This window comes from Mesorhizobium sp. P2_E10 (genome assembly GCF_056404235.1).
This window is the reverse complement of record NZ_JBFUEK010000002.1, coordinates 167,665-276,923: the sequence shown is the minus strand read 5'-3', so window position 1 is coordinate 276,923 and position 109,259 is coordinate 167,665. Positions and strand designations below refer to the sequence as shown.

Here is a 109,259-nt window from a genome sequence, read left to right as displayed (position 1 = left end):
TTGTCGACGAAGTCCCACAGCTGCGGGTCGCTCAGCGTCTGCGCCGACAGGTTGAAGCCGAGCGTCAACGCGCCCGCCTTCAGCGCCGGGCCATAGGTCGAGAGCGCCGTCCTGATGATCCAGCGGTCGAGCCTCGAGGCGATTCCAAAACGCTCGGCGACCGGGATGAACTCGACCGGCGGGATCAGCTTGCCGTTGCGCCCGACCAGCCGCGCCAGAACCTCGACATGACGGCTCTGTTCCCATGGCCGTCCGAGCAGATGGATTTCCTGGCCAAACAGTTTCAGCCTGCCGTCGTCCATGGCATCGACGGTATCGGCGGCAACACGCGCCGCGTTGAGGCCGCCGGAGCCCGATGCCGTCTCGACGGAAAACACCGCAAAGCGATTGCGCCCGGCAGCCTTGGCCGCGTAGCAGGCGTCGTCGGCGCAGGCCAGCGCATCGGCGACCGTGGTGTTGACGTCATCGACAAAGGCGATGCCGATGCTGGCCGCGAGCTTACGCGACGCGGCCGCCGGTCCGAGGTCGGCATCGCGAACCGCGGCGAGAACAGCAGCGGCCAGCGTCTCGGCCTGCGCGGTATCGCAGTTCGGGACGAGCAGCGCGAACTCATCGCCGCCCAGCCGTGCGGCATGTGCCGATGACGGCAGGCGGCGGACAATGCCGCCGGCCACGCTCTTCAGCGCCAGATCGCCGGCGGCGTGGCCGGCGAAGTCGTTCAAGGCCTTGAAGTAGTCGAGGTCGACATAGAACACTGCCAGCGGCAGCCGGCGCCTGGTGGCGATATGGTCGGCCAGCAGCCTGTCGAAGGCGGCGCGGTTCAGAAGACCGGTCAGCGGGTCATGGTCCGCCGCATAGGCAAGCTCCTGCTCGCGCAGCTTGGCCTCGGTGATGTCGCGCACGGTGCCCAGGATCTGTCCGGCCGTGCCGGCAGCGATGAAGCGCACCAGCGATTCCACATGCCGGATTTCGCCGTCGCGCTTGATAATGCGATATTGCGAGGCGATGACGGCATCCGAGCCGACAGGCACCTGGTGGGCCTGCTCGGTGACTTCCTTGTCCTCGGGATGCAGATAGGTGTGCCAGAGATCGGCCGACACCTCATCGGTGTCGGAGGCGAGCCCGTAGATCTCGCGGGTGCGCTCGTCCCAATAGCTTTTGCTGGCATCGATGTCGTGATGCCAGATGCCGGTGCCGCTGGCGGCAAGCGCCAGGCGAAAGCGGATATTGACCTGTTCGAGCTGGGCTTCCGCGGCCTTCTGCCTGGTGATGTCGGTCTGCACACCCATCAGCCTGACCGGCTTGCCGGCGGCATCATGCTCTACCACGCCACCGCGATCCAGCACCCAGACCCAATGACCGTCCTTGTGCCGCAGCCTGAGCTCGGTCTCGATCGAGGGCGTCAGGCCGGCAATGTGGCGGTCGCCGCTGGCCTGCGCCCGCTCGCGGTCGTCGGGATGGGTCAGTTTCAGCCAGAGATCGCTGCTGTTGGCCAGTTCGCCATCGTCATAGCCGAGCATGCGCGACCAGGTCGGCGAGTAGAAGCAGTCGCCGCTCGCGATATCCCAGTCCCAGACGCCAAGATGGGCGCGCTCGAGCGCCAGCGCCCAGAACTCCCCGTTGCGTGTTTTCTGTTTGGCCATGCCCTGGCTTTGCCCGCCCTTTTGCGGCCAATGTGCACAAAACCAGAGAAGAAACCGTTACCGGCGACTGACGCCTCAAACGCCAGGCAAGCGCTGGCGCGCAATCGCCGCATGGAAGCGGGCGCCGTGCAGCAGGCCGTCATCGTTGAAATCGTAGGACGGGTTGTGCAACGGCGCGGAGTTACCGTTGCCGAGGAAGACGAAGCATCCCGGCACATGGTCGAGGAAGCGGGCAAAATCTTCCGAGCCGGTCATCGGTTCCGCAGCGATGCCGACGGCGTCGGCGGCCAGCACACTCCTGGCAGCGGCGAACGCCTCGTCGACCATGGCCGCATCGTTGACCAGCGGCACGAATTCGCGCGTGTAAGTGACCTCGGCCGCGACGTTGTAGGCCTGCGCCGTTCCTTCAGCGATGCTGCGCATCTGCTTTTCGATCTCGGCGCTGACCTCGGGGCGAAAACTCCTGGCATCGCCCAGGATGCGCGCCAGGCCGGGCAGCGCGTTGCGGGTGCCGTCGGTGATCAGCTCGGTCACCGAGACGACGCCGATATCGGCCGGACTCAGCCGGCGCGAGACGATGGTCTGCAGCGCGGTGACCAGTGCGCAGGCGGCGACCAGCGTCTCGCTGCCGGAATGCGGCCGCGCCGCATGGCCGCCGACGCCTTTCAGCACGATCTCGAAATTGTCCTCGGCCGACATGAACGAGCCAACGCGGGTCTCGAAATGGCCGACCGCCAGACCCGGCATGTTGTGCAGGCCAAAAATCTCCTCGAAGGGAAAGCGCTGCAGAAGGCCGTCGTCCAGCATGGCGAGAGCACCCCTGCCCCATTCCTCGGCCGGCTGGAAGATGAAGCGCACCGTGCCGTCGAAGCCGCCTTCGGCGGCCAGCAGTTTTGCGGCGCCGAGCAGCATCGCCGTGTGGCCGTCATGGCCGCAGGCATGCATGGTGCCAGGCGTCTGCGAGCGATAGTCCTTCGTGCCCTGCTCAGTGATGCGCAAGGCATCCATGTCGGCGCGCAAGGCAATCGCCCGGTTGCCACTGCCGCGCGTCAGCGTGCCGACGACGCCGGTGCCGCCAATGCCCTCGGCGACGTCCAGCCCAAATTCGCGCAGTTTCTTGGCGACGAAAGCCGAGGTGCGCTTCTCCTCGAAGCCGAACTCGGGATGGGCATGCAGATCCTGCCGCCACGCCGTCATCTCCAGATGAAGTGCGTTGAGATCGGTCATCCCGAGCCCCCTTCGCTTTACGAAGCAAGCCTGGCGGCGACGCCAAGCAAGATATTTGCCCCGGCGATCAGTTCGCCGTCGGCGGTGAATTCCGCCGGGTTGTGGCTGATGCCGCCCCGGCTCGGCACGAAGATCATGGCAGACGGCGCGATCCGCGCAATCATCTGCGCATCATGCCCGGCGCCCGAGGTCATGCGCCGGCACGAGAGACCGTGAGCCTTCGCCGTTGCCTCGATGAGTTCGACAATATGGCTGTCGAAGGTCACAGGCTCGAAGCGCGCCAGCCGCTCGGCCGCGATTGTCACGCCCGCGCTTGTGGAAAGCTCGTCGAGATAGGCAGTAAGGGCGGCTTCCTCGACCCGCAGCCGATGCTCCTGGGGATCGCGCAGGTCGATGGTGAAGCTTGCCCGCGACGGGATGACGTTGATGGCGTTCGGTTCGAAGGCGATGGTGCCGACCGTGGCTACCGCCGATGGCGAAGCACTGACGCGGTCCTGCAGGAAGGTGACGACGCGGGCGGCAGCGGCGCCGGCATCGCGGCGCATTGACATCGGCGTGGTGCCGGCATGGTTGGCGACGCCGTCGATGGTGACGCGCTGCCAGGAAATGCCTTGCAGGTTCTCGACCGCGCCAATCGCCACCCCCTCGCGCTCCAGCACCGGCCCCTGCTCGATATGCAACTCGACATAGGCATACGGCTTGAGGAAACCGGGCTCGTGCACCCCGGCATAGCCGATGCGTTCGAGTTCCTGGCCGAGCACCGAGCCATCGGTGCCGATTGCTGCAAGTGCTTCCTCCACGTCGACGCCGCCAGCAAAGACCAGCGAGCCCATCATGTCAGGCGAATAGCGCACGCCCTCCTCATTGGTGAAGGCGGCGACGACGATCGGACGGGCCGGCGCAAAACCGGCCTCCTTCAGGCTTACGATCACTTCCAGGCCGGCCAGCACGCCATAGCAACCATCATAGATGCCGGCATCGATCACGGTGTCGATATGCGAGCCGAGGAGAATGGGAGCTTTGCCCTCGTTGTCACTGGTTCTCCAGATGCCGAAGATGTTGCCGATGCGGTCGACGGCGACCTCCAGTCCACTCTCCCTGAGCCAGCCGACGAAGCGGTCGCGGCCGATCCCGTCCATGTCGGAAGCCGCGAGGCGAACGAGCCGGCCTTGCGCATCGCGGCCAAGCGAGCCGAGCTCGCGAATGCGGGCGAGCAGGCGACCGGAATTGATGGCCGGGTTGCTCATGCCGTTTGTCCGACCCGCGTCTTGGCTACATCTTCCGGCCTGAGCCCGACCAGTTCGGCATAGCGGCCTGGGTCGGTGGCGCCCTCGGTGTTGATGACCAGCACACGGGAGTTGGCATCGAGGCCAAGGGCTGACCGCATCTCAGGAGCCGCCAGAGCGCGGATCAGTCCCGCCAACCCGGCCCCGCCGCTCTCGCCGGAGACGATGGCCGGATCGCTGCCTGACGGCCGCGCCAGGCGATTCATCACCGCAACCGCACCCTCTTCGTCAACGGTCATGAAGGCGTCGGCAACCCGCACCAGCACCCGCCAGGCGAGCGGCGAGGCCTCGTAGCATTCGAGCATCGCCATCACCGTCGGCGCATCATGGGCGATTTTTACGGGGTGCCCGGCCTCGGCCGTCGCGTAAATGCAGGCCGCGCGCGTGGGCTCGACCACAACGACTGTCGGTCTCTGCTCGCCAAACAGGATGCTGAAATGGCCGGCGACCGCTGCCGCGAAGCCGCCGACGCCGGCCTGCAGGAAGACATGCGTTGGCGGCTGGCTGAGACGGCGCAGCGCCTCGCGCACCATCACCGTATAGCCTTGCATGACCAGCCCCGGAATCAGCTCATAGCCCGGCCAGGAGGTGTCGGAGACGACCGTCCAGCCGCGTTCCGCAGCGACCCTTGCGGCTTCCACCACCGACTGGTCGTAGCTGCCATCGACCCTGACCATCTCGGCGCCGAAGCGGGCGATCGCCGCGACCCGCTCTTCGCTGACGCCGGCATGGACAAAGATGACCGACCGGGCGCCGACCAGTTGCGCGCCCTGCGCGACCGAGCGACCGTGATTGCCGTCGGTGGCGCAGGCGAAAGTCATGCCGGCGGCGACCGCAGCCACGTCGGGCGCATGCAATTCGCCGATGTCGACGCTACGGCCGAGCCGCTTTTGCGCCTCCTCCAGCACCAGACGGATGACCGCGTAGGACCCGCCCAGCGCCTTGAAGCTGCCGAGCCCTAGCCGAAAGCCTTCGTCCTTGACATGGATGGAGCCGACACCGAGTTCGGCGGCCATCGCCGGCAAGGCATGCAGCGGCGTTTCTGCGTGGTTGCGGCGCTCAGCCAGAAAATGTTCGGCTTCTTCGGCACCGGCCTCGCCCAGGGTGGTTGCGTCGGCCGATAGAAGCGGCGCACGATGTTCGGGCAGGCTGTTGAGCAAAAACATGAGTGTCGGATTCCTCGTTGCCTTATGTCTATTGCAACAAGGGTGAGAGTTGCGCTCTGTTTGGGCCACCCGAATGCAAGTTTGTTTCGTCTGGAGCGGAAAATGCCGCAAAGCCTCGACAGTTTCGACCGCGCCATCCTCGCCATCCTGCAAAAGGACAACACGACGCCGCAGCGGGTGATCGGCGAGGCCGTCAACCTCTCGGCGCCGGCCGTGCAAAGGCGGATCCGGCGCATGGAGGAGACGGGTGTCATCCGCGCCAATGTCGCCGTGGTCGACCCGGCCAAGGTCGGCCATCCGATCACGCTGTTCGTCGAGGTGGAGGTGGTCAGCGAACGCGCCGCGCTGATCGACGCTGCCAAGCGCGACTTCGCCTCGGTGCCCGAGGTGCAGCAATGCTACTATGTGACAGGCGAAGCCGACTTCATCCTCGTCGTCACCGTGGCGACGATGGCCGACTACGAGGCGCTGACGAGGCGGCTGTTCTTCGAAAACAACAACGTCAAGCGTTTTCGCACTTTTGTCGCCATGGACCGGGTCAAGGTCGGGTTGCAGGTGCCGGTGGGGTGAGCAGCCATTGAACCGATCGAGCCGGGCGTCATTTCTTGCCCTGCGGGTAGATCGTCTCGCCACGCTTCAACATCTCGACGAAGGTCTCGATCTTCTTCTTGCGGCCGGCCTCGGTCTTCATGTTGTGGGTGCGGAAGGCGAGCGCGAAACGGTTCTGGGCGCTGAGCTTTCCCAGCATCTCCTTTGCTCTCGGCTCGGCGTCGATGGCGGCCTGCAAATCGTCGGGGATTTTCATGTCTTTGCTGCGATAGGCGCGCGCCCAGCGGCCGTCGGCCTTGGCGGCGTCGACCTGTTTCAGCCCATGCCCGGTCATGCGGCCCTCCTCGATCAGGCGGGCGACATTGTCGACATTGATCTGGCTCCAGATGCCTTTCTTGCTGCGCGGCGTGTAGCGCTGCAAAAAACTCCTGTCGTCAAAACCCTTGCGCACCGCGTCGATCCAACCCCAGCACAGCACGACATCGATGGCCTCTTTCGGCGTGATCGACGGCAGGCCGGAACCCAGTTTGTGGACCTTGATCCAGACTTCTGTCTCCGTGTCGTGGTGCTTGGCGAGCCAGGCGTAGAAGCTGGCCGCATCCGGGAATTCGTGCACCTTGTCGGGATCGACCTTGACCGGCGCCATCAGAGGAGTGTCCACGTCTCGATTGTCGTCATCGTTCTGGTGCCTCCGGTGCCGCTGTGGTCCGAATGCAGGCTTAGCGAAACGAACCCTCCCCAACAAGCGGAGCCTGCAAGTCCAATCCGATGAGGCAGGCAGGATCAGGAACCACCGTCGCGTTCCTTCCCACCCCCTTCTGTCCTGCCAACGCCCATGGTGGTTTTTCCCGCCATGATGTAGCTTCCGCAAAGTCTTCTATCGTCCTGTTTTTGTTCCGGACATCTCACCTCACCTCGGGAAATGCCATGCGATCGATGCTCCTCGGCCTCGCCCTGCTGCCGGCAAGTTTTCTGTTCTCTGGCGCGGCACTCAGCGAGCCGATCGAAACCCAGAAAATCATCACCGCGGCCACCGGCGACTGGAACGGCGACGGCGCCATCGACCTGGCAATGATCGTCGAGACCGAACCCGGCAGTGCCATGGACATGCATTTTTTCCTCAGGGACAAGGAACACAATTTCCTCAAGCCTGCCGGCACCGTGCAGGAGCAGATCTATGGCGAATGGAACGGCTATGACCGGCCGGGCTACGAGGCGTCCTACATCGAGCCGGAGTTGACGGCACTGCCGAACGGCTCGATCAAGCTCTCCATACCGGGCATACCGATGAATGGCGCGCGGACCGACCAGACGCTGACCATCGCCTGGCGCAACGACGCCTTCATCGTCGCCGGCTTTGCCTATGACTATCACGACTACATGAAGGACAACGTCGCCAGCGACTGCGACTACAATCTGCTGACCGGCAAGGGCAAAAGCAGCAAGATGCAGCCGGACGGCACCAGGCTGCACAGAACGGTGGCCGTCGAAGGCAAGGTCGTCCCGTTTGCCACGTGGGACAGCGGGGCCAGCGTTACCGATTGCGGGGAGTGAGCAGCCGGTTCGCGAAGCGAATTCATCGTGCCAGTGGCACGATGAAAGGCCAGCGAACGCCGGGACGCCGCGCAGCAGCGGGGACCCGGCAGGCGGACACCGAGCCCTTAGCCGGCTCAGGGAAAATCAGGCTTTCGGTGCAGCCGGCGTCAGCCCGTGGCGGCGCATGATCTCCATCATCTTGGCCTTGTCCGGCGGGCCGCCGGCGGCGGCGTAGAACATGGCGAAGATCTCGCGGAAGTAGTCCGGGCCAATCGCCGCCGGTGTGACGACGCACAGCACCTTCGCTTCGAGGGTGCCATTGTTGTCGAACCGGTGCACGGCGCCGCGTGGAATACACAGCGCCTCACCCGGTCCGACCTCGATCGGCCTGCCGTCGACGGTCCAGGTCAGCACGCCTTCAATGCCGTAGATCGTCTCTTCATAGTGATCATGGCTGTGCGCCGGCGCCAGCAGACGCATCGCGCTGGCCACCTTCAACTCGAAGGCGGCGACGCTGCCGTTCGAACTGTCGCCCGTCACCAGGAAGCGGATCGATAGCCACTTGTCGCCGATGGTCTCGTCGGCTGGATTGATGTGAAGATCCATGACTGACATTGCGCAAACCCCTCCGGTAAATTACATTTACTAGCTATCAGTAAACTCAATTTACCGGATCGTCAATGGCCACCGCAACCGAAGTTCTCCAGACCAAGACCCAGGACCTGCTGATCGGCGCCCTGCTGCGTGTGCCGGCGCAGGCGATCCAGCGCCGGCTGATCAAGGAGCTCAACGCCGCCGGTTTCGACGAATTGCGCCTGCCGCATATGGCGGTGCTGCAGTTTCCCGGGCCGGACGGCGCGCGCCCCGGCGCCATCGCCGAGCGCGCCGGCATGAGCAAGCAGGCCATCAACCAGCTGCTCAGCAGCCTCGAAGGCTACGGCTATATCGTCCGCTCCGATATTTCCGGCGAAGGTGGCGCGCGCGTGGTGCGGTCCACCGAACGCGGCCACGCTGCCTTCTGGAAGATGGTCGACATCCTGCGCGACATCGAGGAGGAGTGGCGCGCCGAACTTGGTCCGGAGCGCTTCGCCCAACTCAAGGCATTGTTGTTCGTCGTCTGGGAAAGTCCACTGGTGAAGTGAGGCGCGGCCTTCCCTTCTCCCCTCGTGGAAGGGGAGCGACCTACTGCAAATGCGGCTTCTTGAGAAAGCTGTTGCGGTCGGCTGACTTGATGCGCAGCCAGGTGTCGCGGCCGTCGCGCACCACGCGCAGCGGGATTTCCGCTCCGGCCGGGTTCTGCCACAGCTTGCGATAGAAATCGGCGAGACCGTCGACCTCGCCGTCGCGCACGTCCGAGATGATATCGCCCTGGCGCAGACCGGCCTTGGCGGCGGGGCCGCCGGCGGCGACGCTCATCACCACCACCGCGCCATTGTTTTCGGCGGAGAAGGCGCCGAGCCAGGGCCGCGGCGGCTTGGCCACCTGGCCGCGGGTCAGGAGGTCGTCGAGGATGGGCGGCAAGAGATTGATCGGCACCACCATGTTGATGTCGGCGACCTCGCCGTTGCGGCTCATCTGCAGCATCAGCGAGCCAATGCCGAGCAACGAACCGTCCTCGCCGATGAGGGCGGCGCCGCCCCATGACGGGTGGGCGGGCGCGATGAAGATCGCCTCGTCGAGCAGATATTCCCAATAGCCGGCGAATTCCTGCTTGGTGACGATGTGTGCGTTGACCGAGCGACCGGTGCCGTCGGCCAACACCACGGGATCGCCGACCTTGGCTTTGCCGGCGTCGCCGAGCGCCAGCGCCGGCAGGCCGAGCGGAGCGAGTGCCTGAACCAGGCCAAACCCGGTCTCCTGGTCATAGGCCAGCGCATGCGCCGGCACGACACGACCGTCCTGGGCAGTCAGCCAGACCTCCTCCGCCTCGGTGATCAGATAGCCGATTGTCAGCACCAGCCCATCCGGGCGGATGACGACGCCGCTGCCCTCGCGGCGGGTGCCCAGCGCCGATGCCGTGAAGGCGTCTTCGGGGATCGAGGCGCGCACGGCCACGATGGAGCGCAGATTGGGATCGATGGTCATGCTTTTTGTCCTGGGTAGGCGATGCGGCCTGCAAGGGCCTGATCTTCTATAGGTATGACAGACGGCACGAGGCGCAAGGGCTTGGGACAGGGATACTCACTTCAGGGCTTGCGCCGACATTGGCCGGCATCGACAATAGTTCAACAAAAGTTGGACTTCCCCCTTTCCAGCCCGCGCACCGGTACCTAAATGTAACTCGGCCCCCGCCGATCAATCCCGCGCCCGCATCACGCAGGCTGCTGTTCCCAAGCCCCCGCCAAAACACGAGGCCTCCCGAATGACCGACTACACACCGCCGAAAGTATGGACCTGGAACAAGGCAAATGGCGGCGCTTTCGCCAGCATCAACCGGCCTATCGCCGGCCCGACGCATGACAAGGAACTGCCGGTCGGCAAGCATCCGCTGCAGCTCTACTCGCTGGCGACGCCGAACGGCGTCAAGGTGACGGTCATGCTGGAGGAGCTTCTGGCACTCGGCCACAGCGGCGCCGAATATGACGCCTGGCTGATCCGCATCAACGATGGCGACCAGTTCGGCTCAGGCTTCGTCGAGATCAATCCCAACTCGAAAATCCCGGCGCTGCTCGACCGCAGCGGCAAGGAACCGGTGCGGGTGTTCGAATCCGGTTCGATCCTTCTCTACCTCGCTGAAAAGTTCGGCGAGTTCCTGCCGACCGAGCAGCCGGCGCGCGCCGAGGCGCTGTCCTGGCTGTTCTGGCAGATGGGCTCGGCGCCGTATCTCGGCGGCGGTTTCGGCCATTTCTACGCCTATGCGCCGACCAAGATCGAATATGCCATCGACCGCTTCGCCATGGAGACCAAGCGGCAAATGGACGTGCTCGACCGCAGGCTGGCTGTGTCAGAATATCTCGGCGGTGCCGACTACACGATCGCCGACATGGCGGTGTGGCCCTGGTATGGCGGGCTGGCGCTGGGCCGCATGTACAATGATTCCGGCGCCTTCCTGTCGGTCGAGGAGTACAAACATGTGCAGCGCTGGGCCAAGGCCATCGACGCCAGGCCGGCGGTGAAGCGCGGCCGCATGGTCAACCGCGCTTTTGGCGAACCGGCGCTGCAATTGCACGAGCGCCACGATGCACGCGATTTCGACACGAACACGCAGGACAAACTCGCGGCGGAGTAGGCCGGGCCGGCGAGCTGCGTGGCGCCGGAGCATTCCGGCGCTTTGACCCTCGCTGGTTGATTCAGGATTTTTGTCTATCCACTTGATTGGGAACGATTTTTTCGAATCGAAAGTTCGCGATCAACGGCTCCAGGTATAGGTCACGCTTGCCTTGCCAAGGGACTCGCCCATCGCGTCGGCCACCAGCATGGTGGGCGATGCGTTGGCCTCGGTGTGGAGCTTTGCCTCCTTCATTGCATAGAGCGTGATGACATAGTGACGAAGACCGCTGCCGGGCGGGGGACAAGGCCCGAGATAGCCGGTGCGGCCAAGGTCGGCCTTGCCCTGAACAGCGCCCTTGGGCAGGCCCTTGCCGCTTTTCGACCCGGCGCCCTCGGGCAATCCGCTGGCGCCCGCCGGAATGTTCCACACCTGCCAGTGCCACCAGCCCACACCACCACCCATGGCGTCGGGATCGAACATGGTCAGCATGTAGCTTTTGGTGCCGGCCGGCGGATCCTTCCAGTTCAGGGCAATCGAGACGTTTTGTCCGTCGCAGCCGCCCGCTTTGTCGGCGACATATTTCAAGTCCCATTTTCCGTCAGCAACGGAAGGGCTCGATATCTCAAAGGCTGATGCTGAATTGGCAAAACCAAGAACAACAAGGGCGACCACTGCCACACGCGAAATCATATCATTCCTCCCAGGTTTTCGCGGATTTTAGCGAAAATCCCGCCCGGGCATGCGCAACTTTCCGTGACGCGCTAGGCCTTTTGAACCGCCGACATCCACAACCGGTCGATGTCGGCCAGGTAAGTCTCGTCGATCTCGTCGAGATGGTTCCAGTACATGCCGTCCTCGTAGAAATAGCCGAGGTCCTGCTCGATCCTTTCGGCCTTCTCGGCCCTGTCGTGCGCAATGCCGGCAAGGATCTCGGCTTTCATTTCAGCGACCCTTGCCCGCGACAGGTTTTTCAGCTCGTCGAAGGTCAGCCGCGGAAAGATCAGCCGGCTGCGCGGCAATTCGGACAGGTTGATGCACAGGCAGTCCCGCCGCAGCGCCTGGACAAGCAGGCGGGCGGACTTGGCCTCGAGGTTGCGCAGCGTCACGTCATCGCGCAGCGGATCGGCACGGCCGATACCGTAGAAATGCGTCTTGTCGGGCTGGTCGTAGATCATGTCGCAGCCGAGGAACGCCAGCACATCGGGCCGCTGGCTGTGGATGGTCCAGTAGGCCGAGGTCAGCGACATAGTGGCCCCGGCATAGACGAAGCCGCCAAAAGCGTTCTGCGCCGGCACATATTGCGATGCGCTGAAGATCTGCGCCTGCCGCAGCCTGGCGCCCGGGGGCAGCCGGTCCGACGGGAAATCGCCGGAATGGACGAGAAAATCCCAATCGGGGCGGACGCGCCAGGCATTGTTGATGGCGACGATCTTGCTGAAAGCGGCCTTCGGCCAGGTCTCGCAACGCACCACATCGGGCGCGCTGCCCATGAGCAGGATCACGCGTGGCGATGTCGAAGCGGCGCTGGCCATGGCATCTCTCATTCGGCCACGGGAGCCCTGCCCGGCCGGCGCGCCAACCTGCCACCTCCGGTGGAATGGCTCAAGTGCGAATGCGGGGATGGGGCGATCTCCCCCTCGTGCGGGAGATGTCCGGCAGGACAGAGGGGGGCGCGAAGGATCGCGAACTCTCGGTCCAACGCATGCGAACCGCAACCTGCATGAGCTATCGCTATGGTGGTTGAAAGGTTAGCGGGACAGCGCCCCCCTCTGCCCTGCCGGGCATCTCCCCCACATGGGGGGAGATCGGCGGTTTCAGCGCCGGCGCAACCCTACCCCTTCAACAGCGCCGCCAGCCTCGGTATCCCCTCGCTCACCGCGCGCTGGTCAGCCAGCGTAAAACTCAGCCGCAACGTGTTGCGGCCCGCCCCGTCGGCGTAAAAGGCGCTGCCGGGCACGAAGGCGACGCGCGCTTCCTTGACCGCCCGCGCCAGCAGCGCGGTGGCGTCGGCGCCTTCGGGCAGCGTCACCCAGACGAACATGCCGCCGTCGGGCCGCGTCCAGGTCACGCCTTGCGGCATGTTGGCTGCCAACGCCGCAAGCAAGCCATCGCGGCGCTCGCGGTAAGCGTCGATGAGCTTTTCGACCTGGGTATCGAACACGGACTCGGCGACGCGGTGCATCACCACCTGGTTGATCGACGGGCTGTGCAGGTCCGACGCCTGCTTCATCAGCACCAGCTTCTCGATGACGCGGCGCGGCGCGCAGACCCAGCCGACGCGCATGCCCGGCGACAGGATTTTTGAGAACGAGCCGCAATAAAGCGTACGGGCATTGTCGATGCCGCCGGAGCGGGCGCAGTCGAGCGCCAGGATCGGCGCCACGCCCTGCCCGTCATAGCGCAGCGCGCGATAGGCGGCGTCCTCGATGACGGCGATGTCGAGCTCACCGGCGAGATCGAGCACCGCTTCGCGCTGCTTGAGGCCCAATGTCTCGCCGGTGGGGTTGGCGAAATCCGGAACCAGATAGGCGAACTTGACTTTCCCGCCGTTGGCGGCCGCCGCGGCGCGGTAGGCGTCGGGCGTCATGTTGCCGCCATCGGGCGTCAGCCGGTCATAGCGCGGCTCATAGGCGTTGAAGGCCTGCAGCGCGCCGAGATAGGTCGGCCAGGTGACCAGCGCCGTATCGCCCGGCGACAGAAACAGCTTGCCGAGATAATCCAGCGCCTGCTGCGAGCCGGAGGTGATCAGAATGTTGTGCTCGTCGCATGCGACGCCGAGCTTGCCCATCTGCCCGGCCAGCCAGCGCCGCAGCGGCAGAAAACCTTCGCTGACCTGGTACTGCAGGGCTGCGCCCGCATCGGCGCTGCCCAGCACCGAAGCATAGGCATCGGCGATCGCCCGCGACGGGAACAGCGCCGGGTCGGGAATGCCGCCGGCGAACGAGATGATGTCGGGCTGGTCGAGCAGCTTCAGCAGCTCGCGGATTTCCGACGCCTTCATGCGCGAAGAGCGCGACGCCAACAGGTTCATCAATGTCAAAACGCACCTCCCACCCGGCTGCAGGTCGATTATAGGTCAATCTCGCTGACCTATATCAGAGCCGCTTGCCCGATTGAATAGCCAGAAGGCTGACATGCCTAGCCCAATCGGAACACCCTTCGCCATCAGCCAGTTTGGCATTCGAAAAAGAGAATGGGGCTCAACATGGCAAAAGGCTGACCGTCTGTTGGCGCGCCGCGTCGCAAAATTGCTTGATTTTGAAAGCTTCTTCCACCGCAGCTGGTGGGCTTCCAGCGAATGCGGTCGCCAGGCCGGCACACAGCGATCGGTGGACTGTCACTGCCGCGCTGTTACCATCGGGCGCGATCCGGGTTAGAAAAAGCGCTACTCACTCGGCGGGATGAGAATGCGGATCAAGATCATCGGAACCGGGCGGGCCGTGCCGGCTGCGTGCGTGACGTCGCGCAGCCTCGATGCGCGGCTGGGGCTTGGCGATGGCCAGCTCGAAGCCGCCACCGGTGTCATCGAACGCTATGTCTGCGAGGCTGAATCGCAGGTCGACCTGGCCTGCGCCGCGGCGCGACTCGCGCTGGCGGATGCCGGGCTGGTGGCCGGCGATATCGATCTGGTTGTTGGCGGTTGCGGCGTGCCCTACCAGCCGCTGCCGTCGACCGCGCCGCTGGTCATGCAGCGCCTTGGCATGGCCGACGGTTCGGCGGCCGCCTTCGACATCAACAGTACCTGTCTTGGCTTCCTGACTGCCTTCGAGACTGCCGCCCGGATGATCGAGGCCGGGCAATGCGAGCGGGCGCTGGTGTTTTCCTCCGAGATCGCCTCGCGCGCCCTGCCCTGGAACGACCAGCCGGAAATCGCCGCTCTGTTCGGCGACGGCGCGGCGGCGGCCGTGCTATGCCGGGCGGCGCCCGGCGAAGGCGCGGTGCGGGCCAATCTGATGCGCACCTACCCCTCGGCCTACGACGCCTGCAGCATCGGTTCCGGCGGCACCCGCTTCGATTTTCACCGCCAGCCGCAAGAATTCGCCAGCCATGCCCTGTTCCACATGGACGGCAAGGAGCTGTTTCGCGTCACGTCGCGCCATTTCAGCGGTTTTGTCGCCGAGCTTTTGCAGCGAGCCGGCTGGACGCATGACGATGTCGACATCGTCGTGCCGCACCAGGCCAGCCCGTTTGCGCTCGCCCACATGGCGCGCCAGACCGGCTTCGCCAGGGAAAAACTCGTCGATATCGCGGCGCGCTTCGGCAACCAGATCGCCGCATCGATTCCCTTCGCGCTCGACATTGCGCGCCGCGAGGGGCGGATTGCTGCGGGCGCCAAAGTGCTGTTCCTCGGAACTTCGGCCGGCGTGTCGTTCGGCGGCATGGCGCTGGAAGCGTGAGCATGGGGCGTGTGCTCGTCACCGGCGCCAGCGGTTTTCTCGGTTCGCAGCTCATGGCGCGGCTGGCGGCATCGGGCATGCCGGCGCTTGGTCTTGGCAGGGATGCGCGGCGCGGCGCAGCACTCGAAGCGGCCGGACATGTGGTCCTCCGCCACGACCTTTCCCTGCCATTCGATGCGGCCGCGATAGCGCGGCTCGGCGACGTCGAGGCAATCGTCCATTGCGCTGCACTTTCCGCGCCCTTCGGCAAGCTGGCGGATTTCGAAAAAGCCAATGTCACGGCAACCCGCAACCTCGTCGATTTCGCGCGGCGGCAAAATGTGCGCCGCTTCGTCCATATCTCCAGCCCCTCGGTCTGTTTCGCTTTTTGTGACCAACTCGATGTGCGCGAAGACAGCGCCCTGCCCGCTCCGGTCAACCATTATGCGCGCACCAAGCGGCAGGGTGAGGAGGTCGTGCTTTCAGCCCGCGAAATCAAGCCGGTAATCCTGCGGCCGCGCGGTATCTACGGCGCTGGCGACCGCGCACTGCTGCCGCGCCTGCTTGGCGCCGCGCGGCGGCGCCCGCTGCCGCTGTTTCGCGACGGCAGAGCGCGCATCGACCTGACCCATGTCGACGATGTCGTCGATGCGATCCTGGCCGCCCTTGCTGCCGACCAAGATGCCGAGGGCCAGATCTTCAATGTCTCCGGCGGCGAGGTGCTGCCGGTGCGCCGCATTGCCGACGAGGCCTGCGCGCGCGCCGGCCTTTCCGCACGATGGCGCAAAATGCCGCTGTGGCCGGCGATGCTGGCGGCCGGCGCAATTGAGGCGGTGGCGCTGCGCCTGCCCGGCCAGCCCGAACCGGCGGTGACGCGCTATGGTCTTGGCCTGTTTGCCTATGCCCAGAGCCTCGACATTTCAAAGGCAAGGCGCATGTTGGGCTGGGCGCCGAAAGTGTCCTTCGCGGACGGGCTCGACCGCACATTCGCAGCAGAAGCACCCTCTTGGGGAGCAGCACCTTGAAGATCGTCTTCGCCAACAGTGCCTGGGTCAATGCCGCCGAACGGCTGATCCTGCGCGGCGGCAGCTGGACGACAATCCGGCTGCGCGTCCGCTATGGGCTGATCCTGCATCCACAGGCTGGACCGGTGCTGATCGACACCGGCTACACGCCGCACGTGACCACAGGCCCCAACCGAAGCCTCGCGTTGCGTCTGTACAGTGCGGTGCTCAGGCCCGCGCTCAATGCAGCCGAACAGCCGCTGCCGCTGCTGGCACGCTTCGGCCTGACGCCGCACGATATCCGCGCGGTCATCGTCACGCATTTCCATGCCGATCATATGTCCGGGCTGTCGCTGTTCCCCAAGGCCCGCTTCATCGCCAGCGATGCGGCGTGGTTGCGGGCCAAGGCGAGAACGGGCTGGCAGAATCTGCGCCATGGCGTTTTTTCCGAGCTGTTTCCGGCTGATTTCGAGAGCCGCCTCGACGGGCTGTCGTCCAGGAAGCAGATCGCGCCGCATCATGGCGTGCCCGGCGGCGCCGACCTGTTCGGCGACGGCAGCGTGATCGCTGTCGACTTGCCCGGCCATGCCGATGGTCAGTTCGGCCTGCTGTTCCCAAATTTGGAACGCCCGCTGCTCTATGGCGTCGATGCGCAATGGCTGCTTGCCGCCCTTGTCGAAAATCGCACGCCGGGTTTGCCGGCGACGCTGCTGGCCGAGGATGCCGCAGCCCTTGAGCCAACCAGCGAAACGCTGCGGCGGTTTCTGGCAACCGGCGGCGAGGTCATGTTCTGCCACGATCCAGAGCCGACGTCCTACGATCTCGACAGCGAGGGCGGATGAGCGGGCTCGGCGAAGCGATCAAATCGTTTGCCGTCACCCGCTGGGTGTCGCGCAAGAGCCGCAGGGATTTCGAGCGCTGGCAGGCGCGCGCCTTGCGACGCTGGCTCGACCGCGACCTGCCGCTGGCGCCCTTCTACGACAAGGCGCCGCGCCATCTCGGCGACCTGCCGGTGACCGACAAGGCGCTGCTGATGGCGAATTTCGAGCGCTTCAACATCGGCGGCGTGTCGGCTCGCGATGGCTGGGCCGCCGCTTCCGCCGACGGCCGCCTCGGTGACCTGACGGTCGGCGCCAGCACCGGCACATCAGGCAATCGCGGCCTGTTCGTCATTTCCGAGGCCGAAAAATATCGCTGGCTGGGTGCGATCCTGGCCAAGGCCGTGCCCGATCTTCTCTGGCGCCGGCAGCGGGTCGCCGTCATCCTGCCGCAGAACACCGGGCTCTATGACAGCGCCCGCAAATCCCGGCGCATCGATCTGCGTTTTTTCGACCTGACGCTCGGTCCGGAAGACTGGCGCGCCGCACTCGAGGATTTCGCACCGACGGTGATCATCGCGCCGCCGAAGATGCTGCGGCATTTCGCGACCGCCGGCTTCAAGCTGGCGCCGCTGCGCGTCTTCTCAGCCGCCGAAACGCTGGACCCGATCGACCGGCCGGTGATCGAAACATTCTTCGGCCGGCCGCTCGACCAGATCTACATGGCGACGGAAGGGCTGTTCGCGGTCACGTGCCGCCAGGGCGGGCTGCATCTGGCGGAGGATTCAGTGTTCTTCGAATTCGAGCCGGTCGGCGACGGGCTGGTGACGCCGCTGGTCACCGCGTTTCGCCGCCAGACGCAGATCATGGCGCGCTACCGGATGAACGATCTGCTGCGCCTGTCCAAGGCGCCATGCCGCTGCGGTTCGCCGCTGCGCACGGTGGACGAGATCGTCGGCCGCATGGACGATGTCTTCCGGCTCGCCTCAGTAAACGGGCCGATCCTGGTCACCCCCGACATTCTGCGCAATGCGGTGCTGAAGGCGGATCGCCGCATCGACGATTTCCGGCTGATCCAGACCGCGCCCGACGCCATCGAATTGCGGCTTGTGCCCGGCCTCGCCGACGACGCAGCTTCTGCCGCGCTGGCGGCGGTGCGCGGGTTGCTCACCTTGCGTCAGGCGACGGTATCCGTCGACCTCGTGCGCGCGCCGCTGCCGCTGGAGACCGACCGCAAACTGCGCCGCGTCGAATGCCGGCTGGGGGCAGCATGAGCCCGATAGCTGTCGCGACCGGGCAGACCCAGGCAAATCGGGTTGAAAACAATCCCACCCAGGTCGAGGCCTTCGTGCGGCTCTTCAACGAGATTCCCGTCCGCGACCTCATCCGCAATCTGACGGTCGTCGTCGAGCCGTTCGAGGTCGCCGGGCGATCCTTCCCGCTGACGCTCAACGATGCCAGTGAGGCGCCGAATTGCTACATCTGCCGCCCGTCCAGCGCCTATATCGACTATGCCATCGACGAGACCCGCAATTTCGTCTCGGCGCCCTTTCTGCAGCGGGCGGTGCGAGCGCTGATCGGCCTGTGCGCGCCACTGGTCAAGGCGAGCGGCCTCGACCATCAGGTGCAGGTCAACAACTGGCTCTATTCGACCAATCCGGTGCCGCTGCTCGACCGCAAGTCGATCGCGGCCATGCGCTCATGCCTGACGGCGCGATTTCCGGATCGCGCCATTGTCATCCGCTCGCTGAACGAGATCGCCGACCCCGCCACCATCGCGGCGCTGAAGGCCGAGGGCTTCCGCCTGCTGGCGGCCCGGCAGGTCTACATCTTTGCCGACCGCAGTTCAGCACCCGCCATGACCAACGACATGAAGCGCGACCGCAAGCGGCTGCGCACCACGCCCTTCGAGAGGGTCGGCGATGCCGATTTCAGCGAGACCGACTATGCGCGCGCCGAAGCGCTTTACGGCATGCTCTATCTCGACAAATACACGCCGCTCAACCCGCATTTCACGGCGCGCTACATCGCCGAGATGCACCGCCGCGGTATAATTAGGCTTGCCGGCCTGCGCCGGCCCGGCGGCGAACTCGTTGCCGTTGCCGCCCTGTCGGAGAACGGCGCGACATTGACGCAGCCGATCGTCGGCTACGACACCGGCCTGCCGGTTGGCGACGGGCTCTACCGCATGATGATGGCCATGGCGCAGGACCATGCCACCGCGCACGGCCTGTTCTTCAACATGAGCGCCGGTGCCGCCGCCTTCAAGCGCTTGCGCGGCGCCGTGGCGACGGTGGAATACAACGCCGTCTATGCCGGCCATCTGCCACTTCGCCGCCGCGTGGCGGTGCGGATCATGGAAATTGTCCTGGCATGGGTCGGCATTCCCCTGCTCAGGAGATTTGAATTGTGAGCGAACCCCGGCATCCAAAGCGCAGGGATCATTGGCAAGCGGTGGCGCTGTCGGCCGATATCAGACGCAAGCCGAAGCGCATCCTGTTCGACGGTGCACCGCTGGTGCTATTTCGCTCGGCGCAAGGCATTGCCGCGCTGTTCGACCGCTGCGCGCACCGGCTGGTCGAATTGTCGACCGGCAAGGTCGTCGGCGGTGAGATCGAATGCCCCTATCACGGCTGGCGCTATGATGGCGAAGGGCGCTGCACCGCCATTCCCGGCCATGTCGGTGACGTCCCGCATTACCGGGTCCGGCGCTTCACTGCGATCGAGCGTGACGGCGTCGTCTTCGTCTCCTCAGGCACGCCCGAAGGCGAGCCCTATCTCCACTGCATGCAGGGCAAGGACGTCGTCGTGAAGCGTGTGCGCAGTTCGGCGCAATCGACGGTGCTCGACGCGGCCGAGAACATTTTGGATGCCACCCACACCCACTTCACCCACAAGGGCGTGCTGCGCGGCCTGACCGCCAAGCGCCATCTCGTGCACGTCGAGGTGACCGGCGGCGAGGGTTGGGTCGAGAGTTGCTACACCGGTGAGGACCGTCAGCAGGGACTGGTCAGCCGGCTCCTGGAAGGCGAGCGGGCCAAGACCATCGGCCGCTACCGCCATCCTGGGATCGTCGAGCTGGAATACTGGGGCAAGCGCGGTCTGGCGCTGGCAACGACTTTCCATTTGCGCCAGGCGGATGAGCGAACCGTCGAGGGCATCGGCTGGCTGATCGGCCCGCGCCAGGGTCTGCTCGGCGAACTCAAGGCGCTTGCCTTCAGGCCGCTCTTCGCCTTCGCCCTGCAGCAGGATCGCCGCGTGCTGAAATCGGCAAGCGACAATGCCCGCATCCCGCCGGCAGTGCTGCCGGCGATCGGACCGCTGGATTTCCTGCGCCGCGATATCGCCGCCATCATCGACGGCAAGATGCCACCGGCAGCCGCAGGGCCGCGGGTGCATCAGATCGAACTGTAATCTAAAGTTCACAGCACTTGATTCTGACCGTTTCGTGAATTATAGTTCACGGATGATGGAAGTCCGGCTGACCGATGATTTCCGGAAATGGCTCAGAGGCCTCGCTGACATTCGCGCCGCAAAGAAGATCGCTCAACGGATTGCCCGCGTTCAGGCGGGATTGCTGGGAGACGCCAAGTTCTTCGACGGCATAGGAGAGCTTCGCGTAGACTACGGGCCGGGATACCGCGTGTACTTCGTCCGGCGCGGCAAGACGGTCATCATCCTGCTCTGCGGAGGCGACAAAGGCTCGCAGGATAGGGACATCGGAAAAGCCAGGCAAATGGCAAAGGAAGTTTGATATGACCCTCAAAACCACACTGTTCGATGCCGCCGAATATCTTGATGACGCCGAGTCTCAAGCCGAACTGCTCGCTGACGCGTTCGAAACCGGAGATGCAACTTATATCGCGCACGCCCTTGGCATCGTCGCGCGCGCTCGCGGCATGACAAGCGTCGCAAAGGACGCCGGTGTGACCCGGGAGGCGCTTTACAAGGCACTGAGCGAAAAGGGCGATCCGCGACTCAGCACGCTGCTGGGAGTGACGAAGGCGCTGGGCCTGCAGCTTTACGCGAAGCCGGTTGATCCCGTCGCGGCACCTTGAATCAAGCTTGCTGGTGCTGAAGCGGCCCGTTCCACTCGATATCCCGCGTCGACGCGGCCTGCAGGCTTATATGCTCACGCCGCGCCGTGCCGGCGATCTCGGCCAGCGCACGCCACTGCGCCCGCTTCGGCGCGGGATCGCCGGGCCAGTCGAGCAGCTCGTCGGCAGCGCGCATCGCCTGACCGAACCGTGCGATCTGCCCGGATCGCAAGGCTGCCGGCAATCCAAACACCCACATGGCCAGCCGCACCGTCTGCGGTACGGTGACATCAGGCTTCACCTCGTCGCCGCCTTCGAACACGGCATCCGTGAAGCGCTGCGGATCGCGAAAGAAATGCAGGCCGCTGACGGCGCGCGGATTGCACTCCAGCGGCAACACCTGGCCGTCCTGTTCGCGCATCAGGTCGAAGGAGATCTGGCCGGTCCAGCCGGTACCGGCGACGAAGGTTTCGACGAAGCGCCGCGCGGCGGCATCCTCGACGCGCTCGAAGCAGATGCCGGCGCCCTTGCCGGCGCGATAGAGCGAACGATAGAGCGCCAGCGCCTTGAGCTCGCCGTTGCGGGCCACCGCATAGGCGCTGATCTCCTCGCCGGCGACGAAGCGCTGCGCCACCCACGGCATTTCAGGCGAAGGGCTGATCGTGTCGAGTTCTTCAGGTGACGGACGCAGTAGGACATGACTGGCAAAACGCGACCAGACCGGCTTGAACACCAGCTCGCGCGACCGGCCGCGCACGGCCTGCAGATCCGCGTCCGACTGCAGCAGCGTGGTTTCCGGCACGGCGATACCGAGGCTCTCAGCCAGCCGGATGAAAGCGTGCTTGTCGTGGACCCGGGCGAGCAGCTCCATGTCAGGTGCAAACAGCCGGGCCGGCATGGCGCGGTCGCGCCAGAGCTGGCCAAGATAAAAGACCTCTTCGCAAGTGGGGATGACGAGGTCCACGCCCTCGGTGCGGACAAGCGCTTCCACCGCTTCGGCATAAGCATCGGGAGCAAAACGCGGCGGCGGCAGGCGACGGTAGAGCGCGCATGCCGTGCTCGCCGCCGCGATCGGCCGAGCCGGGCTGTCGGCCAGGATCACCCGCCGCCCGGAACCGTGCAGCAGCCGCGCCAGATGCAACGCCACCGGGGCCCGGGCTCCGGTGATCAGCACGGTGTTATTTTGCATGAGGCACCGACATCACAGCGGGCACCCCAGAGCGAGGATCAAACGCCGGTCAAGGAATTTGTCGTCACCAGCGTCACGCCGGCGCTGGCGAATTCGGCATTGTGGCGGGCGATGATCTGCGCGGCCGATTCGCTGGGGCCGTCCAGCGTGCTGTGAGCGTCGGACACCACGGTGACGCCAAACCCGTGGGAAAAGGCACCCTTGACCGTGGCCGCGACGCAAAAGTCGCTCTGCGCGCCGACGAGAACGACCTCGTCGGTGCCCTGCCCCGCCACCCATTCGCCAAGTGCGGCATTGCTGAAGGCGTTGCCCACGCTCTTGGAAAAGGTCGGCTCGTCTTCGGCCTGGCCAAGTTCCGGCCAAACCGGCCAGCCCGGCGCACCGGGCGCCAGCGGGTCGCCCGCCGGCCCGTCATGCCTGATGAAAGCGATCCTGCGCCCGCCGCGCCGCGCCCATTCCATCACCGCCCGCACGCGACTGGCGATGCCCGCAGCATCATGGATCGGCGGCTCGGCGACGCCGTCGAACATGCCGGTCTGGAGGTCGATGACGATGAGCGGGGCGGTGGCGGCAGGCCTGGATTCTGACATGGGCGCGAACATAGCGTGAGTGGCAGGAGGGTCAAGCGGCGCCGAATCTCCCCCTCGAGGGGGGAGATCCCCTCACCCAATGCCGCCGGTCACCACATAGGCGCCGGCGGCGCAACCGTCCTCATGCCGCACGATGGCGGTGACGATCGAGCCGTAGGCGCCGCGCCAGACGCTGTGATCCTTGCATGCTCGACGGCCGGAACGAGGGCACGTCCGGTGAAGCAGGCGCCAGTCCGATGCATGGCGACGGGCTCGCCGTTGACATGGACTTTCACGCTGACAGCCGCCAAGCCGGTGGTCTCGGCGTCGCCATGCAGGTCGAGCGTGACAACGATCTCGTCAACTCCATCTGAATGGCGCGCCTCGGCGGCAAGCATGAGAGAGAGCGGTGGCACCTCTCCGGACAGCCTGGAGCGCGGTCGCCCGGCAAACACATCCTCCGGCAATTTCGGCGTGCGCGGTGGGCTGGTGCGGCGCCGGGTCGAGCGCTCGAAATCGCCGGCCAGCCGCAAGAGCCTGGTGTCTTCATAGGCTTTGCCGGCGAAGGTCAGGCCGACCGGCATGCCGATATCGGCCATCGTGCCCATCGGCACGGTGACCGTGGGAATGCCGAGATGACGCCAGACCAGATTGCCGTTGGCGACCCAGGTGCCGTTGCGCCAGGCAAGGGCAGCGGAGGCCTCGTCGACATCGGCATCGACCGGCCCGACATCAGCCACGGCGGGCAGCACCACCGCGTCCAGCCCTTGCGCATCCAGCCAATCCTCGAAATCAATCCGCCGCGTCGCCTCCAGCCCTTTCAGGCCGTCTTCCAGCGTTGGAATGTCGACGAAGGGCGTGACGCCAAGCTTCGCTCGTTCGACATACTCCGCCAGGTCGAAACCGTCGTCGCCATAGCGATCCGGCAGCGTTCCTGGCGGTTGCGGGAAATCTTTGGGCCATCGACCGATGCCAGATCGGGAATTTTCGGATCGGCATTGGCGCGCAGGAAATCGTCCCATCCCCAGACGCAAAGGTCCCAGATCTCGCGCTCGGCAAACTCCTGGGGAACAAGCCCGCGATCGACCATGGTTTTTGTGCCCGGCCGGTCGCGCTCATAGTTGGAGACGACGGGAAAATCGACTTCGACCACCGTTGCGCCAAGCCGCTTGAGATCCAGCGCCGCCTGTTGCCACAGGGCCAGCACCGAGGCGCGGGTCTCGATGGGTGCGGTCGCCTCCGCATCCCTGCCGATATACATGCGGGGCACGCCGAGCCGCACGCCTTTGAGCGCACCCTCCAGCTTCAGATCGATGTAATGTGGCGGCCGCACAGCCCAGCTTGGAGGCAGCGCCACCCATGGCTGCGCGCGCCAGAAATCGCCCCTCGTCTCGGCATCGTCGGCGACGATCACGTCGAGCAGTTCCAGCATATCCGCCACGCTGCGCGTATGCGGCACCACCACATCCATGGTCGGCACCAAGGGCCAGTTGCCCCTGACCGAAATGACGCCGCGCGACGGCGTGTAGGCGACCAGCGCGTTGTTCGAGGCCGGCGCCCGGCCGGACGACCATGTCTCCTCGCCCAAGCCGAAGGCGGCGAAGCTGGCCGCCGTCGCCGTGCCCGAACCGTTGGACGAACCTGAGGCGAAGGCGGCGGTCAAGAAGTCGGCATTGTAGGGGCTTTCGGCGCGACCGTAGACGCCGCGCTGCATGCCGCCATTGGCCATTGGCGGCATGTTGGTGAGCCCGATCAGCAACGCGCCGCCGGCGCGTAGTCGCCCGATGGTGAAGGCGTCCTCATTGGCGACGAGATGTTCGAAGGCAGGTGAGCCGGCCGCCACCGTCAGGCCCGCCACCTTGTAGCTGTCCTTGGCGGTGTAGGGGACGCCGTCGAGCGGGCCGAGCGTGACGCCCTTCCGGCGCCGCAAATCCGACGCAGCCGCCTCCTCAAACATTTTGGGGTTGAGCACGGGCACGGCATTCAGCGCGATGCCATGGCGGTCGTAATACGCGATGCGGCGGAGATAGGCAGCGACGAGTTCGACGCTGGTGACGGTACCCCCTTCCAGCGCACGGCGCAGGTCGGCGATCGAGGCTTCGACGACTGATAGCATTTGATCCTATCCGGCTACCTTGCGAACCCATTGCCAGAACCGGTCGTCCGAATGATCGTCGTCAGTACCTGCTGTCGGTCCGAGAATCTCTGAGGCGGTTTTCGGGATTTCAACCCCAAAGCTGGTTTCGACCCAATGTCGGAACTCGAGTGGCGGGCGGTATGGATCGTCAGGATCTCCTAGAGCAAAGGCGTCTTCAGGCGTAAGGTCGAAAAGGTCCGGCCAGCAAGTTTCCTCATAGCCAATGGCCAGAAAGCGCAAAAGATCAACGGCATCGTCCGCCAACACACAGGCTAGCGTTGATCCGGATCCCGATCCCATGTGCACGAAGCGCTGCCGTCCGCTATCGTCCAACCAGAGTGCCGCGTAGGATCCATCGCCCCCGGTGGCGATAAACGGCGCCAGCCTGTTCGTAACTGACTTATCGTGGTTGCCAAGCCAATATCCCGCGTGGTCGGGATCGACCTTGGTGAAATGGGCATAAGCCGTGTTTGATCCTTGTCGCACAGCCGCAGGGTAAAGTCCGCAGTAGCGAATTGCTCCCTGCCGGACGAAACCGTTTTGTTCCATCCAGCGGAATGCCATCCTGAGCTCTTCAGGAAGATGCAGCGCAGCAGGAAGCGACCCTTCAACCTCGTCCAAGAAACTGGTCATGTGCTTATGGCCACTGGTGGCGCTCCATCACCTTCTTGCCCTGCAGGGCATGTCCACCGCAAGGGGCCGAAGTTATCGCTAGGCCTACTCTGGCGCGCCCGCAAACAGCACCACACCGTCGCCGCCGCTTGCCGGCCAATCCCTGATGGTGCGGTCGTAGCCGCCGGTGAGCAGCGTGCCGTCAGCGGCGAAGGCGACCGAATAAAGCGGCCCGGTACCGGGATCGAACTCGGCGATCTCGGCGCCGGTGTCCATGTTCCAGAGCCGCGCCGTGCCGTCGAGCGAGACCGAGGCCAGGCGCTTGCCGTCGCGGGATAGCGCGATTTCGTAGACGGTACCGGAATGGCCCTCGAAGCGGCGCACCTCCTTGAACGTGTCGAGATCCCAGAGCTTGATCGTGTAGTCGCCGCTGCCGGTCACCACATGATGACCGTCGGCGGTGAAGACGGCGCCGTAGGTGCCTTGCTCATGGCCGTGCCAGCTGCGCAATTGCTTGCCTGAAACGATGTCCCAGAGCTTCAACTCGCCGTCGATACTACCCGAGATGGCGTGCGTGCCGTCGGGCGAGACGGCGACGGCGCTGACCGACCAGTCGTGGCCCGGCAGCACATGCAGCACGCTGCCCTTGTCGATATCCCAGACAATGACGGTGCCAGTGTCGTGGCCGCTGACGGCCAGCTTGCCGTCCGGGCTGATCGCCAGGTTCCTGACGCCGCCATTCTCGCCTGAGGAGAAGACATGCAGCACCGCCCCATCCGAAAGCTGGCGCAACACGATCTCGCCATCGTCGCCGGCGGTCAGCGCCCTGACACCATCGGGCATGAACAGCGCCGTGCGCGCCATGTCCTTGTGGACGCCGAGGTTGCGGATCAGGTGCTTGCCGTCCATGTCCCACAGCTTGATCATATGGTCGGTGCTGGCGCTCATGATCGAGTGCCCATCAGGCGCCACCGCCAGCCAGACGACGGCATCGCGGTGGCCTTCGGGTTGCGTCGGCAGCGGCGGCGGAGCGGGAGGCTGCGGCGCAACGGTTGCTGGCGGAGCAGGCTCAGGCGGTGAGGCCGGAGGGGCAAGCGCGACCTCCGGTGGCTGCGCCGGCACTGCGGGTGCCGCAGGTGGTTGGGCAGGCAGAGGCGCCGGCTGAGATGGCTCTGGCGGTTTGGCTACCAGGTCGGGTGGCGGGGCAGCTAGCTCCGGCGGCGGTGTCGGGGCAGCGGCCGGCGGCAAATTTGGGGGCGCCGGTGGGGTCGCCGGTTCCGGTGCCGGCGGGGCGCTGGCGATATCCTTGGGTTCATTGGACTTTGGTTCGCTCGGTGCGGCCACCTCGCCCGGGCCGGTGCGATGCGCCAGCCACGGGCCGACCGCGTTGACCAGCAGCGCCAGCACGGTAATCGCCGGCAGAACGAGGAAGAAACGCCGCAGGCCCGATCTGGCCGGGTTTTGCAATTCAGCGGCCCTGCCGAACAGCGGCGCTCCGGCCTGATGGTTCGGGCGGCCCGGCAACAGGCCGGCCAAGAACAACAGCGCGCCGATCAGACAGATCGCACCCGCCGCGAGAAACACCATCACACGCACCGATGCGAAGGACATGCCCGCATCGTGCTGCGCCAGACGCGCCATGGCAAAACTGGCGACACCGATCGCCAGCAGCAGAACCGCAAGCAACCTGTCAGCACCCCTGTTCATCGGGCTCTCCCCCCTCGACGCCGCCTACGCTGCCCGGCTTGGTGCGGCTCGCCGCATCGTTCTATTCGCGAGACTAGCAGCGAAACAAATAGCGCAAAATGCTGTGTACGAAAGTGGCTGACATCACGCAGCAGCTGCGCAAAGTGCTCTCCCGCGTTGCTCCACTTACTTCAGCTCCACCCACACCGGCGCGTGGTCGCTGGCGCCGCCCTGGCCACGAACATCGCGATCGATGCCGGCGGCAGTGAGGCGGCGGGCCAGCTTCTTGGACAGCAGGATGTGATCGAGCCTCAATCCAGCGTCGCGCGGCCAGCGGTTGCGGCGATAATCCCAGAAAGTATAGAGCGTTTCCTTCGGGTGTTTTCTGCGCAGCGCATCAAGCCAGCCTTGCTCCAGCAGGCGAGCGAAGGATGCCCGGCTCTCCGGCTGCACCAGCGCATTGTCGTCATAAGAACGCGTGGCGTAGATGTCGCGCGGCTCGGGCACGATGTTGTAGTCGCCGGCCAGCACCACCGGCAGGCCGGTGTCGAACAGTTGCTCGGCGTGCGTCTCCAGCCGCTCGTGCCAGGCCAGCTTGTACTGGAATTTCGGGCCGGGCTGCGGGTTGCCGTTCGGCGCATAGAGGCAAGCGATGACAATGCCGCTGACCGCCGCCTCGATGTAGCGGCTTTGTTTGTCGGCCTCGTCGCCGGGCAGGGCATCGCGGGTCAGAACGGGTTCCGAACCGCGCGCGAGTATGGCGACACCGTTCCAGGTCGGCTCGCCCTTCCACACCGCGCCATAACCGGCGGCGGCAAGTGCGGTGCGCGGAAACTGCATGTCGCGCGCCTTGAGTTCCTGCAGGCAGACGATGTCGGGCTTTGCTGCGGCGAGCCATGCCAGCAGATTTTGCAGGCGGCTGTTGATGTTGTTGATGTTGAAGCTGGCGATCTTCATTTGCCGGATACGCCTTTCACTTCGTCATCCTCGGGTCTCCGCGCGTCGCTTCGCTCCTTGCTCCGCCCTAGGATGACGAAGCCGATGGCCGCGCCAGCTTGGCTTTCACCGTCTCGGCCAGTGTCTTCAGATGATCGGCAGTGGAAAAGCCCGACACGCTCTTTCGTGGCTTCAAGTCGTGGTCGCCATCCTCCAGCCAGATCACCTCGATGGCATCGGAAAGATCATAGGTCGCGACCTCGTCCCTGGTGCCGAACTCGTCGCGCGTGCCCTGGAAGATCAAGGTCGGCGTCTTGAGGTCGGCGAGATGTTTAGTCCGGAGCTGCTCGGGCTTTGCCGGCGGATGGAAGGGATAGCCGAGACAGATCAAGCCGGCGATCTCGCCTTTCGCAAACATCTCGTCGGCGACCATCGAAGCGACACGCCCACCCATCGACTTGCCGCCGATGATCAGCGGGCCGGCCACGCCCCTGCCCCTGAGATCGGCGATTGCCTTGATGTATTCCGGGTTCACCGTCTCGGCCCGCGGCGGCGGCTTGCGGTGGCCGTAGCGGCGGGCGGCCATGTAGTGGAATTCGAAGCGCGCGACCTGGAAGCCGGCGGCAGCGAGCGCCTTGGCGGTGGCGGTCATCGAGGGCGAATCCATCGACGCGCCGGCGCCATGGGCGAGCAGGATGGTGACCGGGGCGGTGTCGTGGCCGTCAAAGAGGAAGGTGGTCATGGGGCGCTCCAACGTTGGCGACCCCTTCTCCCCTTGTGGGAGAAGGTGGCCGAGCGAAGCTCGGTCGGATGAGGGGTGTTCCAGCTTGGCGGACAGCTTCATCCACACCCGGTCCTCGGTGACAGGTCTGCTGCGCCTCATTTCTTCCAGCACCCCTCATCCGTCTTGCCGCTTCGCGGCAATCCACCTTCTCCCACAGGGGGAGAAGGAAAGAACTCAACCCGCCGTCCGCGTCGCCTGCAAATCGACGAACTGTATGCCCTTGGCCGCCATGCGCGCCCATTCGGAGTCGCCGTCGAGTTCGAGGTAGCGCACCCAGTGGCGGCGGGCCTCGGGCAGATTGCCGGCGTCGAATTCCAGCCTTGCGAGGTTGAACACCGGATCGGCATAGGTCTTGTCGAGCGCGATGGCCTTTTGCAAATGCCGGCGGGCGGAAGCCACCTTGCCCTCGTCGCTCATCAGCCCGGCAAGGTTGAACCAGGCTTCGACGAAGGCCGGATCGAGTTTTATGGCGCGGGCATAGTCATGCGCGGCCTCCGCTACGTGGCCGCCGGCGCGCAGGCAATTGGCGCGGTTGAAGGCGGCGATGGCGTCGCTTGGGTCGATGGCGAGGCAGCGCTGGTAGAGCGTCGCGGCCTGATCGTGATCGCCCTGCTCTTCCGCCGCCTCCGCCTCGGCAAACAAATCTTCCAGCGTGTCGTCATCGGCAGCGCCCAGATCGAACAGCAATTGCCCGTCGAGCTCGCTCTGGCCGCCTTCGAGATAGATAGCGTCGGCGCGCCCATGCTGCGATCCGACATTGAGCGACTTGGCGGTCAGCGAGGCGACCGGACCGGAGCGGTGCACGGAGCGGGCGATAGCGCCCCATGAGGCGCCGCCGGCGGTGAGCCCCGCATATTTGCGGGCGAGGATCAGGTCGCGGAAGGAGTACGGTTCGCTGTCATGCTCGAAGGCGTCGAATAGCGACAACAGGTCGAGATCATCCGCGGCGAGCCGCGACTGATCGATGAGTGATTGCCGCGAGAGCGCCGACGCCTCCGGCGCCTTGATCAGCCCGAGCAGGCGCAGGAACCCGTTCTCGCTGAGAAGCGTGCGCCCGGCGGCGCGCTCGGCGGCTACGCGGCGCGCTATCTCGGCATCGCCGGCCTTGGCCAGGAAATTGCGGCCGAACACGACATGCGTGGTGCGTCGGGTGACGCCGCGCCGCAACTGGCCGTGCTGGCGCTCGACCTCGCGCGCGGCGAGCCGCAGCGGAAACGCCGCCAGCGCGCCGATGGTGCCGAAGACGGCACCGGGTGTGACTATACCGGTGGGCGCCGTCACCCTTTGCTCTTGCCTACGGCCTTGAGCAGATTGGCCTTGAGCGGATTTTCCTTGGGCGCGGCCTTGGCCTTGGCGGCAGGCTTCGCCTCGTCGTCGGCCTTGCTCTTCGACTTGGCCGGCGGCTTCGCCGCCTGCGACAGGCTCGCCTTCAGCGCGTCCATGAGGTTGATGACATTGCCCCGCTCGGGTGCTGCCGCGATGATCGGCTTGTGACCTTTGAGCTTCTCGCGGATCATCGCCATCAGTGCGATCTCATAGCGGTCCTCATAGTCCTTCGGATCGAAGGTGGTTTCCTTCTGCTTGATCAGCGCCTCGGCCAGTTGCAGCATTTCGGCCTCCGGCTTGCCGGCCGGGATGTTGCCGAAATACTCAGCTGTGCCACGCACTTCGTTCGGATTCCTCAAGGTGCAGACGAACATGCCGTTCTCGCGCGCGCCGATGGTCACCACGCGCTCGCGGCTGGACAGGACCAGGCGGGCGATCGCCAGCTTGCCGGATTTGCGCATGGCCTCGCGCAGCACGGCGAAAGTCTCTTCGGCCATGGCGCCATCCGGCGCCAGATAGTAGGGCGCGTCCTGGTAGATGACGTCGACCTCGCCCTCGTCGACAAAGGCCTCGATGTTCATCGTGTGGTTGGATTCGATGCGCACCGCGTCGAGATCGGCATCATCGATGATGATGTACTGCTTGTCCTCGTACTCGTAGCCCTTGACCAGGTCCGATCGCTCAACGAGCCCCAGTTCAGGATCGACCGGCTTCATGTTGATGCGGTTGTGGGTCTTCTTGTGCAATTGGTTGAAGCTGATGCGCTCGCTCGTCGTCGTTGCCGGATAGAGCCGGACCGGACAGCTGACGAGGCTGAGCTTGAGGTAACCTTTCCAACTTGCCCTAGGCGCCATGAAACTCTCTCCTACGCAAACTGCTGCAGCTGTCTTTCGTCCGAAGGACGTGCGGCGCTGCGGAAATCCTACATGCCTGCCGACAATACCGGCAAATCCCTAGCGAAATCTTCCATGAACGCGCCGGGGTCGCCGGAAGGCCCGGCGGCGCAGAATAATTCAAATTGTCGGAAGCGTCGATGGCGGGCGAGGCGCTGGTGATTGGCCGGATGCCTCAAAGCTTCGTCATCCTAGGGCGAAGCAAGGAGCGAAGCGACGCGCGCAGACCCTAGGATCCATGCCGGGACGCGTAAGCGTTACAACGGTGGGGAAAGTTCACCATCCAGTTCCCCGAAAGAGTTCGAACCAGTCTGGATTCGCCTTTTCGATCAGGTCGATCTTCCATCGGCGCGGCCAGCGCTTCAGCGATTTCTCCCGCTGGATGGCGTCGGTGATGTCGAAATATTCCTCGTACCAGACCAGTCGCTGCACACCGTAGATACTGGTGAAGCGCGAGCCTTGGCCTGACTTGTGTTCGGGCATGCGCCGGCCAAGGTCGTTGGTACCACCGATGTAGATTGTGCCGCGTTTCTGACTCGCGGTCATGTAAACGTAGCCGGTCATGTGGTCACGATAACGAATGGCACGATCGCCAACCATCCTGATGAGCGGCATTCTAGGGTCAACGTCACGGCATGGATCCTAGGGTCTGCGCCGCGTCGCTTCGCTCCTTGCTACGCCCTAGGATGACGAATGTGAGAGGGTCGCGCCATCACGAATGATCTACCGCGCGGTCCCAAACACCGGCAAATCCCGCGCAAAATCCTCAATATCCGCCCAGGGATCACCGGAAGTCGCGAGCAACCCCGGCAGTGACGAATAGTTCAAATCCTGCGGCGCATCGATGCTCTCCAGATCCGCCCAACTCACCGGGGTCGAGGCCGGCAGATTGGTGCGGGCGCGCAGCGAATAGGGCGCGGCGGAGGTGTGGCCGCGTGCATTGCGGTGATAGTCGATGAAGATGCGCCGCTTGCGGTTGTCCTTGCCCATGGTGGTGGTGAAGGTATCGGGCGTGCTTGCCGCCAGGCGCGTGGAGATGGCGCTGGTTGCCTGGTGCAGTTTCTTCCAGTTCTGCTTTTGCGTCACCGGCACGGTGATGTGGATGCCCGAGCCGCCGGAGGTCTTGGCGAACGGCACCAGGCCAAGTGCTTCCAACTCGCTGCGGATGTGCACCGCCGCCTCAACCACTTCGCGCCAGGCGATGCCCTCGCCCGGGTCGAGGTCGAAGACGATCTGGTCGGGCTTGTCGAGGCTCAAGCGATGCGTGCCCCAGGTGTGGAACTCGACGACGCCGAACTGCGCCAGCGCCAGATAGCCCTTGGCACCTTCGACAGAAAGGTAGGATTTGGTTTCGTTCTCGGAATTGGTTGCCTCAAATGTCACCACCGAGGGCGGCATGCCGGTGAAGGCATGGCGCTGGAAGAAACAGTCCTTTGGCAGGCCGGTCGGGCAGCGCACCAGCGACACCGGACGTCCCAGAATGTGCGGCAGCATGAAATCGCCGACCAGGGCGTAGTAGACGGCGATGTCGAGCTTGGTCGGTCCGGTCTTGCCGAACAGCCGCCGCTCCGGATTGGTCACCCAGATGGTGGCAAGGTCGGCCTCGGCGATCAGCCGCTTGCGTTTTGGCGCTACCGGTGTCGACAGCCCGACATCGCGCAAGCCGCGAAATACGCCGTGGCGCAGCGCATTGTCGGCGGTGCGGTTGGCATAGTGGATGCGCGCCGACAGCAGCGGCCGCACCCAGTTCATCTCGCGCATGATCTCGCGCGGCACGCCCTCCGGCGCAGACGCGCCTTCGCGCAGCGGCTGCAGCCGGGCGAGCAACGCGCCTGACGTGGCAGCGTCGAAGCCGGTGCCGACCTTGCCGCGATAATGCAACTCACCATCCTCGAATTCCGCCATGCCGAGCGCCGCCAGTCCTTCGGCCGCATCGGAGGTGGTGTAGCCAGCAATGACGAAATCGCCCTTCTGCAGCGCCTTGGTCTTGGTCCAGCTCCTGGTGCGGCCGCTCTGGTAGATCGCGGTTGCCCGCTTGGAGACGACGCCTTCCAGCCCCAACTCGGATGCCTGGTCGTAGAGCCCCTGCCCGCTGCCTTCGACATGATCGGAGAACTGGATGGCGGAGTTGGCGCCGAGGCCGGACAGCAGCTGCGCCAGCAGCGCCTTGCGCCTGATGAGCGGCGCTTTTCTCAGGTCCCAGCCGTCGAGGTGCAACATGTCGAAGGCGTAAAAGTGCAGCTTGCTGCCGGCGCCTGCGGCCAGCGCGTCCTGCAGCAGCGCAAAGCGACTGATGCCCTTGGCGTCGAGCACCATGATTTCGCCGTCGATGATGGCATCGCGGCATGGCAGTTTGGCGAAGGCGTGCGGCAGGTCGCCATAGCGCTTGGTCCAGTCGATGCCGCCGCGCGTGATCAGCCTGACCTCCTTGTCGGCCAGATGCGCCATCGTGCGGTAGCCGTCGAACTTGATCTCGTGCAGCCATTGCTCGCCGGTGTCCTCGCCATCGGGCGGCTTGGCGATTTGCGTCGCCAGTTGCGGCTCTATGCGAGCAGGCGCCCCCGCCTTGACCGCGCCGGGCAACGCGCCGGGCTTCAACGCCACGGGCTTGCGGGGCTTGCCAGGCGGTTTCGGCGGCGCCACCAGCTCCTCGATGCGCAATCCGGATTTGACGCTTTCCGGCCGCGCGGCAAGGATATCCAACGCAGTATCGGCCGCGAGGTCGCGCTCCTTGAACAGCAGCCAGTTCTTCTTGTTCTGGTCCTCGCCGGGCTTGGGTTTCAGCCTGGTCAGCATCCAGCCGCCATTGAGTTTTTCGCCGGCGAGGCGAAACTTGAAAGCGCCGGTGCGCAGGCTTTTGTCGACATCGTCCATCGGCGCCCAGGTGCCGGTATCCCAGACGATCATCGGCCCGCCGCCATACTCGCCTTCTGGGATGACGCCCTCGAAGTCGATGTATTCGAGCGGATGGTCCTCGGTCTCCACCGCCAGTCTTTTGTCGACCGGGTTGAGCGAGGGACCGCGCGGCACCGCCCAGCTTTTCAGGACGTCGCCGACCTGAAGCCTGAGATCATAGTGGTCGGCGGTGGCGTGGTGTTTGTGGACGACGAAACGATTGCCGTCGCCATCAGCCAGCCCACCCGCCGGTTCGGGCGTCTTCGAGAATTCGCGCTTGGCGCGATAGGCCCTGAGTTTCGGCGGGGTGGTCATGTCCGCATGCTAGGCGGGATGCGGCAGCTGCTCAATCGTCGGTGGCCGGCGTCAGTTCGAGCTCGGCGGGCGACAAGCCTCCTTGCAGCTGGCTGAGCCGAAATTCGTCGACCCAGTACGCCTCGCCATCGACCAGCACGCGGGCCGAGTAGGCGCCACCGGAAAAGCTCTGCGCGGTGATGTAGACCTTGTGGCGGTCGAGCGCCTTGCGCACCGCGGCGCGCTTGGAATTCTGGCTGGTGGCGGAACTGGCCATGACTTGCTCGTACACGCAGCCGCGGGACTAGCGGCTATCTAGGATGGCCGAGAGCGGGTGTTCTGTCAATTTTCGCGGCAATCGCGCTGCCCCGCATCGCCCTGTCGGGCACATCTGCGCGCAAGCAATGAAGGTTGCGGGTGGTCCACGTCGGAGCTGTTTTCAGCTTTTCAGTTCGGCCCGGACCACCCGCCCGCCTTGCGTCCTTCCCAAGACAGGCGACCAGATAGGCGCATCGATGGGGATCCGCCTTGATCAGGATCAAATGGCTGCCAACAGGCCGGGTTGGACATCAATGATGGCGAAACGGCCGCTCACCTGCCGGCACGAAAAAGCCCGCCGCCTTTCGGCGGCGGGCTTTGCAATGGCAGCGATTATGTTCCGCTGCCCGACAAGAACACGAGCGCAGTGACGCGGGTGAGAAGCTGACGCTTGTCGAGCGTCGGCTTCTTGTAAATCTTCTTCATCGGTATCCCCAAAGCCCAAATGGCCGCCGGCAAAGGGCGCTCGCGGCCGGACTTTGTCAAGGAGATGGCAGCGCCGCCTCCCGATTGGCGGCTTTGGAAACTGAGCGCGCGCCCTATATTGTCCTTTCAATACACCTGGAGACCACACCAATGACGCTCGGCACTCGCAAACTTGGCAGCCAGGGGCTGCACGTCTCCTTGATCGGCCTCGGCTGCATGGGCATGAGCCAGTCCTATGGCCCGGCCGACGAAGCGGAATCAATCGCCACGCTGCACCGCGCCATCGAACTCGGTTGCACCTTCCTCGACACCGCCGAGGTCTACGGTCCCTTCATCAATGAGGAACTGCTCGGGCGGGCGCTGAAAGGCCGGCGCCACCAGGTGACGATCGCCACCAAGTTCGGTTTCCGCATCGAGAACGGCAAGCAGGCCGGCACCGGGCGCGACAGCCGGCCCGAACATATCAGGGAGGTGGTGGAAGCTTCGCTCGGCCGGCTCGCCACCGACCATATCGACCTCCTCTACCAGCACCGCGTCGATCCCGACGTACCGATGGAGGATGTGGCGGGGGCGGTCGGCCAACTGGTCGCCGAGGGCAAGGTGCGCTTCTTCGGCCTGTCGGAGGCAGGTGCGGCCAACATCGGCCGAGCGCACGCCGTGCACCCGGTGTCGGCCGTGCAGAGCGAATATTCGCTGTGGGAGCGCAATCTGGAGCCCGAGATCATCCCGCTGCTCAAGCAACTCGGCATCGGCCTGGTGCCGTTCGCGCCGCTCGGTCGCGGTTTCCTCGCCGGCGACGTCAAGCGCGCCGAGGACTATCCCGAGGGCGATTTCCGGCGCGGCGACCCGCGCTACCAGGGCGAGAATTTCGATGCCAATGTCGCGGCCGCCTCCACGGTGCGCGACATCGCGACGGCCAAGGGCGTCAAGCCCGGGCAGATCGCGATCGCCTGGCTGCTCGGCAAGGGGCCGGAGTTCGGCATCGACATCGTGCCTATCCCCGGCACCAAACGCAGAACCTATCTCGAGGAAAACATCGCGGCGGTCGCGATCGAACTTGATGCCACAGAAATGCTGGGGCTCGACATGGCGCTGGCGCCAGGCAAGGTGGCCGGGCCGCGCTACAATCAGCGCGTCATGACCATGATCGACCGGTGAGGGTCGAGCTGCCCTCGCCTTGTTTTCGCCGGCCTTGCCGCCTTCGTTTTGTCGGCAAGCCGCGCGTGAGGCGGTGAATTTCGAGACAATCCGGAACAGGAGCAAGCGATGACGCAGATCAGGGCGATGACCGAACAGGATGTAGCGTCGGCCTCGCGACTCCTGGGCGGATCCTGGCGCCGGACCTACTCGCCGATCCTGGGCGCCGAGACCACGGCGCGGCTGTCGGATGACAAGCACGCGCCGGAGCAGCTGGCGGCGGAGTTGCGCGACGACAACAAGATGTCCTTCGTGGCGGAACGGCCCGACGGCTCGATCGCCGGCTACGCGATGGCGGCGATGAACGACAAGGGCGACGTCATGCTCGACCGGCTGCACATCGACCCCGGCGAATTCGGCACCGGCTTGGCGGTCGACATGCTGCACGCGGTGCTTGCCGCCCATGCGGGCATTGCGAGCATCGCGCTGGAAGTGATCGAGGGCAACGACCGGGCCATCGCCTTCTACCGCAAACACGGATTCCAGGTGGTCGAGAAGCGGGCGGCCGCGCATGGCGTGGGAGGCCACGCGTCGCTGATCATGCGCAGGCTGCTGTCGAGGGCGTAGAAGCAAGGGGAACGGGGGCGGTTCCGCGCCACCTTACTCTCCTACAGCCCTTCCCCCGTACTACTCGAGCCCGGGAGCCGCGCTCGCCAGTTGGTCCTCGTCCTCCGGCGGGTCGAGGATCTCGATCAACCGCGCCACCCTGGCGCCCGGCAAGGGATGGCCCTCATTGACCAGGGCCTCGTCGGCGCCGATCCAGGCGAAGGCCTCGCGCAATTCCTCGAGGCTGGCGCCGGTCAACGCGATGTCGGCGATGATGGCCTCGTCCACAGGCCCCAGAACCGAAATGATGTCATTGCGTGTCATGGTTCTCCTCCGTGCCCGATGCAAGGGTGCCGGCCCAACTCCGTTGAGCACCCAGCCGGAGACCGGCATCGGGGATCAAATCTGCCGCTGGATGGAATCTGGGTCTTGACTTCGCGCCGACAACCTCCAAATCGACATTTGCCGGTTTGCCGAACGGAACCGGCGCAGGGCGTCGGCTCCTTGGCCGCCCGGCTTCGAGCCCGGAGCAGCGGCACGGTTCGACTTGAGAGTCTGCGGATCCAGGCTGAACACACGGATGCGGGGGGTGCCGGCATCGCCTGATGTGAACCAGTCGAGAAAAGGAGACCAATGAAATGGCTATTCGTGATCTCATGCCCTGGGGCCGGGAAGGCAGTCAGGCCCCGAACTTCTATCGCGAAGGCGAGCGCGATCCTTTCATGACGCTGCATCGCGAGATGAACCGGCTGTTCGACGATGCGTTGCGCGGCTTCGACACACGGCTGCCGTCGCTCGCCCGGGCTTTTGGCGCAAACGCCAGTTGGCCGAGCATGGAAATCTCCGACGGCGAAACCGAGATCCGCGTGACCGCCGAAATCCCGGGCATGGAGGAAAAGGATGTCGAGGTGATGCTCGATGACGGAATGCTGACGCTGCGTGGCGAAAAGCGCGCCGAGACAGAGGACAAGGACAAGCAGTTCTCCGAGCGCTTCTACGGCCGCTTCGAGCGACGCATCCCGCTCGGTACCGAAGTAGAGGAGGACAAGGTCCGCGCCGCCTTCCACAATGGCGTGCTCACCGTGACATTGCCCAAGACCCAGCGTGCCCAGGCCAAATCCAGGCGCATTCCAATCGGGGGCAGCGCCGGAACCGGCAAGAGCAAGCACTGACAATATTAGCACCGGGCGCTTTGCGCGCCCGGTTGCTCACCCGCCGGAATGCGGGTCGATGCTGTAGGGATGCACCGGATAGTCCGGACCGATGGTCTCCAGCACGCGATCGACCCAGGCCATGAGCATCGGGTAGTCCGCGAGAGAGAAACCGCAATCTTCGGCCCGGTGACTGTAGGCGTAGACGGCGATATCCGCGATGGTCAGATCGTTGCCGACGAGGAACGGAGTGGCGGCGAGGCTGCGCTCCAACGCGGCCAGCGTGCGCACGCCGGCTTCGCGCTTGCCGGCAACTATTGCCTGGTTGCGCTCGAGCCTTCCGGTCAATGTCCAGTAGCGCAGCGAGCCGATGACCGGCTCGACATGATACTGTTCGAAGAACAGCCACTGCATGATTTTGGCGCGCCGATAGAAGTCTGCCGGCAGCAAGGGCGTCCCCTCGGCAACATAGGTCAGGATCGCATTGGACTCAGCGATGGCGCGCCCGTCGTCGAGTTCGAGCACGGGGACGGCACCGGCCGGATTGAGCTTCAGGAAGGTGTCGGTGTGGCTCTCGCCCTCGAAGATCGAGACCATTCGGCTTTCGTAGGGAATGTTGAGCAGCCCGAGCAGGACCCTGGCCTTCCAGCCGTTTTGCGACGGCAGATAATCATGAAGCGTGAGCATGGAGACCCTCTTCTGCAATAGGGCCGGGTTTGCATACTGCGCCGGCGCGCACCACCCGATTCTTGCGGCTCTATCCGAGTTTTGCCAGCTTTGCGGCCTGACGAATGGCCTCTGCGGCATCAGGGTTGGTGACGGGGTAGCCGGCGATGAAGCGTTCGACCGAGAACTCGGGGAATTCGTCATGGAGCCGGGCCGCCAACCCGGCCGCCTCCGCACACTCGCCAACCACCGCATACGCCAGCGCCAGGAACATGATCACATTGGGTGAATCCGGCGCGCCCCTGCGCAGCGATGCGATGGCCTCTCGATGCCTGCCGGCGGCGAACAGGACGCGGCCCTGCATGCCGAAATACCAGGACGGCGCCAGCGGGTTGAGGCGCATGGCGCGCTCCATGAGCGGCATCGCTGCGGCCGGGTCGCCAGCGACCAGAGCCCTGCTGCCGGCCAGCAACGCCAGCGTGTCGGCATGGTTGGCACCGTATTCGAAGGCGCGCTGGTACGCGCGCTCCGCCGCCTCGAGATCGCCAAGGCATCCCATGAGGTCGCCCAGGCAAGTCTGGACTGTGCTATCCAGCGGGTCGAGCCGAAGCGCATTTTCGACAGCCGCACGCCACCTCTCGACACCCCCCTTAAGATCGCCACCGAGACCGTGGCAGGACTGGATCGAATAGGCATAAGCGAGCTCGATCCAACCCCTGACCAAGGTGGGATCGAGTTCGAGCGCACGTGAAAAAAGGCGGATCGCTTCGGCATTTCCGGCGCGGCTGAAGGTGTTGTGCTGTTCGGCACCAAGCAAATAGAGATCATAGGCGCGCAGGCTGGCGGGCGGCTTGCGGCGAACGGCGTTGCGGCCGACGGTAGCAATCGCCCCACCACATCCAGCCAGCACGTTGATGACGCTTTCGGTCAGGCTGTCCTGTAGAGTGAACACGTCCTCCAGCGGGCGATCGAAGCGATCGCTCCACAGGCTGACGCCGTTCTGAGCGTCAGCCAATTCGATCGTCAGTCGGACCTGCCGGTCATCCGCCCGCAGCTGGCCCGAGACGATATAGGTGGCGCCAAGCGCCTTGCCGTCGGCGGCGAAGTCGGCGGGCTTGCTGCCCAGCGACTTCATGGTGTGGAAGGCGATGACCGGTAGATCGGCATAGCGCGCGAGATCGATGCTGATGTCCGACGATAGGCCGTCGGCGAAGCGACGCCAGCGCTCTTCGGCATTCAGGCATTCGATCGGAAACATGGCGAGCACCGGCGAGGCCTCGGCCAGCGAAGGTGCCAGCACGGCGCGCGCGGCGCCATTGATGTGCGAGGCAAGCGCGATCTTGTTGTTGACGCCGAGCTTCTCGTAAATCGCGGCGAGATGAGTCCGGACCGTCGAAGGCGCGATAAACAGCGCTTTGCCGATCTCGCGATAGGTCAGGCCCGAGGCAAATCTCTCCGCCACCGCGCGCTCGCGGTCCGATAGCGCTTCGGTCGGTGAAGACGTCGCGATGCGGTTCATCGAGAAGTTCCCTGCCATCGGATAGGCACGGTTTCAACTGCTAGCGCAGCAAAATACTACAAATGCAGGAGGCAGAATACCGCACCTGCCCGATGCCACCTCAGGTGAACGCGATGCAAGCTCATCGCACGCAGCTGCAAGCCGCGTTCAGCCGAAGGGAGGTTTCGATGCGTCCTGTTGCAATAGTGCTGGCATGCGCGATCCTGGGTTTTTCCGCCGCCCCGTCGCCGTCAATCGCAAGCGGATGCAGGCAGCTGCTGGAGTCGGATGTGAAAATTGCCAGCATGCGTGCCTATGCCGACATCCTGGCCAATGCTGCTCGCAACGGCTGGGATTACACGCCTGAATCGATCGTCAGCGGCTCAAAGCGGCATTTCGAGGAATTGAAGGTCCAATTGATCGCCGTCGGCTATGAGATCGTCCCTGTCGGCACGCACCCGTATTGCGCTCGGAGCAAGCTGGCCGCCGGCTAGCCTTCCCCGCCTCAAGCCGAACTGCGCAGCATCAGCTCCGCGTTGAGCAGAATGCGACCATTTGCTGGTTTGGCTGAGGATTTTTCATCCAGCCGCTCCAGCAGCAGCTCGATGGCCAGGCGACCGATCTCGTTGTAGTTCTGCGCCACTGTCGTGATCGGTGGGCAGGCGTAGCGCGACAAGGGGTGGTCGTCATGTCCGGCAACCCTGAGGTCGCAGTCCGCGCCGTGGCCGACCTTCAGGCCCAGCTGATAGGCGGCGGCGATGACGCCGAAGGCGACACGGTCGTTGGCGCAAAGCACCGTTTTGGTCGGAAAGCCTTGTGACTTCAGGATACGAAGCGCTTCGTCAAAGCCGAACTTTTCGAAATCCCATGACCGTGTGTCGGCGACGGCCACGATTTCAGGCGTCATCTTCAACTGCTGCATGGCCTCGACATAGGCGCCCTGCCGCGCCGAGGCGTTGTTGTTGACCAGCGGCATGGCGAAATAGCAGGGCGGCTCGCCGGATCGGCAGAGATAGTCGACGATCAGCCTGAAACTCTGCCGGTTGTCGGTGCCGACGAAGGACGAGGTCTCGTCAAGCGGCGAGTCGACATAGATCAGCGGGATGCTCGATCCAAGTTCGGCCAGGATGCGGTGGTGGGACTGCACGCCGAGCGGCGCGATGATGGCGCCGGCGATGTTCATCGACTTGAAGGTCTGGATCGCCTGGTCTTCCATTTCGGCACGACCGTCCGACGACAGCACGAACGCCAGGAAGCCGGCTTCGTTGGCGATCAGCTCGATGCGGCGCGTCAGCGCCATGTAGAACGGATCGGTCGAATTCGGAATGATGACGCCCAGAATGTTGCTGCGGCGGCGGTTGAGATTGACGGCGAACATGCTCGGCCGAAAATCGGATTTCTTCAGCGCCGCCTCGATGGTGCCGCGCGTGTTTTTCCTGACCGAGCTGGGGTCGTTGAAATATTTGGAAACCGTCGTGCGAGACAGACCGACAAAGGCCGAGAAGTCCTCCATCGTCCTTATCGTCTTTGCCATTTGCCGGCCCCCTGTTCGACCTTCCTTGTCTACGTGAGTCACCATCTTGCGCAAAGCAGCAAGGTTTCACCCGTGGTAGAGCCAGTTTGCCGGTTCATGATGTGCCGCGCATCCTCGCTCAAATGCCTGCGGAAAACTGTACTTTCATCGTCGCCGGGTCGCCGCCGGCTTTGGCGAAAAACGGCAGCAGTTCGGAAAGCGGCAATTGGTGGCTGACCAGCCGCGCCATCGTGCCGTCGTCGTGTTTGAGAATATCGAGCGCCTGCGGAATGTTGCGATTCAGCGAATGCGACCCCGCCAGTTTGATCTGGCGGCGGAAAATTTCGAACGGGGCGACCGAGATCCTGGCATCGGGCGCGCAGACGCCAAAAACCAGCGCGGTGCCGCCATCGGCGGTGAAGCCGATCATGCCCTCGACCACCTTGGCGACGCCGGTGGCGTCGGCGACGAAATCGAAGCCCCGCGCCCGTGCCGACAGCGCCTGCGATCCGGACATCAGCGGCTCCAGGCCGAGCGCTTCTGCGAAGGCAAGCCGGGGCTCGCTGATGTCGGCAACCGCAACCTTTGCCACCCCTCTCGCCTTCAGCGACAGCGCAAGCAGCAGGCCGATCGGCCCGGCGCCGAAGACCAGCGCGGTGCCGGGCATGCGCTGCTCGATGCCGGCGGCGCCGAGGCCGTTCAGCACACAGGCGAGCGGCTCGGCAAGGGCTGCGGTGGCGAAACCAAGATCGCCTATGCCGTGCAAATGGTCGACGGCAACCAGGCTGTACTCGGCGAAGCCGCCATCCGCGGTGACGCCATAGGCTTTCAGGCTGGCGCACAGATTGGTGAGGCCCTTGCTGCAGGCCGGGCAATGCCCGCACGGGATGTTGGGATCCACGGCGACCCGGTCGCCGGGCTTGACTGTGGTCACATCCTCGGCGACCGCCTCCACCGTGCCGGCATATTCATGACCGGGGACCAGCGGAAACGCGCCCTCCCCGTATCGGCCATGCAGGACCTCGATGTCTGTGTGGCAAAGCCCGGCGGCACGGACCCGCACCAGAGCATGTCCCGGCTTGATCCTTGGCAGGTCCAGCTCCGTCATGCCGGCAACGCCCGCGGCGGTAAATCGGATGGCCTTCATTTCGGTCTCCCTTGACGACATGGGCGAGGTTGTTGGCCTCAGCTCATCCAGTTGCCGCCGTCGACATTGTAGGTCTGCGCCAGGATGTAGTCGCTGTCGGACGAGGCCAGGAAGACGGCAAGCCCGGCAATATCCTCAGGGTTCGCGAAGCGGCCGATCGGCACCGACTTGGCCACGGCCGCCTTCTTCTCACCCGGCTTCAGGCCCTCCCAGCGGGCGAAGTGGGCGTCGACGACATCCCAATGCTCGCCATCGACGACGCCGGGCGCAATCGCATTGACGTTGATGCCGTGCTTGACCAGCGCCAATGCGGCCGACTGGGTCGCCGAAATGATCGCTGCCTTGGAGGCGCAATAGAGTGTTACCAGTGCCTCGCCGCGGCGACCGGCCTGGCTCGCCATGTTGATGATCTTGCCGCCGCGGCCGCGCGCGATCATCACGTTGGCCACCGCTTTCATCATGAACAGCGGCCCCTTGAGATTGATGGCGAAAACTCTGTCGTAGCTGGCTTCGGTGATCTCGGTGATCGGCGCCATGTCGAAGATGGCCGCGTTGTTGACGAGGATGTCGATGCCGCCGAAATCGCGGTCGACCGCGGTCACAGTCTTGTCGATCGCTTCGAGGTCGGTGACGTCGAGCTTGACGGCGCTGGCTGCCGGACCGATTGCGGTGGCCGCGCGCGTGGCACGTTCGATGTCGATATCGGCAATCACCACTCTGGCGCCTTCGCGCACAAAAGCTTGCGCAAACCCGAGGCCGATGCCGCGCGCACCGCCGGTTATGACGGCAATCTTGTTCTTCAGTCTCATTTCAAATTTTTCCAGCGTTTCTCAAAAGGATGTACCGCCAAACGGCGGCCAGCGCGACGTCATCAGAGGCATGGCCCGGCCTTGCCAGGCGGGCTGTTTCCAAGGAAAGCACGGACCCGCTGTGGACGGGTCCGTGCATCCTCCAGGCCTGCTGCAACGGGAGGTTTTTTCAGGCCCGGATCGCCAGGGACGGCACGCTCCGTCCCTGGCTTGAACGCGCCTATTTGATGTATCCCGCCTCCGTCATCGTCTTCTCCACCGAAGCCTGGGCGCCACTCAGCACATCGTCGACCGACTGCTGGCCGGTGACCGCGGCGGCTATCGCCTGACCGACCTCGGTGCCGATACCCTGGAACTCAGGAATGGCGACGAACTGGATGCCGGTATAGGGAACCGGATCCTTGGTCTGCTTGGTCGGATCGGCTGATTCGATCGCCGAAAGCACCGTCGCCGCGAAAGGCGCTGCCTTCTGGTAGTCGGCGCTGGCATAGGTGGACTTGCGCGTTCCCGGAGGCGCCGCGACCCAGCCTTCGGTCTCGCCGACGCGCTGGACATAGGCTTTCGAGGTCGCCCATTTGACGAAGGACTTTGCGGTATCCGCCTTCTTGGTCGAAGTCGGGATGGCCAGGCTCCATGCCCAGCCCCAGGCCGAACCGTTTGGCGTGACCGCCACCGGCGCCTTGGCGAAGGCAACCTTGTCGGCGACCTGGCTTTGCTTCGGATCATAGACTCGACCCGCCGCCGACGTGGCATCGATCCACATGGCGCAATGGCCGGAGGCGAACAAAGTCTGGTTCTCGTTGAAGCCGTTGGAGCTGATGCCCGGAGGTCCATCCTTCTTCATCGTGTCGACATACCAGCCGATCGCCTTTTTCCACTCGGGCGAATTGAGCTGCGGCTTCCAGTCCATGTCGAACCAGCGGCCGCCGAATGTGTTTATCAGGGTGCCGAGGAAGGCCATGTTCTCGCCCCAGCCCGGCTTGCCGCGCAGGCACAAACCATACTGTTCCTTCGACTTGTCGGTGAGCTTGTCGGCGAATTCCGTGATCTGGTCATAGGTGGGCTGCTCCGGCATCTTCAGGCCGGCGGCGTCGAACAGATCCTTGCGGTAGAGCGTGAACGAGCTTTCGGCGTAGAAGGGTACGGCGTAGAGGTTGCCGTCGACGGTGAGGCCACTACGCACCGGCGCGATCAGATCGTCGTAGTCATAGTCGTCGCCGAGATCATTGAGCGATGTGAGCCAGCCGCTCTTGCCCCAGATCGGGGTCTCATAGCCGCCGATGGTCAAGACGTCGAACTGGCCGCCCTTGGTGGCGATGTCGGTGGTGACCCGCTCGCGCAGCACGTTCTCCTCGAGCACCACCCAGTTGACCTTGTTGCCGGTCGCCTTCTCCCATTCGGGCGACAGCTTCTGCATGATGATCATGTCGCCATTGTTGACCGTCGCAACCGTGATCTCCTCGGACAGAGCGGCACCGGCCGTCAGCGCCAAAGCTGCGACCGACAGGCCAAGAATTCCCATACGCTTACCAATTGGCATTTCGTCTCCTCCTTTACGAATGCGCATGTGTAAGTGAACATGCGTGTATATTTTATTGCGCTTGAAGACCCAGGAGTCAAGCTGCGCAAACCTTGATATTTGGCACCTCGCAAAAGCTCGGCGGATAGCGGGTCGCCATATTGCGCTTTTGGAAAACCGCGCGCGTTGCAAAAAAAGTGAACGCACGTGTAGTTTCTGTTGACTTCGCTCTCGACGCGATTTACCTCGGCTATAACAGGGAGCTATCGTCGCGCGCCGCCAACGACCGGCGTCCGGTCCCGCTGGGGAGAAGGAATTGCAAGTATGAGCCTGTCCCGCCGAAGGGAGATCGCCGCCGAGACCGCGGGCCCGACGATTGCCGCCGGCGAAATCCTGGTCGAGATCATGGCGACGGACCGGGGCCTGGGGTTCCTCGAACCGCTGACGCTTGTAGGCCCCTACCCGAGCGGCGCACCGGCGATCTTCATCGACCAGGTGGCAAGGCTGGGCGGCGGCGCCGGGCTCATCGGCTGCGTCGGCCGTGACGATTTCGGAACGATCAATCTGGACCGGCTGAGGCACGACGGCGTCGACGTCTCCGCCGTCGCCGTCAGCGACCGCTACCCCACCGGAAGCGCGTTCGTGCGCTACCGGCCGGACGGCGGCAGGGACTTCGTCTACAACATCGCCGAATCCGCCGCCGGGCAAATCCGCCTCACGGCCGAGGCGCGCCATCTGGCGGACAAAGCCGGCCATCTGCATGTCATGGGATCCACTCTGGCGGTAGCCGGGCTGAAGGAGATCGTCGCCTATGCCTTGAAAGCGGTGCGCGCCCGCGGCGGCTCGACCTCTTTCGATCCGAACATGCGCAAGGAACTGATCGACGGCGCCGACGGCGCGCAATTCGCCGCTCTGGTCGACGATGCCGACCTGCTGCTGCCCTCCGGCGACGAGCTACTCGCTGCGGCCGGCGTCGATGACGAATGCCAGGCGGTGAAGGCGCTGATATCTAGGGGCGTCGGTGAGATCGTGCTGAAGCGCGGCGCTGCCGGCTCCTCTTGTTTCGGCAGGGACGGCAGCAGGATCGACTGCGCCGGCTTCCTGGTCGAGGAAGTCGACCCGACAGGCGCCGGCGACTGTTTTGGCGCCACCTATCTCACCTGCCGGCGCAAGGGCATGGAGCCCGGCAAGGCGCTGTTCTATGCCAATGCCGCCGGCGCCCGCAACGTGACACGACTGGGGCCGATGGAAGGCACCGCGGGCTTCGACGTGCTTGACGATTTCATCGCCGGGACAGCGAGAGCGACATGAGGACCAATCCGGTTGCAGGCCTCGCTGCCGCGCGCAGAAACGGATCGCCCTACGGCATCGCCTCGATCTGTTCGGCCCATCCGCTGGTTATCCAGGCGGCGATACGGCGCGCCGTCAGGGACAAGGAAACCATCCTGCTGATCGAGGCGACCTGCAACCAGGTCAACCAGTTCGGCGGCTATACCGGGATGACGCCGGACCTGTTCATCGCCTTCGTGCTGGAGATCGCCAGCCGAGAAGGGCTCGACCCCTCGCGCATCATCTTCGGCGGCGACCATCTTGGACCGAACCCGTGGCGCGCCGAGCCGGCGGCGCAAGCGATGATCAAGGCCGAAGCCATGGTCACCGCCTATGTCTGGGCCGGCTTCAGCAAGATCCATCTCGACGCCTCGATGGGCTGTGCCGGCGAGCCGGCGGCGCTCGACGACGAGACCATCGCGACGCGGGCGGCGCGGCTGGCCAAGGCGGCCGAAAAGGCGGCGCGCGCGGCCGGCAGCACCTTGCCGGTCTATATCATCGGCACCGAGGTCCCTGCCCCCGGCGGCGTCGACCATACGATCAGCGACCTGAAGCCGACCGAAGCGGCGGCGGCGCGGCGCACGATCGAAGTGCATCGCGAGATTTTTGCCAGGGAAGGCCTTGCCGAAGCGTTCGGCCGCGTCATCGCCGTGGTCGTGCAGCCGGGCGTCGAATTCGGCAGCCAGAATGTTGTTCCCTACGCACCCGAGGCGTCGAAGGCGCTGACCGGATTGCTCGACGAGGAACCGTCGCTCGTCTACGAGGCGCATTCCACCGATTACCAGAGCCGCGCGGCGCTGACCGCGCTTGTCGACAACGGCTTTCCGATCCTCAAGGTCGGTCCGGGCCTGACTTTTGCCTTGCGCGAGGCGCTTTACGGGCTCGACCTGATCGCCTCCGAAATGGTCGCGGACTATGGCGACCGGTCGCTTGCCCGCACGATGGAGCGCGTGATGCTGGCAGCACCCGGCCACTGGCACAGCCACTATCATGGCGACAGCGCGAGCCTCTACCTGCAGCGGCACTACAGCTACAGCGACCGCATCCGCTACTACTGGAGCAACCCCACCGCAGGCGTCGCCGTCGGCCGCCTGCGCGAGGTGCTCAACGGCGTCAGCATTCCCGAAACACTGATGCGGCAGTTCCTGCCGATGCTGCCGGCCGCGCTCGGACCGGCAGGCAACCCCGAGGCCATTCTGCTCGCGGCGGTCGATCAGGTGCTGGCCGACTATGACGCGGCTTGCCGCGGCGGCTGAGCGCCGCTGCACCGGGTTGATCTTTGCCTCAACCCAGTGTCTCTGACGTTCCCATGAAACCAGCCCTGTTCTTTCTCCTGTTCGCGGCCTCTCTCCTGGCGTCGCCGGCGCGCGCCGACTGGAAGCCTGTCGAGAAGGTCGAGACCTACGCCATTGCAGGTCAGACCGGCCCCGAACTCTATGCCGCGATCGGCGAACGGGGGCCGTTGCTTGGCAAGGGGCGGGTCATCGCGCACACCAATTTCAAGCTGACCTGGACCAGGGACTACAGACCGAAAGGCAATGCCTGCGTGCTCAAGTCGGCGCGGCCAAAACTGATCATCACCTACACGCTGCCCAAGCCGGCGGGACCACTGCCGGCCACTGTTCAAAAGAATTGGGAGGTGTTCATCGCCGGGCTTGCCGCCCACGAAAGGGTGCATGGCGCAGCCATCGTCGAGATGGTGCACAAGATCGAGACCGTGAGCGTCGGCCTGACCGTCGCCGGCGACCCCGGCTGCAGCAAGATCAGGACCGAACTGACCAGGCAGCTCGCCGAAATCTCGCTGGCGCAGCGCCAGGCGAGCCGCGACTTCGATCGCGTCGAATTCGGCCCTGGCGGCAATCTGCAGAAGCTGGTGCTGGCTTTTGTGAATGGGGGATAGTGCTTGCGGTGGTAAGCCGCATATCGCCGAAAGCTGGCGGGACAGCGCCCCCCTCTGTCCTGCCGGACATCTCCCCCACAAGGGGGGAGATCGCAACTCGTCAGATCGCGCGGATGATCCCGCCATCGACGCGGATGTTCTGGCCAGTGATGTAGCCGGCACCTTCGGAGGCGAGGAAGGCGATGGTAGCGGCGATCTCTTCCGAGGTGCCGTAGCGCTGCATCGGCACGCTGTCGCGGCGCTCCTCGGTGGCGGGCAGGCTGTCGATCCAGCCGGGCAGCACATTGTTCATGCGCACATTGTCGGCGGCATAGGTGTTGGCGAAGATCTTGGTGTAGGCGGCAAGGCCGGCGCGGAACACGGCCGAGGTCGGGAACATCGGGCTCGGCTCGACCACCCAGGCGGTCGAGATGTTGATGACGGCGCCGGCCTTCTGCTTGACCATCTGCGGTGCCACGATGCGCACCGGCCGGATGACGTTGAGCAGATAGACGTCCATGCCGGTGTGCCACTGCTCGTCCGTGATCTCGAGGATCGGCGCGCGCGGGCCGTGGCCGCCGCTGTTGACCAGCACGTCGATGCGGCCAAAGCGCTCGAGCGTCAGGTCGACAAGGCGCTGCAGATCGTCATTCGACTGGTTGGAGCCGGTGACGCCGAGACCGCCAAGTTCCTTGGCCAAGGCCTCGCCCTTGCCGGACGAGGACAGGATGGCGACCTTGAAGCCGTCCGCGGCCAAACGCTTTGCCGCTGCCGCACCCATGCCGCTGCCGCCGGCAACGACAACAGCCACTTTTTCTACACTCATTTTTTCTCTCCTTGAGGGATTTGTGGCGCGTACCTTATGCATTCAAAGGATGATATAGCTGGTTTTGTCATCTGGTTCGAACCAGAAAGCCTGAAATCAAGCAGTAGAAAAACTCCTGGATGCCCGAAGCCTTCCACAGCCTGCCGCCGTTGAATGCGCTGCGCGCCTTCGAAGCCGCCGCGCGTCATCTCAACTTTCGCATCGCGGCGCAGGAGCTGAACGTCACGCAAGGCGCGGTGGCGCAGCACATTCGTGGGCTGGAGGCCGATCTCGGCGCAAAACTGTTCGAGCGGCTGCCGCGCGGCCTGGCGCTGACCGATGAGGGCCGCGCCTATGTGCCGAACATCCGTCGTGCCTTCGACCTGATCTCGGAAGCCACCTTGCTGTTGCGCCCCGAGCCGGCGCGGCTGACGATCAGCGTCACACCGAGCTTTGCCACCAAATGGCTGATCCCGAAACTGCCGGAGTTCGTGGCGCACAACCCGCTGGTCGATTTGCGCATCCTGGCCAGCGAAAGCCTGTCGAGTTTCCAGAGCGACGGCGTCGACATTGCCGTGCGACAAGGCCGTCCGCCCTTCGGCCCCGGCCTTGTCGTCGACCTGTTGTTCCCGCAACAGATCGTCGCCGTCTGCAGCCCGGCGCTGCTGCCGACCGGTGCCAACGAGATCGCAGCGGCCGACATCCAGCATCATGTGCTGCTGCACGACGCGCACAATCTGTGGCCGGAATTCATGGAAAAGGCGCTTGGCCAGAAGATGACGACGGAGGCCAAGCGCATGCGCTTCAACCAGACGGGTCTGGCCATCGACGCGGCCATCGCCGGCCAGGGCATCGCGCTGGCCAGCCGCTTCCTCGTCGCCGCGGACATCGCCGCCGGCCGGCTGACGCAGCCACTCAGTGCGGAGATGCGCGGCACGCAGGATTTCCATGTCGTGGTGCCACGCAAGCAGAGGCACCCCGAGCCAACGCAAGCGGTGCGGCAATGGCTGCTGGACGAAGGGAACCAGGCGACCAGGATCATACCGGAATGAGCGGAGCGGCCACGCGCTCCCGCTCCCACCGGATCAGGCCTCGGGCAGGCCTGGCAGCATCTGCCTCAGCACGCGGTCGCGAAGGAAGACATGGTGGTAGATCGCGGCTGCGGCATGCAGGCCGGCAAGCCACATTATGATATCCCCAAGCGTACCGTGGATTTCCGCCAGGGAGGCGCCGGGATTCCACGTCGAGAAATACGGACCAAGTGCTCCGAAGCCATCGCCGTCAGGGGCACCGCGAACAACAGCGCATAGAGCGCCCAGTGTGTCACTTTCGATGCCAGATCCATCCACCCAGGCATGGGTGGCGCTTCCGGAACTCGGTCGAACACGCGCCACAGCAGCCGAATGACCAGCAGCACGAAGACCGCGAAGCCAAGCGATTCATGCAACTGCAAGGTAGCGGCATTGGCCTCCGAATAGACGCGCGTCGGGGGACCGCCTTCCGAAACCAGGAAGGCGGCGAGCACGAGCAAAGCGGTCAGCCAATGAAAGGCCTGGGCGAGGCTGCCGTAGCGAATTGTTGTACCGAAAAGTGACATTTAGGGGCTCCGCACCATTGCCGGAGACCGTTCTCCGCAACTGGCCTAAACGTGCCCTCATGTGAATTGTTCCTCAAGCCCCTTCGACATCGCCAGTTGTCCGACCAAGGGCCAAGGTGCAGTCTTCACCCACCCCGCCGCGCAATGTCGGCCGCCACCGCAATCGCCTCGCGGCCGATTTCGCGCAGCAGGCCGGTGACCGGATTGTGGAAGCCGACGAGGTAGAGGCCGAGTTCGGACGACCGCGCGTTGACACCGCTGCGCTCCGGCTGCAACTCAGCGGCCAAGAACTTTTCGTAGCCCGGCCGGTAGCCGGTCGCGAGGATGACGGCGTCGAACGCTTCCTGCCGGCCATCGGTGAATTGGGCGCCACGCTCGCTGAAACGCAATATATCGGGCGCGATCCTGATGGCGCCCTTGGTGATCGCTTCCACCGTACCGACATCGATGACCGGGATGCGCCCGACCTGGTCGATCTGCTGCAGGATGCCCTGCTTCGGCCTGACGATGCCGTATTTTTCGAGCTTGCCCAGCGCGAGATCGAGAATGATCGGGAACAGCCAGTCGTTCAGCGCCTGCGGCATCGGCCGGCTGGCGATGCCGACCATCTGGATCGGCACGCCGAACAGCTGGCGCGGCACGATGTGGACGCCTTTGCGCACCGAGATGACCGGCCGCACCCCGTTCTCAGCAAGGTCGAGCGCGATCTCGGCGCCGGTGTTGCCCATGCCGACGATCAGCACCGAGCGGCCGGCAAAAGGTGCCGCCTCGGTGTAGTCGGCGCTGTGCAGCACCTCGCCCTTGAAGGCCTCGATGGCGGCGAGCTTGGGAACGATCGGCTCGGCATTGTTGCCGCTGGCGATGACGATATGGCGTGACCGCAAACTGTCCGAACCGGTCTCGACCAGGAAATGGCCATCGTCGCGGCGAATGGATTTCACCGTCTCGCCGAAGCGCGGGCGCAGGTCGAATTTTTGCGCATAGTCGTCGAGATAGCAGACGACAAGCTCACGCGGCACATAGCGCGGATAGTCCTTGGGAAACGGCTGGAACGGCAGCGACGAGAATTTCTTGACCGTGTGCAAATGCAGCCGCCGATAATGCCGCCGCCACGCCGGCGCGACCTCGTTCGCTTTCTCAAGAATGACGAAATCGATCCCTGCCCGCTTCAGGCAGGCGCCGACCGCAAGACCGGCTGGCCCGGCGCCGACAATGGCAACAGTCGTGTCCAAGTGAACCTCCCTCTGCCGATCTCCCCCGATGCCCGGCAGGACAGAGGGGGGCGCTGTCCCGCCGCCTGTCAATCAAATAGCATGGCGCGCTAGGCCCAATTCTCGCTCGAAGCAGATTGGACGCAAGGCTGGCGATCCTTCGCGCCCCCCTCTGCCCTGCCGGGCATCTCCCCCACGAGGGGGGAGATTGGCTGTCATCCAATATGCTCGGCGCGCAACTGCTGCTTCAGCTGCTCCAACGCCGCTTCCCCGCCTGCCGCCAGCTCATCGGCGACCCTCGCGAGTTCACCATCAGCATTGCGATATCTGCTGCCCCAGGCGCCGAGCGTCGCCAGCACCGGCAACAGGTCGATGCCGGCCTCGGTCAGGCGATAGATCGCCTTGAGCTTGTGGCTGGGATCGCCGCTCCTGGTGATGATGCCCTCTTCCTGCAGGGTCTGCAGCCGCTCGGCCAGCGTGCGCGACGAGATGCCCTCGTCGGACAGCAGGAACTCCCTGAAGTGCTTCTTGCTCGCGAAAATCAGGTCGCGAACGATCAGCAACGTCCAGCGATCGCCGAGCAGTTCGAGCGACCGGTTGATCGGGCAGCCGGATTTTTCCCTGGTCGACATTCTATGGTTCCATTTTTAAATCACTTTACTATTGACATCATTTTGGCGATGCGTCAACACTTCCAGAAGTAAACCACTAGTGGCGGGAGCGAGCGCATGGCTCCTTGAAACCGCCGACAGCCAGGGAGTGAGGACATGAGAAAGCTTATCCTGCAGATGCAGATGTCGGTCGATGGCTTTGTCGGCGCCGCTGGCGGTGAACACTGGCAGCTCTGGGAATGGGGTGGCAATTGCCCGTGGGACGACGCGTTGAAGCGGGATTTCAACGCCGTGTTCGCCGGCATCGACACCATACTGCTCAGCCGCAAGATGGCCGAGGAAGGCTACCTCACCCATTGGGGCGATGCGGCGAAGAATTTTCCACGCGACGGTTTTTATGCCTTTGCACAGCGCATCGTCGATGCTGACAAAGTGGTGCTCAGCGACAAGCTCAAGGCGTCGCGGTGGGAGCGCGCCACGATTGCCAGCGGCGACCTGCCGCGCGAGGTCAAGGCGCTGAAGGCCACCAAGGGCGGTGACATGGCCGTGTTCGGCGGCGCCGGCTTTGCCTCGGCGTTGATTGCGGCGAGGCTGGTCGACGAATTGCAGCTGTTCATCAATCCGGCGGCGCTTGGCGACGGCGAGAGGATTTTCGACCGGGGCGGGTTCAGACAGTTGCGGCTGCTCGGATCGAAAGCCTATGCCTGCGGCATGGTGGTCAACCGCTACGCCCCAATGGCTTAGGCCACAGCCACGATGACGTGTGCCTGAATCTTGGCGGCAACCGCGCCACTGCCATGTCTGGCTGCAATCGCAGATTCTGCACAGTCGGTAGCCGCTTCCAGTTTCCCCGCGTCCCTGGCCTCGATTTCGTTGCGAAGCGGCGTTCCCTGGCAATAGGCAACGGCCGGAATGCGCGGCGAGGAGGCACGGCTTTGTTCGGCTCTCGTTTCGATCACCACATGGGAGAAACCTGCGTCTTCCAGGTCGCTGCGGATCAGTGCCGTATCATTGTAGCCGTGCGGCGTGCGTGCCAGGAAGCGCGGCGGATCGTTCGGAAACATCTTTGCCAGAGCATTCGTCACATCATCGGCAAAGACATTCTCCTCGATGCGATCCCATACGTTGAATAGAAAACGGCCTCCGGGCTTCAGGACCCGCTTTGCCTCGCGGTAGGCCGATGTGCGGTTGGGAAAGAACATCGCGCCGAACTGACAACAAACGAGATCGAAGACTGCATTTTCAAACGGCAGCGCCATCGCATCAGCCTGGCGCCATGTGATGCGACTGTCGGGCGCTTGTCGCGAAGCGGCGTAGTCGAGCATCGGCTGGTTGAGGTCGGTTACGACAAAGTTTGCGCCTGGGGACAATTTTGGCGCCAGCACGCGGGTGACAACCCCGGTGCCAGCTGCAATTTCCAAAACGGCACCGGGCGACAGGGACGCTGCCCGTCGTGCAAGATCCGCGGCGAACGGCTCGAAAATCAACGGCACCATGTAGCGGTCGTAGTTTTCCGGAATCGAGCCGGCAAATACCTTGTCCGTTTGCGACATTGCTACCCCCTGCCGTCCGATCGATGGCTGGCGAGACTAGCATAGAATTGTTGCTTTGGGCCGCTTCCGACAGAGAGGCGTCAACTCCGCGAAAGCGGATGAGCCGCGCCTTAGAACGTGATCGTCACCGAAGCAGCACTGCGCGTCGCAGCCCCGTGAAACACGGCCTCGATGTTGTTGCCGTCGGGATCGAGCAGGAAGGCAGCGTAGTAGCCAGGGTGGTAAGGCCGCTCGCCCGGTCCGCCATTGTCGATGCCGCCGGCGTCGAGGCCGGCCCGGTAGAAAGCGTCGACCATGGCGCGGTCCCTGGCCTGGAAGGCCAGATGATGGCGCCCGGTCAGTTGTCCCCTCGCCGCTCGGCTGTCGACGCTGGAGATGAACAGCTCGTCGGCCCAGAAATAATCTGCAGCCTCACCACCGATCGGAATACCGAGCACCTTGAAGACAGCTTCGTAAAAACGCCGGCTGGCCGGGAGATCTTTGACCACCAGCTGGATGTGGTCGACAAGGCGGCCGCGATGAAGCTCCATGACTGCTATCTCCCGTTTCACAAGACCGGAAACCTATCGCCGAAAAGCGCCTCGTCAATTCGGCAGAGCTTTTTTGTGAGCTCGCCGCGCCGACTGGATAATAAATGCAACCGGATTGTCGGATTCGAAATCCCGCCAACGTCCTTCGGACGCAAGCGGCGTGACGGAGCTCGAAACAGGTCGCGCCGCGTAGACATGATGTTGGGAGAAAAGCATGAACTTTTCCTATCGTTGGGTCATCGTGGCGGCCGGCGCCCTGATGAGCTGTGTCGCCATCGGGGCGATGTTTTCGCTGGCGATTTTTCTTGAGCCGATATCGCTCGACACCCACTGGTCGCGCGCCGGCATATCGAGCGCGATGACGCTGAATTTTTTGGTGATGGGCGTCGGCGGCTTCGCCTGGGGCGCCATCTACGACCGCCTCGGCGCCCGCCCGGTCGTGCTGGTGGGCGCTACGCTGCTCGGGCTGGCGCTGGTGCTGGCGAGCCAGACCGGGTCGCTGCTCAGCTTCCAGCTAACCTATGGCGTGCTCGTCGGCCTCGCGGCCAGCGCCTTCTTCGCGCCGATGATCGCGTTAACCACCGCCTGGTTCGACACCAACCGCAGCCTTGCGGTGTCGCTGGTCTCGGCCGGCATGGGTGTGGCGCCGATGACCATCTCGCCCTTCGCGCGCTGGCTGATATCAGCCTATGACTGGCGCACCGCCATGTTCGACATCGGCGTCATGGCCTGGGTGCTGCTCTTGCCGGCGGTGCTTCTGGTGCGGCAGCCGCCCAAGCTTGTCGCCCATGATACCACCTCAGGCCCTGCCGCCGAAGGTGCCGGCATGTCGGTCGGCCAGGCGTTGCGCTCGCCGCAATTCATCGTGCTCGGCCTCACCTTCTTCGCCTGCTGTGCGGCGCATTCCGGCCCGATCTTCCATATGGTGAGTTATGCCATGCTGTGCGGCGTTGCACCGATGGCGGCGGTCACGATCTACAGCGTCGAGGGCCTGGCCGGCCTGGGCGGCAGGCTGATGTTCGGCCTGCTTGGCGACAGGCTCGGCGTCAAGCCGGTGCTGATCACCGGGCTGGCGATCCAGGCCGCGGTGATCGCGGCCTATCTTGCCGTCAGCCAGCTCGACCAGTTCTACATGCTGGCGGTCGTCTTCGGCGCCACCTATGGCGGCGTCATGCCGCTCTATGCGGTGCTGGCGCGCGAATATTTCGGGCCACGCATCATCGGCACGGTGTTCGGCGCGGCAACCATGCTGTCCAGCCTCGGCATGGCCTTCGGCCCGCTGGCCGGCGGCATGGTGTTCGACGCCTACGCCAACTATTCCTGGCTGTTCATCGGCTCGGCCATCGTCGGACTGGGTGCGATGGCAATCGCCATCGCGTTCCCGCCGCAACCTAGCCGGCAGTTGCAGGCGGCGTAGCCCGTGCCAAAGCAATGGCCGCTCGCGGGAGCGGCCATTGCATCAGGATTTGTCGTGGTTCCCGTTGCCGGACGCCATCGAAACGGCGCGATGTGTGGTATTCTGGCCTGGCACATCCGGGAGCCACCGCATTGACCAAAAGCTTGGAAGCCGAAGACGACAGAGGGTGGTCGAGCCTGCTGGTCGCCGCCGAAAAGGGTGATGCGGAAGCCGTGCAATCGGAGCTGGCCGCCGGCGCGGATATCAACCAGGCGGACGAAGGTGGTTGGTCGGCGCTGCATCTTTCGGCCCTCAACGCCCACACCGCGACAGTCGAAGCGTTGATCGAACACCCCGAAATCAACGTGAACTCCCGAAACAAATGGAAGAGCACGCCGTTGAGCCTGGCCGCAGCCAAGGGCCACTACGCTTCCATCTCGGCCCTCGTCAAACATCGCGCAATCGACATCAATGCGACCGCCGACTATTACGGCCGCACGGCGCTGATCGAAGCCGCCAAGAACGGGCATCTGGGCATCGTGAAGCTGCTGGTGGAACATGGCGCCGACGTCAATCTGATGGACAAGTCAGGGCGCAACAATGCGCTGATCGAGGCCATCAAGGGTCGGCATTTCGCCATCGCGGAATATCTGCTGGAGACTCGGAAGGTGAACTTCCTCAATCGGGATATGCGACTGAACGCCATGATCTGGGCGGGAAGCTGCCACAACCCTCAATTCATCGAGAAGCTGGAAGCCGCCATCAGCAATTTCTTCGACGGCAAGTGACCGCGAGGCAGCGGCAATTGCCTTCATGAACCGCAGCGAGATAAGCTTCCAGCTTGGTCGCCGTTAGCAGGTTAATAAGCATTTGGTAATAAACACAGGAGATGAACTACAAGCTCGATCTGGCGTGTAAGATGCCCTCGTTCTCAGCGAGTCGGTAACGTGCGCATCAAAAGCTTGATCATCCTTAGCATGACGAGCGCCGCGGCGCTGATCGGGCTGGTTGGCGGCCTTGCGATCTTTACGCAGATGGCCGCGACCAGGTCGCTGGGTTTGACCGAGGCGACCAACGTCGCGCGGGAACTGGCGGACACCATCGTCTTCAAGCCGTCCGACGGGACCCCTTCGCTGTTCGAGCGGCCAGAGGCGCTCAAACAATTCATGGAGCACCAGCATCGCCGCATGCGTCGAGATTTCCTGGTTCTCGACCGCAACAAGACCGTCGTTGCCCATGCCGCCGACGAAGAGCACAAGATCGGCGAAAAATTCGAACACGATTCCGGTAACGAAATCGGCCAGACGCTGGAGGACGGCATCCCGCGCAAGTTTGTCGACACGGGGGAAGTGAACGCCATACTCGCCGTGCCGATCGAATATCCCGAGGATACGATCATCGGCGCCGTGCTGCTGGAATATGATCCTGTCCTTCATGCCGCTGAAGAGCGCACCAACAGCCTGCTCTGGCTGGTTGGCCTCAGCGCCGCGGCGGCGGTGCTGGTCGCGGTGGGGTTTGCATGGATGCTGCTCAGCCGTTTCGGCTCCGGTCTCAAGGATATGATGGGCGGCATGGCAGCGCTGGCGAAGGGCAATGCCATGACGCGCATCAGTCATGCCCGCAAGGATGAATTCGGGCAGCTGGCCGACGGGTTCAACACCATGGCGGACCAGCTTGCATCGGCGCGGGCGCATGTCGAGGATATCGTCGAGACGGCGGCCGAAGGCATCGCGGTGCTGGACGTCGACGGCCGCATCGCCAGCGCCAATCCAGCGGCCGCAACGATGATCGGGCGGCGCGCCGACAAGATCGTCGGGCAGCAATGGGATTCGGTGCTGACGGTGCGCGACCCGAGAGGTGGCGCGTTCGCCGCCGGCGCTTCCCCCATTGAAATGGCCTTGGCCACCGGCCGCCAGCACCAGGGCGAGGTGCGCCTGACCAGATCCGATGGCTCGCATGTGCCGGTCATCGCCAGCTGCAGTCCGCTCAGCCGCTCCGACGGCGGACTGGTCCTCACCCTCAACGACATCAGCGAGTTGCGCCGCGCCGAAGGGGTCGTCAACGAGCGTGCCGATCAGATGGCGGTGCTCAACCGCGAGCTGCACGAGAAGTCGGAAACCACGACCCGCCTGGTCAAGCTTGGCGAGCTGCTGCAGGCCTGCGTGACCTTCCCCGAAGCTTTTTCTGTGGTCGGCACGGCCATGACCGAGTTCCTCGGCGGCTTGAGCGGAACGGTGCATTTGACCAGCGCCTCGCGCAATCTGGTCGAGGAGATGGCACATTGGGGCGACATCCGCTCGAGCGCCACGCAATTTGCGCCCGAAGACTGCTGGGCGCTGCGGCGCGGCCAGGAGCATGTCGCCGGCCCGGGCATGCTGACTCCTCGCTGCGCCCATATCACGGAGAACGGCAAGAAGGGCTATGTCTGCATGCCGCTGGCGGCGCAAGGCGAGACGCTGGGCATCCTGCATCTGTGCGAGCCGAACGCAGTCGAGAAGCCGCAATGGCTGGCTGAAAGGCAGCAGATCCTGCGCGGCGTCGTCGACACGCTGGCATTGGCGCTGGCCAATCTGCGCCTGCGCGAGACTTTGCGGCAGCAATCGATCCGCGATCCGAACACTGGCCTGTTCAACCGGCGCTATCTCGAGGAAACAAGCAGCCGCGAACTGCGCCGGATGGAGCGCTCGGCCCAGCCGCTGACGATCCTCATGCTCGACGTCGATCATTTCAAGCAGTTCAACGACACGTTCGGGCACGAAGCCGGCGACCTCGTCCTGAAGCAGGTCGCCGCGACATTGATCGAACATGCGCGCGACAGCGATGTCGTGTCACGCTACGGCGGCGAGGAATTCGCCATCGCCATGCCGGGATGCTCGCTCGAGGAAGGCGCCGAGCGGGCCGAAGCGCTGCGCCAGGCTATCAGGCAGCTCCACCTGACGCATCGCGGCCGCACGCTGGGCACCGTGACGGTCTCGTTCGGGGTCGCCGCCTACCCCGAGCATGGCGCGGGCTGGGCTGAAATCACCAATGCCGCCGACCATGCGCTCTACGAAGCCAAGGGCGAAGGACGCGACCGCGTCGTCGTCGCCAAAAGCGGCACGCCCGGCGAGCGGCCCCCGATCCAGCTGGTATCGGCCGCCGCGAAAGCGAGTGTGGACATCAAGGGCTAACTTGCTGCCCTGGCTGTCCGAACTGCAATCAGCCAGCGCTGGCGAGATACCGTCTCTCGCCGTCACGCGTGGCCATCAGGGCCGCTGGAGCCGTGCCAGGCTCGCGAATGACGCCCGGCAATTCGGAAATCGCGTTCCTCGAAACATCTGGCCTTCAGCCATGTGGTCGACGATCCGCTCCGGTAGCGGCTGTCGGCGCGCTTCGAGATGATGCCCTCAAGCCCCATCTTGTCGATGGCGCGGAGGATCGCCAGCGCATCGCCGTCGAAATGCTCGCTGTACCGGATCTTGCCGGCGCCAGGCTCAACCAGTTGCCACAGCGCCTGCTTGCGCTGCAGCAGGGGCAAGGGGGCAAGATTGCGACCATCGAGATGGAGGATGTCGAACGCCACGAACACCAGCCGGCTCGGCTCATCCCAGATCGCGGATTCCAGCGCAGGGCAATCGGGAGCGCCCTGCTCGCCCGGTACAATAACCTCGCCGTCGAGAATGGCAGCCCTGCATGGCAGCTCGACTGCCAGCGCGATCGGCCAGTATTTTGTCGTCCAGTCATGGCCGTTCTTGCTGAAAAGGCGCACGCCGCCTTGATCGATGATGAGCTGCGTCCGGTAGCCGTCGAACTTGACCTCGTGAACCCATCCCTCATCTTCGGGCGGTTGCTCGACCGGTGTCGGGATCTGCGGCGGAATGAACTCCAGCCGGCCGCCACTGACCTTGCTACGCTTACTCAATGGACACCTTTGACCGCGTAGCGGGAGGCGTTGCCGGCACAGGCAGCGACACCCCAGCTTTCTGGACGCCTGCCGCCTGTGCCGAGCCCCCGCCAGACCCGTTGCGAACATCTACGGACGAAGTCGGAATGTCGTTAGCTTCGCATCCAGATACTTATCCTGGCGTACATATCTCGCTCTCGGTGCGGCGATCTTGCACCGACCGGCCGACGCCGCCCAGGATTGCCGCTGGCTCACGCAGTCCCTCGGCCAATTTCGGGCGACCTTAGTCCATCAAAAGCACCAGGGCGGGATGCAGCTTCTTCAGGTTCGGCAGTGATTTCGATTGCCAGGGTATGTCGGGCGTTCCACGCACGACGAGGCGAACATCGGGATGCTTGCGTACCTCGATGGTAAATTTCGCCAGCAGGTTGATGCCGGAAGAGTTGAGAAAGTGAAGGTCCTTCAGATTGAGTGTAATGGAAGCGGGATTTGAGGCAAGAACACTGGTCGCCAAAGCCGTGACGGGCGCGCCGGCCTCGGAACTGGCAAGCCGCATTGCGCCGTCGAAGAAAATATCGCTTCCTTCGTTCCACACGCGGTAGTCGTCTGTCTTGATTTCCATGGCCTGGCTTCGTTTCTTCTAGTTGTGCGTTTGCGAGATCGGAATGGAGGCATAGGTTTCCAGGCAAATCCGATCGCTTTCGTCGGCGGCGCTGAATATCCAGGCCAGGCGTGCGCCATAGTCGCTCATCAGCGTCAGCAATCCGAGTCCGGAGCGTGACACGTCAGGGCTCGCGGCATTCGCTTCAATTCGCTGTATCAGCAGGTCTCTGGGGTCGCCAACCGTGATGTCCGCCAGGAGGTTTTTGAATTCGGAGACGTTTTCACCGTCGACGTCATTCGACACCTTGAGCTTGAAGCACTCCGAATCCATCGACGCCTCGATCACGATCTCGCCCGGTGCGCGAAACTTGACGGCGTTCTCGATGAGCTCGTTGACCAGATAGCCGATGCTGTGCCGCACTTCGATGTAGTCATTGCGGGACGACCGGAAGCGCAACGCGAAAAGATCGGCGATGAAGTCCGAGGTCGTGGCACAATGCCGCCAACTCAAGTCGAGAGGTCCGTCGAACAGCCGCACCCGACTGACGCTCTCCTTCATCCCGATTGCAATGTCAGGGGTCCCGAACAGCGTTGTCATTGCTATGTGTGCCTTATGATCACGAGGGTGATGTCGTCATGGATCTTCTGGACTCCGATATGGGCCATCAGATCCTCGATGATCCCGATCTTGATGTCCTCGGCGCTCCCGCCTTGACGCTTTTTTGCGCTCTGGCAGAGGCGCTCGAACCCGAATAGCCTTTTGTCCTGATCCTCCGCCTCGGTCACACCGTCGGTGTGCAGCACGATTACGTCGCCACTCTCGAACAGGATGTCACGCGTGTCGATGAACTTCGAGATGTCATTCTCCAGACCAACCGGCATACCCAGGTCAAGCGTATCGATGCGTTCGACCTCCCCATCCGCACGCACGACGAGAACGTCCTCATGCTGGCCGGATAGCGTTACCCGCTCATCCTCGAAGTCAAGAAAGGCCAGCGAGAGATGCTTGCCGGTGTTCGTCCGCTCGATGTTCTTGTAGATTGCTCTGTTCAGCCGGTCCAGAAACTGGTGCGGATCCGCTTCGTCGGTCTCCTGCAGCGCGCGTGCAACGGATTGAACCATCAGCATCAGCACGCCGCTCTCGAGACCATGACCGGTCACGTCGCCGATGCCGATCTTGATCCGTGATCCGTTCTGCAGGACGTCGTAATAATCACCGCCGACCTCGTCGGCCGGCCGCATGTAGGCCGCGATCTCCAGCCCTGGAATCGCTTCGAGTTCGAATGGTTTCGGCAGGACCATCAACTGGATCTGCCTGGCAACCGCCAGCTCGGCGCCGAGGCGGACGTTCTCGTCCTGCAGCTTTTCGTTGAGTGCGGAAATCTCCTGATTGGCGTCGCCGAGCTCCCTAGTTCGTTCGTCGACGAGTTGCTCGAGGTTTTCCGTGTGGAAGCTGATCTGCTCGGCCATGCGGTTGAAAGCGATGCCAGCGGCTCCAACCTCGTCGCGCGTCGGAATGCTGACGCGGACTGAATAGTCCTTGGTCTGGAGTCGCTGGGCGGCACTGGCAAGCGCCCTGAGGCCCGCGGTGATCCGCTTCGAAATTCCGAGCACGGCCGCGAAAACAATCAGAAGCGAAACGATGATCGCACCGATTTGAAAGAGCAGAATACGATTGGTTGCGCGCGAAATACTCTGCTGTGCGGTAAACAGGGACGCGTAGATCTCCCGTTCGGGGACGACGATCCCGACCGACATCGTCTCGGACTTTATCGGTCCCGAACTCCACAGATTGGTCGGCTTCAGTCGCTTGAGGACAACAATGTAGGGTACGCGTTCGCCCTTGTTGTCGAGCATGATGTGCTGGATGACACCGTCATTGTTTTGGCCGAGGGGCAGCGACGCGATAGCCGGCTGCGTACTTCCCCGCAGGGACCGCTCCAGGCCGGTGACGCCCTGCGTGCCCGCGTCGCTTGATGAAGTCAGGCCGATGATCGCCTGGCCCGACGGATTGATCGCCACTACATTGCCAGTCGACATGGTGAGGAAGCCGAACCCGGTTTCAGCGATCTTCACCCTTTCGACGACTTCCGCGAGCTGATCGAGAGTGATGTCTGCCCCGGCCGTACCGGCGATACCGGTGTGATCGCGCGTCCACAGCGGGTGGAAAAAGCTGACGATCAGCTTTCCCGTGATTGCATCGGTATAAGGCGCTGTCTGGGTGATATCGTCAGGGACCGGACGCGAGGCTGGATCCCTGGCCCATTGCTGCCATGAACCATAGATGCCCGGAAAGAAGAACTCCCAGAACTCCGCCTTGTTATGGCCCGGATAGAGCTTGTCGAAGGTCTGCGCCTGGTCCGTATACGGCACCGTCCTGAAGATCGGCCGTTCTTTTGGACCAATATAGTACATTTGCAGTTTGGACGATCCGCTGGCCATGAGAGTCGGCGCGACGAGATCGATCACGGTGCTGTCTTCTATTTCCTTCTGAACTTCGGGCAGCGGAGTGTGATCGGCGCCCAGCAGGTAGCCCCAGACACTGACCACGGAAGGCGCGCCAGGCAGGTTCTGCGCCCAATCACCCTGCGCGTCGTAGACGACCTTCACGGAGCCGGGCGCTTCATGCGAAAGCGTCGCTCCGACCTCTTGCTGCCTCGTCGGTTCGTCGATCTGGGCCTGCAGTACGCCAGCCAGCGCCTTGACGTCGCCGTGAACCCGATCGAGCAGCAGATCGACGCTCAACGCCGTCGATTCGGCATAGGAACGAATGTATTCCTGGTTTGCGGTCGTCAGGCCCTCACCGACTTCCGATGTCGCGTCGCGCGACAGCTTCTGAACGTTCCAAAGCGCCAGGCCACCGCTCAGCAGGAGGTCGAACAGGACGGCGCCGCCAACGACCAACACGAATTTCGCTCGAAAGGAGCGCAGGCCGAAGCGCGGCGTAGGCTCATTGTCGGCTTTCATTGCGGCCGTCGCCCCGATGCGACCCAGATCGGCCAACCCGCATAACCCTTGGGATGGAGCGCAGCGAAAATGTGATCCTCGAAGCCCTGCCGGAACCGTGCGACGAACTCCGGTCCATCGCCGCGCCTAGTCGCCATCTCGCCCGCATAGACATCCGCCCAAGCCGCAATCACATCGGCGAAATCCTGCGGATCGCTGTCCAGGTTGGTGACCATGAAGGTCTCCACACGGATATCTTCGAATCCTGATTCCATCAGGTATCGCCGGCTCTTTGGCCCAAGCTCGACGTCCATCTCGAAATGCCCGAACAGCTTCGCCACCTCGTTGTAGGTCCAACGGATGCTTTCGGCGCGCGGCTCGCCGAGGCAATGCGAATTCTTCTCGTTGGTGATGTAGACCCGCCCGCCCGGCTTGCATATGCGGTAGAGCTCCTTGAGGATGAGTTCAGGCCGATTGAATATCTGGAGGGAATGCCGGCAGGTCACTAGGTCGAACTGCGCTTCGTCGAGCAGCATCTCCGACGCATCTCCATAGGTATATTCGATGCCCCGGATATCGAACTCCCGCATCACCTGTCGGGCATAGTTCAGGCTCGATATGGAGTGGTCGAGGGCGACGATCCGCGATGGCTGGAACTCCTTCTGCACGAGCACGGCGAAATCGCCGATCCCGCAACAGATGTCGGCCATGACGATCCCCGGCCTCATGCCGTGTCGCGGCAAGATTGCGCGCTCGTGGCGCCAGGTCATCTTCGTCTGTGAACGCAGGATCGGAACGAACCCGCCTTCCTCGAGGAAGCCCTGTCCCGGATAGAATTCGCTGTCATACTCCTCGACCGTGATGTTCGGCTCGATTCCGCTCAAGCGACCGAATTTTCGCGAGGTCCATCCGACGACGCTTGACGTGATGACGACGAATTTGAGATCGGGCCGAGCGCGGCAGGCGTCGATGATGATCCTCGAAAAGGCGTGAAACGCGGCGTTATTCATCTGCGTCAGGCGTCTGACATTGACGTAGAGAACGCCGCGCACACGGCCGATCGCATCGCGGAGCAATGCTATGCTGGGCCCAAGCTCATCGATTGCCTGAGGCCGGACCACCCCGGATATGGAGAACTCCTGGTTGTTGGCGTCATATTGCGCCTTGAAGCGCGGGAGGAGGTCGTAAGGGCTCAATGTTGCAGACCCTCAAGCGGAAGATCCACGACAAGCTTGATTGCATCACCATCGGCTTCCTCGACCCTGAGTATCGCGTTGTAGTCGACAGCCAGTTCCAGGAGCACGACCTCCCGGCTGGGCGCGAGATCCCCCGACACCGAATTGAGGTATCGCTCCCTGGCTTCTGTTCCTGCGACGTGTGACACGGCCTCTTCGTAGAATTGGCGCTCCTCCGGCACGCATGGGAACGTCAGCTCGATCCTGTCCGTTGCGCCGTGGCGGGACACCCTGCATGCCAGTTCACCACCGGCATGGCGGGTACGAAAGGCGACTTCCAGTAATTCATTGAGGGCAGAGGAGAAGAGATTTGAATGCCGGACCGAGTCTGATCTGTTTTGACTGATCATCCGGGCCATGTATGACGAGACATAATGGCAGTGACTCCAGGCGGAGACGAAAGCTTTGATTTCCATGTCGATCTGGATCATGGGCGCAAAAGTCGGCTCGCCAGCCAGCTCATGATGAACAGGTCCCATAGGCATCCTCCCTTGTTCCATCGGCACTGAGCCCTGGTAGGGCGATGGTCTCCGCAATGAAAAATTTCACCGCGCGCCGTGATGAGTCACTCTTGCACCGACTCGAAGAATTGAGCGGTATCTGCCTCGATCGTTTTGTACAAATCTCCACTTCACCGTTAACAAAGGGTGCAAGGTGCAAAGCAATTTCAGGAAACCTGCGCAGCGGTTTTCCGTCCGAAATTGCGTAAAAACAAATACTTAGAGCGGGTCGGCGGCACTATGAAAAGCTGAACCGCTCTAAACCGCCCGATTTGATTCCTCCATCGCTCGCACCACCCTTAGCGGGGACCGTCTGATGAAATTGCTGGTTGCCTCGGCTCCGAGCGGGCGTCCCAGGAAATTGCCTTGCAGGCAATCACAATTCTCCTTGATGAGCCACCGCGCCTGTGCCGACGTCTCGACCCCTTCGGCGGTGACGCTTATTCCCAGGCCGTGCGCCAGATTTATGATCGATCGCACGATGGTCTGGCTTTTGAGATCGGTCTCCAGGTCGGCAATGAAGTACTGATCTATCTTCAACGTGTCGAAGGGAAAGTTCTTAAGGTAGCTCAACGATGAGTAGTATGTTCCAAAATCGTCGAGTGATATTCGTATTCCCAGGACGTTCAGCGTGTTTAATGTGTCGATATTGTCGATCGTCTTCTCGAGAAGAACCGTCTCGGTAATCTCGAGTTCAAGTCGGTCGGCCCGGATTCCAACTGCATCAATGACCTGAGCGATGGTATCCGTCAGCGAACCGCTAAGGAACTGAGCCGGCGACAGGTTCACTGCGACCGTCAGCGAGGCGGGCCACGTCAATGCCTGGCGACAGGCTTCCTCGAGCACCCATCGTCCAATCTCGTCCATCAGACCGTCCGCCTCGGCGATCGGTATGAACACGCTGGGTGGAATGATTCCGATCTCGGGGTGCCGCCACCGCAGCAGCGCTTCGAAGCCGATCACCGACGCGGGAGAGCGAATGAGCGGCTGATACTCCAGATAAAGCTCGCCCCGCTCCAGCGCGGTTCGAAGGTTGCGCCTCAGATTCTCGCGTTGCTCGAGCAAGAGCAGCATCGAACGGTTGAACGTTCGAGCGCAACCGCGTCCATCCGTCTTGGCTGCGTAAAGTGCAATGTCGGCGGCTTTCATCAACTGCTCGCCATCGGTCCCGTGCTCCGGCCCGAAAGCAATTCCGATACTCGAGCCTACGAAAACGGGAATGCCGTTGATGACGAAAGGCTCCTTGAACGCGTCGACCAGCGATCCTGCGAGGCGCTCGGCTTCCGCGGGCTGATCCTTTCCCAATTGGATGACGGCGAACTCATCGCCGGCATACCGGTATGCGGATTCACCGTCCTGCAGAGCGTCGCGGATTCGACCCGCCGCGAGTTGAAGAAGCGTGTCGCCTGCTCCATGACCGAGCGTGTCGTTGACCGCCTTGAAATCGTCGAGGTCGATTTGTAACAGTGCGGCTTTCGGCTTTGCTCCACCGATGGCCACCAGCGCCTGCTGTAGCCGCTCGCCGAATCGCCGCCGATTCTGCAGTCCGGTCAGCACGTCGTGCGTCGCCTGATGGAGCAGAATTCCATGCTCCTGCTCCTCCGCCGCGCTCCGCTCGCCGTGCCCCCTTGTCTCGATGATTCCCACACCATTCGCGGCGGCGAAGACGAAAACGGAACGGGGCGCTTCGTCCGATGATCGCGGCAAGTCGATGCGTGCAGGAGTGCCGCCGTGGAACACACGAAGAAATTCGTCGCGGTACCTCGCATCGAGGAAGCTCGGGTAGATCTCCCAAACGGCGGCACCTGGCGCTACCGCGCCTCCGTACACGCCTTTGAGCTTGGTTGCGTAGTGCGTCAGACAGAAGTCGCTGTCATAGAACGACAAAAGTTCGGTCGTGTTTGCCAAAAGGTCAGCGAGAAGCGCTTCGCCGGCACGTGGAACATCGCTTGAGGAAAGCCCCTCACTATCCGTGCCGACGCCTGATGCCTCTGAGTTCAAGAGCCACCTCCATAGGCGGTGCAAATTCGAGTTCCCCAGTCCAGAAATAGCATAACTGCCAAGCTTGGCAAACTTTCAACTCGCTTCTTAACAAGTTCCGCAGCTGCGTTGTTGCAATGCATGCTCTGCCGTGATTGGCGGCAAATTGTCGATATTAATGAACTGTGACAGTTCATTAATAAATCGGCAATTGGCGGGAATTGGCTGTATGATTGATGTCGCGATCGACGCGACACGAAATATTGTGGTCCATGAGCCAGCGTGGCCTTGACCGCCCCTGGCAAGCCCGCTTGAACCTGCTCCATCTCAACATCGCCGATCCTGTTTCAATTTCCAAGCGCCTTGAGCCAACCTTCAAAGGAAGAGGCCTTCTGGTGTTCTGCATGAGAAGCAGAGTGGGCCGGGCGCGGCAACACCACCGTACTGCGGCCTTCGCGGGGGCTGTAACCGAATTCCTTGCTGAATGCCCGGCTGAAATTGGCCGCTGAACTGAACCCGAAGGCCTCGGCAATTTCAACAATGCGCCGGCTGTCCGCCGGATCGCTAAGCGCAATATGGGCTGCCAGAAGCCGGCGGCTTTGAATGTAGTGGAGAACACCACCGCTTGGTTCGAACAACTGATAGAGACGAGAACGCGAGACGCCGAGCGCCCGGCACATTGAACCCGGTGTCAGACGAGCCGCGTCCAGATTGTTTTGGACGTATCGGCGCGCTCGCTCCATCAGCGCGACACCCGCCAATTGTTCGGCGGCGGCAGCATGTTCCGCCGGAGGCGCGAGGCAGGCAATGATCATGCTGCGTGTTGCGTGCACGATGCGGGGCAGATCTTCGCCCGTGAGACTGTGCAGTCTTGCCTCGATGCTGTTGACGTAGTCGACCAGGAGGTTGGCAAAGTTGCCGGACAGAATTGAATTGTTCTTCGCGTCGAGGGTTGCGGCCACATCGGCGAACAAATCACGCGGCAGATAGAGAAAGAGACTTTCGGAGTCCGTTGTCCTCCCGCGAAACGGATAGCCAAGCGACCTGATCTCCAATTTGCCCGGCTGGCCTTCTACAACGCGGCGATCGACCTCCGTCCACGACCGGCCAGTGTGGGGCAAGACGATGCACCAGTGATCGATCGAACTGGACCGGAGTTTTGCGGCAGAACGCATGTAGCTGTGTGCCGCTGCGCGCTGCTGAACGACCAGCATGCCACCGAGGTTCCAGGCCGTGTGGTCGGCGGGAAAGCCATCGTCCGGCGATTTGTCATCCGGCAACTTGACCTCGACAAGCGGAGCCATATGCGCTTGCCAGGCGGCGAACTGATCCACTGGTGCCAGTTCGAGCGTTGAAAAGGACAAAGGCTCGAGCGCCGGCGCGAGTGGCGAAGCTTGCTCGTTGTGAGGTTGAGCTTCGCGCGGCCAACGACGTCGATCACGCTCCGGGGTCTTGCCTTGCTTTTTAGCGTCCATCGCGTGGTGCCATATCCGAATCGGCTATGCCCATGCCCCGCTCAATCATGTGGTGTATCTCGGGTATCTGGCAAGGCTCTGAGGCCGATATCGACAGACCAGCCCGATCAAGCCGTTCGGTGACCACAGCCGCAACCCTGCCGACTGCAGCTGAACTCGCGTCGACAGAGCCGGCGATCACGGTGAGTTGCAGCAACAAATGCATTCCGAGATAAGTTTCTGGATGCGACGCTAACGACACTCTTCAACCCGGTGCATATACATCGAGCATTGTAGAAGCGTAGTTGGGGAGACCCTAGAGATGAACACAAAGCTCAACAGCGAAGCTCGTCGCAAGATAATTCTTGACGGATACGTTAACAACGAGCCGTTGAAGGATATTGCGGCCAAGATCGGATGCTCACTGGCCAGTTTGAAAGTCACCGCCAGTAAAATCGGCTGCACTCGAACGCCGAAGGAGGCGGCCGATTTTAGGCGCGGCTTTCATATACCGGAAAACAAGCGGCAGGATTACTACCAGTTGATGACAATTGGTCAGTATAAAGCTCGCGAGTGCGGGGAAATTTTGGGATTGCTGACAGTTCAATCGTCAGGAAACGAGTAAACTCACCGCAATACACTATCGACGATATTATCGCTGGAGCATTCCATCGCCTCAGCGGTTCGTCGGTAAGAGGCCCGCTGCAGCACGGGCAGCGGGCCCTGAAAGGTTCGCACAGATGCTGCGTCGGCGCTTCAATCGCACCTGCCTCAGCCCTCACGATCTGGCTATTTGCGAACGCGTGTTCGATCGGATCTGCGCGGATGAGCGTCTCGACCCATTGGACCCGGACGCCGAAATCCTGGCGGTGATGGTTGTGGCCATTTTTCGAAATGCTCACACCGGCGAGTGCGAACTGCTGGAAGCGGTCAGGTCTCGTCGGCAAAACGGCGCGGGAAGCGGGCATTAACACACCGCATTCGACCGCGTAGCCGAGCGGGTCTGGCTGAGCGCATAAACTCCTCCAAGGAAAGAGGCTGGAACGTTTCGGCCGACCGCGCGTTGTATCTATTGGGGTGTAGGCCGGCTTGTTTCGGCCGGCCATGGCGTCAGGGAGGCGCGTGGCGGGGAATGTCCCAGGTCAAGACCGTGAAGCCGGCCGAAGCGGCAGCAGCGCCGCGGGCGTCGGAGGTGTTCGCGATGAAGCTCACTTCATCGGAACTGGCAACGACGATGTCGCATTTCCATCGCGCCGAAATCGCCCGCATGGCCGGCTGGCGCGACAGGCTGGACCGGACCAGCAACTGGGCGATCACTGTTGTTGCCGCCATGCTGTCGGTGTCGCTGTCGACGCCCAGCGCCCATCACGGCGTGCTGTTGTTCGCCATGCTGCTCATCACACTGCTGTTGTGGATCGAGGCGCGGCGCTACCGCTTCTTCGACGTCTACCGCGCCCGGGTACGCCAGTTCGAGCGCTATTATTTCGCCCAGATCTTCTCGCCGCAGCCGGACTACGCCTCCAACTGGTTGGCTATTGTCGGCGAAGGCTTACGCTCGCCACGCTTCCTGATCTCGCAGCGCGCGGCGCTGGTGCGGCGGCTGCGCCGCAACTACATCTTCATGTACACGATCCTGATGTTGGCCTGGGTGCTGAAGATCACGACGCCCAGCCTGCAACGCGACGGATCGCCAATCGGCTTCGGCGCCTCGTTCCTCGACGCGATGCGGGTAGCTTCGCTTGGCCCGGTGCCCGGCATCGTTGTCACATGCATTGTCGGGCTGGCCTATGCCGCGATGCTCGCCGCGGCCGTCCTCGTCAGCAGCGAGGAAGGCGAGCTTTCGCATGGTACGGTGCATGTTTGAGATGCCTCGCCTTCCGCCTCTGCCGCGCCGGAGATGCAGCCGGCGTAGGTTAGTCGGGCTGGCTCGCCCCTCGCCCCCGATAGCGCAGCGCCTCGACCAGCACGGCAAAGGCCGGCGAATGCTGCCGGCGGCTGGGGTAATAGAGGTGGCAGCCTGAAAAGGGCGGGCACCAGTCGGCGAGCACGCGCACCAGCCGGCCATCGGCAATATGAGCCAGCGCCTGGTCTTCCGGCAGATAGGCCAGGCCGAAGCCGGCCAGCACCGCGCTCAGCCTGAGCGCGGAGGTGTTGAAGACGAACTGCCCTTCGACCCGCACCTTGAGCTCGCGGCCGTTCTTCTCGAACTCCCAGGCGTAGAGCCCGCCATAAGTCGGCAGCCTGAGATTGATGCAATCGTGCGCCGTCAGGTCCTGCGGCGTTTTTGGCGGCTTGCGCCTGGCGAAATAGGCGGGCGCGCCGACCACCGCCATGCGCATGTCTGGGCCGATACGCACGGCGATCATGTCCTTCGCCACCTGCTCGCCGAGCCTGACGCCGGCGTCATAGCGCTCAGCGACGATGTCGGTGAGACCGTAGTCGACGATGATCTCGACCTTGATGTCGGGATAGTTCGGCAACACCTTCGCCAAAGCCGGCCACAGCACCGTGTCGGCGGCATGCTCGCCCGCCGTGATGCGGACCGTGCCGGCGGGTTTATCGCGCAGTTCGCTCAGCGCGGCGAGCTCGGTCTCGATCTCCTCAAAGCGTGGGCCAATGGTCTGCAGCAGGCGCTCGCCGGCTTCCGTCGGCGAGACGCTGCGCGTGGTGCGGGTCAACAGCCTGAGCCCAAGCCGCTCTTCCAGCCCGCGAACCGTGTGGCTGAGCGCCGACTGCGAAACGCCGAGTTGCGCCGCCGCCCGGGTGAAACTCCGCTCCTTGGCCACCGCCAGGAAAGCGATCAGGTCGTTGACGTTCTCGCGCGGCATTCATGAATCCTCCTCATAGGTGCATGCGGATTATACCATCTAATCCGCCGCCTTCGCAGCCGCTAGATTCCACCCAACACCAATCATCGGGAAAGGCCGGGCGAACGCCGCGGCCGATCGAAGGACTCCAGACCATGGACATCAAGCGAAGCGGCTCTCAAGCCTCCGGCAAGGGACCGGCCGATTGGTTCACCGGCACCGTCCGCATCGACCCGCTGTTTGCGGCAAACGCGCTGGCGCGTGCAGCCGGCAATGCGGTGACGTTCGAACCGGGCGCGCGCACCGCCTGGCATACCCATCCGCTCGGTCAGATCCTGATCGTTACGGCAGGCTGCGGCCGCGTCCAGCGCTGGGGCGGCCCGATCGAGGACATCCGTCCGGGCGACGTGGTCCGGTTCGAGCCCGGCGAGAAACATTGGCATGGTGCTGCGCCGACCACGGCGATGACGCACATCGCCATCCAGGAATCGCTCGACGGCAAGGCCGCCGACTGGATGGAGCATGTCAGCGACCAACAATACCAGGCCGCACCCTGGGCGGCATGAGCATCGAACATCCGACCTGAAACGGAGATCGCGACACGGACGTGGCGCGGCCTCCAACAATTCTTGAAAGGACAAACAAATGCAAAAGCGGAAACTTGGAAACAGCGACCTCGAAGTCTCGGCCCTTGGCCTTGGCTGCATGGGGATGAGCCAGTCCTACGGGGCGCCGATGGCGACGCCGGATGCGGTCCGTCTGATCCGCTCCGCGTTCGAGCGGGGCATCACCTTCTTTGACACCGCGGAGGTCTATGGGCCGTTCACGAACGAGGCGGTCGTCGGCGAGGCGCTGCAGCCGATCCGCGACCAAGTGGTGATCGCCACCAAGTTCGGCATCGACATTGCCGGGACGGCCGGACATGAAGGCATGGACAGCCGGCCGGAGCATATTCGCGACGTCGTCGAGGCCTCGCTCAAGCGACTGCGGACCGACCGCATCGACCTGCTCTACCAGCACCGCGTCGATCCGGTCGTGCCTATCGAAGAGGTGGCGGGCGCGGTGAAGGATTTGATCAGCCAAGGCAAGGTGAAGCATTTCGGCCTCTCCGAGGCTGGCGTGCGCACCATCCGGCGCGCGCATGCAGTGCAGCCGGTCGCCGCCCTGCAAAGCGAATATTCGCTGTGGTGGCGCGAACCCGAGGAGGCGATCCTGCCGGTCCTCGAAGAACTGGGGATCGGCTTTGTGCCCTTCAGCCCGCTTGGCAAGGGTTTCCTAACCGGCGCCATCGACGCCAACACGACGTTCGCAAGCAGCGACTTCCGCAACACCGTCCCACGCTTTGCGGAAGAGGCCCGCAAGGCAAACCAGGCGCTGGTCGATGCGATCGTCGCGATCGCGGCTGAGAAGAAGGTGACCCCGGCACAAGTCGCACTCGCCTGGCTGCTGGCGCAGAAACCCTGGATCGTTCCGATCCCCGGCACGACGAAGCTCCATCGCCTCGAGGAGAACATCGGATCGTCCACGGTGGCGCTGACCGCAGCCGATCTTGCCAACATCGAGAACGCGGTTTCCGCGATTGCCGTGCAGGGAGAGCGCTATTCTCCGCAACAGGCGGCAAGGATCGATCGCTGAGCGATTTTTTCAAACCGCAATCAAGGAGAAAGAAGATGCAAAAGCGCAGACTTGGAAACGGCCTCGACGTCTCGGCCTTTGGGCTCGGCTGCATGGGCATGACCTCGGCCTACGGTCCGCCGGCGGTGAAGAGCGACATGATCTCGCTCATACGGAGCGCCGTCGAGCTTGGCGTCACCTTGTTCGACACGGCCGAGGCCTATGGTCCGTTCGTCAATGAGGAGCTGGTCGGCGAAGCGGTGGCGCCTTTGCGCGATAAAGTGGTGATCGCCACCAAGTTCGGCTTCGACATCGACCTTGAGACGGGCCAGCGCAGCGGCGGTCTGAACAGCAGGCCGGACCATATCAAGGCGGTCGCGGAGGCTGCGCTGAAGCGGCTCAGGACCGACCGCATCGATATCTTCTACCAGCACCGCGTCGATCCCGCCGTGCCGATCGAGGATGTCGCCGGCACAATCAAGGAGCTGGTCGATGCGGGCAAGGTGAAGCATTTCGGTCTCTCCGAAGCCGGGGCGCAGACCATCCGGCGCGCGCACGCCGTCCATCCCGTGACCGCGGTGCAAAGCGAATATTCACTGTGGTATCGCGGCCCCGAGGCGGAGATCCTGCCGACGCTGGAGGAACTCGGCATCGGCTTCGTTCCCTTCAGCCCGCTGGGGGCAGGTTTTCTGACCGGCAATATGGACGCGAACACGACTTTTGCCAGCACCGACTTCCGCGCCAGCGTTCCCCGCTTTGCGCCCGAGGCGCTGAAAGCGAATGTGGCGCTGGTCGACCTGCTGCGCAGCGTGGCGACGGCGAAGGGCGCTACCCCGGCGCAGATCGCGCTTGCCTGGCTGCTGGCACAGAAGCCATGGATCGTTCCGATCCCCGGCACCACCAAACTACACCGTCTGCAGGAAAACCTCGGATCTTCCGCCATTGAGCTTGCGCCGGAAGAGCTCAGGGATATCGACCAGGCGGCGTCGCAGATCACATTGAAGGGTGCCCGCTTGCCGCAAGCGGTGCTCGACATGACGGGCCGCTAGGCGATGGCGCGCCAGCGTCAGCCTGGCATGAGGCGGATATCGAAGGATCGGAGGCAATTCCTCGGTTCTTCCTGGAAGGCAATTTCCGGGCTTGTGACAGGCGGGCTTTTTCTGATGCCAACAATAATCCTCGCCGAGCCGGCAAAGCCGAACTTTGCCGGCCGAAAGGTGCTGATCCTCTATTATTCGCGCACCGGCCACACAAGGACTGTCGCCAACCAGATCCATGGGCTGGTTGGCGGCGACATGGTGGAGCTCCGGACCGTGCAGCCCTATCCGGATGACTATGATGCGCTTGTCGCACAAAACGTCGAAGAACAGAGCTCCGACTACATGCCGCCCTTGCAGACGACAATCGACAATCTTCGGGATTACGACGTTGTCTTCATCGGCTCGCCGCTCTGGAACGTCAGGCTGACGCCGCCGGTCCGCAGCTTCCTGTCCAGCCATGATCTGTCAGGCAAGATCATTGCACCATTCGTCACCTACATTGTCAGCGGCCTCGGCCGGTCCCGGCGGGACATCCAGGAATTGTGCCCGGATGCCAGCGTGCTGGACGGCCTCGCGGTGCTGGGGGAGGCTGCAGGTGAGGCACAAACCGCGGTGTCGGAATGGCTCCGCGGCTTGCGTTTGTAGCGAGCTGGACGGCGGGCCTGGCCTCATCTCAATAGCATGATCAGTCTGGCGCCGGCCCCTTCTCAGGCGATGGCGCCACGTGGCGGCTTTGGGGCCGCGCGCCTGCGGATATTGCGGCATGGTGAGGATCGACAAGCCAGGCATTTAATTCAAATCCGACTGTGGATATTTGCCATCGGGTAAAGCGAATCGGCCATCCCTGTTGAACGGCGGGCAATAAGGAGAAGCTTATGAAGAGCGACTTTGCCGCCGCACACCTCCATCTTGAACGAGCATGCCACTATCTGCGCGGCGACGATGGGACGAGCAGCCATGCCCGCGCGACCTTGGACCTTCTGATCGAGGCAATTGTCGCGGCCCAATACACTCGGCCCGCGGGAGACGTCGTGGAATTTCCCATTGCGGCAAGGCTGCGATAGTCGGCCCTGCCTTTTAGAGCATGATCCCGAAAAGTGGAATCCGGTTTTCGGAAAAGATCATGCTCAAACAAAGGGATACGGCCCATCCCGATTCCATCGGGATGGAACAGGCTCTAGCTTCGGCCTCGCGGATCTGGCGGAGCCGAAGCCGCCGACCTTCCCTCAGCGCGCTGGTTCAGCGCAAATCCCGCCTGAAATTCCCTGGTGTTGTTGCGATTGGGATAGGGCTGGTCCGGCACCGAAACGCGCAGATGCGCACACAGGGGCTCCCAGCCGTCGCCGAGATTGTGGACCAGCAGGCGCTCCGGCTGCATTGTCGCCATGACGGCGGCGACGTTAGCCTCGTAGAGGGCAATCGCGGCCGCGCGGTCGTGCGCCTTGCCGCCGAAGACCTGCTTCGAAACCAAGGCAATGCCCAGCGATTCCTGATCCTGGCTCTGGCTGATGCCGGCCAGGATGGTTTTCTCGAAACTCTGCCACCAGCTTTCCGCAGAGCGCCAAGTGAGGATGACCCGGGCGTCGGGATATACCTCGATCAGCTCGCGCCAGTAATACGCCGATGGCCAGTCCATGCAGGAGGCATAGCCTGCAAACAGCGCACTCCAGTCGGGCACGGCGCCCTTCGCCAGCGCGCGCCAGAGCCGCTTCTGCTCCTCATTGGCGATAACTTCGGACATGTGATGACAGGGGCCAAAACCGAGGATGGTCAGCGCTTCGCGCATCGAATCCGTTCCGGTGCGGCCAAAGCCGGTTCCGATCACCTTGATCGACATCGTTTTTCCCCCTGTGTCGAACCGGCCGAAGTCGGTCCCGTGGCCATGACCCCACGGGCGATTTCCCCGCTGCACGACAGCGGCCATGTCCGCGCCCAGGGAAACACCGGGTGGCGTTGGGCAGTAACCCTTCGCTCTTCATCGCGCATATCCCAGATGCAGCCGAGCCAGATTAGCCGCGAACGATGGAGCTGTCCCCTGCAAAGATCGGTTGACCAGCCTTGGCCGCGAAGCGACTATTCTGCTCGGACAGCCAGACTGCAGGAGGACATGCGATGGACGAGCCCGAACGGTGGCGGCACATGACCAGTGCGCCGAAGGATGGCAGCCGGATCCTGGTCACGATCCGGCCGTCCGAACAGGGGCCGGCCGAGGTCGACCTCGCCTATTGGTCGCGAGCCGATCAGTTCGGCATTGAAGGCTGGCGCGCTTCCGACTCGTCTCCGGGACACGTGATTGGATACGCCGAACCGGAACTGAAGTGCTGGATGCCGCTGCCGACAGCCAATCTAAGCCGGGCTTCCATGCCGGCGCCCTGGGAAGGCGAGGACAGCCAGCAACTGGATGGCTCGGGGATCTAGCGGCGCTCAGCGACCCCAGAGCGTTTTGCTGAATTGCGAGTGAGCCTTCGACAGCGTCGAGCCAATGTCGTCGATTAACTCAAAGGCATTTTTCGCCAAGGCGAGGAAGGAGCGCATTCGCCGGAAGAAAGCGCTCCCGACACGCGCGACCAGTACAGATGCGCGGATCGCAGCGGCCGAGAGATCGAACTTGCGAACCGCCGATGCCCGCCAAGCCTGCTGTCTTTGGAGATATCGCGCAAGCGCAATATCATGACGCAGTGGCATAAGCCCGTCGCGCAGCTGCGGGTTCTGCCAGGGATCATCATGCCAGATGGGCCAGTCAGTCGTGTTCGGGCGTAGCATTGCGTCCTCCTGAGACAAGGGCCTCGTCCGGGCAATCTCCTCCCGCACCGTGAGAAACGCGGCGGAACCAGCGTGATGGAATCGTGAAAAGCGCCACGCAGGCAGAAACACGGTTGAAATAGAGACCGCGACGCGAAAGGATCGCCGCCAAATTGTGGCTGTGGCGGATCCGATGACGGCGCCTCATCTTTATCTACTGGGTGGTTTCGACTTTGCCGGTGTCGGGGCCGCGGTCCCGGCCCTTAGCCGCAAGGCGCGGGCGATGGTGGCTTACCTCGCGTTGCAGTCCGGACACTGGCAGTCGCGCGAGAAGCTCGGCGCCCTTTTTTGGGGTGGCAACAGCGAGACCCAGGCCCGGATGAACCTCCGGCAGGCGGTATCGGTCGTCAGCAAAGTCATGCAGGCGTCCGGCAGCGGGCGCTTCCTGAAGGACGGCGACAACATTGCCTTCCTTCTCGATGGCCTTGATTTCGACGTCGCGCAGTTCGAGGTGCTGGCCGTCAGCTCGGCGCCCGACGACCTCGAACGGGCACTTGTCATCTATCGCGGCGACCTGCTTGACGGCTTCGGCCTGAAGGAGGAGCCGTTCGAGGATTGGCTGCGGGTCGAACGGGAACGCCTGAGGGCGATGGCCGTCGCGGCACTGGACAAGCTCGTCTCGCACTATTGCGTGACCAACGATCCCGCCTCATGCGTGCGGGCCGCAACGCGCCTGTTGTCCATCGAGCCGCTGAGGGAGGACATCCACCGCGCCCTGATGCGAGCCTATGCGGCCCAGGGCCGGATCAACCTCGCGCTGAGGCAATATGAGAATTGTCGCGGTGCGTTACAGCGGGAGCTTCATCTGCAGCCCGAGCCCGAGACAAGACATTTGCACGAGATGCTGCGGGCCCGCCGCACGACATCGCCGCGTCCGGCTTCGGCCTCCGAGCCGTCGCGCGTCCAGGCCGAGGCAAGCGGCGAGCCCCTGCGCCCGTCGACCCACTATGTAAAATCCGCCGGGGTCAACATCGCCTATCAGGTGACCGGCGACGGGCCGATCGACCTGATCTTTGTGCCTGGATGGGTCTCCAATCTCGACCTTGCCTGGGCCTCGCCACGGCTTTCGCATGTGTTCCAGCGCCTCGGCGGCTTCTGCCGCTTGATCCGCATGGACAAGCACGGCACGGGGCTGTCCGACCGCAATGTCGGTTTGCCGACCCTGGAAGAGCGGATGGAGGACATGCGGGCCGTGCTGGATGCGGTCGGCTCGAAGCGCACGGTTCTGTTCGGCAGTTCCGAGGGCGGCCCCATGTGCATTCTGTTCGCGGCGACCTATCCCGAGCGCACGGCGGCACTTGTGCTCAACGGAACCTATGCCAGGGGCAGGTGGTCGAAGGATTACCCGTGGGCAAGGACGGCCGAGCAGGTGGAAGAAGACCTAGCCACCATCGAGAGACAGTGGGGAGAGCCGGCGGACATGGGCAATGCGGCCCCCAGCCTGATGAACGACACGTTCGAAAGAGAATGGTTCGCCGCTTACCTCAGGAATTCAGCCTCGCCCGCCGAGGCGATCTCACTCTGGCGCTGGGGAACCGAAATCGATGTTCGCGACATCCTGCCTGTCATTCATGTTCCGACACTGATCGTTCAGACGACGGGCGACCGCTGGGTCAAACGGGAAGAAGGACTCTACCTGGCAACGCATATTGAAGGCGCCAGATATATCGAGCTGACCGGCCGGGATCACGTGATCTGGGGCGAGAATTCCGATCGCCTCGTCGGCGAGATCCAGGCTTTCGTCACCCGCGCCTTGCCGGCAGCGTCGGGCGAAGGGGTTCTGGTGTCGGTGCTGTCGCTGGAGATAGGCGGCCAGCCATCTGATGCAGGTACAGATCTGATCGAGCGACACGCCGAGGATATCCGTGGCGAACTGCTCGCTGCCGAAGGCCGCCAGATCAGGCGCTCGGCAAGCGGATTCCTCGCCGTGTTCCAACGGCCGACGCGGGCAATCCAGTGCGCAATCGCCATCCGCCATCGCCTGCGGCATTCCGATCTGGATGTCCGGTCGGCAGTCCACACCGGCGAATGCGAGGAGCGCGGCAATGACTTCACCGGCATCGCGATCGAGCTGTCATCGCGGTTGCTCGACCATGCGCGGCCGGGCGAGATCATCGCATCGCGAACGGTGCGCGATCTCGTGGTCGGCTCCGGGCTGGTATTCGAAGAGCATGGCGAGATGGAAGCAAGCGGGCTGCCGGGCAGCCTGCAGCTCTTTTCCGTGAGGGAGCCGCTGGTCTGACGCCGGGCCGATGGCTGCCTGCAGGCGCCGCACTCGCTGCCTAGCCCTTCGCCATCACAACCTTGCTGACCAGCCAGCGGTGCTTGCCAAGGCGGCGGGCGCGCTCAAAACCCTGGCGCTCGAACATGGCAAGCGTTGCATTGTGCAGGAAGGCGCCGGGGACCGACCGTCCTTCCGCATCCTCGGGGTAGCTTTCCACCGTCCCGCCGCCGAGACGGCCGATTTCCTGGACGGCGCCTTCGAGCGCGGCGGCCGCGACGCCCTTGCCGCGGTATGACTTGTCGACGAAGAAACAGGTGATCCGCCAATCCGGAAGGCTCACCAGTCCTTCGCGATAGGCACGCTGGTGCTTGATGCGCGGCAGCTCTTCCGTCGGGCCGAACTGGCACCAGCCGACGCAGGCCGGCCCATCGAAGATGAGGGCAGCGTGGGCGCGGCCCTCGCGCACCCTGGCTTCCTTCTCCACGCGGTTTTGCACGGCGCCAACGCCTTTGGCGTGGAAGGCCATGCACCAGCAGCCGCCCCAGATGCCATTGTGTCTTTCGACTAGCGCGGCGAAGTCAGGCCAGGTGGTTTCATCAAGAGGTTTTACGCTGAAGCCGGTCATCGTCGTCTCATTCGGCTCGGCACGATAGCCGATTTGCCGGTCTTTTGCAGTCCAGCGTTAGGCGACGGTCGGGGCCCTAATTTCTGAAGGCGATCGTCGCGGCGGCGCCACCCATGCACACGGCAGCGCCGCGATTGAACAGCCGGGTGGCGCGCGGCGATTGCAGGGTCCGGCGGGTTCTCGCCCCGGCGATGGCAAACGGGAACTGAACGGCGGCCAGGATGATTGCGGTGATTGCCAGGAGAATGGGGACATCCATCGACGACAACGCGTGGATGTCGACGACTGTCGGCAGGATGGAAATATAAAACAGGACGGATTTGGGATTGCCCAGCGTGATCAGGACACCCGAAACAAACGCGTTCTTGCCACTCTTGACCGAGCCCGCGTCGGCGCCGTCGAACGTTTCGCCGGACCGCCAGAACTGCACCGCCAGCCAGCAGAGATAGGCCACGCCCGCCCATTTGATCGCGATCAGCAGAAAGCTGAAGGTCTCCGCTATGAACGCCAGGCCGGCGAGCACCGTGGCGAGATAAAGCACGTCGCCCAGGACCATGCCGGCGGTCACCCAGGCGGCTTGCCGATATCCGCTTTTCAAGGCCTGCGCGACAATGGCAACGATCTGCGGACCGGGAATGATCGCGGCGATTGCCAGCGCGCCCGAGTAAGCAACAAAGCCCGACAACGTCATGGTCCGCAAACGCCTCCTAGCGAGTGGAAGCGCCGACAATCCGATCGCTGGCCAGCCCCTGTCAATCCCATGAGCGGAACGATGCCGCCGCTTTGATACGGCTGAACCGCCTCGGTCGCTCAAAATCATTCAACCAAACGGTTGACTATCTGAAAGCGCATCTCTATATTCAACTACATGGTTGAATTAGAGACGCCACAGATGGATCAGGTCTTTCACGCCCTCGGCGACGCCACGCGCCGGCACATGCTTCGCGACCTCGCCGGCGGCGAGCGCACGGTGAGCCAGCTGGCCGAGCCCTTTGCGATGTCGCTGGCCGCGGCCTCCAAGCATATCAAGGCGCTGGAGCATGCCGGGCTGATCCGGCGCGAGGTGCGCGGCCGCACGCATGTCTGCCGGCTCGAAGCCGGGCCGCTGGCCAGCGCCCACGAATGGCTGAGCTTCTACGAGCGCTTCTGGACCAGCCGTCTCGATGTCCTCGAACAGCTTCTGCGCGACGAGATCGCGCGCAAACCCCCTTCCCCGCCAACAACACCATCCAAGGGAGACGACAAATGAACCAGATGAAAACGCTCGATGGCTATGGCGAACTGATCGAGCCCGCCACCTTGAAGATCGAACGGCTCTTGCCCGGCACCATCGAGCGCGTCTGGGAATATCTGACGCAGAGCGATTTGCGCCGCCAGTGGCTGGCGGCGGGCGAGATGGAGATGAAGGCCGGCACGTCCTTCGAGCTTACCTGGCGCAATGACGAACTGACCGACCCACCCGGCGAGCGCCCGGCCGGTTTTGGCGACGAGCACCGCATGCAGAGTCGGATTGTCGAGTGCGATCCGCCGCGCAAGCTGACCATCGCCTGGAGCGGCAGCGGCAACGTCTCGTTCGAGCTGGCGCCCAGGGGCGATGAGGTGCTGCTTACCGTCATCCACCGCCGCCTGGCCGACCGCTCGAGCCTGCTGATGCACGTTGCCGGCTGGCACATGCATCTCGACATTCTCGCCGCCCGCGTGGCGGCCAGGACGCCGGAACCGTTCTGGGACGGCTGGAGCCGCCTGATGACGGACTACGACCGGCGCCTGCCGGCCTGACGAACGCATGGATTTGGAACCCTACCTGCCCACGGGCACAACGCAACAGGAGACAGTCATGACCAGCTTCACCACCGCCTTCACCGTCGACCAGACCCCGGATGCAGCCTTCGCCGCCATCACCAATGTTCGCGGCTGGTGGTCGGAAGACATCAAGGGGCCCACCGACAAGGCCGGCGAGGTGTTCGACTATCGCTATCGGGATCTGCACCGCTGCAAGATCAAGGTGACGGAGCTCATCCCCGGCAAAAAGGTCGCCTGGCGCGTGCTGGAGAATTATTTCAGCTTTACCGAGGACAAGACCGAATGGACGGGCACCGACATCCTCTTCGACATCGCAGAAAAAGACGGCAAGACCGAAGTCCGCTTCACGCACCAGGGCCTGGTTCCGGACTATGAGTGCTACGACGCCTGCTCGGACGGCTGGAGCACCTACATCAACGGCAGCCTGAAGAGCCTGATTGCATCGGGCAAGGGCCACCCCAATCTCGGGGAACCGATGACCGACAGCGAGCGCGCGCTCGTCGCCTAGATAATCCGCCGCCCGGTTCAACCGGGCGAGCCATCCCCTTCCCACATCCTGAAACGATCAAACGTGCTTGCTCCGCGCAAGCCTGATGGAGAACGTCATGCGCAAAATGATCACCGGAATGAAGATTTCCGTCGACGGCAAGATGGAGGGACCCGAGGGCTACGCCGACTGGGTCGATGCCTGGTCGGAGGAATACGGCCTGATGCCGCAAATCGACGCCTGCCTGCTCGGCGGCGTCATGTATGCCGGCTACGAGCGCTATTGGAGCGCGATCCAGCAGAACGAGCCGGACCAGCCGCTGCCGATGACCGGCAAACTGGTCAACCCGGCCGAGCTGATATGGGCCCGCTTCGCCGCAAAAACCCCGCACTATGTGCTGTCAAACAGCATGACTTCGGCAGCCTGGCCGACGACCCGCTTCGTACGCAATCTCGACGACATCGCGGCGCTGAAAGAGCAACCCGGCAAGGACATCTACCTGATGGGCGGCGCCAGGATTACGGCGAGCCTGATCGATGCCGGGCTGGTCGATGAAATGCGGCTGATCGTCTATCCGCTGCTTGCCGGCGACGGCAAGGCGCTGTTCGGCGCGGCGCACAATCGTCGCGGGCTCGAGCTGCGCAGGGTCGAGAAACTGTCGGATGGGCGTGTGAGCCTGGTGTACGGGATTGGCTGACGGGCCTCGATCCAAAACCGAAAGTCGGCGTGGCTGCGCTGACCTTCGGCCCGACAGAGCCACCGCCTCGCCTTAGAACGGCAGGCGGATTTCGTCGGATTCGACCGTCCTCGGCCAGCCGATGTCCTTCCGGATTTCCGGCGGCAAGTCGTTCAATGCCCGCATGGTTTTCTTGCGCTTGCTGGCGCGTTTGAGAGCCGCTCCAAGGCGGCCAAGTCTCCTGAACATCGATATCCTCCATATCGCAGCGACAGAACCAGCAGCGCCGCCCCGTCGCATTGCGCCGGTTTTGCGATGTGTCTGTATCCGGTCGATTGCGCGAGAACGGTGAAAGACTTCACAAAACCGGGCATGCTTGAAACATTTGCATGCAAACTAATCTGGGCTGGGGAATTGGGGCGTCGGCTGAGGCGGTCTGTCACCAATCGGTCGGGCAAGGCTGGAAATCCCCTGCCCTTTCCAACAAGATGCGGCGACATCCGGGAAGGCCGTGGCATGTGCAACCTCTACAACATCACCACCAGCCAGGAGGCAATCCGCCAATGGACACATACCTTGCGCGATATCCTCGGCAATCTCGAACCCTCCATCGACATCTATCCCAACCAAGCCGGCCCGGTGGTACGCAACGCGGCGGACGGGCAGCGCGAGCTGGCCAATCTGCTGTGGGGCATGCCGACGCCGATCGAGCGGGTGAAGGGCAAGGCAGACTACGGCACCACCAACATCCGCAACCCGCAATATGGCCACTGGCAGCAATATCTCGGCGTGGAGAACCGCTGCGTGGTGCCGCTCACCAGCTTTGCCGAGCCGAGCCCGACGCCCGGCGACAAGGACCCTGAGACAGGCATCCAGCGCAATGTCTGGTTCGCACGCGGCGAAGAGCGGCCGCTGTTCTTCTTCGCCGGCCTGTGGACGCGCTGGCAAGGCATCCGCAAGGTGAAGGACGGCCCGGGCGACTTCGAGCTCTATGGCTTCCTCACCACCAAGCCCAATGCGCTGATCGCGCCGATCCACGAAAAGGCGATGCCGGTGATCCTGACCACGCCGGAGGAAACCGAGACATGGCTGACCGCGCCGTGGTCTGAAGCAAGGCATTTGCAGCGCACCGCCCCTGATGACGCGTTGGTGATTGTCGAGAAGCCGGCGACGCAGATCAAGTTCCCGCCGCAGGCACCACCGCAAACACCGCCGGCGCCGGTGCAGGGCTCGCTGTTCTAAAGCTTGAACTTCTGCAGCACCCAGACGTAGCCCTTCGGCGGATGGTCCTGGTCGATGAACTGCGTCCGCACCGTCGTGTCCGTTCGGCTGCAGCGCTTGCACCTGAAGCGGATGGCTTCCAGCGGCTTGTTCCAGCCCGCCACCTTGGCCACCTCGTTGGCGCGGAAGCGGCCGACATGGTAGCAGTGACCGCACTCGACAATGAGCAGCATGTTGGCCTTGGCCGCTCGCCCGACGCTGTCCATTGGCCCGGCCATGGCTCATTTCCGTTTATGATAATCCTGCGGCAGCGGCAGCAGACCGAGCCCGGCCGCGCGGAAATCGGGCTCCTTCTCCGCCACAACAGCCATCACCTCATGCAATTTGTCGGTCAGCCCGCTCAGCAGCCAGAACAGCTCGCCATTGGCCTTCAGGTGCAGTTGCGCCGCAAGCACTGTCTGGCGCAGGCGCAGCGCATCGTTGATGATTGCCTCCGCGTTGCTTGCAAACAAGCGGTCGTAGCGGCTGTTTCGTCTGCCCATCGCGGCTCTCCCTGCGAGCAACCGCCCCACCCCTTAGCAAATAGGAACGCATTCCTCGAGGAGTCAATTCGCTCTTGACATATTTGTTCCCTATTTGTTCACTATCCCCTAATAGGCCAATCGGAGACATCGCCATGGATCACATTGTGACGCTGGACAGCCGCCAGGAAGCCGCCCTGCAGGACATCGCCGACAGCTTCATCGCCCAGCAAAAGGGCGACGCGGTGAAGGCGCTGAAGGAGATGATCGTGCTGAACGGGCATCTGCAGGAAAGGCTGGATGCGGTGGAGAGTCGGCAAAGGCTAAGCACTCAGAGGTGATGGTACGCTGACGCGTATTCAATCGTGTCAAAAGTCGGCTTTGCACCCCGAAATTGACCTTACAGCCTTCTGGATGGCGTCCACGGCGGCGAACCAGCGGTCGGCAACGCCGTGAAGATCGCCGCGCGAAATGCAGTGGGCCAACTTGCTGGCGCCCTCCAAGAACCAACGCCGACAGGACACGCAGGGCACCCTGTATGGCGCAACTCGGTACATGAGGGCGACCATGCCGCTGCCGAAACACCTTGTAGAAACGCGTCGCTGCCCATACCATGCCAGGTCTTGGTGAAATCTGATCAGGAGGTCAGTGGAATCGGTCGGGTTTTTGAGCCAGTGCAAGGTAGGGAGGATAATAATTATGGCTTCCGAAGTACAGGCAAACAATGGCGTTAACGTAGAGGCGCTGCTCGCCGCAAAAGAAGCGCTTACCAATGCCCCGGAGGCGGCGCAGTTCAAGTGGCGCGCGGCCTGCGAATGGAAGGACGGCACCCACAGCCACTCGACGGTCGAGAGTTTTTACGGTCTCGGCCAGGACCAGCATCGCAAGACCACCTTCGCATTCGATGCCGACCATCCGGAGGTCTTCGCTTCCCTGGATCAGGGCGCCACGCCGGTCGAATACGTGCTGGTCGGGCTGGCCAGCTGCCTGACCGCCGGCATCGCCGCGGTTGCCCAGAACCGGAACATCCAGTTGAAGTCGGTGAAGGCGACCATCGAAGGCGACATGGATCTCGCCGGCATACTCGGCATCGACAGCGACGTGCGCAACGGCTTCAGCGGCATCACGGTGAGGTACAACATCGACGCCGACGCCAAGCAAGAAGACATCGAGGCTCTCGTCGCTCAGTCGCAAAAGCGATCGGCGGTCTATGACATTGTTACCAATCCGACGAACGTCACGGTCGTGGTGAACTGAAAGGCGCTTCGAGCCGTAGACTCTCCTGAGAGGGCGCGATTAGTTCCGTCACCACAGTGATCGTCGGCGCAGGGCACGCGGGGCTCGCGATGAGCCGCTGCCTCGCGGAGCGCTCTATCGACCATGTGCTGCTGGAGCGCGGCGAGATCGCCCATACCTGGCGCACCGAGCGATGGGATTCGCTGCGGCTGCTCACCCCGAACTGGCAGAGCCGGCTGCCGGGCTTCCGCTATGACGGCGACGACCCCGACGGCTACCGAACGATGCCTGAGGTGATCGACTTCCTCGGGAACTATGCCAAGGCGATCTCGGCTCCGGTCAGAACCCACACGACCGTTACCTCGGTTCGCAGCGACGGGGCGGGATATCTCGTGCGCACGGACCGTGGCGAGTGGCGGTGCCGGACTGTGGTGCTGGCGTCGGGCGCTTGCAACATCGCGCGCCTGCCCGATTTCGCCGTCCGCGTGCCGCCGTCGGTCGCCATGCTGACGGCGCAGTCCTACCGCAATCCGGGCCAGATCGCCGACGGTGGCGTGCTGGTGGCGGGCGCGTCGGCCAGCGGCACCCAGATCGCTCAGGAGCTGCAGCGTTCGGGGCGCCAAGTGACCCTGTCGGTGGGCGAGCACATCCGGGCGCCCCGCGTCTATCGCGGCAAGGACCTGGAATGGTGGATGGACGCTGCCGGCGTGCTCGACGAGCGCTACGACGAGGTCGACGACATCAGACGGGCGCGACGGGTTCCTTCGCTGCAGCTTGCCGGCACGCGAGACCGCACCACCCTCGACCTCAATGCGTTGGTCGACATCGGCGTCAGGCTCGTCGGCCGTCTCGCCGGCATCACCGAAGATGGCAAGGCCCAGTTTGCGGGGTCGTTGCGCAACATGTGCGCGCTTTCCGATCTCAAGATGGCCCGACTGCTCGACCTCATCGACGAATGGGCCCGCACCAACGGCCTGGACGCGACCGTCGGGCCGCCGGATCGCCTGCCGCCGACCCGTGTCGAGGACAGCCCGCCGCTCGGCCTCGACCTCGCCGCAGGCGCGATCAGGACGATCGTCTGGGCCACCGGCTACCGGCCGGACTACTCCTGGCTGGAGCTGCCGGTCCTCGACCGCAAGGGCTACGTCCGTCACGACGGCGGGGTTGCTGACTATCCGGGCCTGTACCTGATGGGGATGCAGTTCCTGCGCCGCCGCAAGTCCGCGCTGATCGACGGCGCCGGCGACGACGCGCGTGATCTCAGCGACCATCTGGCATCGTACCTCAGGCAGAATTCAATGAGCTAGCAGCATCATCGTCCAGGACCGGAGGGAACAGGTTGATTGCCGCGACAACTCGGAATTCCGTGAGCCTGCAATCATATTCCCAAGTGCAACTTCGGCTTCCAGAAGGGGCGGAACAACTCGATCTTGGGACAGCGGTTCATCACAACTTTCAAGCCCGCTTCCTCCGCCAACCGGGCGGCAGCGTCATCGCGCACCCCAATCTGACCCCACAAAACCTTGGCATTGATTGCAATGGCCTCCTGTGCAACCTCCAGCAAATCCTCAGAGCGGCGAAAAACCTCAACCATATCTACGGGCCGGTCGATGGCCGCCAGTGACGGGTACACCTTAAGCCCGCGAATTTCATCCAGACCGGAACTGGGGTTGACCGGGATCATGTCATAGCCGGTCTCGTGCAGCACCCTGAGAACACCATAGGAAAACTTGGTCTTATCGGGGCTCGCCCCCACCATCGCGATGGTTTTGACCGACTTCAGAATGTCTTGCAGATAAGCCTCCGAATAGGGCTCATCATGATTCATATAGGTCATTTCTTTGCTTCCAATGGGGTCGCAATATCGGCTTTCAATTCATGTGCGGCCAAGGGGTCAAGGAAGGGGTTGCGATAGAGCTTGTCGTGGCTCTCAACGCCGACCTCCAGCGTGCAGTCGCTCATGGGGCGGGCGACGCAGAGGATTATGTAGCCATTGTTGATCTGGCGGTTGTTCAGCGCCCGCTGCGCCTTTTGATCGACCTTGCCGCTGATCATCTTGGCTGCACAGGTGATGCAGCCGCCATACTTGCAGCCGTAGGGCAGGTCCACACCCTGCTCGCGCAGGCTTTGCAAAAGCGGCTTGCGCCGGTCGACGTCAAAGGCCGCACCGCCTTGATTGGCGAGAGTGATGGTGAAGCTGGTCATACCCAGATGTCGCTCGTGCAATCACCGCCGGGATAACGGGTTTCGTGGCAGCGGCTTGGTCCATTTGGTTCCTTGCCAAAATCAACGACAAATCGCGGATCAATTTCCATGCCACCGTTTTCCGTATCGCAATTGACCATCAGCATGCATCCGCCATTGGTGCGGATTTCCGGATAGAACTGGTTGTCCCAGGTCGAGAAGAGCGAGGTCGTCACATAGAGTCGCTTGCCGTCGAGGCTGAGCTGTATCATCTGCGGCCCGCCAGTCACTTTCACGCCATTGACCTCAGGCGCACGGCCGAGAAGGCCGCCCATCCACACTTGTCCGGTAAGCTTGGCGTTGTGAGGGTCCGAGATGTCATACTGACGGATGTCGCCGTGCAGCCAGTTGCAGAGATAGAGGTACCTGTCGTCCATGCTGAGCAGAATGACTGAAATCACGCCCGGTATTGGAATCGGCCATTCGGGATGCGGCTCATTGCCAACATCGACAATTTTTTCCCATTGCCAGTCACCCGCCGCATCCTTCCACCAATGGATGATATTCGCCGAAAGGGCCGCGCCGACAAAGCCGTGACTGCTGTCGGGATCATGATGGAAGCGCACTTCCAGCGGGATCAGGCCATCTTCACCGAGATAAAATGTCTGCTTCGGCTCCTTCTTTTCAAAATCCCAGAGATGGATCTCCCGGCCATATTTCAGATGGCCAACCTCTTCCAGGTCAAAGCCAGGCATGAAGGTGTTGGGCGCGGCCCACTCCGAGCTGACCATTACGTTGTGTCGCGGCTGGTACCAGAAATCATAACCAAACTTGATACTGCCCATGGAGTTCTCCCAGCGGCCGACAATCTCGAACTCCTTGCTGAGTTGCAGATAGCCGCCGGGGGCATTGCCTTGAGCATCGCCAAGCATGGAAACGATGATGTCCGAGCCGAGGCAATGCACTGTGTGCGGTGCCGACAGATTGGTCCTGGCTTTGATGTCAGCGCCGTCTATGACCTTGAACAGCGTCGGGTTGCGCGGATCGGTAGCGCAATCGACAATATGCAGATTGGACGAGCGCACACCCGGCACAATCAGATATTTCCGCTCCATGCTCGCATCGCCATGGCACGACGAACAGGCATTCCAGCCCGAATGATGAAGCTCATCACCGATGCCCGGCATCTGCAAACGTGAAATCACCTGGCTGTAGGTCGAACTCTCCGGGTCGACATCGATGGTGCACAAATAGTCCGGCTTCTGAATGCCCGTGCCGGTGTAGATGGCAATCGTATAGAGCAGCTTTTCGCGAGGCGCCCTCATCGCCTCGGCAGGAGAAGCATAGCCCGGTCCACAGCAATGATTGGTCATGGGTACGTCCCCAATTTGAACAGATCACGGCCAACCCCAACGGGGTCAGGGTGGAATGTTAGTGCATGCTTGGCATTGGCGCTACGGCCGGGGTGGTCGGTGAAGCGCACCGTGATGGACAACCCGGCGACAGGGCGCCTACGGGACCGTCCAAGGCGAGCTTTTGTCCGGGCGAAACACTGGTGGGGCGATCGGAGATCGGTGCCTGGACCGAGCCCAAGGGAAAGCGCCCGGCTTTGCAATACGCCGCCCTAGATATTCTCCCGCGTATAAACCTCAAACGGCAAGATCGTCGTGACATTCCCCCCCTCGTTCGGAGCCGACACGGCGCGGACCATGCCAGTCAGCGCTTCGTGTGCGATGCGGGCGAGCGGGTGGGAGATGATGAAGGTCAGCGTGCCGTCGAGCAGCGCCGGTCGGGTCGAGTCCATCAGCTCGTAGCCGACGACGACGAGGCTGCCGGCCCGGCCGGTGGAGCGGAGCGCTGCAATGGCGCCGGTGATGCCGCCGCCGGCGACATAGAGGCCGCAGAGATCCGGATTTTCGCCGAGCAGTCTTTCGGTCATCTCCTGCGCGATGGCGCTGGATTCGAAGGTCAGCAGCGGCTCGAGCAGCGTGAATTCAGGCGCGTGCTCGCGGAAATAGGAGCGGAAGCCGCTCTCGTTCATTTCCTGGCAGCGGTAGCGATGATTGCCGACGAGGATGCCGAGCTTGCCGGGTGCCTTGCAGACGTGCTCGAACACCCAGGCTGCGGTGCGCCCGACCTTCCAGTTGTCGAGCCCGATGTAGCGCACATGGCCCGTCGCCGAGATCTGCGAGATCAGCGCAAACACCGGCACGTTGCGGGCATTGAGCGTATCGACCGCTTGCGTGACCAGCGGATGGACCGCGGCGACGACGCCGACGGCGTCGCATTCGGCGCCGAGCGCCAGCAGGCGCGCGGCAACGTTCTGCGGCGACAAATCGTCGAGAAACTCGGTGCGCAGCTCTATCTCGCAGTCGGGAATGGTCGGCGCCACCGCGCGTATCGCCTCGGCGATGTTGCGGTAGAAGGCGCGGCCGGGCTGGTGCAGCAGGAAGCCGAAGCGGTAGCGCGGCCGTGCCGCCGCGATGCGGCTGCGCAGCGCGCCCATGCCATAGAAACCGATTTGCTCGGCCGCCAGCCTGACGCGCTCGCGCGTGCCCTGGCGGACGGCGCCGGCGCCGCTCAGCACCCGGTTGACGGTGGCCACCGAAACGTTGGCCTCGGCGGCGACATCCCTGATCGTCGGCCGTTTGTTGTGATCCATTTCGTTTCATCCGCTTGGTGCAATTGATACTAAGATATCATCTATCGTGCCAAATTGATATGAATGACACAATCCAATTGGAACAAACATTCTATTCTTGATTCATTTTGGATCAAGATGTTTATCTCTGAAAAAGCAAGCAAGGCGGATGCACCGCCAGCCCAGGGATAGCAGCAGCACAGCGCAGACGGGTTTTCGCCCACCGCCTTCAGGCGGTGCGAGGCAGCGTGCGCGTGCGGCCCTCCCAGGGCATCGGCAGGTGCGGCATTGCGGGTGGAGGATTTGCATGGACGATCTGAAATACGGTGTGCGCGACAAGCGCGGCGACTGGAAGCCGAACGGGCGCATCGAGGCGGTGCCGCTTTGGAACTGGCCGCCGAAACTGCCAAAAATCCTGGCATGGCTGCCCGGCTATATCTGGCCGTGGAATGCCTTCCACATGGCCACCGCCATCATCTACTGGTTCTACGTCGTGCCCGGCGTCGAGACGATGAAGACCATCAGCTGGGGCTGGGCGCTGTGGCTCTACGCCGTCAACGCCGCGGCGATCCTGGTCTTCTACGGCATTTTCGAGCTGCGCTATTACATCAAGCGCGCTCAGGCGACGCGGTTCAAGTACAACCACAAATTCCCCGGCGACGCGCCGTCCGACGTCTTCTGGTTCCAGAGCCAGAACCTCGACAATTTCCTGCGCTCGTTCTTCATCACCATCCCGTTGTGGACAGTCGTCGAAGTCATTTTCCTGTGGTGCTTTGCCAATGGCTACGTGCCGTGGGTCGGCTGGCAGGACAACCCGGTCTATCTCGCGGCGCTGGTGCTAATCGCGCCGGCCATCCACGAGGTGCACTTCTTCTTCATCCACCGGCTGATCCACTGGGGTCCGCTCTATCGCTGGATCCATTCGGTCCACCACAATTCGATCAACCCCTCGCCCTGGTCGTCGCTGTCGATGCACCCGGTGGAAGGGTTCCTCTATCACGCGGTGGCCTTCTGGCACCTCATCATACCGTCCAATCCGATCGTTGCGCTGTTCCAGCTGCATGTCGCCGGCTTCGGCGCCGTCAATGGCCATCTCGGCTTCGACAAGCTTGAGGTGAGCGAGGACACGGCGGTCAACAGCCACGCCTACACGCACTACCTGCACCACAAATATTTCGAGGTGAACTATGGCGGCGACGGGTTGATCCCGCTCGATCGCTGGTTCGGCACCTGGCACGACGGCACCCGGGACGGCGACGCCGCGATGGACGCCCGCTTCCAGAAAAAGAAGGAACGCATGAACGCCAAGGCCGCGGCGAACCATTGATCAAGTGACACGGCGCGCAACGGGAGAGGTGCGCACCGGCAGATGAATTCAGAGTTTTTCTAAACCCGTCGGACGACGGCAACCGGGAGGAGACGACATGAAGCGTACAACGAAACTTTTGACGGCGATGATGACCGCGGCCGTGCTGGCGACGGGCGCCACTGCCGCAATGGCCGACGGGGCGAAGATCTTCGTCATCGGCGGCAAGGCGGACGACCCGTTCTGGTCGAAGGTCAAGAAGGGCGCGGACGATGCCGGCAAAGTCGCCGAACTGACGGGCGGCTCGGTGACATGGCTCGGTCCGCAGAACTACGACAATCTCGGCCCCGACGCCGCCAAGCTGATCCGCACCGCGCTCAGCCAGAAGCCGAGCGCGATCGTTGGCCCGGACTGGGTGCCCGAGGCCATGGATGACGCCTTCAAGGAAGTCGTTGCCGCCGGCGTGCCGCTCATCATCTACAATTCCGGCGGCATGGATGCAGCCAAGCGGCTCGGCGCCATGAACTATGTCGGCAACGAGGAATACGCGGCCGGCCTCGGCGGCGGCACCTATTTCGGCAGCCACGGCGCCAAGAACGTGCTGTGCGTCAACACGCTGCCAGGCTCAACCAACACCGAAGACCGTTGCAAGGGCATAGCCGACGCCATCGCCAAGAGCGGCGGCAAGTCCACCCAGCTGCCGCTGCCCTCCTCCAGCTTCGGCAACCCGACCGCGGTCGCCGAGGCGATCAAGGCCGCCGTGCTGAAGGACAACACCCTCGACGGCCTCATCACCATCAGCGCCGGTGACGCCAACAGTGCGGCCAACGCCATCAGCCAGGCCAGTGTCGGCGACAAGGTCAAGCTCGCTTCGTTCGACATGGACGAGACCGGCCTGCAGCGCATCAAGGACGGCACGCAGCTGTTCTCGATCGACCAGCAGCCTTACCTGCAGGGCTATCTCGCAGTGTCGCTGCTCAACGGCTTCGTCAACTATGGGCTCGATCTGCCGACCAAGCCGGTGCTGACCGGACCGGGGATCGTCGACGCCGCCAATGTCGACGCGACATTGGCTGGTGCGGCGGCCGGAGCCCGCTAACTTGCGCAAAATGAGTGTCCGGCCCATCCGCGGGCCGGACATCGCCGCCCGGCGCCCCTGACGAGGGCTGTGCGCCAGGGCCCCCATTGTTCAAGCCAGGGACCACTTCGATGACATCCCAAGCCCATGACCAACCCGCAGTGGTCGCGACTGCACCACCGCACTCCCCGATACCCTCGATCGGCAGCCTCGTGCGGCGACCCGAGGTCGGCTCGCTGATCGGCATGATCGCCGTGCTGGTGTTCTTCTCGATCTTCGGTGGCGCCAACTTCATGTCGGCCGGCGGTGCCGCCAGCTGGCTCAACGTCGCCTCGGAACTCGGCATCATCGCCCTCCCCGTCGGATTGCTGATGATCGCCGGACACCTCGATCTCTCGGTCGGATCGATGATCCCGGCCAGTTCGATGACCATTGCCATCATCTCGGGCCACTACGGGGCACCGATCATCGTCGGCATCCTCGCCGCGCTCGGTCTTGGCCTTGCCGTCGGCTTCATCAACGGGGTCCTGGTGATCCGCACCAAGGTACCGTCCTTCGTCGTCACGCTGGCAACGCTGTTTGCGCTGGCCGGCCTGACGCTCGGCCTTTCGATCATCCTGTCCGGCAGCACCAGTGTCGCACTGAAGAGCGGACCGATCGCCAAGATGGTGTTCGGCGACTATCTCGGCGGCAAGTTCCAGGTCACCCTGTTCTGGTGGATCGCCGTCGTCCTGATCGTCGGCTTCATCCTGAATTTCTCGCGCTTCGGCAACTGGATCCTGGCCATGGGCGGCGACGCCGTCAGCGCCCGCAATGCCGGCATACCGACCGACCGTGTCACCATCGCGCTGTTCATGAGCAGCGGCCTGTGTGCGGCCTTCGTCGGCATGTCGCAGGCGATCCTCTACAACAGCGCCCAGGTGGCGGCGGGGCAGTCGTTCATCTTCAACTCGATCATCGCGGTGGTCATCGGCGGCGTTCTGCTTACCGGCGGCTACGGCTCGGTGGTGGGCATCGTGCTCGGCACGCTGACCTTCTCGATCGTCAACCAGGGCATTTTCTACACCGGCTTCGACGCCAACTGGGCAAGCCTGATCATCGGCGTCCTGCTGCTCGCCGCCGTGCTGATGAACAACACTTTCCGCACCATGGCGCTGACCTACGCGCCGCGCACCAAATCGAGGGCACGCTAGTGACCACGCCCCTGCTCCGGCTGACCGGAATAAACAAGTCGTTCGGTCCGATCGACGTGCTTCATGACATCTCGCTCGAGGTCAACAGAGGCGAGGTGCTGTGCCTGCTCGGCGACAATGGCGCCGGCAAATCCACGCTGATCAAGATCCTCTCCGGCGTCCACAGGCCGACATCGGGGACCATGGAAATGGACGGCAAGGCGGTCGAATTCGGCAGCCCGCGCGATGCCAGCGACCATGGCATCGCGACGGTCCACCAGTTCGGCGGAACGTTCCCGCTGATGAGCATCGGCCGCTCCTTCTTCGTCGGCGCCGAGCCGACACGGCGCTGGGGTCCGCTCACCATCTACGACCGCAAGCGGGCCAACGAGACCGCCGTCACCGAGATGCGCCAGCTCGGCATCACCCGCATCGACGATGGCGATCGCCTGGTCGGCGGCCTGTCGGGCGGCGAGCGCCAGGCGCTGGCCATCGCACGCGCCGTCCATTTCGGCGCCAGCGTGCTGATCCTCGACGAGCCGACCGCGGCCCTTGGTGTCAAGGAGGCGGCGCATGTGCTGCGCATCGTCCTGCAGGCGCGCCGCAAGGGCATCGCGGTCATCTTCATCACCCACAATGTCGTGCATGCGCTGACCGTCGGCGACCACTTCGCCGTGCTCATCAGAGGCTCCAAGGCCGCCGATTTCCGCAAGGGTGAGAAAAGCCGCGAAGCGATCACCGACCTCATGGCCGGCGGCGAGCAGATGGCTGAGCTCGAAGCCGAGATCGAGAGCTTCTCGGCGACCAACGACGGGCATGCGCCGCGCGACGGGGCGCATGCGTGAACCCAGTGAAGATGCCTTCCACACGGGCATCTTCCCTCCCGGGCGGCCGGCGGACACATGGTCCGCCGSCCGACTTTTCGACCAACCGAGGACCAAGGCTGCAGGACGACAATGGCAAAGTGGATTGATGCGTGCGCGACGGATGACATCGAGGAAGAGGACGTCATCCGCTTCGATCATGATGGCCGGACATTCGCCATCTACCGCAGTCCCGACGATACATTCTACTGCACCGACGGGCTGTGCACGCATGAGAAGGTGCATCTGAGCGACGGGCTGGTCATGGAACACAGGATCGAATGCCCGAAGCACAACGGCGTGTTCGATTACCGGACCGGCGAAGCGGTGCGCGCGCCGGTCTGTGTGAACCTTAAAACCTACGCCACGAAGGTCGAGGACGGCCGCGTGCACATTGAGGCCTGACATGTCCGACACTTTCTCGCTCGCGGAGGCGTTTGCCTCTAGCGATCCCGAGGCGGCCTTGCTGGCCTTCCGCGACACTTTCACTGTCTGAGGAACGAGAATGGTCACCAAGAGCAGCCGCCCCACCGTCGCCGACATCCGCGCCATGAAAAGCCGCGGACAAAAGATTTCCATGCTCTACGTCACCTCGCTCGAGGAGGCGGCGGCGGCGAATGCGGCCGGCGTCGACATGCTGTCGATCGAGGGTCGCTTTTTCACGCCCGAGATGCGCGACGCCGCCGGCCGCTGCTTCGTGCAGGTCGGTCTCCCCTACGGCCCGTTCGGCAATCTGATCACAGCCGAGGACTATCTGAAAACCGCCTATCACTACATGCGCATCGGCGGCGACTGCTTCTACTGCGCCGCCTCGCTCGATATCCAGAAGACGCTTTGCGACAACGCGGTGCCGGTCGTCGCCCATGTCGGCCTGATCCCCTCGCAATGCACCTGGACCGGCGGCTTCAAGGCCGTCGGCAGGACCGCCGAGAGCGCGCGTGCGGTGTGGGACCACGTCAAGCGGCTAGAGGCCATCGGCTGCTTTGGCGCCGAGCTGGAGGTGGTGCCCGACCGCATCGGCGAACTGATCACCGCGAATACGCCGATGATCATGCTTGGCATGGGCGCCGGACCACATGCCGACGCGCAATATCTGTTCAGCGAGGACGTGCTCGGCCACACCACCGGCCACAAGCCGCGCCACGCCAAGACCTACCGCAACTTCGCCGCCGAATATGAACGGCTGCAGCGCGAGCGTATCGCCGCCTATCGCGAGTTCATCTCCGACGTGCAGACAGGCGCCTATCCCGAGCCGCAGCACGTGGTCCCGATCACCGACGCCGAGCTTTCGAGCTTCAGGACCGCGCTCGGCCTCTAGCGCCGTCCCTCGCCCGCGCTGCACAGCACGGCTCACCGTTATGTCTTGTTTGGCTAAGATAGCGGAACCTCCAAGGAACATGTCGGTCCGGTTTTCGCGCTTGCGACCTCAGACCTTGGTCCTAACAAAACAGCGCAAAAGTCCTATGTAGCCTAACTGAAGCCCGGCCGAAGGAACATCTCGCCGCGCATACCGTTTGCCGCATGATTTCCGGCATGAAACCGCCGGACATGTGTCGGGAGGATAGCGCCATGCCCCATCGGTCGACCATTATCAAAACCGGCCACGGTCCAGGTACCGCGATCGCCGTGCTGATGGTTGGGGTGATGGCGATCGGCATGGTGTTCGTCGTCCTGGGCGGCCTGCTCTACCTCAACGACCGGCCAGAAGATCAACGCCCGCTGTCTTCGGTTCCCGCCCGGTCGGTTCAGCCGGGCTAGCGAGGGGCGGCGAACTGAACGCCTTTGGCGTTGAAGCAGGGGAGACAGGGCCGAGTTCATAGCCAGTGACCACCGCCGGCGGGCTAAGTTCGACGCCGCCTTGCGTTCATACTAGCGATCACGCATATCGAGATCAGCCGGCGACCGCCAGAAGCCGGCTAGGCCCGGCCGGCAAATTTGCACCAGGCCGCCGGACCACTCTTTCGCATGCGGGTCACTCGACAACGCAGTGCCCAACTTTGCTAGGAGTCCCTGAGCAGCTTGAGGCGAGGCGTTGCCCTGGCCAATCACATTGCCGTGAAAAAAGATTGCGGCATCCGGGAATAAACCGTCGCTGGCGCTGGTCTTCCATGCATACGCTGCTGATTGACCTTGAAGGAACGCCACACTGCAAGCCCCCACACTGACGCGCATTGCTTGTGCTCAAGTACGCATCCGGATGGACGCATCGTTGCGACCCGCTGTGTGATTGACATCGATGAGACACTTGCTTTCAATTTCACCGCAGCTGGCGACCCGGCATATGTCGGCAGGGTTCGCTCGCAAGGCAGAACCATCCTCGCCCCATGAGCACAGCTCAAGGCGAGGCGCACATGACGGTGCACCGATGCTGAGCAGCAATGCGCAGGCCGACCGCTTCAGCGAAGTGGTAATGCCTCACCTCGCCGACGCGCTATCGCTGGCCCGCTGGCTGACCGGCAATGCCACCGACGCCGAGGATGTCGTGCAGGACGCCTGCATGAAGGCGCATGCCAACATCGCCAGCTATGCCGGCGGCAATGCACGCGCCTGGCTGCTCACCATCGTTCGCAACTCGTGCTACACATGGCTGGCGCGCAATCGCCCGCGCAGCATCGTCTCGGTGGGCGACCTCGGCGATCTCGACGAGGTGAGTGCCGCTCACGCAGCCGATCTGACTGATAGCGAAAGCCCGGAGGCGAGCCTGATCGCCAAGGCAGACACGGCGGCCCTGGAGGCGGCGATCGCCGCCCTGCCGCAACCCTTTCGCGAGACGCTGGTGCTGCGCGACATCAATGGCCTCGCCTACCGCGATATCGCAGCCATGCTGGGCGTGCCGATGGGCACGGTGATGTCGCGGCTGGCGCGGGCGCGCGGCCTGCTGATCTCTGACCTTGGGAGGGCGCAATGAACGCGCACAATGACGGATTGCCCGAGGACGCCGCAGGCATGAACCTGATGCTGCACGCGCTGGTCGATGGAGAGCTCGATGCCGCCGCGGCAATGGCGGTCGAGCGGCGCATCGCCGCCGATCCCAAGCTGGCGGCCGAACATGCCCGCATCATGGCCTTGCAAGGGGCGGTGGCCAGGTTTCCGAAGCCGCAGGTGAGCGACGCGTTCAGCGCGCGCATCGCAGCGATGGCCGCAGCCGGCAATGTGGAGGTGCTGCGCCCCAAAGCGCCGGCGCAGGCGAAGGCCACTCAAACGAGGTGGTCAGCGCGCAACTTCGGATCCTTCGATTGGCGCGCCATGGCGGCGTCGATCATGATCAGCGCGGTGCTGGCGAGCGGCGCGACGCAATGGGCGATGCAGCCTGGTGCAATCGATGGCTTTGCCGCGGGGGTGGCCAGCGGCCACCAGCGCAGCCTGCTGGCGACGAGCCCGGTGGATGTCGTCTCGTCGGACCGACACACGGTAAAGCCGTGGCTCGACGCAAGGCTCGGCCTTTCGCCACCGGCGCCAGACATGGCGAAGGACGGATTTGCGCTCATCGGCGGCAGGGTCGAGGTCATCGGCGGTAGGGCTGTGCCGGCGCTGGTCTATCGCCACCGCGAACATCTGATCACCCTTGTCGCCGAGCCGCAAAATGCCGGGGCTGTGACCGACCCTGTCGATCTTTCGGAGGGCGGCTTCTCGCTGGTGCATTGGAGCGACGGCGCCTTCTCCTATTGGGCGATTTCCGACATGGAGCGGCAGGAGCTCGACGATTTCGTGGCGCGCTTCCGCGCCGCCATCGTCACCGGCTGATAGCCGTCCGTCCAGACCTCCGCAGCCGATATCAAATGCGACGTCACCCAGGCTCAGATCCTGCGTGGGCTGACGGACCGTGGCAGGGGCATGGTGCCGACTTCGGACGCGACGTGCGTGCTCGTGCGGCATCGGCTGGCCCAGTTCCGGGCGGACGCCGCCGCTGATTTCGGGATTCTGAAAAGAATTTCGCGCCACCCGGGAATAAAGGGATGCCCTGGCGAGTCTTGTTGTTAGCGGGGCCAATTTCCCGGCACGCAACCAAGAAACGAAACAAGGACCTACCGAAATGACCAAGCTCGCTCTCAGCGTGGCTGCCATGCTGCTTGCCTCAAGCGCTGCCTTTGCCGGCAGCGACCATGGCGCCAACAACTCCAACCAGCCGGTCGCTACCGTCGACACCAATGCCACTGCTTCCATTCCCTACACCCCGCGCCGGGACGGCGTCGACACCAAGGTGACGACCGGGCCGAGCCAGGGGTCGGTTCAGGACATCATCACCCGGCACAACAACGACGGACTCTGGGGCCGCTGAACGCGCCTCCGAACAACTTCTCTCACCATTCACAAACAGGAACCATCGACATGAAAAAGATCGTCCTTACCGCCGCCGCCATCCTCGTTGCTACCGGCACGGCCTTCGCCGGCAGCGACCACTACGGCTCGAACACTTCCAACCAGCCGACCGCCGGCCATTCGGTTTCAAAAATCGACACCTCGCACACCGGCTCGATCCGAAAGTCCAACAAGGTCCAGGGTGACGCCGATGCCAGCGCGCCAGCTCAGTACGGCCAGGGCATCTGGGGCAACTGAGTTTCCGCGGGTCAGGATCGACAGGTCAGCAATCAGGACGGAGGGCCACGACTGGCTCTCCGCCACGCCACCCTCACCGCTTCACACAGGAGATCATCATGTTCAACATGACACGTCGCACGTTGCTTGGGTCCGCGGCTGCCGCTGCCGCCTTCGGCCTCGCCGGAAAGCTGGAATTTACTCGTCCCGCCTTGGCCGAAACGCCGGTCGAGCCGACCGTCGGCTTCTACAAATACAAGGTCGGCGATATCGAGATCACCGCCATCTATGACGGCATCTGGCGCAAGCCGCATGATCCGGCCTTCATCAAGGGTGTCTCCGTCGAGGACACCAAGGCGGCGCTGGCCAAGGCCGGCCTGACGACGGATTTCATGCCCATCCCGCTCACCGTCGTCGTCCTCAAGATGAACGGCAGGCTGATCATGATGGATGCCGGATCGGGCGTCGGCCAATGGCAAACCAATGCCACCCATCTGCCGGCCAACATGGCCGCCGCCGGCATCGACTACAAGGCGATCGACACCATCATGATCTCGCATTTCCATCCCGACCACGTCTGGGGCCTGATGGAAAAGGGCACCAGCGCGCCTGTGTTCCCCAACGCCGAGCTCATCGTCAACGCCGCGGAATACAAGTGGTGGACCGACCCCGGCCGCCTGGCAAAACTGCCGGAGGGGCGCAAGCCGGCGGGCAAGCGCATCGCCGAAAACTTCCCAAAATGGAAGAACTGGAAGCTGGTCGAGGACGGCGCCGAAGTGGCGCCCGGTATCCAGATCATCGCCGCGCCCGGTCATACGCCCGGCCACTCGGTCTACCTCGCGAACTCCGGCAAGGAGCAGATCATGATTTCGGCCGACACGATGTATGTGCCGGCACTGCTGGCACCGCATCCGGAGTGGCAAGGCAGCTACGATCAGGACGGGCCGACGGCGATCACCACGCGCCACAAGCTGATCGATCGTGTGATTGCCGACAACATCCGCATCTCCGGCTCGCACTTCCCGTTCCCGGGTACCGGCACCTTCGTCAAGGACGGCAACGCCTATGGCTTCACCCCCGTGCAAATTTAAGCGCGGCAATCCCTGCAAAGCGAGAAAGACAATGAAACCTTCCCTCTTCAACAGGCACGTCCTGTTCGGGCTGCTCGGCGCCGTTGCCGTGCTGACCGCGGTTCCGGTCGCCGTCACCGTGCCGGCCTATGCCGTGGACAACATCGAAGGCGGCGACGCACCCGACCTCACGGCCGTCAAGGCCAAGATCGATGCCAAGGACTACAAGGGCGCGCTGGCGGATCTTCGCGACCTGGCGCAGGACACTCAGCAGGCCGACGTCTACAATCTGCTCGGCTTCACGCTGCGCAAGACCGGCGACTACACGACGGCGCTGACCTACTACACCAAGGCGCTCGAGCTGAAGCCGGACCACAAGGCGGCGCGCGAATATCTCGGCGAGCTCTATGTCGAGACCGGCGACATGGCCAAGGCCAGGGAGCAGCTGGCATCGCTGACACAGCTCTGCCCGGCAGGCTGCGAGGAACGCGCGGACCTGCAAAAGGCCATCGACACCAAAGTGACCAAGTAAAACCAGGCAGGCGCCGCAGGGCGCCTGCTCCTTCCCTATTGCCTGGAGCCAATCGTGACAACGACCCAAATCGCCTCGAAATTGCACCTCACCGACTTGATCCTGCTGACCGGTCGCCTGCTGCTTTCATTGCTGTTCGTGCATGAAGGCCTGGAGCTGGCGACGCATTTCGAGGGTGCGGCGAAAGCCATGGCCGCACTTGGCGTCAGCCTGCCGCTTCTCGCGGCCACCATAGCACTGCAGCTGGGAGCCGGTCTTTCGGTCGGCCTTGGCCTGCTGACGCGCCTGGGCGCGGTCGCGCTCGGACTGTTCTGTCTGGCAACGGCCGCCCTGTTCCACACCAACTTCGCCAGCCAGAACGAATTGCTGCATTTCGAAAAGGATCTCGCCATAGCCGGCGGCATGTTCGTCCTGGCCATCGCCGGCGGCGGCGCGATTTCCTTCGACAGAATGCTGACTGGCTTGGTGAAGCGCCGGCAACAGGACAGAGAAACGGTTGCCGCGCTCATAGCCGCCGGTAGCCATCTGTCGGTGGGCGAAATCAAGCTCCCGTTCTAAGCGGGAATGCTCGGGAAATGGCTGCTGCCGCTGCTAAGCATTGGCAGCAGTCCAGTTCTCACCGCAGTTCTTCGAAAACAGCGTTTCATAGGCGGGACGTTCAAATGCTGGTTACTGGCAGTCGCTCTGAAAATAACGATCTGCTAGGATGGAGTTGGTTTCCAGGACTTGGCCAATGCCTCACGCGCGAAACGCCATCCGATCCGACCTCGCGTCCGACCAAAGAATGGATCGGCCAACGATCCGATCGGTAGTGCGGTCGCCAGGATTGGCAGAGAGCGAGAGGCAATATCGGGAAGAGAAATCGATATCGGGCGCAACGTCGCACCTTTCCGGAGCCGAGGCAGTCGTGCGGACTGCGATCGAAGACTTGGCAGATGGCAAGTCGGACGTCGAACTGCTGACCTTCGTTGCCGAGGTTGAGTCCGATCCGCAGATTCAGGGGCTCATGGCGGCAATGGCTGCGCTGATCGCCATTGAAGCCGAACTTTGGAATGTTGCAGCAGACCTTGCGGAACGAATCATCTCGGGCGACCAGCACGATCTTTTCGCTCAACGCTTGCTGCTCGCATCGGAGGAGAAAGCGCGAAACCTAAACCTCGAAGTCGATGCATGGCTTGCTGACCGTTTCTGCGGAAATCCCTTCGAGGAGATCGAGATCCGGGCCGATGGCAAGGTAAACACCTGCTGCTCGGCGTGGATGCCTGCCTCTATTGGCTCAATTCATGAGCACCATGCCGCACAATACTGGAACTCCATCAAGGCAGCCGAGATACGAAGCTCCGTACTGGATGGCGATTTTTCCTATTGCAGCCGTCTCTATTGCCCGAAGATCGTGCAACGTTCGCTTCCACGGAAATCCGACGTCACGGCTCCCTTGCAACGCGAATGCATCGACAACGACCTGATTGTCGTCGAGCACAAGCCACGCCGGATCGTCCTGTCTGAAGACAGGTCCTGCAATCTTTCCTGTCCTTCGTGTCGAACCGAACTGATACAACTCAGGCATGGTGCGGCGGCAAAGCTCGACAGCATTTTCGACAGCAAGATCGCGCCGCTTCTGGATGATGCAAACCAGATCAAGATTACCGGCAGCGGCGATCCTTTCGGCAGCAGGCATTTCCGCCACGTGCTGCAAAGTCTGACGGATGTGCCAGTCCCCTCTCGCCGCATTCAGATCCAGACAAATGGCGTCCTCATGGACGAGAAGGCGTGGACGGACCTGCGGCTTGACGGGCACGTCAGCACGGTCTGGGTTTCCGTCGATGCAGCCCGCCAGGGCACCTACGAGATCGTCCGTCGAGGTGGTTCGTTCGACCGCCTCTGCCGGAACCTGGATTTTCTCGGCAGACTGCGTGCGGAGCGTCGCATCGACCTGTTGCGTCTGGATTTTGTCGTCCAGGCATTGAATTTTCGCGAAATGCCTGAGTTTGTGGAATGGGCGCTGTCGATCGGTGCCGACGGTGTCCACTTCCTTATGATGCGGAACTGGGGAACCTTCACGCCGTACGAGTATCGCCGCCACAACATAGGTTCGCCCAATCATCCGGAGCACGGCGCCTTCCTGGCGGTTCTCAGAGACCCGCGACTGTCCTCGCCCTTTGTCGATCTTGGCAACATCTATGAGGCCTGCTGACGCAGCAATCCGGCGGTGTCCATGAAGACCCGCCTTCGCCTTTGGACGAGAAAGCCCAGGCCGCGCTTGCTGTGGATCACCTCGGAGTACAACCCTCGTGTGGGCGGGCTCGAGAAATCCGTGGAACAGACGATGGCGGCGCTGTCGGTCTTTGCGGATGTCGGCCTGATTACCGATACCGGGCAGCACCCAAAACCCGGCGAAGCGGTCCGCCAAGTCGGAGCGCTCAACCTGAAAGGCTGCCGAACCGAACCGGAGTTCCAGGCGGTCTCAGCCGAGCTTCACAGAATTTGCAAGGATTTTCGGCCGGATATGATTCATCTGGCCAGCGGCGGGCTCGCCTGTTTCGCGGAATTGCTTTGCGACATCGCACCGGTTTTCTGCACCGTCCATTGCAAGGACATCACGGCACCCTGGCAACGCATCCCCGGAGCGGATGTCCGGGCAGCTATCGCGGCGGGCCTCGAACGTTGTGCGCGTGTCTTCTGCGTAAGCAACTATACGCTCGGCCACCTTGCCAGAATGGCACCAGGGGCGGCTGGGGAAACGCTTACTCCCGGCCTGCCTAGGGCTTTCTTCGGCGCGACTATGGGGCGGGCCTCCTATTTCACGCCGGAAGGTGGCATTCCAAGGATCCTGACTGTCGCCAGATTGGCGCCGCGCAAAGGCCACGACCTGTTGCTGGAAGCGCTACAAAGGATCAAGCGGCCATTCATCTGGGATATCGTTGGAGCCGGACCAATTCACGACGAGTTTGAAGCCCGCCTCAAATCATCCGCGATCGATGACAGTGTGGTCATGCACGGCGCATTGAACGATGAGCAGTTGGCGGTGCTTTTCCGGCAATGTGACGTATTCGCCCTGACACCGATCGAGGTCTTGGAGGGCAACGGCATCGACGCCGAAGGCTTCGGTCTCGTGTATCTGGAGGCGGCTGCTTACGGCAAGCCATCTGTCGGCAGTGCATCCGGCGGATGCGGGGAAGCTATCGACAATATCCGGACAGGATTCACTGTCGACCCGCACGATGCAAACGGGCTTGCCCTGTCGATCGAGCGGCTGCTTTCTTCCTTTTCGTTACGGCAATCGATGGGGTCGGCCGCGTTCCAACGAGCGAAATCGGATTTCTGCGTGGAAGACCGAGCGACGACTCTCATGCGGCGCTACATGGAACATAGAGCGCGCTGAGCCTTCCAACAAAGCCATGCGTCGGTCGTAGAGACGGCATTCCCCAGATCGACCACCTTCCTCGTTGACTTGCCGCCGGGTTCGCGCTTACCTTTGGTCAGCATAGGGGGTATGGCATGCTCCTGAAACGCCTATCAGTCCTGGGGTCAGTGTTCCTGGCCGCCTGCGTTCCCTGGCAGCGAACAGCCGGTCCGACTGCGGTTGCGCCAAATTGCTACGACTACTCCCCCTCAAAGACGGAATTGGCAGCCTGGCGCGCCACGATCCGCGAGAATACGGCGAGCGCCTACCGGTCCTTCATCAAGAAGTATCCAAGAAGCTGCTACGTGCCGATGGCCACCGCAAAAATCTCAAGCACGGTAGAGAAGACGTCGCCAAAGGTAAAAAAACTCTCGACGGTAGCTCCGGTGGTGGGGGGCGGAGCCTCCGGCGGTCGGTCATACTGAGACGGTTGTTTCGGTTGATGCATCCATGCCGCGCAGGTCCAATGAATTTCGGTAGGACCGTCAATTTGAGAGCAAGCCGTGAATTTCGACATCGTTCATGCGACGGACCTCAGTTGCCCCGGAGGGACTTCGTCCGCCGTCAGGGCGGAACTGAAGGCAGCCGCACTATCGGGTCTCAGCACAGCCGTCATTCCCTTCACAGGTCTGAGCCGCAGCTACGGCCGCTCCTTCGAAAAGCGAACGGCCGATCTCATCGATGCCTTGGGCATTCCTCGGCTCGCGGGCGACCATGTGGCGACGTGCGATGTTCTCTACGCCCACCATCCGCAGGTGTTCGAACACATGCCGGCAACCGCGGTCAGAATACGGCCGCGGCGTGTGGTTTGCGTCGTCCACCACCCACCTTTCGATGGTTACTGGAAACCGCAGTACGATATCGAAATCGTCGAGCGCAACATCGATCGTCTGTTCGGAACGCCGGTGATTTTCGCGCCGGTCGGCCCCAAGGTCCGTGCACAGTTTGACAGTCTTGCACAGCGCAAACCCGCCTTGCTTGGCCGTGACCTTTTGAACATGCTCGACCTGTCGGAATGGCCTGGGAGACAGCGGCCCGCGCCGACGAAGTCCGCGGTGATCGGCCGTCACTCGCGCCCGGATATGCTGAAATGGCCAGACAGCATGGAAGGACTTCTCGCCGCCTATCCCGATCGCCGCCATCTTACCGTCAGGACGCTGGGCGGCATACCCGCCGAGTTGGAGACCTGGATCGGATCGAACTGGCAGACCTTTCCCTTTCAGGACGGCCGCGTCCCGGAATTCCTGAACTCATTGGATTTCTACGTCTATTTCCATAGCCGCCGATGGGTGGAGGCGTTTGGCATGGGCATCGCCGAGGCGATGGCGAGCGGTCTGGTAACGATTGTCGATCCTTCTTTCGAAGCGCTGTTCGAGGATGGTGCGGTCTATGCCGAGCCCGGCGGTGTCGCAGCCGCCATCGAGCGGTTGATGGCGTCACCCGATCTGTTCAAGAAGCAATCGGCCAGAGCGAGGAAGCTGGTCGAGGCGAAGTTCTCCCTTGCCACCTATCCCAGCCGGATGAACGAACTCTGCGACGATCTCGGCCTTCGCCGCTTCCCTGCCTTGAGGCCATCGCTCCCGGCCAAACCGCGCGAAACAAAAAAAGTACCGATGCTACCCTTCGGCGAAACCTCGGCGCCGGCGATTTTACACGTCGCCAAGCGTCGGCGCATCCTGTTCGTCGCAACCAACGGCATCGGCCTCGGACATCTTACGCGCCTCATGGCGATCGCCGAACGGATGTCGCCCGATGTCGAGCCGATCTTCTTCACGCGCTCGGCCGGATTCTCCCTGCTTCACCAGCGAGGGCATGCAACCGACTATATTCCCTGGTCCGTCAAAATGGGCGTCACCGAGGAGAGCTGGAACAAGGCCTATGCGCAGGAACTGCTGGCGACGATCGAAAACCTCGACGTTGCCGCGGTGGTGTTCGACGGCACATATCCTTTTCGCGGCTTGCTCGACGTGCAGTCTATTCGCCCCGACCTCGCCTGGGTGTGGATCAGGCGGGGGTTGTGGGTCAGTGGCCAGAACCTGGACGAAGCGCTGCAGGCACGTTTCGATATGATCATCGAGCCCGGCGACCTTGCGCAGGACGAGGACCATGGGCCGACCAGCCGGATGCCCGGCCTGGTGCACAAGGTTCCGACCATTCTGTTGATCGACCCGCAGGAAGGCCTGAGCCGGGACGAGTCCGCCGCGTGTCTGAATACGGACCCAGGCAAGTTTACGGTCGCCATGCAACTCGGGTCACAACGCAATTTCGATTTCGAGGAATTGCCCGATCTTCTGGTCAAGGAGGTTCTCAGCCGCGATCTTCAGCTGGTGAGGATAGAGAACCCCCTTGCCCCTCGGGAGACGAAGTGGCCAGGCATCCTGTCCACCACCCGATATCCGATCGCCGATTGCCTTGCCGCCATCGACTGCATGATCACCAACGCCGGCTACAACAGCTTTCACGAATGCATCCATGGCGGCGTCCCCACGATATTCGTTCCGAACGAAGCACCAGAGATGGACGATCAGCAATTGCGGGCCGCCTATGCCCATGCAACGGGCTTGGGATTGCGGCTTCGGGCCTCCGAACTCGGCCGCGTCGCCGAAACCATCGACATTGCACTGTCGGAGGATTTTCGCACCGAGTTGAAACGACGCTCAGTGCGTCTGGCGTTTGTGAACGGCGCCGTCGAGGCCGCGCGCGTTATCGAAGACCTAGTGTTTTCGGTCAGAACTCACGCGCCGCTTCACGCTTCGGTGGCGAGAGCGTAGCCTGCAAACTGCTCCCGCATAGCCGGTGCCGCCGGTTCGGCCCCCTGCAATTGCTGGGCAAGAAATGTTTCCAGGTCGATCGACAGTTCGATTTGCTTGGCGAACTGCCATTTCGCAATCATCAGGGACCAGCGGCGCCGAATGTGACGTTCATACTCGTCCGGCCGGACCGGCAGGTGGTCCCGGGTCGGGAGAAATTCGATCGGCATCGTCGATGCGGCAATCAGGTCCGGAGGCAATTCGGTCATGACGGCCACTGGAAATTCGCGGTTTCGCCGGCAGACGAAGGCAACCGACTCCAGCACCTCGCCTATGTCGCGCGGAGGGGTCCCCAGCACCGATATCAAGCAACGCGGTTTGGCATCTTCCGAGGCGGAGCCAAGCACATATCGGATACTATCGGGATCGTCTTCGGCTTGCTCCGCGGACGCGACCGCAAGGCCGGACCGTAGCAAGGAGATCCTGGTGTAGGCTTGCTTCAGCAAACGGATCAAAATCTGCCCCTCGTCACGTCTCGATCATCGCAGGCGGCGCCGAAATCTTCATTTGCCGTTCTGCTGAATATACAGATCCGCCTCGGCCTCTATCTTGCGACGGGTGCCGGCCGGCAATTTCGCACCGATCTGCTTCTCCAGATCGCCTGCCTTTTCGACCTTGAAACGCTCTGCAAGAACCGCGTTGAAATAGGCTTGCTGCGGGTCGGCCTTGCCGAAGGAACCGTCCTGATAGCCATTTGCAAGATCGAGATAGGCGTCTTCGAAACCACGGCGGGCGGAGAGTTCAAACAGGGCCAATGCGCGCTTTGCATCCTTGCCGACCCCGCCTCCCTTGAGAAATAGCTGGCCGGCATATCGCGGCGCATACTGGTTTCCTGTGTCGCTGGCCTTCAACAGCAAAGCGAGGCCGCGCGCGACGTCCTTTTCCACGCCGGATCCGCCTATGTAGGCGCGCCCGAGACTGGTCATCGCATCGATCTGGCCGGCATCGGACGCGGCAGTGTAAAGGTTTGCCGCCTCGACGAGATTGGCCTCGACACCGTTGCCGCGGCGATAGGCGTCCGCTAGCGCATTGATCGCGTTCGACCAGCCGCTGGAAGCAGCAAGCCTGTACCACAGAACTGCCTCCTCGGGCACCTGCGGCACGCCCTCGCCACGCATATAGGCCGTGCCGACATTGGTGCGCGCCCTTAGATTTCCGAGCGCGGCAGCCTGGAGGTAAAGATCGAAAGCGCGCGCGTAGTCCACCTTGCGGCCCATCCCGACCCGCGCCATGTAGCCGAGGTTGACGATTGCCGCGCTGTATTGCTGCTCGCGCGCGAGTTCATAGAAATGCTCCGCCCAAGTATAACTTCCTGCAATCTCCAGAACTCGCCCGAATTGGAACTGCAGGCGTGGATTGTTGATGTCGGCCGCCAGGGCGAAACCGCAGGCGCGCAGTGCATCACGAACATTAACCAGGCCGTTGGTGACACCCGGCACCGCACGCTGCGGATCATTGGGGTCGGCGGCGTACAGATCGCAGTCGGTGACTGTCGCCTTCATGCCCCGCTGGGTATCGGGCAACGTCTTTGGCCAGACGCGGAAGGTTTCGGAGACCGCGCGTTCCCCCGCCTGCTGGAAGACGAACTGCTGGCTCGCTGCATCGCTCTCGCCAACCACCATGACATCGGTGGCGATCGACGTCGAAACCAGATTGCCCTTTGAATAGAGCCCGCGTTCCGTGAGCGCGGCTACGTTGACGTTCTTTTGTTCGGCCTCGGCCGCAAAACGGCTTCTGGGAAAGGCCCTGGCAAAACGCCCGAAATCCTCGGCGTTCTGGCTGTCCTTGATGAAAGACCACAGCACCTCGTCTATGGTCAGTCCGGCGCCCGGCTCCGCAACCTGCTCGGGAGCCGCAACATTGCCTCCGGCGTCACCTTTCCGGAATACGAATTTTGTTTCGATCGAGCCGGTGATCCAGGGTATTTGCGTTCCGCCGGTCGCCTGGCGAACGTCGCCCCGCACGGTTCGAAACGTATCGTAGATGTCGAGATTCGGCGTCTGCAGCGCGTTGGCAAGCGCGGATGAATAGGGGCTATTGATGCCGGTGCCGTCATATGCGACTTCGCCTGCGCCTGTGGCGAACGCGATGAGCACCTGGCCGCTGCCCGACTCCGTGTAAGCCAAACCCTG

117 protein-coding genes (2 of these 117 only partly in view) are annotated in these 109,259 nt (G+C 63.2%); 58 read left to right on the top strand and 59 right to left on the bottom strand.

The window, feature by feature from the left end:
• The 4 genes from AC1D0N_RS06010 to AC1D0N_RS05995 form a co-directional block, all read right to left on the bottom strand.
• Positions 1-1,643 carry the 5' portion of an EAL domain-containing protein gene (locus AC1D0N_RS06010; RefSeq protein ID WP_477242408.1) on the bottom strand. Its footprint begins 457 nt before the window's first position, so the window shows 1,643 of its 2,100 coding nt (coding positions 1-1,643); it begins with the start codon at positions 1,641-1,643; its stop codon lies off the left edge, out of view.
• Positions 1,644-1,718: 75 nt separating this feature from the next.
• On the bottom strand, positions 1,719-2,870 hold the full coding sequence (locus AC1D0N_RS06005; RefSeq protein WP_477242406.1) for a M20 aminoacylase family protein: 1,152 nt from the start codon (positions 2,868-2,870) through the stop codon (positions 1,719-1,721).
• Between the two features lie 17 nt (positions 2,871-2,887).
• Positions 2,888-4,117 (bottom strand): hydantoinase/carbamoylase family amidase, encoded by a 1,230-nt coding sequence (locus tag AC1D0N_RS06000; protein WP_477242404.1) that lies wholly within the window; start codon positions 4,115-4,117, stop codon positions 2,888-2,890.
• Positions 4,114-5,322, bottom strand: a complete 1,209-nt coding sequence (locus tag AC1D0N_RS05995; RefSeq protein WP_477242402.1) for a diaminopropionate ammonia-lyase — start codon at positions 5,320-5,322, stop codon at positions 4,114-4,116. The genes AC1D0N_RS06000 and AC1D0N_RS05995 overlap by 4 nt, the downstream gene beginning before the upstream one ends.
• A gap of 102 nt (positions 5,323-5,424) precedes the next feature.
• Between AC1D0N_RS05995 and AC1D0N_RS05990 the strand changes: the two genes are divergently transcribed.
• A complete protein-coding gene (locus AC1D0N_RS05990) occupies positions 5,425-5,892 on the top strand; it encodes an Lrp/AsnC family transcriptional regulator (protein ID WP_477242400.1) in 468 nt (155 codons plus the stop codon).
• A 28-nt stretch (positions 5,893-5,920) separates the two neighbouring features.
• On the opposite strand, the gene AC1D0N_RS05985 is transcribed toward AC1D0N_RS05990, so the two are convergent.
• Positions 5,921-6,517, bottom strand: coding sequence for a YdeI/OmpD-associated family protein (locus AC1D0N_RS05985; protein ID WP_477243101.1), 597 nt, complete (start codon positions 6,515-6,517; stop codon positions 5,921-5,923).
• Positions 6,518-6,798: 281 nt separating this feature from the next.
• Between AC1D0N_RS05985 and AC1D0N_RS05980 the strand changes: the two genes are divergently transcribed.
• Positions 6,799-7,425, top strand: a complete 627-nt coding sequence (locus AC1D0N_RS05980; protein ID WP_477242399.1) for a hypothetical protein — start codon at positions 6,799-6,801, stop codon at positions 7,423-7,425.
• Positions 7,426-7,551: 126 nt separating this feature from the next.
• On the opposite strand, the gene AC1D0N_RS05975 is transcribed toward AC1D0N_RS05980, so the two are convergent.
• Complete coding sequence (locus AC1D0N_RS05975; RefSeq protein ID WP_477242397.1) at positions 7,552-8,022, bottom strand: cupin domain-containing protein; 471 nt, start codon at positions 8,020-8,022, stop codon at positions 7,552-7,554.
• 65 nt (positions 8,023-8,087) lie between these two features.
• Here AC1D0N_RS05975 and AC1D0N_RS05970 point away from each other — a divergent pair, with 65 nt between their 5' ends.
• The gene (locus AC1D0N_RS05970; protein WP_477242395.1) at positions 8,088-8,549 is read left to right on the top strand and encodes a MarR family winged helix-turn-helix transcriptional regulator; all 462 of its coding nucleotides are present in this window, start codon (positions 8,088-8,090) and stop codon (positions 8,547-8,549) included.
• A gap of 40 nt (positions 8,550-8,589) precedes the next feature.
• Here AC1D0N_RS05970 and AC1D0N_RS05965 read toward each other — a convergent pair whose 3' ends face one another.
• The gene (locus AC1D0N_RS05965) at positions 8,590-9,492 is read right to left on the bottom strand and encodes a S1C family serine protease (protein ID WP_477242393.1); all 903 of its coding nucleotides are present in this window, start codon (positions 9,490-9,492) and stop codon (positions 8,590-8,592) included.
• A 277-nt stretch (positions 9,493-9,769) separates the two neighbouring features.
• Between AC1D0N_RS05965 and yghU the strand changes: the two genes are divergently transcribed.
• Positions 9,770-10,636: a glutathione-dependent disulfide-bond oxidoreductase gene (yghU, locus tag AC1D0N_RS05960; RefSeq protein ID WP_477242391.1), complete on the top strand. Its 867-nt coding sequence runs from the start codon at positions 9,770-9,772 to the stop codon at positions 10,634-10,636.
• A gap of 120 nt (positions 10,637-10,756) precedes the next feature.
• Here yghU and AC1D0N_RS05955 read toward each other — a convergent pair whose 3' ends face one another.
• The 3 genes from AC1D0N_RS05955 to AC1D0N_RS05945 all read right to left on the bottom strand — a co-directional run bounded on the left by AC1D0N_RS05955 (position 10,757) and on the right by AC1D0N_RS05945 (position 13,649).
• The gene (locus tag AC1D0N_RS05955) at positions 10,757-11,203 is read right to left on the bottom strand and encodes a YbhB/YbcL family Raf kinase inhibitor-like protein (protein WP_477242389.1); all 447 of its coding nucleotides are present in this window, start codon (positions 11,201-11,203) and stop codon (positions 10,757-10,759) included.
• 176 nt (positions 11,204-11,379) lie between these two features.
• The gene (locus tag AC1D0N_RS05950) at positions 11,380-12,150 is read right to left on the bottom strand and encodes a hypothetical protein (protein ID WP_477242387.1); all 771 of its coding nucleotides are present in this window, start codon (positions 12,148-12,150) and stop codon (positions 11,380-11,382) included.
• A gap of 299 nt (positions 12,151-12,449) precedes the next feature.
• Positions 12,450-13,649 (bottom strand): aminotransferase-like domain-containing protein, encoded by a 1,200-nt coding sequence (locus AC1D0N_RS05945; protein WP_477243100.1) that lies wholly within the window; start codon positions 13,647-13,649, stop codon positions 12,450-12,452.
• Between the two features lie 376 nt (positions 13,650-14,025).
• On the opposite strand from AC1D0N_RS05945, the gene AC1D0N_RS05940 reads away from it, so the two are divergent.
• From AC1D0N_RS05940 to AC1D0N_RS05905, 8 genes are read left to right on the top strand one after another with little or no spacing between them, the layout of a single operon-like run.
• Positions 14,026-15,015 carry a 3-oxoacyl-[acyl-carrier-protein] synthase III C-terminal domain-containing protein gene (locus AC1D0N_RS05940; RefSeq protein WP_477242385.1) on the top strand — a complete coding sequence of 330 codons (990 nt, stop codon included), beginning with the start codon at positions 14,026-14,028 and terminating at the stop codon, positions 15,013-15,015.
• Between the two features lie 2 nt (positions 15,016-15,017).
• Positions 15,018-16,019, top strand: coding sequence for an NAD-dependent epimerase/dehydratase family protein (locus tag AC1D0N_RS05935; RefSeq protein WP_477242383.1), 1,002 nt, complete (start codon positions 15,018-15,020; stop codon positions 16,017-16,019).
• Positions 16,016-16,840, top strand: coding sequence for an MBL fold metallo-hydrolase (locus AC1D0N_RS05930; RefSeq protein WP_477242381.1), 825 nt, complete (start codon positions 16,016-16,018; stop codon positions 16,838-16,840). Before AC1D0N_RS05935 ends, AC1D0N_RS05930 begins: the two co-directional genes overlap by 4 nt.
• Entirely contained in the window at positions 16,837-18,090 is a 1,254-nt protein-coding gene (locus AC1D0N_RS05925; protein ID WP_477242379.1) for a F390 synthetase-related protein, read from the top strand. The genes AC1D0N_RS05930 and AC1D0N_RS05925 overlap by 4 nt, the downstream gene beginning before the upstream one ends.
• Complete coding sequence (locus AC1D0N_RS05920) at positions 18,087-19,229, top strand: GNAT family N-acetyltransferase (RefSeq protein ID WP_477242377.1); 1,143 nt, start codon at positions 18,087-18,089, stop codon at positions 19,227-19,229. Before AC1D0N_RS05925 ends, AC1D0N_RS05920 begins: the two co-directional genes overlap by 4 nt.
• Positions 19,226-20,230 carry a Rieske 2Fe-2S domain-containing protein gene (locus AC1D0N_RS05915; protein ID WP_477242375.1) on the top strand — a complete coding sequence of 335 codons (1,005 nt, stop codon included), beginning with the start codon at positions 19,226-19,228 and terminating at the stop codon, positions 20,228-20,230. Before AC1D0N_RS05920 ends, AC1D0N_RS05915 begins: the two co-directional genes overlap by 4 nt.
• A 52-nt stretch (positions 20,231-20,282) precedes the next feature.
• A complete protein-coding gene (locus AC1D0N_RS05910) occupies positions 20,283-20,570 on the top strand; it encodes a type II toxin-antitoxin system RelE/ParE family toxin (protein ID WP_477242373.1) in 288 nt (95 codons plus the stop codon).
• Between the two features lies 1 nt (position 20,571).
• Positions 20,572-20,874, top strand: coding sequence for an addiction module antidote protein (locus AC1D0N_RS05905; protein ID WP_477242371.1), 303 nt, complete (start codon positions 20,572-20,574; stop codon positions 20,872-20,874).
• A gap of 1 nt (position 20,875) precedes the next feature.
• Here the strand turns inward: AC1D0N_RS05905 and AC1D0N_RS05900 are convergent, their stop codons facing one another.
• The 13 genes from AC1D0N_RS05900 to AC1D0N_RS05840 all read right to left on the bottom strand — a co-directional run bounded on the left by AC1D0N_RS05900 (position 20,876) and on the right by AC1D0N_RS05840 (position 34,451).
• Positions 20,876-22,042, bottom strand: coding sequence for an ATP-grasp domain-containing protein (locus AC1D0N_RS05900; RefSeq protein WP_477242369.1), 1,167 nt, complete (start codon positions 22,040-22,042; stop codon positions 20,876-20,878).
• A gap of 38 nt (positions 22,043-22,080) precedes the next feature.
• Positions 22,081-22,632, bottom strand: coding sequence for a cysteine hydrolase family protein (locus AC1D0N_RS05895; protein ID WP_477242367.1), 552 nt, complete (start codon positions 22,630-22,632; stop codon positions 22,081-22,083).
• Between the two features lie 89 nt (positions 22,633-22,721).
• Positions 22,722-23,363, bottom strand: a complete 642-nt coding sequence (locus tag AC1D0N_RS05890; RefSeq protein ID WP_477242365.1) for a hypothetical protein — start codon at positions 23,361-23,363, stop codon at positions 22,722-22,724.
• A gap of 68 nt (positions 23,364-23,431) precedes the next feature.
• A complete protein-coding gene (locus AC1D0N_RS05885; protein ID WP_477242363.1) occupies positions 23,432-24,727 on the bottom strand; it encodes an amidase in 1,296 nt (431 codons plus the stop codon).
• 6 nt (positions 24,728-24,733) lie between these two features.
• Positions 24,734-25,381, bottom strand: coding sequence for a hypothetical protein (locus AC1D0N_RS05880; protein WP_477242361.1), 648 nt, complete (start codon positions 25,379-25,381; stop codon positions 24,734-24,736).
• A gap of 84 nt (positions 25,382-25,465) precedes the next feature.
• Positions 25,466-27,067, bottom strand: a complete 1,602-nt coding sequence (locus AC1D0N_RS05875; protein ID WP_477242359.1) for a WD40 repeat domain-containing protein — start codon at positions 27,065-27,067, stop codon at positions 25,466-25,468.
• A gap of 165 nt (positions 27,068-27,232) precedes the next feature.
• Complete coding sequence (locus AC1D0N_RS05870; protein ID WP_477242357.1) at positions 27,233-28,003, bottom strand: exodeoxyribonuclease III; 771 nt, start codon at positions 28,001-28,003, stop codon at positions 27,233-27,235.
• A gap of 67 nt (positions 28,004-28,070) precedes the next feature.
• Positions 28,071-28,724, bottom strand: coding sequence for an alpha/beta hydrolase family protein (locus tag AC1D0N_RS05865; protein ID WP_477242355.1), 654 nt, complete (start codon positions 28,722-28,724; stop codon positions 28,071-28,073).
• Positions 28,725-28,940: 216 nt separating this feature from the next.
• Complete coding sequence (locus tag AC1D0N_RS05860; RefSeq protein ID WP_477243099.1) at positions 28,941-30,029, bottom strand: tetratricopeptide repeat protein; 1,089 nt, start codon at positions 30,027-30,029, stop codon at positions 28,941-28,943.
• A 14-nt stretch (positions 30,030-30,043) separates the two neighbouring features.
• On the bottom strand, positions 30,044-30,946 hold the full coding sequence (gene ku, locus AC1D0N_RS05855; RefSeq protein WP_477242353.1) for a non-homologous end joining protein Ku: 903 nt from the start codon (positions 30,944-30,946) through the stop codon (positions 30,044-30,046).
• A 315-nt stretch (positions 30,947-31,261) separates the two neighbouring features.
• Positions 31,262-31,549: a GIY-YIG nuclease family protein gene (locus tag AC1D0N_RS05850; RefSeq protein WP_477243098.1), complete on the bottom strand. Its 288-nt coding sequence runs from the start codon at positions 31,547-31,549 to the stop codon at positions 31,262-31,264.
• A 159-nt stretch (positions 31,550-31,708) separates the two neighbouring features.
• Positions 31,709-34,195 carry a DNA ligase D gene (gene ligD / locus AC1D0N_RS05845; protein ID WP_477242351.1) on the bottom strand — a complete coding sequence of 829 codons (2,487 nt, stop codon included), beginning with the start codon at positions 34,193-34,195 and terminating at the stop codon, positions 31,709-31,711.
• Positions 34,196-34,226: 31 nt separating this feature from the next.
• Complete coding sequence (locus AC1D0N_RS05840; RefSeq protein ID WP_477242349.1) at positions 34,227-34,451, bottom strand: hypothetical protein; 225 nt, start codon at positions 34,449-34,451, stop codon at positions 34,227-34,229.
• 617 nt (positions 34,452-35,068) lie between these two features.
• Here AC1D0N_RS05840 and AC1D0N_RS05835 point away from each other — a divergent pair.
• Complete coding sequence (locus tag AC1D0N_RS05835; RefSeq protein ID WP_477242347.1) at positions 35,069-36,076, top strand: aldo/keto reductase; 1,008 nt, start codon at positions 35,069-35,071, stop codon at positions 36,074-36,076.
• A gap of 108 nt (positions 36,077-36,184) precedes the next feature.
• Complete coding sequence (locus AC1D0N_RS05830) at positions 36,185-36,682, top strand: GNAT family N-acetyltransferase (protein WP_477242345.1); 498 nt, start codon at positions 36,185-36,187, stop codon at positions 36,680-36,682.
• Between the two features lie 60 nt (positions 36,683-36,742).
• Here AC1D0N_RS05830 and AC1D0N_RS05825 read toward each other — a convergent pair whose 3' ends face one another.
• The gene (locus AC1D0N_RS05825) at positions 36,743-36,985 is read right to left on the bottom strand and encodes a hypothetical protein (protein ID WP_477242343.1); all 243 of its coding nucleotides are present in this window, start codon (positions 36,983-36,985) and stop codon (positions 36,743-36,745) included.
• 314 nt (positions 36,986-37,299) lie between these two features.
• Between AC1D0N_RS05825 and AC1D0N_RS05820 the strand changes: the two genes are divergently transcribed.
• Positions 37,300-37,833: an Hsp20/alpha crystallin family protein gene (locus tag AC1D0N_RS05820; RefSeq protein WP_477242341.1), complete on the top strand. Its 534-nt coding sequence runs from the start codon at positions 37,300-37,302 to the stop codon at positions 37,831-37,833.
• Between the two features lie 36 nt (positions 37,834-37,869).
• On the opposite strand, the gene AC1D0N_RS05815 is transcribed toward AC1D0N_RS05820, so the two are convergent.
• Positions 37,870-38,499, bottom strand: a complete 630-nt coding sequence (locus AC1D0N_RS05815) for a glutathione S-transferase family protein (RefSeq protein WP_477242339.1) — start codon at positions 38,497-38,499, stop codon at positions 37,870-37,872.
• 70 nt (positions 38,500-38,569) lie between these two features.
• Entirely contained in the window at positions 38,570-39,997 is a 1,428-nt protein-coding gene (locus AC1D0N_RS05810) for a LuxR C-terminal-related transcriptional regulator (RefSeq protein WP_477242337.1), read from the bottom strand.
• A gap of 62 nt (positions 39,998-40,059) precedes the next feature.
• Between AC1D0N_RS05810 and AC1D0N_RS05805 the strand changes: the two genes are divergently transcribed.
• Positions 40,060-40,470, top strand: a complete 411-nt coding sequence (locus AC1D0N_RS05805) for a hypothetical protein (protein WP_477242335.1) — start codon at positions 40,060-40,062, stop codon at positions 40,468-40,470.
• 11 nt (positions 40,471-40,481) lie between these two features.
• On the opposite strand, the gene AC1D0N_RS05800 is transcribed toward AC1D0N_RS05805, so the two are convergent.
• The 4 genes from AC1D0N_RS05800 to AC1D0N_RS05785 all read right to left on the bottom strand — a co-directional run bounded on the left by AC1D0N_RS05800 (position 40,482) and on the right by AC1D0N_RS05785 (position 44,979).
• Positions 40,482-41,489, bottom strand: a complete 1,008-nt coding sequence (locus tag AC1D0N_RS05800; protein ID WP_477243097.1) for a LacI family DNA-binding transcriptional regulator — start codon at positions 41,487-41,489, stop codon at positions 40,482-40,484.
• A 139-nt stretch (positions 41,490-41,628) separates the two neighbouring features.
• On the bottom strand, positions 41,629-42,636 hold the full coding sequence (locus AC1D0N_RS05795; protein ID WP_477242333.1) for a zinc-dependent alcohol dehydrogenase family protein: 1,008 nt from the start codon (positions 42,634-42,636) through the stop codon (positions 41,629-41,631).
• A 38-nt stretch (positions 42,637-42,674) separates the two neighbouring features.
• Positions 42,675-43,445 carry an L-iditol 2-dehydrogenase gene (locus AC1D0N_RS05790; protein ID WP_477242331.1) on the bottom strand — a complete coding sequence of 257 codons (771 nt, stop codon included), beginning with the start codon at positions 43,443-43,445 and terminating at the stop codon, positions 42,675-42,677.
• A gap of 220 nt (positions 43,446-43,665) precedes the next feature.
• Positions 43,666-44,979, bottom strand: a complete 1,314-nt coding sequence (locus tag AC1D0N_RS05785; protein WP_477243096.1) for an ABC transporter substrate-binding protein — start codon at positions 44,977-44,979, stop codon at positions 43,666-43,668.
• A 309-nt stretch (positions 44,980-45,288) separates the two neighbouring features.
• Between AC1D0N_RS05785 and AC1D0N_RS05780 the strand changes: the two genes are divergently transcribed.
• Genes AC1D0N_RS05780 through AC1D0N_RS05770 form a run of 3 tightly spaced genes read left to right on the top strand, consistent with a single transcriptional unit; the run spans position 45,289 to position 48,193 of the window.
• Positions 45,289-46,275 carry a tagatose kinase gene (locus AC1D0N_RS05780; RefSeq protein WP_477242329.1) on the top strand — a complete coding sequence of 329 codons (987 nt, stop codon included), beginning with the start codon at positions 45,289-45,291 and terminating at the stop codon, positions 46,273-46,275.
• On the top strand, positions 46,272-47,549 hold the full coding sequence (locus tag AC1D0N_RS05775) for a D-tagatose-bisphosphate aldolase, class II, non-catalytic subunit (RefSeq protein WP_477242327.1): 1,278 nt from the start codon (positions 46,272-46,274) through the stop codon (positions 47,547-47,549). Before AC1D0N_RS05780 ends, AC1D0N_RS05775 begins: the two co-directional genes overlap by 4 nt.
• 53 nt (positions 47,550-47,602) lie before the next feature.
• On the top strand, positions 47,603-48,193 hold the full coding sequence (locus AC1D0N_RS05770; protein ID WP_477242325.1) for a DUF922 domain-containing Zn-dependent protease: 591 nt from the start codon (positions 47,603-47,605) through the stop codon (positions 48,191-48,193).
• A gap of 100 nt (positions 48,194-48,293) precedes the next feature.
• On the opposite strand, the gene AC1D0N_RS05765 is transcribed toward AC1D0N_RS05770, so the two are convergent.
• Entirely contained in the window at positions 48,294-48,998 is a 705-nt protein-coding gene (locus AC1D0N_RS05765; protein WP_477242323.1) for an SDR family oxidoreductase, read from the bottom strand.
• A gap of 119 nt (positions 48,999-49,117) precedes the next feature.
• Here AC1D0N_RS05765 and gcvA point away from each other — a divergent pair, with 119 nt between their 5' ends.
• Positions 49,118-50,029, top strand: coding sequence for a transcriptional regulator GcvA (gene gcvA / locus AC1D0N_RS05760; RefSeq protein WP_477242322.1), 912 nt, complete (start codon positions 49,118-49,120; stop codon positions 50,027-50,029).
• A gap of 33 nt (positions 50,030-50,062) precedes the next feature.
• Here gcvA and AC1D0N_RS05755 read toward each other — a convergent pair whose 3' ends face one another.
• From AC1D0N_RS05755 to AC1D0N_RS05740, 4 genes are all read right to left on the bottom strand, one after another.
• A complete protein-coding gene (locus AC1D0N_RS05755) occupies positions 50,063-50,164 on the bottom strand; it encodes a hypothetical protein (protein WP_477242320.1) in 102 nt (33 codons plus the stop codon).
• Positions 50,164-50,574 carry a cytochrome b gene (locus tag AC1D0N_RS05750; RefSeq protein WP_477242318.1) on the bottom strand — a complete coding sequence of 137 codons (411 nt, stop codon included), beginning with the start codon at positions 50,572-50,574 and terminating at the stop codon, positions 50,164-50,166. Before AC1D0N_RS05750 ends, AC1D0N_RS05755 begins: the two co-directional genes overlap by 1 nt.
• A gap of 125 nt (positions 50,575-50,699) precedes the next feature.
• Positions 50,700-51,806: a flavin-containing monooxygenase gene (locus tag AC1D0N_RS05745; protein WP_477242316.1), complete on the bottom strand. Its 1,107-nt coding sequence runs from the start codon at positions 51,804-51,806 to the stop codon at positions 50,700-50,702.
• A gap of 194 nt (positions 51,807-52,000) precedes the next feature.
• Positions 52,001-52,417, bottom strand: coding sequence for a winged helix-turn-helix transcriptional regulator (locus tag AC1D0N_RS05740; protein ID WP_477242314.1), 417 nt, complete (start codon positions 52,415-52,417; stop codon positions 52,001-52,003).
• 135 nt (positions 52,418-52,552) lie between these two features.
• On the opposite strand from AC1D0N_RS05740, the gene AC1D0N_RS05735 reads away from it, so the two are divergent.
• Positions 52,553-53,140, top strand: coding sequence for a dihydrofolate reductase family protein (locus AC1D0N_RS05735; protein WP_477242312.1), 588 nt, complete (start codon positions 52,553-52,555; stop codon positions 53,138-53,140).
• Here the strand turns inward: AC1D0N_RS05735 and AC1D0N_RS05730 are convergent.
• Together AC1D0N_RS05730 and AC1D0N_RS05725 are read right to left on the bottom strand one after the other, a co-directional pair.
• Positions 53,137-53,949, bottom strand: a complete 813-nt coding sequence (locus AC1D0N_RS05730; protein ID WP_477242310.1) for a class I SAM-dependent methyltransferase — start codon at positions 53,947-53,949, stop codon at positions 53,137-53,139. The two genes, AC1D0N_RS05735 and AC1D0N_RS05730, sit on opposite strands and share 4 nt — an antisense overlap.
• Before the next feature lie 110 nt (positions 53,950-54,059).
• Positions 54,060-54,488 carry a VOC family protein gene (locus AC1D0N_RS05725; RefSeq protein WP_477243095.1) on the bottom strand — a complete coding sequence of 143 codons (429 nt, stop codon included), beginning with the start codon at positions 54,486-54,488 and terminating at the stop codon, positions 54,060-54,062.
• Between the two features lie 205 nt (positions 54,489-54,693).
• Here AC1D0N_RS05725 and AC1D0N_RS05720 point away from each other — a divergent pair, with 205 nt between their 5' ends.
• The 3 genes from AC1D0N_RS05720 (at position 54,694) to AC1D0N_RS05710 (ending at position 59,045) form a co-directional block, all read left to right on the top strand.
• Positions 54,694-55,896 carry an MFS transporter gene (locus AC1D0N_RS05720; RefSeq protein WP_477242308.1) on the top strand — a complete coding sequence of 401 codons (1,203 nt, stop codon included), beginning with the start codon at positions 54,694-54,696 and terminating at the stop codon, positions 55,894-55,896.
• A gap of 131 nt (positions 55,897-56,027) precedes the next feature.
• Positions 56,028-56,663: an ankyrin repeat domain-containing protein gene (locus AC1D0N_RS05715; protein ID WP_477242306.1), complete on the top strand. Its 636-nt coding sequence runs from the start codon at positions 56,028-56,030 to the stop codon at positions 56,661-56,663.
• 159 nt (positions 56,664-56,822) lie between these two features.
• A complete protein-coding gene (locus AC1D0N_RS05710) occupies positions 56,823-59,045 on the top strand; it encodes a sensor domain-containing diguanylate cyclase (RefSeq protein ID WP_477242304.1) in 2,223 nt (740 codons plus the stop codon).
• Between the two features lie 62 nt (positions 59,046-59,107).
• Here the strand turns inward: AC1D0N_RS05710 and AC1D0N_RS05705 are convergent, their stop codons facing one another.
• From AC1D0N_RS05705 to AC1D0N_RS05670, 8 genes are all read right to left on the bottom strand, one after another.
• Positions 59,108-59,776: an ATP-dependent DNA ligase gene (locus AC1D0N_RS05705; protein WP_477242302.1), complete on the bottom strand. Its 669-nt coding sequence runs from the start codon at positions 59,774-59,776 to the stop codon at positions 59,108-59,110.
• 265 nt (positions 59,777-60,041) lie between these two features.
• On the bottom strand, positions 60,042-60,380 hold the full coding sequence (locus tag AC1D0N_RS05700; RefSeq protein WP_477242300.1) for a slr1659 superfamily regulator: 339 nt from the start codon (positions 60,378-60,380) through the stop codon (positions 60,042-60,044).
• Positions 60,381-60,398: 18 nt separating this feature from the next.
• Complete coding sequence (locus AC1D0N_RS05695) at positions 60,399-60,959, bottom strand: slr1658 superfamily regulator (protein ID WP_477242298.1); 561 nt, start codon at positions 60,957-60,959, stop codon at positions 60,399-60,401.
• 2 nt (positions 60,960-60,961) lie between these two features.
• Positions 60,962-63,328 carry a SpoIIE family protein phosphatase gene (locus AC1D0N_RS05690; protein ID WP_477242296.1) on the bottom strand — a complete coding sequence of 789 codons (2,367 nt, stop codon included), beginning with the start codon at positions 63,326-63,328 and terminating at the stop codon, positions 60,962-60,964.
• Positions 63,325-64,503 carry a methyltransferase domain-containing protein gene (locus AC1D0N_RS05685; protein WP_477242294.1) on the bottom strand — a complete coding sequence of 393 codons (1,179 nt, stop codon included), beginning with the start codon at positions 64,501-64,503 and terminating at the stop codon, positions 63,325-63,327. Before AC1D0N_RS05685 ends, AC1D0N_RS05690 begins: the two co-directional genes overlap by 4 nt.
• Positions 64,500-65,021, bottom strand: coding sequence for a ubiquinone biosynthesis methyltransferase UbiE (locus AC1D0N_RS05680; protein WP_477242292.1), 522 nt, complete (start codon positions 65,019-65,021; stop codon positions 64,500-64,502). Before AC1D0N_RS05680 ends, AC1D0N_RS05685 begins: the two co-directional genes overlap by 4 nt.
• 279 nt (positions 65,022-65,300) lie before the next feature.
• Positions 65,301-66,950 carry a putative bifunctional diguanylate cyclase/phosphodiesterase gene (locus AC1D0N_RS05675; RefSeq protein WP_477243094.1) on the bottom strand — a complete coding sequence of 550 codons (1,650 nt, stop codon included), beginning with the start codon at positions 66,948-66,950 and terminating at the stop codon, positions 65,301-65,303.
• A 419-nt stretch (positions 66,951-67,369) separates the two neighbouring features.
• Positions 67,370-68,497: a helix-turn-helix domain-containing protein gene (locus tag AC1D0N_RS05670; RefSeq protein WP_477242290.1), complete on the bottom strand. Its 1,128-nt coding sequence runs from the start codon at positions 68,495-68,497 to the stop codon at positions 67,370-67,372.
• Positions 68,498-68,798: 301 nt separating this feature from the next.
• Between AC1D0N_RS05670 and AC1D0N_RS05665 the strand changes: the two genes are divergently transcribed.
• The 3 genes from AC1D0N_RS05665 to AC1D0N_RS05655 all read left to right on the top strand — a co-directional run bounded on the left by AC1D0N_RS05665 (position 68,799) and on the right by AC1D0N_RS05655 (position 70,340).
• Positions 68,799-69,101, top strand: coding sequence for a hypothetical protein (locus tag AC1D0N_RS05665; RefSeq protein WP_477242288.1), 303 nt, complete (start codon positions 68,799-68,801; stop codon positions 69,099-69,101).
• A 115-nt stretch (positions 69,102-69,216) separates the two neighbouring features.
• A complete protein-coding gene (locus AC1D0N_RS05660; protein ID WP_477242286.1) occupies positions 69,217-69,447 on the top strand; it encodes a hypothetical protein in 231 nt (76 codons plus the stop codon).
• A 161-nt stretch (positions 69,448-69,608) separates the two neighbouring features.
• Positions 69,609-70,340: a DUF2270 domain-containing protein gene (locus AC1D0N_RS05655; RefSeq protein WP_477242284.1), complete on the top strand. Its 732-nt coding sequence runs from the start codon at positions 69,609-69,611 to the stop codon at positions 70,338-70,340.
• 49 nt (positions 70,341-70,389) lie between these two features.
• Here the strand turns inward: AC1D0N_RS05655 and AC1D0N_RS05650 are convergent, their stop codons facing one another.
• Positions 70,390-71,304, bottom strand: coding sequence for a LysR family transcriptional regulator (locus AC1D0N_RS05650; protein WP_477242282.1), 915 nt, complete (start codon positions 71,302-71,304; stop codon positions 70,390-70,392).
• Positions 71,305-71,438: 134 nt separating this feature from the next.
• Between AC1D0N_RS05650 and AC1D0N_RS05645 the strand changes: the two genes are divergently transcribed.
• The 4 genes from AC1D0N_RS05645 (at position 71,439) to AC1D0N_RS05630 (ending at position 74,582) form a co-directional block, all read left to right on the top strand.
• Positions 71,439-71,849 (top strand): (R)-mandelonitrile lyase, encoded by a 411-nt coding sequence (locus AC1D0N_RS05645; RefSeq protein ID WP_477242280.1) that lies wholly within the window; start codon positions 71,439-71,441, stop codon positions 71,847-71,849.
• Between the two features lie 79 nt (positions 71,850-71,928).
• Positions 71,929-72,918, top strand: a complete 990-nt coding sequence (locus tag AC1D0N_RS05640) for an aldo/keto reductase (protein WP_477242278.1) — start codon at positions 71,929-71,931, stop codon at positions 72,916-72,918.
• A gap of 35 nt (positions 72,919-72,953) precedes the next feature.
• Complete coding sequence (locus AC1D0N_RS05635) at positions 72,954-73,946, top strand: aldo/keto reductase (RefSeq protein ID WP_477242276.1); 993 nt, start codon at positions 72,954-72,956, stop codon at positions 73,944-73,946.
• Between the two features lie 114 nt (positions 73,947-74,060).
• Positions 74,061-74,582, top strand: coding sequence for a flavodoxin (locus tag AC1D0N_RS05630; RefSeq protein WP_477242274.1), 522 nt, complete (start codon positions 74,061-74,063; stop codon positions 74,580-74,582).
• Positions 74,583-75,114: 532 nt separating this feature from the next.
• Here the strand turns inward: AC1D0N_RS05630 and AC1D0N_RS05625 are convergent.
• Positions 75,115-75,774, bottom strand: a complete 660-nt coding sequence (locus AC1D0N_RS05625; protein ID WP_477242272.1) for a sulfotransferase family protein — start codon at positions 75,772-75,774, stop codon at positions 75,115-75,117.
• A 275-nt stretch (positions 75,775-76,049) separates the two neighbouring features.
• Between AC1D0N_RS05625 and AC1D0N_RS05620 the strand changes: the two genes are divergently transcribed.
• Positions 76,050-76,355, top strand: a complete 306-nt coding sequence (locus AC1D0N_RS05620) for a hypothetical protein (protein WP_477242270.1) — start codon at positions 76,050-76,052, stop codon at positions 76,353-76,355.
• 6 nt (positions 76,356-76,361) lie between these two features.
• Here the strand turns inward: AC1D0N_RS05620 and AC1D0N_RS05615 are convergent, their stop codons facing one another.
• Complete coding sequence (locus AC1D0N_RS05615) at positions 76,362-76,700, bottom strand: hypothetical protein (protein WP_477242268.1); 339 nt, start codon at positions 76,698-76,700, stop codon at positions 76,362-76,364.
• Positions 76,701-76,872: 172 nt separating this feature from the next.
• Here AC1D0N_RS05615 and AC1D0N_RS05610 point away from each other — a divergent pair, with 172 nt between their 5' ends.
• On the top strand, positions 76,873-78,981 hold the full coding sequence (locus tag AC1D0N_RS05610; RefSeq protein ID WP_477242266.1) for an alpha/beta fold hydrolase: 2,109 nt from the start codon (positions 76,873-76,875) through the stop codon (positions 78,979-78,981).
• Positions 78,982-79,021: 40 nt separating this feature from the next.
• On the opposite strand, the gene AC1D0N_RS05605 is transcribed toward AC1D0N_RS05610, so the two are convergent.
• Together AC1D0N_RS05605 and AC1D0N_RS05600 are read right to left on the bottom strand one after the other, a co-directional pair.
• A complete protein-coding gene (locus tag AC1D0N_RS05605) occupies positions 79,022-79,588 on the bottom strand; it encodes a GNAT family N-acetyltransferase (protein ID WP_477242264.1) in 567 nt (188 codons plus the stop codon).
• A 76-nt stretch (positions 79,589-79,664) separates the two neighbouring features.
• Positions 79,665-80,279, bottom strand: a complete 615-nt coding sequence (locus tag AC1D0N_RS05600) for a LysE family translocator (protein ID WP_477242262.1) — start codon at positions 80,277-80,279, stop codon at positions 79,665-79,667.
• A 177-nt stretch (positions 80,280-80,456) separates the two neighbouring features.
• Between AC1D0N_RS05600 and AC1D0N_RS05595 the strand changes: the two genes are divergently transcribed.
• The 4 genes from AC1D0N_RS05595 to AC1D0N_RS05580 all read left to right on the top strand — a co-directional run bounded on the left by AC1D0N_RS05595 (position 80,457) and on the right by AC1D0N_RS05580 (position 82,575).
• On the top strand, positions 80,457-80,837 hold the full coding sequence (locus tag AC1D0N_RS05595; protein ID WP_477242260.1) for an ArsR/SmtB family transcription factor: 381 nt from the start codon (positions 80,457-80,459) through the stop codon (positions 80,835-80,837).
• Positions 80,834-81,367: an SRPBCC family protein gene (locus AC1D0N_RS05590; protein WP_477242258.1), complete on the top strand. Its 534-nt coding sequence runs from the start codon at positions 80,834-80,836 to the stop codon at positions 81,365-81,367. The genes AC1D0N_RS05595 and AC1D0N_RS05590 overlap by 4 nt, the downstream gene beginning before the upstream one ends.
• 58 nt (positions 81,368-81,425) lie before the next feature.
• Positions 81,426-81,899 (top strand): SRPBCC family protein, encoded by a 474-nt coding sequence (locus AC1D0N_RS05585; protein WP_477242256.1) that lies wholly within the window; start codon positions 81,426-81,428, stop codon positions 81,897-81,899.
• A 97-nt stretch (positions 81,900-81,996) separates the two neighbouring features.
• Positions 81,997-82,575 (top strand): dihydrofolate reductase family protein, encoded by a 579-nt coding sequence (locus tag AC1D0N_RS05580; protein WP_477242254.1) that lies wholly within the window; start codon positions 81,997-81,999, stop codon positions 82,573-82,575.
• A gap of 72 nt (positions 82,576-82,647) precedes the next feature.
• Here AC1D0N_RS05580 and AC1D0N_RS05575 read toward each other — a convergent pair whose 3' ends face one another.
• Complete coding sequence (locus AC1D0N_RS05575) at positions 82,648-82,803, bottom strand: hypothetical protein (protein ID WP_477242252.1); 156 nt, start codon at positions 82,801-82,803, stop codon at positions 82,648-82,650.
• Between the two features lie 267 nt (positions 82,804-83,070).
• On the opposite strand from AC1D0N_RS05575, the gene AC1D0N_RS05570 reads away from it, so the two are divergent.
• Positions 83,071-83,796 carry an SOS response-associated peptidase gene (locus AC1D0N_RS05570; RefSeq protein ID WP_477242250.1) on the top strand — a complete coding sequence of 242 codons (726 nt, stop codon included), beginning with the start codon at positions 83,071-83,073 and terminating at the stop codon, positions 83,794-83,796.
• Here the strand turns inward: AC1D0N_RS05570 and AC1D0N_RS05565 are convergent.
• Both AC1D0N_RS05565 and AC1D0N_RS05560 read right to left on the bottom strand, forming a co-directional pair.
• Positions 83,793-84,053, bottom strand: a complete 261-nt coding sequence (locus AC1D0N_RS05565) for a hypothetical protein (RefSeq protein WP_477242249.1) — start codon at positions 84,051-84,053, stop codon at positions 83,793-83,795. The genes AC1D0N_RS05570 and AC1D0N_RS05565 overlap by 4 nt on opposite strands.
• Positions 84,054-84,056: 3 nt before the next feature.
• Positions 84,057-84,317 (bottom strand): hypothetical protein, encoded by a 261-nt coding sequence (locus tag AC1D0N_RS05560; RefSeq protein WP_477242247.1) that lies wholly within the window; start codon positions 84,315-84,317, stop codon positions 84,057-84,059.
• 134 nt (positions 84,318-84,451) lie between these two features.
• Here AC1D0N_RS05560 and AC1D0N_RS05555 point away from each other — a divergent pair, with 134 nt between their 5' ends.
• The 3 genes from AC1D0N_RS05555 to AC1D0N_RS05545 all read left to right on the top strand — a co-directional run bounded on the left by AC1D0N_RS05555 (position 84,452) and on the right by AC1D0N_RS05545 (position 86,839).
• Positions 84,452-84,637, top strand: a complete 186-nt coding sequence (locus AC1D0N_RS05555; RefSeq protein ID WP_477242245.1) for a hypothetical protein — start codon at positions 84,452-84,454, stop codon at positions 84,635-84,637.
• Between the two features lie 358 nt (positions 84,638-84,995).
• Positions 84,996-85,553, top strand: coding sequence for an OsmC family protein (locus tag AC1D0N_RS05550; RefSeq protein WP_477242243.1), 558 nt, complete (start codon positions 84,996-84,998; stop codon positions 85,551-85,553).
• Between the two features lie 56 nt (positions 85,554-85,609).
• The gene (locus AC1D0N_RS05545; protein WP_477242241.1) at positions 85,610-86,839 is read left to right on the top strand and encodes an NAD(P)-binding domain-containing protein; all 1,230 of its coding nucleotides are present in this window, start codon (positions 85,610-85,612) and stop codon (positions 86,837-86,839) included.
• 71 nt (positions 86,840-86,910) lie between these two features.
• On the opposite strand, the gene AC1D0N_RS05540 is transcribed toward AC1D0N_RS05545, so the two are convergent.
• From AC1D0N_RS05540 to AC1D0N_RS05525, 4 genes are all read right to left on the bottom strand, one after another.
• The gene (locus AC1D0N_RS05540) at positions 86,911-87,360 is read right to left on the bottom strand and encodes a CoA-binding protein (protein ID WP_181060517.1); all 450 of its coding nucleotides are present in this window, start codon (positions 87,358-87,360) and stop codon (positions 86,911-86,913) included.
• Between the two features lie 5 nt (positions 87,361-87,365).
• On the bottom strand, positions 87,366-87,737 hold the full coding sequence (locus AC1D0N_RS05535; RefSeq protein ID WP_181060481.1) for a 2Fe-2S iron-sulfur cluster-binding protein: 372 nt from the start codon (positions 87,735-87,737) through the stop codon (positions 87,366-87,368).
• Positions 87,734-89,089 (bottom strand): selenium-binding family protein, encoded by a 1,356-nt coding sequence (locus AC1D0N_RS05530; RefSeq protein ID WP_477242239.1) that lies wholly within the window; start codon positions 89,087-89,089, stop codon positions 87,734-87,736. The genes AC1D0N_RS05535 and AC1D0N_RS05530 overlap by 4 nt, the downstream gene beginning before the upstream one ends.
• Positions 89,090-89,340: 251 nt before the next feature.
• Positions 89,341-90,378: a LacI family DNA-binding transcriptional regulator gene (locus AC1D0N_RS05525; RefSeq protein ID WP_477242237.1), complete on the bottom strand. Its 1,038-nt coding sequence runs from the start codon at positions 90,376-90,378 to the stop codon at positions 89,341-89,343.
• Between the two features lie 286 nt (positions 90,379-90,664).
• On the opposite strand from AC1D0N_RS05525, the gene AC1D0N_RS05520 reads away from it, so the two are divergent.
• The 17 genes from AC1D0N_RS05520 to AC1D0N_RS05440 all read left to right on the top strand — a co-directional run bounded on the left by AC1D0N_RS05520 (position 90,665) and on the right by AC1D0N_RS05440 (position 107,088).
• Positions 90,665-91,684: a sterol desaturase family protein gene (locus tag AC1D0N_RS05520; protein WP_477242235.1), complete on the top strand. Its 1,020-nt coding sequence runs from the start codon at positions 90,665-90,667 to the stop codon at positions 91,682-91,684.
• Positions 91,685-91,781: 97 nt separating this feature from the next.
• Complete coding sequence (locus AC1D0N_RS05515) at positions 91,782-92,762, top strand: sugar ABC transporter substrate-binding protein (RefSeq protein ID WP_477242233.1); 981 nt, start codon at positions 91,782-91,784, stop codon at positions 92,760-92,762.
• 224 nt (positions 92,763-92,986) lie between these two features.
• On the top strand, positions 92,987-93,934 hold the full coding sequence (locus AC1D0N_RS05510) for an ABC transporter permease (RefSeq protein WP_477243093.1): 948 nt from the start codon (positions 92,987-92,989) through the stop codon (positions 93,932-93,934).
• Entirely contained in the window at positions 93,934-94,758 is an 825-nt protein-coding gene (locus tag AC1D0N_RS05505; RefSeq protein ID WP_477242231.1) for an ATP-binding cassette domain-containing protein, read from the top strand. Before AC1D0N_RS05510 ends, AC1D0N_RS05505 begins: the two co-directional genes overlap by 1 nt.
• A gap of 111 nt (positions 94,759-94,869) precedes the next feature.
• The gene (locus AC1D0N_RS05500) at positions 94,870-95,181 is read left to right on the top strand and encodes a MocE family 2Fe-2S type ferredoxin (RefSeq protein ID WP_477242229.1); all 312 of its coding nucleotides are present in this window, start codon (positions 94,870-94,872) and stop codon (positions 95,179-95,181) included.
• Between the two features lie 100 nt (positions 95,182-95,281).
• Positions 95,282-96,094, top strand: a complete 813-nt coding sequence (locus tag AC1D0N_RS05495; protein ID WP_477242227.1) for a 3-methyl-2-oxobutanoate hydroxymethyltransferase — start codon at positions 95,282-95,284, stop codon at positions 96,092-96,094.
• A 251-nt stretch (positions 96,095-96,345) separates the two neighbouring features.
• Positions 96,346-96,534 carry a hypothetical protein gene (locus AC1D0N_RS05490; protein ID WP_477242225.1) on the top strand — a complete coding sequence of 63 codons (189 nt, stop codon included), beginning with the start codon at positions 96,346-96,348 and terminating at the stop codon, positions 96,532-96,534.
• A 610-nt stretch (positions 96,535-97,144) separates the two neighbouring features.
• Positions 97,145-97,684, top strand: coding sequence for a sigma-70 family RNA polymerase sigma factor (locus AC1D0N_RS05485; protein WP_477243092.1), 540 nt, complete (start codon positions 97,145-97,147; stop codon positions 97,682-97,684).
• Positions 97,681-98,520, top strand: a complete 840-nt coding sequence (locus AC1D0N_RS05480; RefSeq protein ID WP_477242223.1) for an anti-sigma factor family protein — start codon at positions 97,681-97,683, stop codon at positions 98,518-98,520. The genes AC1D0N_RS05485 and AC1D0N_RS05480 overlap by 4 nt, the downstream gene beginning before the upstream one ends.
• A gap of 289 nt (positions 98,521-98,809) precedes the next feature.
• Positions 98,810-99,055: a DUF680 domain-containing protein gene (locus AC1D0N_RS05475; RefSeq protein ID WP_477242221.1), complete on the top strand. Its 246-nt coding sequence runs from the start codon at positions 98,810-98,812 to the stop codon at positions 99,053-99,055.
• A 50-nt stretch (positions 99,056-99,105) separates the two neighbouring features.
• Complete coding sequence (locus AC1D0N_RS05470; protein ID WP_477242219.1) at positions 99,106-99,333, top strand: DUF680 domain-containing protein; 228 nt, start codon at positions 99,106-99,108, stop codon at positions 99,331-99,333.
• A gap of 98 nt (positions 99,334-99,431) precedes the next feature.
• The gene (locus AC1D0N_RS05465; RefSeq protein WP_477242217.1) at positions 99,432-100,403 is read left to right on the top strand and encodes an MBL fold metallo-hydrolase; all 972 of its coding nucleotides are present in this window, start codon (positions 99,432-99,434) and stop codon (positions 100,401-100,403) included.
• A gap of 31 nt (positions 100,404-100,434) precedes the next feature.
• Entirely contained in the window at positions 100,435-100,914 is a 480-nt protein-coding gene (locus tag AC1D0N_RS05460; protein ID WP_477242215.1) for a tetratricopeptide repeat protein, read from the top strand.
• A gap of 54 nt (positions 100,915-100,968) precedes the next feature.
• Positions 100,969-101,472: a DoxX family protein gene (locus AC1D0N_RS05455; protein WP_477242213.1), complete on the top strand. Its 504-nt coding sequence runs from the start codon at positions 100,969-100,971 to the stop codon at positions 101,470-101,472.
• A 349-nt stretch (positions 101,473-101,821) separates the two neighbouring features.
• The gene (locus AC1D0N_RS05450; RefSeq protein WP_477242211.1) at positions 101,822-103,108 is read left to right on the top strand and encodes a radical SAM/SPASM domain-containing protein; all 1,287 of its coding nucleotides are present in this window, start codon (positions 101,822-101,824) and stop codon (positions 103,106-103,108) included.
• 21 nt (positions 103,109-103,129) lie between these two features.
• On the top strand, positions 103,130-104,296 hold the full coding sequence (locus tag AC1D0N_RS05445; protein ID WP_477242209.1) for a glycosyltransferase family 4 protein: 1,167 nt from the start codon (positions 103,130-103,132) through the stop codon (positions 104,294-104,296).
• Positions 104,297-104,820: 524 nt separating this feature from the next.
• A complete protein-coding gene (locus tag AC1D0N_RS05440; RefSeq protein WP_477242207.1) occupies positions 104,821-107,088 on the top strand; it encodes a glycosyltransferase in 2,268 nt (755 codons plus the stop codon).
• Here AC1D0N_RS05440 and AC1D0N_RS05435 read toward each other — a convergent pair.
• Both AC1D0N_RS05435 and AC1D0N_RS05430 read right to left on the bottom strand, forming a co-directional pair.
• Positions 107,064-107,582: a hypothetical protein gene (locus AC1D0N_RS05435; RefSeq protein ID WP_477242205.1), complete on the bottom strand. Its 519-nt coding sequence runs from the start codon at positions 107,580-107,582 to the stop codon at positions 107,064-107,066. The two genes, AC1D0N_RS05440 and AC1D0N_RS05435, sit on opposite strands and share 25 nt — an antisense overlap.
• 48 nt (positions 107,583-107,630) lie before the next feature.
• On the bottom strand, positions 107,631-109,259 hold the 3' portion of the coding sequence (locus tag AC1D0N_RS05430; protein ID WP_477243091.1) for a caspase family protein. It continues 510 nt past the right edge of the window; 1,629 of the gene's 2,139 nt are visible here — the last part of the coding sequence; its start codon lies off the right edge, out of view — the gene reads right to left on this strand; the stop codon is at positions 107,631-107,633.

Excerpts from the sequence above, each read along its gene's own strand:
- ku (WP_477242353.1), bottom strand. The coding sequence starts at position 30,946 with ATGGCGCCTAGGGCAAGTTGGAAAGGTTACCTCAAGCTCAGCCTCGTC.
- AC1D0N_RS05480 (WP_477242223.1), top strand. The coding sequence starts at position 97,681 with ATGAACGCGCACAATGACGGATTGCCCGAGGACGCCGCAGGCATGAAC.
- AC1D0N_RS05670 (WP_477242290.1), bottom strand. The coding sequence starts at position 68,497 with ATGGACGCTAAAAAGCAAGGCAAGACCCCGGAGCGTGATCGACGTCGT.
- AC1D0N_RS05585 (WP_477242256.1), top strand. The coding sequence starts at position 81,426 with ATGACCAGCTTCACCACCGCCTTCACCGTCGACCAGACCCCGGATGCA.
- AC1D0N_RS05910 (WP_477242373.1), top strand. The coding sequence starts at position 20,283 with ATGATGGAAGTCCGGCTGACCGATGATTTCCGGAAATGGCTCAGAGGC.
- AC1D0N_RS05625 (WP_477242272.1), bottom strand. The coding sequence starts at position 75,774 with ATGTCGATCAAGGTGATCGGAACCGGCTTTGGCCGCACCGGAACGGAT.
- AC1D0N_RS05615 (WP_477242268.1), bottom strand. The coding sequence starts at position 76,700 with ATGCTACGCCCGAACACGACTGACTGGCCCATCTGGCATGATGATCCC.
- AC1D0N_RS05660 (WP_477242286.1), top strand. The coding sequence starts at position 69,217 with ATGCTGCGTCGGCGCTTCAATCGCACCTGCCTCAGCCCTCACGATCTG.
- AC1D0N_RS05990 (WP_477242400.1), top strand. The coding sequence starts at position 5,425 with ATGCCGCAAAGCCTCGACAGTTTCGACCGCGCCATCCTCGCCATCCTG.
- AC1D0N_RS05815 (WP_477242339.1), bottom strand. The coding sequence starts at position 38,499 with ATGCTCACGCTTCATGATTATCTGCCGTCGCAAAACGGCTGGAAGGCC.
- AC1D0N_RS05970 (WP_477242395.1), top strand. The coding sequence starts at position 8,088 with ATGGCCACCGCAACCGAAGTTCTCCAGACCAAGACCCAGGACCTGCTG.
- AC1D0N_RS05980 (WP_477242399.1), top strand. The coding sequence starts at position 6,799 with ATGCGATCGATGCTCCTCGGCCTCGCCCTGCTGCCGGCAAGTTTTCTG.
- AC1D0N_RS05965 (WP_477242393.1), bottom strand. The coding sequence starts at position 9,492 with ATGACCATCGATCCCAATCTGCGCTCCATCGTGGCCGTGCGCGCCTCG.
- AC1D0N_RS05950 (WP_477242387.1), bottom strand. The coding sequence starts at position 12,150 with ATGGCCAGCGCCGCTTCGACATCGCCACGCGTGATCCTGCTCATGGGC.
- AC1D0N_RS05510 (WP_477243093.1), top strand. The coding sequence starts at position 92,987 with ATGATCGCCGTGCTGGTGTTCTTCTCGATCTTCGGTGGCGCCAACTTC.
- AC1D0N_RS05620 (WP_477242270.1), top strand. The coding sequence starts at position 76,050 with ATGGACGAGCCCGAACGGTGGCGGCACATGACCAGTGCGCCGAAGGAT.
- AC1D0N_RS05740 (WP_477242314.1), bottom strand. The coding sequence starts at position 52,417 with ATGTCGACCAGGGAAAAATCCGGCTGCCCGATCAACCGGTCGCTCGAA.
- AC1D0N_RS05460 (WP_477242215.1), top strand. The coding sequence starts at position 100,435 with ATGAAACCTTCCCTCTTCAACAGGCACGTCCTGTTCGGGCTGCTCGGC.
- AC1D0N_RS05525 (WP_477242237.1), bottom strand. The coding sequence starts at position 90,378 with ATGGATCACAACAAACGGCCGACGATCAGGGATGTCGCCGCCGAGGCC.
- AC1D0N_RS05560 (WP_477242247.1), bottom strand. The coding sequence starts at position 84,317 with ATGGGCAGACGAAACAGCCGCTACGACCGCTTGTTTGCAAGCAACGCG.
- AC1D0N_RS05495 (WP_477242227.1), top strand. The coding sequence starts at position 95,282 with ATGGTCACCAAGAGCAGCCGCCCCACCGTCGCCGACATCCGCGCCATG.
- AC1D0N_RS05515 (WP_477242233.1), top strand. The coding sequence starts at position 91,782 with ATGAAGCGTACAACGAAACTTTTGACGGCGATGATGACCGCGGCCGTG.
- AC1D0N_RS05830 (WP_477242345.1), top strand. The coding sequence starts at position 36,185 with ATGACGCAGATCAGGGCGATGACCGAACAGGATGTAGCGTCGGCCTCG.
- AC1D0N_RS05935 (WP_477242383.1), top strand. The coding sequence starts at position 15,018 with ATGGGGCGTGTGCTCGTCACCGGCGCCAGCGGTTTTCTCGGTTCGCAG.
- AC1D0N_RS05570 (WP_477242250.1), top strand. The coding sequence starts at position 83,071 with ATGTGCAACCTCTACAACATCACCACCAGCCAGGAGGCAATCCGCCAA.
- AC1D0N_RS05540 (WP_181060517.1), bottom strand. The coding sequence starts at position 87,360 with ATGAATCATGATGAGCCCTATTCGGAGGCTTATCTGCAAGACATTCTG.
- AC1D0N_RS05470 (WP_477242219.1), top strand. The coding sequence starts at position 99,106 with ATGAAAAAGATCGTCCTTACCGCCGCCGCCATCCTCGTTGCTACCGGC.
- gcvA (WP_477242322.1), top strand. The coding sequence starts at position 49,118 with ATGCCCGAAGCCTTCCACAGCCTGCCGCCGTTGAATGCGCTGCGCGCC.
- AC1D0N_RS05885 (WP_477242363.1), bottom strand. The coding sequence starts at position 24,727 with ATGCTATCAGTCGTCGAAGCCTCGATCGCCGACCTGCGCCGTGCGCTG.
- AC1D0N_RS05985 (WP_477243101.1), bottom strand. The coding sequence starts at position 6,517 with ATGGCGCCGGTCAAGGTCGATCCCGACAAGGTGCACGAATTCCCGGAT.
- ligD (WP_477242351.1), bottom strand. The coding sequence starts at position 34,195 with ATGACCACCCCGCCGAAACTCAGGGCCTATCGCGCCAAGCGCGAATTC.
- AC1D0N_RS05870 (WP_477242357.1), bottom strand. The coding sequence starts at position 28,003 with ATGAAGATCGCCAGCTTCAACATCAACAACATCAACAGCCGCCTGCAA.
- AC1D0N_RS05865 (WP_477242355.1), bottom strand. The coding sequence starts at position 28,724 with ATGACCACCTTCCTCTTTGACGGCCACGACACCGCCCCGGTCACCATC.
- AC1D0N_RS05880 (WP_477242361.1), bottom strand. The coding sequence starts at position 25,381 with ATGACCAGTTTCTTGGACGAGGTTGAAGGGTCGCTTCCTGCTGCGCTG.
- AC1D0N_RS05640 (WP_477242278.1), top strand. The coding sequence starts at position 71,929 with ATGCAAAAGCGGAAACTTGGAAACAGCGACCTCGAAGTCTCGGCCCTT.
- AC1D0N_RS05995 (WP_477242402.1), bottom strand. The coding sequence starts at position 5,322 with ATGTTTTTGCTCAACAGCCTGCCCGAACATCGTGCGCCGCTTCTATCG.
- AC1D0N_RS05575 (WP_477242252.1), bottom strand. The coding sequence starts at position 82,803 with ATGTTCAGGAGACTTGGCCGCCTTGGAGCGGCTCTCAAACGCGCCAGC.
- AC1D0N_RS05580 (WP_477242254.1), top strand. The coding sequence starts at position 81,997 with ATGCGCAAAATGATCACCGGAATGAAGATTTCCGTCGACGGCAAGATG.
- AC1D0N_RS05655 (WP_477242284.1), top strand. The coding sequence starts at position 69,609 with ATGTCCCAGGTCAAGACCGTGAAGCCGGCCGAAGCGGCAGCAGCGCCG.
- AC1D0N_RS05975 (WP_477242397.1), bottom strand. The coding sequence starts at position 8,022 with ATGTCAGTCATGGATCTTCACATCAATCCAGCCGACGAGACCATCGGC.
- AC1D0N_RS05645 (WP_477242280.1), top strand. The coding sequence starts at position 71,439 with ATGGACATCAAGCGAAGCGGCTCTCAAGCCTCCGGCAAGGGACCGGCC.
- AC1D0N_RS05595 (WP_477242260.1), top strand. The coding sequence starts at position 80,457 with ATGGTTGAATTAGAGACGCCACAGATGGATCAGGTCTTTCACGCCCTC.
- AC1D0N_RS05900 (WP_477242369.1), bottom strand. The coding sequence starts at position 22,042 with ATGCAAAATAACACCGTGCTGATCACCGGAGCCCGGGCCCCGGTGGCG.
- AC1D0N_RS05555 (WP_477242245.1), top strand. The coding sequence starts at position 84,452 with ATGGATCACATTGTGACGCTGGACAGCCGCCAGGAAGCCGCCCTGCAG.
- AC1D0N_RS05920 (WP_477242377.1), top strand. The coding sequence starts at position 18,087 with ATGAGCCCGATAGCTGTCGCGACCGGGCAGACCCAGGCAAATCGGGTT.
- AC1D0N_RS05755 (WP_477242320.1), bottom strand. The coding sequence starts at position 50,164 with ATGTGGCTTGCCGGCCTGCATGCCGCAGCCGCGATCTACCACCATGTC.
- AC1D0N_RS05850 (WP_477243098.1), bottom strand. The coding sequence starts at position 31,549 with ATGACCGGCTACGTTTACATGACCGCGAGTCAGAAACGCGGCACAATC.
- AC1D0N_RS05600 (WP_477242262.1), bottom strand. The coding sequence starts at position 80,279 with ATGACGTTGTCGGGCTTTGTTGCTTACTCGGGCGCGCTGGCAATCGCC.
- AC1D0N_RS05475 (WP_477242221.1), top strand. The coding sequence starts at position 98,810 with ATGACCAAGCTCGCTCTCAGCGTGGCTGCCATGCTGCTTGCCTCAAGC.
- AC1D0N_RS05445 (WP_477242209.1), top strand. The coding sequence starts at position 103,130 with ATGAAGACCCGCCTTCGCCTTTGGACGAGAAAGCCCAGGCCGCGCTTG.
- AC1D0N_RS05490 (WP_477242225.1), top strand. The coding sequence starts at position 96,346 with ATGCCCCATCGGTCGACCATTATCAAAACCGGCCACGGTCCAGGTACC.
- AC1D0N_RS05835 (WP_477242347.1), top strand. The coding sequence starts at position 35,069 with ATGACGCTCGGCACTCGCAAACTTGGCAGCCAGGGGCTGCACGTCTCC.
- AC1D0N_RS05925 (WP_477242379.1), top strand. The coding sequence starts at position 16,837 with ATGAGCGGGCTCGGCGAAGCGATCAAATCGTTTGCCGTCACCCGCTGG.
- AC1D0N_RS05680 (WP_477242292.1), bottom strand. The coding sequence starts at position 65,021 with ATGGGACCTGTTCATCATGAGCTGGCTGGCGAGCCGACTTTTGCGCCC.
- AC1D0N_RS05590 (WP_477242258.1), top strand. The coding sequence starts at position 80,834 with ATGAACCAGATGAAAACGCTCGATGGCTATGGCGAACTGATCGAGCCC.
- AC1D0N_RS05535 (WP_181060481.1), bottom strand. The coding sequence starts at position 87,737 with ATGACCAGCTTCACCATCACTCTCGCCAATCAAGGCGGTGCGGCCTTT.
- yghU (WP_477242391.1), top strand. The coding sequence starts at position 9,770 with ATGACCGACTACACACCGCCGAAAGTATGGACCTGGAACAAGGCAAAT.
- AC1D0N_RS05765 (WP_477242323.1), bottom strand. The coding sequence starts at position 48,998 with ATGAGTGTAGAAAAAGTGGCTGTTGTCGTTGCCGGCGGCAGCGGCATG.
- AC1D0N_RS05840 (WP_477242349.1), bottom strand. The coding sequence starts at position 34,451 with ATGGCCAGTTCCGCCACCAGCCAGAATTCCAAGCGCGCCGCGGTGCGC.
- AC1D0N_RS05605 (WP_477242264.1), bottom strand. The coding sequence starts at position 79,588 with ATGACCGGCTTCAGCGTAAAACCTCTTGATGAAACCACCTGGCCTGAC.
- AC1D0N_RS05895 (WP_477242367.1), bottom strand. The coding sequence starts at position 22,632 with ATGTCAGAATCCAGGCCTGCCGCCACCGCCCCGCTCATCGTCATCGAC.
- AC1D0N_RS05520 (WP_477242235.1), top strand. The coding sequence starts at position 90,665 with ATGGACGATCTGAAATACGGTGTGCGCGACAAGCGCGGCGACTGGAAG.
- AC1D0N_RS05945 (WP_477243100.1), bottom strand. The coding sequence starts at position 13,649 with ATGAACCTGTTGGCGTCGCGCTCTTCGCGCATGAAGGCGTCGGAAATC.
- AC1D0N_RS05775 (WP_477242327.1), top strand. The coding sequence starts at position 46,272 with ATGAGGACCAATCCGGTTGCAGGCCTCGCTGCCGCGCGCAGAAACGGA.
- AC1D0N_RS05780 (WP_477242329.1), top strand. The coding sequence starts at position 45,289 with ATGAGCCTGTCCCGCCGAAGGGAGATCGCCGCCGAGACCGCGGGCCCG.
- AC1D0N_RS05810 (WP_477242337.1), bottom strand. The coding sequence starts at position 39,997 with ATGAACCGCATCGCGACGTCTTCACCGACCGAAGCGCTATCGGACCGC.
- AC1D0N_RS05695 (WP_477242298.1), bottom strand. The coding sequence starts at position 60,959 with ATGACAACGCTGTTCGGGACCCCTGACATTGCAATCGGGATGAAGGAG.
- AC1D0N_RS05610 (WP_477242266.1), top strand. The coding sequence starts at position 76,873 with ATGACGGCGCCTCATCTTTATCTACTGGGTGGTTTCGACTTTGCCGGT.
- AC1D0N_RS05720 (WP_477242308.1), top strand. The coding sequence starts at position 54,694 with ATGAACTTTTCCTATCGTTGGGTCATCGTGGCGGCCGGCGCCCTGATG.
- AC1D0N_RS05790 (WP_477242331.1), bottom strand. The coding sequence starts at position 43,445 with ATGAGACTGAAGAACAAGATTGCCGTCATAACCGGCGGTGCGCGCGGC.
- AC1D0N_RS05800 (WP_477243097.1), bottom strand. The coding sequence starts at position 41,489 with ATGGAGGACTTCTCGGCCTTTGTCGGTCTGTCTCGCACGACGGTTTCC.
- AC1D0N_RS05530 (WP_477242239.1), bottom strand. The coding sequence starts at position 89,089 with ATGACCAATCATTGCTGTGGACCGGGCTATGCTTCTCCTGCCGAGGCG.
- AC1D0N_RS05735 (WP_477242312.1), top strand. The coding sequence starts at position 52,553 with ATGAGAAAGCTTATCCTGCAGATGCAGATGTCGGTCGATGGCTTTGTC.
- AC1D0N_RS06005 (WP_477242406.1), bottom strand. The coding sequence starts at position 2,870 with ATGACCGATCTCAACGCACTTCATCTGGAGATGACGGCGTGGCGGCAG.
- AC1D0N_RS05795 (WP_477242333.1), bottom strand. The coding sequence starts at position 42,636 with ATGAAGGCCATCCGATTTACCGCCGCGGGCGTTGCCGGCATGACGGAG.
- AC1D0N_RS05905 (WP_477242371.1), top strand. The coding sequence starts at position 20,572 with ATGACCCTCAAAACCACACTGTTCGATGCCGCCGAATATCTTGATGAC.
- AC1D0N_RS05805 (WP_477242335.1), top strand. The coding sequence starts at position 40,060 with ATGCAGGAGGCAGAATACCGCACCTGCCCGATGCCACCTCAGGTGAAC.
- AC1D0N_RS05565 (WP_477242249.1), bottom strand. The coding sequence starts at position 84,053 with ATGGCCGGGCCAATGGACAGCGTCGGGCGAGCGGCCAAGGCCAACATG.
- AC1D0N_RS05550 (WP_477242243.1), top strand. The coding sequence starts at position 84,996 with ATGGCTTCCGAAGTACAGGCAAACAATGGCGTTAACGTAGAGGCGCTG.
- AC1D0N_RS05665 (WP_477242288.1), top strand. The coding sequence starts at position 68,799 with ATGAACACAAAGCTCAACAGCGAAGCTCGTCGCAAGATAATTCTTGAC.
- AC1D0N_RS05750 (WP_477242318.1), bottom strand. The coding sequence starts at position 50,574 with ATGTCACTTTTCGGTACAACAATTCGCTACGGCAGCCTCGCCCAGGCC.
- AC1D0N_RS05700 (WP_477242300.1), bottom strand. The coding sequence starts at position 60,380 with ATGGAAATCAAGACAGACGACTACCGCGTGTGGAACGAAGGAAGCGAT.
- AC1D0N_RS05630 (WP_477242274.1), top strand. The coding sequence starts at position 74,061 with ATGCCAACAATAATCCTCGCCGAGCCGGCAAAGCCGAACTTTGCCGGC.
- AC1D0N_RS05730 (WP_477242310.1), bottom strand. The coding sequence starts at position 53,949 with ATGTCGCAAACGGACAAGGTATTTGCCGGCTCGATTCCGGAAAACTAC.
- AC1D0N_RS05770 (WP_477242325.1), top strand. The coding sequence starts at position 47,603 with ATGAAACCAGCCCTGTTCTTTCTCCTGTTCGCGGCCTCTCTCCTGGCG.
- AC1D0N_RS05635 (WP_477242276.1), top strand. The coding sequence starts at position 72,954 with ATGCAAAAGCGCAGACTTGGAAACGGCCTCGACGTCTCGGCCTTTGGG.
- AC1D0N_RS05500 (WP_477242229.1), top strand. The coding sequence starts at position 94,870 with ATGGCAAAGTGGATTGATGCGTGCGCGACGGATGACATCGAGGAAGAG.
- AC1D0N_RS05465 (WP_477242217.1), top strand. The coding sequence starts at position 99,432 with ATGTTCAACATGACACGTCGCACGTTGCTTGGGTCCGCGGCTGCCGCT.
- AC1D0N_RS05825 (WP_477242343.1), bottom strand. The coding sequence starts at position 36,985 with ATGACACGCAATGACATCATTTCGGTTCTGGGGCCTGTGGACGAGGCC.
- AC1D0N_RS06000 (WP_477242404.1), bottom strand. The coding sequence starts at position 4,117 with ATGAGCAACCCGGCCATCAATTCCGGTCGCCTGCTCGCCCGCATTCGC.
- AC1D0N_RS05940 (WP_477242385.1), top strand. The coding sequence starts at position 14,026 with ATGCGGATCAAGATCATCGGAACCGGGCGGGCCGTGCCGGCTGCGTGC.
- AC1D0N_RS05690 (WP_477242296.1), bottom strand. The coding sequence starts at position 63,328 with ATGAAAGCCGACAATGAGCCTACGCCGCGCTTCGGCCTGCGCTCCTTT.
- AC1D0N_RS05650 (WP_477242282.1), bottom strand. The coding sequence starts at position 71,304 with ATGCCGCGCGAGAACGTCAACGACCTGATCGCTTTCCTGGCGGTGGCC.
- AC1D0N_RS05820 (WP_477242341.1), top strand. The coding sequence starts at position 37,300 with ATGGCTATTCGTGATCTCATGCCCTGGGGCCGGGAAGGCAGTCAGGCC.
- AC1D0N_RS05875 (WP_477242359.1), bottom strand. The coding sequence starts at position 27,067 with ATGAACAGGGGTGCTGACAGGTTGCTTGCGGTTCTGCTGCTGGCGATC.